The organism is Dyadobacter sp. HNCC25DJ187 (genome assembly GCF_056895255.1).
The window spans coordinates 2,190,275-2,305,617 of the sequence record NZ_JBXHAT010000001.1 but is presented as its reverse complement, the minus strand read 5'-3'; the positions used below and the strand labels follow the sequence as shown (position 1 = coordinate 2,305,617).

Sequence of the window (115,343 nt, the reverse complement as noted above, 5' to 3'; positions counted from 1 at the left end):
ACCCAATTATCTGTGGTTGCCGAGGCTTTGGGTATGGAAGTGTATTTCTATGATGGAATTGAAAAACTGTCTCTTGGAAATGCAAGAAAACTGAATACGCTGGAGGAGCTTCTGGCTATTTCAGATGTAATCAGTATGCATGTGGATGGCCGTAAAGAGAACAAAAACCTGATCGGGAAGCGGGAGTTTGATTTGATGAAGGACGGCGTTATCTTTATGAATCTGTCCCGCGGACATGTTGTAGATATAGCGGCATTAGCCGACGCAGTGAAAAGTGGAAAAGTGGCCGGTGCAAGTGTGGATGTGTTCCCTTACGAGCCCAAAACAAATGCTGAATCTTTCGAAAGCGAGCTTCGTGGGTTACCAAACGTAATTCTTACTCCGCACATTGGAGGAAGTACAGAAGAAGCGCAGGAAAATATTGGTCATTTTGTGCCTTCAAAGTTGTTGGAATTCATGAACAACGGTAGTTCATATGGAAGCGTTAACTTCCCGGAAGTACAACTACCTAAACTCAAAGATTCGCACCGCCTGCTCCATATTCACGCCAATGTACCGGGTGTACTGGCTAAGTTGAACCAGATCTTTGCGAAAAATAATATTAATATCACAGGCCAGTATCTGAAAACCAATGAACATATCGGTTATGTGATTGTAGATATTGCCAAAGGCTATAAAGAAGAATTTATCCAGGAAGTGAAAGAGGTTGAAGGTACGATCAGGTCCCGGATGTTGTATTGAGGAGTAGGTAAAGAAGTTAGGGGAAGTTAAGAAGTTAGAGGAGTTACTTCTTGAAAAGTCTGTTTTTTGATTTGATTATGATAGATTTGAAGTATCACTTCATCATAATCATGAAGAAATGGAAAAGAGTCGATCTTTTGAAAATCTGATTGTTTGGCAAAAGGCACATTCCTTTGGCCATATACAGAATGACTACTATTCCCTAAGTCCGAAATATTTAATCTTACTTCTCAATTCAGAAGAGCAGGAGTTTCAATTCCTGCCAATATTGCAGAAGGCTATAAAAGGTTGGGCCGTGCCGATAAGGCACGGTTCTATAATATAGCACAAGGAGCTCTTGAAGAGAGTCGTTATTATTTGCGTCTAAGCAAGGATCTGAATTATTTGTCAGACAATGATTACCAGGAAAATAAGTTATTGCTCGAAGAGGTCAGCCGATTACTTAATAGCTATGCAGCAAAAGTATCAGGTAACTGATTGGACCTGATTTTAATCGAAAGGCTAACTTCAATAACTACTTAACTACTATAACTTCTGTTTTAATGCTTACTTTTTTTACCCCCGGTCCAGCCCAGCTCTATCCCACTTTTGAAAAACATGTGCAGACATTCATTGCAAATCAGCTTGGCTCGATTTCGCACAGAAGTCAGCAGTACAGGGATTTGCATAAGTTCACTGTAGAGCAGGTAAGAACTTTGCTGAATGTACCTGATTCCCACGCCATCCTCTTTTTAGGCTCCGCTTCTGAAGCGTGGGAGCGTATTTTATTCAGTTGTGTGGAGTTGGAGAGCTTCCATTTGGTGAATGGTTCTTTCTCCAAAAAGTTTTATGATTACTCCAATGCATTGAACAAGTACGCCCACAAGCAGGAAAAGCCGATGGGAGAAGGATTCGTAGCATCGGAGGTAATTGTGCCTGAATATGCGGAATTGATTTGCACCACGCACAATGAAACCAGTTCTGGTGTGCAGATGGGTGTTAATGAAATACATAAATTAAAACAAAAGAATCCGGATAAGCTGATAGCCGTGGATATGGTGTCTTCTGCACCTTACCCGGATCTGGATTATTCATTGGTCGATACTGCATTCTTTTCTGTTCAGAAGGCGTTTGGCCTTCCGGCAGGGCTTGGTGTCTGGATTGTAAATGAAAAATGTCTGCATAAAGCAGAATCGATTCGCCAGCAGTATTCGATTGGAGCCCACAATGATCTGCCAACCTTGTGGAAAAACGCCCAAAACAATGAAACACCGGCAACGCCTAATGTAATGGGGATTTATCTGTTAGGGAAAATAGCGGAGGATCTTAACAAAATAGGTGTTGCCGCAATCAGAAAAGAAACAGAACAAAAAGCGGCTTTGCTTTACAAGTTTTTCGAAAAGCAGAGCGGATTTTCATTGTTTGTAAAAGAAAAGTCACAACGGTCACAAACTGTTATTGTCACAAATACCGAAGCTCCGTCTGCAGATATCATCAAGGCGGTGAAGGAAAAAGGATTGGTTATAGGAAGCGGTTACGGACAGTTTAAAGGATCGCAGTTACGTGTGGCCAATTTCCCGGCAACGAGTACTGCACAAATTGAAGAGCTGATCAGCGTTTTAAACACGCTGTAAAACATAACAGATACTTAAAGAATAAAGAAGCGTAGAATCTCCGGATTTTGCGCTTCTTTGTTTTGTGGATATTTCAAATGGCCCGATCACGTATGATTTCCGTATTGCTACGTAACCATTGTTCCTTCCCTTACCTTTTAAATTTTTTCTATGATGAACGATTCAACGAATCAGCATGATGGCCAGTCGCGCCGAAGTTTTATCAAGACATCTTCATTGGCAGCATCCACATTCTTTATTGTCCCACGACATGTACTGGGGAAAGGCTTTATCGCTCCGAGCGACAAACTGAATATTGCAGGCATTGGGGTGGGGGGTAAAGGTAAAAGTGACCTGGCTAGTTTCGCGAAAAGCCCGAATGTCAATATTGTGGCGTTGTGTGATGTGGACGATCGCCAGGCGGTTGCGTCCAAAGCGGCCTTTCCTAAAGCCAGCTATTACAAAGATTTCCGGGAAATGCTTGCCAAAGAAGACAAAAGCATTGATGCAGTTTCTATATCAACACCCGACAATACCCACGCGGTTGCTACACTGGCTGCTATGCAGCTTGGTAAACATGTGTATACACAGAAGCCACTTACACATGATATTTACGAAGCGCGTATTCTTGGTCAGGCTGCAAAGAAATATAAAGTTATCACGCAAATGGGAAACCAGGGTGGATCGGGCAATGGTGTACGACGGATGAAGGAAATATACGATTCCGGAGTCATTGGTGAAGTGCACAAAGTATTGTGCTGGACCAACCGACCTGTATGGCCACAGGCGGTTCCTACGGATAACGTCGATCCGATTCCGGCTGAATTGGATTTTGATTTATGGCTGGGCCCCGCTCCAAAAGTAGGTTACAATAAGGCATATCTCCCATGGAACTGGAGAGGCTGGTGGCCATATGGTACGGGCGCTTTGGGTGATATGGCTTGTCATATTATGGATCCTGTTTATCGTATTCTTCCCATTTTATACCCTGTTTCAGTAGAATGCAGCGTTGCCGGCACATGGACATTTACGTTGCGTGAAAAAGATCATAATCCTGACTGGACGCCGTTTTCTTCAACTATACATCTGGATTACCCCCGTAATGACGGCAAAGGCAATATCAAGGTAAGTTGGTATGATGGCGGCATTTTGCCAGAACGTCCTGAGGAACTGCTTCCTGGAGAAGCATTTGGAAATCCCGACGGCGGCGTGCTGTTTATCGGTGATAAAGGTAAGCTGATGGCCGATTGCTACGGTGCTAATCCACGTCTTTTACCATTAAAGAAAAACGAAACTTTAAATATTCCCGAGACAATCAAACGGGTTCCTAATGAAGACCATTATCTCAACTGGGTCGATGCCTGTATTGCCGGTTATGGAAAGGGGCAAACGAGCTCACCTTTTGAATACGCAGCACCTTTTACAGAAAGTATTTTGATTGGCAATCTTGCCCTGAGAAGCTGGATGTTAAGAGACAAGCCTGACGCCCAGAAAACTGCTGATAAATACAATGGTCGGAAGAAACTTTTATGGGATGCTCAAAATATGAAAGTAACCAATTATGATCTGGCTAACCAGTACGTAAAACGTGACTACCGGGATGGCTGGGAGTTGAAGTTATAAGTACTGACTATTTTTACATATTAAAACCTGTTTAAAACTCGGGTAAGCTTTAAACAGGTTTTTTAGTTATTATTAAATTTATTAAATAGCATTTAAAGAATATATTTTTAGCTTTATGCCCTGTTAGTTAAAAGCATTAGTTGGTGGCCACTTTTGAAACGTTGAGAAATTTCGGGACCGATCAGGAATTGTGGGCTGCAATACGCCGCAGTGACGAAGTAGCGTTTACAAGGATGTTTGATACCTATCACTCTACACTCTACAACTACGGCTTTAAGCTTTGCAGCAATTCTGCTATTGTGGAAGATGCTGTTCAGGATGTTTTCATCGATATCTGGCGACTCAGACAAAGTCTGGTAGAGAATATTTCTTCCATCAAATTTTATTTGTACAGAGCCCTACGTCGCAGGATTACCTTAGCATTAGGCAAATTCCCGCTTACAGAGGAAATCAGCGTATTGAATGAAAACAACGAGCCGTCTAGTTTTGCTACTATGGAAACAATACTGATTGCCACAGAATCTTCGGAAATACGTTCCCGTCAGATACAGGATTTACTTGCTGGTCTTCCCGATCGTCAGGTAGAAGCACTTACGCTGCGTTATTTTGATGATTTCAGTATTGATGAGATTTCCCAGATTATGGGAGTCAGTGAAAAATCTGTCCGCAACTTTATTTATAAGGCGCTCACTTCGATGCGGGAGCACCGCCAGAGTTTGTTGCTTTCTTCCTTGATTTTCTGCCTGTTATTTATTTTTTAGAATTTTATTTAAAAATAATTTCATTTTGGAGGGGTCATTTTGCAAAAGTGAGGCTCTTTCTATTTGAAAGCCTTAAAACCAGTTTATCACTCGCATGAAGTACGATCCATATTCGCTCACGGAATTAATTCGGAACGACGACTTTATTGCTTGGGTAAGACATCCTGATGAAGCGAGTGAAACAAGATGGCAGGAATTCTTAAAAAATAATCCTGAAAAGCGAAGTGTAGTAGAAGATGCCCGGGGATATGTAAATCTGGTTGCTGAAGATACCGGGAAGCATAAGCCCACTACGGAACAAAGCCGGAAAATGTGGAGTGTGGTAGAAAGTCGTATGGCTGAGGAATCTGCTGAAGAGATTGCTGTTTCTGGAGAGAAAATAATTAATTCATGGAGATGGGCACGAGTTGCCGCATCGGTAGTTTTGGTAGCGGGTTTCGGTGTAGCTGTATACTGGTATCAGCACAGGCCATCGAAAATGTTAGTTGCAGGCGAAAGTGCAAAGACCGAAACCGTGAGTGAAATAGTCGAGAAAGTGAATAATTCCGACAAACCTATGACGATACTGCTGGAAGATGGCAGTTCGGTTGTGCTGGAGCCAAAAGGGAGATTGACTTTTGCCAGCAAAAGCGACCCGCATAAACGTGAAGTAAGTTTGAGGGGAAGGGCATTTTTTGAAATCAGGAAAAATCCGAACCGTCCTTTTCTTGTATATACGGATGGACTTGCTACCAAAGTGCTTGGAACGAGCTTTCTGATTGATGCCCCTGATAATGGATCGGAAGTAAAAGTTGAAGTAAAAACCGGTAAGGTTTCCGTATTTCCTCTTCGTATGAATGCCAGCGACAAGGAGAGGGAAGAATTTACGAAGCCGGAATTAAAAGGATTGATTCTCATGCGCAACGAAAAGATAGCGTTTTCAAAGATAGATGGTAAAACAATTCGATTACAGGATGTTTTAGTCTCTGTACCCGCGGGCACTGACATTGCAAACCAAATTTTCATATTTGACGAAACACCGGCATCAGAAGTGTTTAAGGCATTGGAAAGTGCTTACAACATGAAGATCATTTATGACAAGTCACTAATGAGTGAGTGCCCTTTGAATGCAACACTCATAGGACAATCCTTCACAGAAAAGTTAGATGTGATTTGTGCTGCACTTGATGCCCGTTACGAGATCAGAGAAAATACAACCACGATATCCGGTAACGGATGTAACTGAATAAAACTATTCCTAACCTTTATTATTTAATACACTAAACCGTTTTAGCCTATGATTTAAATACATTACCCTACACTACAAAACAAAAAAGGATCAGCCATGTTGCAGCATGACTGATCCAAAGGTTTTCCCAAAGTAATTGATGTTACTGCTCATCCGCTTTTCAGTGGATGCAGGGAAAGATTTCGTTGAATAATCTCCTTAACCAACAAATCCATTCAAAAATATGAAAAAAGTTCGACGAATTGATGACTTACTCTTTACACTCATGCGTATAACAGTCATTCAATGCTTTTTGGCGTGCCTGTTTCTGGGCGTGTCGCTGGCACATGATGGGAGAGGTCAGTCCGCTCTTAGTCAGAAGGTGACGCTTAATGTCGAAAATCAGGACATTAAAAAAATTTTAAATCAACTTGAAAAGCAGACCAACATCAAGTTTGTCTACAGTTCCAAGCTGATTCAATCCGATCGCAAAGCAACAATTAAGATTCAGAATGGGTCGCTCTCCCGCGTTCTGGATGAGTTGTTGACACCTTTGCAGCTAAACTATAAAGCTTCAGACGACCTAATTGTGATTAAGCCGGAACGTGCGTCTGAAAAAGTTTCAGAGTCGGCCTCAGACCCAGGTAAAAAAAGTGAATCCGCATCGGCCGACCGGACTATCACAGGAACGGTAAAAGATGACGGCGGCAATGCTCTTGCAGGAGTTAGTATCGTTGTAAAAGGTACTCAAACGGGAACATCATCAGATGCAGATGGAAAATTTTCCCTTACATTACCTGAGGGAGATGCCATTCTGGTTTTTTCTTTCGTAGGATTTCTTTCAAATGAAATAACTGTTGTAGGTAGCCAAAGTGATGTGAATGTAACGCTGAAAGTGGATGATAAAGCACTTGAAGAGGTAGTAGTAGTGGGATATGGTACACAAAAGAAGGAATCGCTGACAGGTGCGATTGCTACCGTAACCAGCAAAGACCTGGAACGTGTCCATGGCGGATCGACGGTAAGTTCAGGACTGGCCGGAAAAATCCCGGGAGTAACTTTCCGTATGCCTGACGGCCGGCCTGGGGCAAGCGCTAACATCCAAATTCGGAATATGGGTAATCCGCTATATGTGATCGATGGTATTCAGCAGGATGCGGGGCAGTTTAATAATATCGCACCTAATGACATTGAAAGTATTACGGTACTGAAAGACGCCTCTGCTGCAATTTATGGGGTAAGGGCTGCGAATGGAGTTGTCGTAGTGACGACCAAACGAGGTAAAAACGGTACAAAAAATACGGTCAATCTGGATGCTTATACAGGTTGGCAAAACTGGTCTCGCTTCCCAAATGTTGTCAATGATTCATATCAGTGGATGGCAGGCAGAGCAGAAGCAGAAATGAACCAGTACGGCAGAACCAATATTACTCAGGCTGAACTAGAGAAATATAAACTTGGAACTGAGCCTGGCTATCAGAGTTTTAATTGGAAGGACTATATTGTGAAAGGTAATTCTCCGTTGTATTCGCTCAATCTGAATATGACGGGAGGTTCGGATAAAATCACCTACTACATTTCTGCAACCAAACTAAGTCAAAACTCAGTGCTTGGTCGTGAATTTACTTTCGAAAGAAGTAACATCCAAAGTAATGTAGATGCCAAGATTACAGATAATCTTAAGATAGGTGTGCAAATTAATGGCAGGATTGAAGTACGAGATAATCCGGGAATTCCTGGTGGTGATGATTATTGGCTTCCTCGTTTTGCTATCTTACGTAACCGACCTTTCGAAAGACCCTATGCGAATGACAATCCTAACTACCTGAACGACATCAAACATAACGAGACCAACTGGGCTTATAACAACAAAAAGCTGGGTGGTTATCAGACAGATATCTGGCGGGTGTTGCAAAGCAACATGAATGCAGAGTACAAAATTCCGGGTGTGAAAGGATTGGTCGCCAAGGGGATGTATTCGTACTATATCGCCGATCAGGTAATGAACGGCCACGAATATACCTACAAAGCTTATACCTATAATCCGCAGGATGATACCTACAATGTAACGGGGGGGAGTACCAACCCATGGAGAGAACGCAGGACGAGAAAGATCATCAGAAATGTGTATCAGGGCCAATTGAACTACAATAATACTTTTGGTAAAAATACATTCGGTGCCACTTTCGTCGCAGAGCGTCAGGAAGAGCGTGACCAGGAGCAATGGGTTCACTCAGTGCCTTCTACGAATGTATTGCCGCTTGTTTATTTTGCCAACATGGATACGTACGATGATAAAGATAATCAACTTGCACGTATAGGGTATATCGGTAGGGTAAATTATGACTATGCAGGCAAGTATTATGTGGAAGCATCTGCGAGACGCGACGCTTCATGGAAGTTTGCTCCGGACCGTCGTGTGGGATATTTCCCGTCTGCATCGGCCGGGTGGCGTGTGACAGAGGAGCAGTTTATTAAAAATATTATTGGTGAGCGAAGTCTGTTGGACGATCTTAAAATCCGGGCGTCTTATGGTGTTCTTGGTGATGACGACATCGGAATCGGACCTTATGACTATTTGCCGGGTTATAACTACAATCAGGGGAATGTCATTTTGAGTGGAAATGCGGTAGTAACATCGCGTGACAAAGGTCAGATTATTAACAACATCTCCTGGTTTAAAAGTAAAATTTTTGATGTAGGAGCTGACTTCTCGCTCTTAGGCACAAAACTCGTCGGTACAGTAGATTACTTTCACCGTTTGAGAACAGGACTTCGTGGTAGAAAGTACGATATTCTCGTTCCCAGTGAATTGGGATATAGTCTTCCTGATGAAAACGTAAACAGCGATTCACAACGAGGCTGGGAAGGGTCTTTAACTTACAATAGCAAGGCGGGAGATGTATCGTACTCTATTGGTGGAAACGTATCATTTGCCAGAAGTAAGTTTGAGCAATCGTACAAACCAATTTTTAACAATTCTCTTGATCAATTCCGCAATTCGTCCGAAGGCAGATATAACAATATCTTCTGGGGTTATGAAACAATAGGACAATTTCAATCACAGGAGCAGATTAATGAGTATGCTGTAAACATTGATGGTCAGGGAAACAGGACCTTATTGCCCGGTGATCTGATTTATAAGGATATAAACGGTGATGGTTTGATTGATGGCAGGGACGAAAGACCAATAGGTTATACAGAAAGTGGTCAGCCGAATGTCAATTTTGGATTGAACCTGGCGGTAAGCTGGAAAGGATTTTCATTCAATGCAGACTTTTCGGGCGGAGCCATGTATTCGTGGAATCAAAACTGGGAACAAAGATGGGCTTACCAGAACGACGGTGCTTTGAACAGTATCTTCCTGGACAGATGGCATCGCAAGGATCCGTTTGATCTGAACAGTGAATGGATTCCTGGTAAGTATCCTGCGTTGCGTTATAACGACGGAGGTCATAGCAATTACAACAAAAATTCTACTTTCTGGTTGCACAACGTGAAATATATCCGTGCAAGAACAATCGAGTTTGGCTATTCACTTCCCAAATCGGTATTAGAGAAAATTAAAATGCAGCGGGCCAGGGTTTATATCAATGGTTACAACCTGTTCTCCATTGACAATCTCAAGGAGTTTGGGGTAGATCCTGAAATTGCAGACGGAAACGGTCTTCAATACCCTCAGAATAAGTTTGTCAACGTTGGGATAAGTCTGTCAATCTAAAATATTTAAAGACGTCGAAATGAAAAAGATATTCTATATAATTACAACGATCATGCTCGCTCTGAGTACCGGGTGTAATGATGACGCTTTCCTGGACCGGCCGCCTACAAGTCTTCTTTCCGAGGAGCAGGTCTGGGGAGATGAAGGGCAGGTTTTATCCTTATTAGGCAACCTGTACAACCGGTATTACGATATTGCATCTGTAAAAAACTGGGAAAGTCTGGGTATGTACAATGAGGCATTCTTCTCGAACGCCGGCAGTTATGGGATGTTCCAGTCGAGCGGATGGGGATATGGAAACGACTTTACTTGGGATTATGGCTACATCCGGGAAATGAATTTGTTTATTCAGAAATGTACTGCAGCGGATAAATTGAGTGCAGAAATTAAAGATAGATTTCTCGCAGAGGCACGTTTCCTACGGGCATCCTATTACTTCGAAATGGTAAAGCGAGAAGGTGGTGTTCCTTTGATTCTTGAACCACTGACCTACGATTTTAGTGGAGATCCTTCTTACCTCAGATATCCACGGGCGAAAGAGTCAGAAGTTTATGATTTTGTAATTAGCGAAGCAGAAGCAATCAAATCGAAGGTGCCTGCAAACGTAAACGAAAAATCAAGAGTTACCAAGGGTGCTGTGTTAGCAATGGAGGCAAGGGCAGCTTTGTATGCCGCGTCAATAGCGAAGTACGGAGTAAATACACCCGCAGTTTCACTGCCGGGTGGAGAAGTGGGAATTCCTGCTAATCTGGCAACGAGCTACTATACAAAGGCTTTGGCTGCTGCGAAGGAAATTATAAGTGGAGGAGCCGGTGCTTACGCACTTTACACTAAAAAGCCGGATTTATCTGAGAACTTCTCCAGCATTTTTTACGATAAGGCCAATAACTCCGAGGTGATTTTTGTCGACGACTTTAAGCTGAAAAGTGGCAAAGTACATGGTTTTACAATAGCAAACCAACCTCGCTATGGTGCGGAAGAAGAGGAAGGGGGACGTCTTAACCCTTCATTGAATTTCGTAGAAGCATTTGAAAAACTGGACAATACATTTGCTCCTATACCTACTGTGACTGCAGCGGGTGCACCTATCTATTACACCAATCAGGTAGACATTTTCGCAAACAGAGATGCGCGTCTTGCCGGGACTGTGATGTTACCAGGTACCGCTTTTAAAGGGAGAAACGTAGATATATGGGCTGGATTTCAGCTGGCTAACGGAACAATAGTGAGTGGTGATGATCGTGGTGCACAAAAAACACTTCCCGGAAAAACAGTTCCGGAACAGGTGGTAGGTTTCGACGGTCCGATTGATGGCTTTGAGTTCACTGCACAAACTGGCTTTTATCTTAGGAAATACCTTGATCCGGTTGTGGGGTCCGGGCAGCGCGGGGTTCAGAGTGAAGTTTGGTTTGTTCGTTATCGATTCGCTGAAGTATTGCTGAACGCGGCAGAAGCTGCTTTTGAACTGGGACAGTCTGCCGAGGCAGCAGGTTATATGAATCAGGTTCGCGCGCGCGCCGGACTCACAATACCTTTGAAAGCTTCAGAAATTACCTTTGATCGTATCGTACATGAACGTCGTGTGGAGCTTGCTTTTGAAGGACACTACCTCTACGATATGAAAAGATGGAGAATAGCACATCAAATTATGGATGGTAATGCTATTACAGCTGCAAATCTCTCTGCAGATCTCGGAAAAGCAACGAAGAGGAACACGCAACCATGGGGATTGTGGTCGTATAAAGTATATGATCCGACATCTGCCAACAACGGAAAGTGGATTTACAAAGTCACAAAACTAAGTCGTGTGACTGGAGCAGGCAGGTTCCAGCTAGGAAATTACTACGCCTATATTGCAGACGAGGTGGTTAATAATAATCCAAAAATTGTCAGGAACCCGAATCATTAAACTGTCAAACTTCAGATATTATGAAGACGAAATCTCATTTTTTGATACTGATACTATCAGTGTTTATACTTTCCTGTGCCAAGGATAATTTCATTGAACCGAAGACTAATCTTACAGGACAGGTTTTGTACAAGGGTGAACCTATTGGTCTGGAAACGGGAATGGCTATGCAATTATGGCAGCCGGGCTTTGGAAAACTTGCAGCTATCAATGTGTTTGTAAATCCGGAAGGCGCGTACTCCGCTATTTTATACAATGGCAATTATAAAGTTGTTTTTCCAAAAGGAAGGGGGCCGTTCAAAACAATTGAAAAGGATGCAGTTTCCAAGGATACGCTGTATCTGAATCTCGGAGGAGATCAGAAGCTGGACGTGGAAGTAGTTCCCTACTATATGATTCGTAATCCGCAATTTAATGGCGCGGAAAACAGGATTTCTGTATCGCTGAAATTGGAGAAGATCATAACGGACTCGAATGCGAAGGACGTTGAAAGGGTTTCTCTGTTCATTGGTAAGACAAAACTTGTTTCCAGAGCAATTAATATTGCAGTTACAGATGTACCAGGCGCTGATGTGCAAGATTTCAATAATATCTCAATTAGTGCTATAGTGCCCACGCTTTTGCCCGCACAAAACTATGTTTTTGCGAGAGTAGGTGTTAAAATGAAGGATGTAGAAGATATGATTTTCTCACCGGTTCAACGTATTGATCTATAAATTACCGGAGGAATAATCAGAGGTATCATTGTCCTAAATCAGAAGTTATTGCTCTTGGCAACAAGTATCTTATTGGACAAAAGCTTCTTTTAAGATTGAGCATACAGCTATCGCCTCAAAAGGGTGATAGCTGACTCAAAACAGCTTAACAAGAATATCGAATTTTTTTAAAGCTATACAATTGATTTAAATGACAGTTTTAATGAGGAAGTACGCCACCGTATTGTTTTTAGGATTACTAGCATTAGGTTGTGCCCACAATCAGATGAGTAATTCGGGTGCCAAAACCGGAAATACCAAACAGGAAGGCCGTCGGGCTGAGGTCCTTTTCCTGGGGCACAACAGCAAACACCACGACTCCGGTAAGTACGCACCTTGGCTCGCTATAAAGCTTTTCAAGAGTGGTATCAACATGACTTATACCACGGATCTCAAGGATATCAATACCGAAAACCTGAACAAGTATGACGGGCTGATCATCTATGCAAATCATGATACGCTGGCCCCGGCTCAGGAGAGTGCTATGAAAGCATTCGTGGAAGGAGGAAAAGGACTGATACCGCTTCATTCTGCTTCAGGGTGCTTCAAAAATTCTGACTGGTATATCAAAACGATTGGCGGCCAGTTTGCCTCACATAAAGAGGATACTTTTGAAAATGTAATTCTGAAAGCTGATCATCCCGTGATGAAGGGCATTACAAATTTTAAAACCTGGGATGAAACCTATGTGCATAAAAATCTGAACCCGAATAAAATCGTATTGGGTGAGCGTGTGGAGGGCGATCACCACGAGCCCTATACCTGGGTAAGAAATCAGGGAAAAGGGCGCGTTTTCTATACAGCGTATGGTCATGAAGATAAAACCTGGACCAACAAAGGTTTTCTTGATCTGGTAAGAAATGGCGTACTATGGGCAATGGGTGATAAAGTTCAGGATCAGATCAAGGCTTTGAATCTGCCTGATGTAGACATTTATGACTCTGACACCATTTCTCAATATACCAAACGTCATGTTGTTCCGAAAATGCAGGAAGCATTAAGTCCGGCAGAATCCAACAAACTGACACAGGTTGCCAACGATTTTGACATTCAGCTGTTTGCAGCGGAACCGGATATTACCAACCCAATCGCCATGGCATGGGACGAAAAAGGTAGACTTTGGGTGGTTGAATCTGTGGATTATCCAAATACTTTCAAGGAAACGGATGGTGCTGCCAACGACAGAATCAAGATTTGTGAAGATACGGATGGTGATGGCAAAGCAGACAAGTTCACTGTGTTTGCCGATAAATTGAATATTCCTACCAGCATGGTGTTCTCGAATGGTGGAATTATCGTATCCATGGCTCCTGATTTCGTTTTCATGAAGGACACCAATGGTGATGATGTAGCTGACGTGCGTGAGGTGATCATGACGGGCTGGGGTAAAAATGATACGCATGCAGGGCCTTCCAATCTTCAGTATGGTTTTGATAATAAGATCTGGGGAGTGAATGGCTATTCTGGTTTCAAAGGATCTATAGAAGGTAAGCCATTCAATTTTGGTCAGGGTGTTTATCATTTTAAGCCTGATGGAAAAGAATTTGCTTACCTCGGAAGCAGTAGCAATAATACCTGGGGGTTAGGCGTGACAGAAGACAATAACGTATTCCTGTCAACAGCCAACAATACGCACAGCGCATATTATTCTATGCCTGCCAAATATCTGCAACGCTCTGTTGGTGATCCGGATCAGCCTTCTATCCAGGCGGTCCATAAAATTGATGGCCATTATGATGCGCACTCTATGACACCTAACCTGCGCCAGGTGGATGTGGTAGGTGGTTTTACATCGGCAGCAGGGCATCATTTCTACACAGCTCGTAACTATCCGAAAGAATACTGGAATAGAACTGCATTTGTAACAGAACCTACTATTCGTTTGATTCACAAAGCAATCATTGAACGGGATGGTGCAGGATTTAAGGAGAAAGATGGATGGAATTTTATGGCGAGCTCGGATGAGTGGTTTGGACCGGTACATGCCGAAGTAGGTCCTGATGGTGCCGTTTGGGTAGCGGATTGGTACAACTTCATCATTCAGCATAATGTATTCGTACCTGCTCAGTCTCCTTCTGAATTTATACTGCCATTCAAAGAGCAACCACACGGACCCGGTAATGCATTCAGCAGCCCTATGCGTGATTTGAACCACGGTCGTGTTTACAGAATCGTTTATAAAAACGCGAAGAAAGCTCCGGCTATGAAGCTGTCAAAAGATGATTTGCCCGGACTGATTACCGCTCTTCAAAACGATAACATGTTCTGGAGAATGACGGCACAGCGATTACTGGTTGAATCGAAGAAATTGTCTGTATTGCCTGAGTTGTATAAAATCATTGCTGATCAGAAAGTGGATGAAATCGGGCTGAATAGTCCGGCTGTACATGCTTTGTGGACTTTGCACGGACTGGGCGCACTGGATGGTTCTAATGCCGAAGCGTTGCAAGTTGTAGACAAAGCTTTGACTCATCCTGCAGCCGGAGTAAGAAAGGCAGCCGCTTCGGTATTGCCAAAAACAGAACAGAGTTTTGGAGGTATTCAGAAACTGATCAAAGATGCTGATCTGAATACGCGTCTGGCTGCTTTTGTGGCGCTTGTTGAGCTTCCTGCTTCTGAGAAAATCGGAGAGGTCATATATCAGTCATCGCTGGATGAACAGAATGCAAATGATGCCTGGCTTTCAAAAGCGCTGTTTGCCGCTGCCGTTACACATGAAAAAGGATTTTTAGCTGCTGCTGAAAAGCAGTCTATGAAGTCCAAATTCAGCGAGGAAATTGTGGCAGCACTGAATAAGGAAGTATATGCGCTGGGAAGGAGAAATACAATGCAGTTCCCTCCTGATGTTTCAGGAAAGGAAATTACGATAAAAGCCAGTGTGACCAAATCCCGCGATCGCGCTTTAAAAGGATTCATCGCCGGACAAGGTGGAAAAAATGGCGGTTATGGTTTGTTTATTCAGGACGGTAAACTGATTATGGCTGTGAAGCAACACGGTATGGTGAGTCAGGCGGCAACTTCAGCACCTCTTCCTGAAAAATTTGATGTCGTAGCTAATCTTGCCGGAGATGGAAAGATCACCATTTATATAGACGGCAAGCTGGCTGCGGAAGGAAAAGCGCATATGCTGTTTACAACACCTCTGTCCAACTCATTCAGAACGGGTGAAGATGTGGAAGGTGATGATAAGATTGGTACCTACGAAGGACGTTTCGGCTTTGAAGGAAACTTCCAGAAAGCATCTCTGGAACTAAGCCGTCCGAACAGTAAAGGTGCTTCAACAGCTGTTGCAAATGCCACTAAACCTGTAAGTTCATCGAACAGCAATGCGTTGGTGATTGATCTGCAGGTGGTGCCGGAATTATTGCAGTATGACAAAAAACTGATTCAGGTGAAAGCTGGCCAAAAGGTGATAATCAATCTTGAAAACCCAGATGGCATGCAGCACAATTTGTTGATTATCAAGCCAGGTTCATTGCAGAAGGTAGGTAAAGCAGCAGATGATATGCTGTCGGATCCAAAGGCAGCTGAAAAACAGTATGTGCCTAAAATTCCTGAAGTGCTGTTTTCGACTAAGCTTGTCAGTACAGGCGAAACAGCCACACTTGAAATCACGATTCCGTTGACACCAGGCGATTATCCGTTTGTATGTACTTTCCCCGGACATTGGCGTGGAATGAACGGAATACTCAGAGTGACAAAATAACATAGACTAAACCTAACCCTTAACGCCTTTAACTTCTTAACTACTTTAACTTCTATTTTAAATGATCAGATTGATTTTAAAAGCTTGTCTGTTTTTGACGCTGTTAGCGATTACTGCTGAAACCAGAGCGGACGGTCCGGGACAAAAGAAAGCGATACGGGTATTGCTCGTCGGAGGAGGTGAGTCTCACGATTTCGACAGATGGTATAAACAGGAGGATGTAGCAACATTACAGGAAGGCGGGTTTGCTACCGTTGAGTATACAAACGATCCTTCCACGATCCTGTCGCACTTGCCGAATATCGATGTATTGTATTTGGCCAATAATCAACCCATCAAAGATGAGGCTACGCGTAAGGCTATCTTCGCCTTTGCTGATGCAGGTAAAGGACTTATTTTAGCTCATCCTGCGCTTTGGTACAACTGGAAAGACTGGCCTGAATACAACCAGAAACTGGTGGGTGGCGGCTCAAAGGGACATAATAAATATGGTCCGTTTGATGTGACAGTAACCAACAAAAAGCATCCTGTTATGAAGGGTGTTCCGGCTACTTTCAATTTGAAAGACGAGTTGTATTATCTCAAAACGGATACATCAGGCTCTCCGGTTGAGGTATTGGCGACAGCAAAAGCAAAAGAATCAGGCGATGTATTCCCAAGTGTAATGATTGTGAAGTATCCCAAAGCACGTATCGTAGGTATTGCCTTAGGTCACGATGCTGAGTCGCATACAATCCAGCCCTATAAAACTATTTTAAGGAATGCCGTGAAGTGGGCTGCTGGGAAGTGATTGAAATTAGGAATTAAGAATTAAGAATTAATACAGGACCGAGCCATCATTACGGCTAAAATTCAAAATAGCCCTGAAAGGGCGTGATCTCTGAGCCATGGGTATCGCCCATGGAAAATGTTCGGGATTCGGAATTGATAAAAATATTATTATCCAATAAAAACAAAAAACATGAGTCAGAAGCAAATTACAGTCGTTATCGTAGGTATGGGTTTTGGAAAAGAATTCATCTCTATTTATCAAAGTCATCCGAATATCAAAGCTGTCGGTATCTGTACCCGTAGCAAACAAACCCGTGATGAGCTGACTGCGAAATTCAATCTGGACCCGAATCTGGTATTTGAGAATTTTGATGATGTTCCAAAAAGAGATGATGTGGATGCGATTCACATTGTAACGCCTGTTCCTCAACACGCTCAGATGACCCTGGCTTCGCTTAATGCCGGAAAGCATACAGCCTGTACCATTCCAATGGCCATGACCAAAGAGGATTGCATCGCCATTGTGGATGCAAAACGCAGAGCGAACAAAGTATATATGATGATGGAAACCGCACTATACACACGCGAGTTTTTGTATGGACTTGATCTGGCCAAGACCGGACAATTGGGTGATATTCAGTTTGTGCGTGGTTCTCACATTCAGGATATGAGCATGGACGGATGGGATGAGTACTGGAAAGGATATCCGCCGATGTTGAACGGAACCCACGCCATTTCTCCTCTTTTGAAAATTAACAACACAATTGCAGAAACCGTAGTTTGCCATGGTTCCGGACGTCTGTCTGAAGATCTGGCTAGCCGTTACGGCTCTCCTTTCGCAGTTGAAACCGCTACATTCACTCTGAAAGATTCAAATGTAGTAGCAGAAGCAACACGTTCTTTGTTTGATGTGGTACGTCAGTATCGTGAGAGTTATGATGTGTACGGGACAAAAATGTCGTTCGAATGGGAACAGCTTCAGGATGAAGATCACGTGATTTTTGATGGAGGTGAAAATGCAAAACGCATTTCTATTCCAGATACGGATGATTTGCTGATTGAACCGATCAAACATTTTACAAGAAGAGAAAAAATTGATGACCCGAATCACGTTTCCTTCCTTCAGGGAGCAGGGCATGGAGGTTCTCACCCACACCTTGTACAGGAGTTTGTCGCTGCTATTATAGAAGGAAGAGATTCTGCTGTGGATGCGGCTCTTGCCGCGAATTATACCTGCGCAGGTATCTGCGCGCACGAGTCGGCTATGAACGGCGGTATTCGTGTACAGATACCAAGCTTCGAAGCGTAATCTTATCTGTTAGTTATCAGCCTGAAAGGCTCATATATCTCTGCCACGGGCATTGCCCGTGGCAATATTCCGAATTTAAAAACATCAAAATGTTATTTGGAGCAAGCACATTCATTTGGGTATCCCCGTTTTCAAGTGCCAATGTCGATTTACTGACCAAGGTAAAAAACATGGGCTACGATATTATCGAAATAGCTGTTGAAGATACCAGCATTATCGACTGGAAACTGATTAAGGATATTGCCCGCGACCTCGACTTAAAAATTACAATAAGTGGCGCATTTGGTACAGAAAGAGATATTTCTAGTACGGAGCCAGCTTACAGGGAATTGGGTAAACAATACATTATTGACTGTATAAAAATTGCTCAGGATGTAGGCAGTCCTGTTTTTGGCGGACCGGTTTACTCGGCAGTAGGTAAAACACGTCTCGTTTCGGAAGAGCAGAAAAAACAGGAGAGAGAATGGTGTGTAAACACCTTGATAGAGATAGGGGAAATCGCTGCTGATCATGGCGTTGTAGTAGGTTTGGAGCCACTCAACCGGTTTGAAACGGATATGGTGAATACGGTTGATCAGGCACTTTCTATCGTACATGAAGTGGCAAGCCCGAACCTCAAAATTGTGCTGGATACCTTCCATTCCAATATTGAAGAAAAAGACATTCCTGCTTCGATACGTAAGATCGGGAAAGATTTGCTTTGCCACGTGCAGGGCAATGAAAGTGACCGTGGTACTCCGGGTACCGGGCATTTGGAATGGGAGGGAATCAGCGAAGCTTTGATGGAAATCGGCTACAAGGGAGCGGTGGTGATCGAAACATTTGGTCAGCCTTCTAAAGAACTCGCAAGAGCAGCGTGTATATGGCGGCCACTAGCTAATAGTGCCGACGAACTCGCAAGTGAAGGACTTGCTTTTTACAAGCAGGCTTTTGGACAATAGTAAATTCTGCTACAAAACTCAGGTAAAATGTTTTATCTGGTGAGCCGCATAGGGGCGAACCACAACCACACCATCTATGCGAATTCTAATCTTTTTGGTTTTATTCTTCGGGGTATACGACAGCATGGCGCAAATCCCCGTTGATACCAAAGGCTTTGACAAAAAGTCGGGTGTACAGGTTTCACAAAAAGGAAATGCACTGAATATTGAATGGCCTGCCGGAGACTCAGAAACCGGGAGAATCATATTGGATCTCCGTGAAGCAGAATCCCTGTTTCACGGACTACAGATCGGTACAGAAGGAAAATACAAAACCATTGCAGAGAAGCTGGATCCCGCTGTTATTCTGACAGTAGGTAAGCGCGATCTCGTATCTCAAAATGGATGGAATATCTTCTTTGATAAAACAGCCTATCAGAAATACACAAGTTATCCGGTGAAATTGGTGAAGTCTGGTGTAAAGGTGATCACATCAGGCGCTCAAACAGAAATTATAGTTTCAGGCGCTACGGCGGGGCCTTTTTCCGGAGCCTATCATGTCACGTTGTATAATGGAAGTCCGCTGATGAATGTAGCGGCAGTGATGAACACCAAAGTAGATTCACTGGCTGTTATTTATGATGCGGCAATGGTAGGAAAGGATGTACCGTGGAAGAAGATTTTCTGGTCGGATACTGAGAATTTTATCAGGAATACAAATGCTGTAAAAACGGATACCGTTGAAATGATGGCCGTAAAATACCGCACCATTATTGGTGAAGGGGCGGAGGGAAGTCTCGCCGTTTTTCCTGCTCCACATCAATATTTTTATCCATTGGATAATTGCTATAACCTCGAACATGTCTGGTATGGCGAAAACTACCGGACGCTGATTCCGGGATTTGGAATCGGTATCCGGCACGATCTGCTGGGTGACAGAAGATGGGTGCCCTGGTTCAATGCTCCTCCGGGCACACAGCAGCGCTACAACTTCTTTTGTCTGTTGAGCGGAGAAAAGGACGGCAAGGTATTGGAGAAAGTGAAAGCATTTACGCATAATGATACCTATGCGCCGTTGCCAGGTTATTACACGATGTCGAGTCATTTTCATCAGGAACATTCAGATGATGTTTTGACGAGAAAACCAATGCCGGAAATGCCTGGTTTCGTAAAAGCATTTCGTAATACTGGAGTCAACATTGTTCATCTCGGAGAGTTTCACGGGCCGGGTAGTCCACGCGGACCGGAAGCTAAAAGATGGCCTGAACTGAAAACTATGTTTAGTGAATGCGAGCGGCTATCGGGTGGGAATTTCCTTCTGCTGCCCGGTGAGGAACCCAATAATTTCTTCGGGGGACACTGGATGAATATTTTCCCTAAGCCGGTGTACTGGCTCATGTCCAGGGAGAAAGACCAACCGTTTGTAGAGAACCATCCGGAATATGGAAAACTATACCGGATCGGAAACAAGGAAGATATGCTCAAACTGCTTGAAATAGAAAAAGGACTTGCATGGACAGCACACGCACGTACGAAAGGTTCAACCGGATATCCTGACAAGTACAAAGAAGAAACATTTTACAAGTCGGACAGATTTTTAGGAGCGGCCTGGAAAGCAATGCCGGCAGATTTATCTCAACCCAAATTGGGCAAACGTGTACTTGATCTGATGGACGATATGGCCAATTGGGGACAGAAAAAGTACGTGATTGCTGAAGCAGATCTGTTCCGTATTGAGCCAAACTACGAGTTGTATGGTCACCTGAATGTTAACTATCTGCAGCTGGATGAGCTTCCACGTTTTGAGGATGGATGGCAGCCGGTTTTAGATGTGATGGAAAAAGGTAAATTCTTTGTCTCGACAGGAGAAGTGCTTTTGCCATCTTTCAAAGTAAATGGAGTAGGATCAGGGGAAACTACGAAAGTGGATAAGGCAGGGAATGTTACGATCCATCTGGATGCGAGCTGGACTTTTCCTTTAAATCGTGCAGAAATTATTTCGGGCGATGGAAATGAGGTTTTTCATGACGTAATCAACCTGAATGATACGCAGGCTTTCGGACAGAAGTCATTCAGTTTTACCAAAAGTATGAAGAACAGAAAATGGCTGAGACTGGAAGTTTGGGATGTGGCAGCGAATGGCGCCTTTACACAAATCGTTTGGCTCGAATAGCAATCTTTGGATAGAATTGAGACGGCTGTGTCTTATAGAGGAGAAATATCAGACTAACTATTTTAAACCTTAATCGATGAAATTATTAAAACTAACGATGGGCGCGTTGCTGATTGGGTTAACCTTTCAGAACTGTGCGAAAAAAGAAGAAAAGAAAGAAGAAGCTACCGCAAGCAGTCGTGAAATATGGACAAAGGAGCAGGCCAAAGAATGGTACGGCAAGCAGGGATGGCTTGTAGGTGCCGACTTCCTTCCAAGCACTGCTATCAATCAGCTTGAAATGTTTCAGGAAGCTTCTTTTGATACAGCAACAATTAACAGAGAGTTGGGTTGGGCAGCAGGCATCGGAATGAATACCATGCGTGTATATCTGCACGACTTGCTATACGAGCAGGATTCAGCTGGTTTCTTCAAAAGACTGGATGTATTTTTGGATATAGCCGATAAGCACAAAATCAAACCGATGCTGGTATTGTTCGATTCTTGCTGGGATCCATTCCCGAAACTGGGCAAACAGCGCGATCCGAAGCCAGGCGTTCACAATTCAGGCTGGGTGCAAAGCCCCGGTTTGGAAGCATTGAAAGACAGTGCGCAATATCCCCGTTTGGCAAGATATGTAAATGGTACCGTGGCCAAATTTGCTAACGATGACCGTGTGCTTGCGTGGGACATCTGGAATGAGCCGGATAATCCGAATACAAGCTCCTATGGTAAAGTAGAGCTTCCGAACAAGGTTGATTATGTGTTGCCATTGATGAAAGATGCGTTTGTATGGGCACGTGCCGCGAGTCCATCGCAGCCACTAACGGTAGGTGTCTGGGCTGGTGACTGGGCTACACCTCAGACTTTAAAACCTATAGAAACAGCAAGTATCGAGGAGTCTGACGTGGTAAGCTTCCATAATTATGACAAGCCGGAAGATTTCGAAAGACGTATCAAGCAATTGCAGCAATATGATCGTCCATTAATTTGTACCGAATACATGTCGCGTGGAAATGGAAGCTTTTTCGAAGGATTTTTACCCATTGCTAAAAAGTACAATGTGGGCGCAATCAACTGGGGACTGGTAGATGGTAAATCGCAGACAATATATCCTTGGGATAGCTGGAAGAAAACGTATACCAAGGAGCCTGATCTATGGTTCCATGATATCTTCCGCAAGGATGGTACCCCGTATCGTCAGGCAGAAGTTGATTTAATCAAAAGCCTGACTGCGGCGAAGTAAGGTCTTTTGCCACGGATGCACGAATGTTCACGAATATTAGTTAGTGAAAATCTGTGTATCCGTGGCTAATTTTTTATAATCCCTGCTGCGTCAGCAAAAGATCTTCAAGGGTCTCCCGGCGACGAACAAGACGGGCTTCGCCGTTGTCTACCAATACTTCCGCTGGCCGGATACGTGCGTTGTAATTCGAACTCATTGTAAAACCGTAGGCTCCTGCATTGAGAAATGCAAGTGTGTCCCCTTGCCGTACTTCCGGCAGGTTTCTGTCAGAGGCAAACGTATCTGTTTCACATATATAGCCAACCACGTTGTACGGTTTTTCCTCGCCAGTAGGATTGGATACGTTCAGAATGTGATGGTAGGAACCATACATCATTGGACGGATCAGATGATTCAATCCCGAATCAACATGTACGAAATTTCTTGCCGGATCTTCCTTTACTACGGTTGTCGTTACAAGTAAATACCCCGATTCGCTCACCAGAAATTTTCCCGGCTCAAACCACAGCTGTAACTCCCGGCCATATTCCGAACAGAACTTTTTGAAACGTTCTGAAATCTTATTTCCCAGTAATTCCATGTCTGTAACAGCGTCACCAGGCATGTAAGAAACCTTAAAGCCACCACCCAAGTCAACAATTTCGAGATCAGGGAAATGTTTCGCGGTTTCAAAAAGTATATCGGCTACTTTCAAAAATGGTTCAGCATCTTTAATATCAGAACCGGTATGCTGATGTAAACCGATGATTTTGATATCGTACTTTTTTACAATTTCAAGAATATCATCAAGAAGTAATACTGAAATTCCGAATTTGGAATCAGCATGAGCCGTCATGATCTTTTCATGGCCTCCGGCTGCAACGTTGGGTTTGATGCGTATGAGACAAGGTTTGGTGTTTCCAAATGTTTGTCCGAACCATTCCAATAAAGGCAAACTGTCGACATTGACAATTGCACCCGCTTCCACGGCTTCTTTTACTTCATGGAATGGAACGCCGCTTGGCGTAAATGTAATCTGGTTTGCTTCATATCCCGCCAGCTTTCCCATTTCAAACTCACCCGGCGAAACAACGTCCAGTTCAACGCCGATTTCCTTCATCAGACGAAGAACAGCCAGGTTTGTATTGGATTTACAGGCAAATTTAATCTTCATGTTCACCCCCGCAAACGCATGTTGTAACGCCTCTGTTTTCCGGCGAATGGTGGCACCATCATAAACATAAAGCGGACTGCCAAATTTTTCTGTTAGCTGAGTGGGGTCTATCCCCTGGATTGTATATTGATTTTGGTCAGAAAGTTGCATTGAAATAAAATGGGTATTGAATGAGAGAATTTGGGTCCGCTTTTAATAGTTAGATACAGTATTTATCAAGATAAACAGCCATTTCCTGTTGGATGCTTTTGGCCTCTTCTTCTGCTTTTTTAGCAAAATCAGTACCGCTTCCTGCATAAATGATGCTTCGTGATGCATTGATCAGCAAACCACAGCTGCTATTCATGCCGTATTTGGAAACTTCTTCCAGGTTTCCACCCTGCGCGCCAACACCTGGTACAAGTAAGAAATGATCGGGTACAATTGTTCTGATATGGGCAAGATCTTTTGCCTGAGTAGCACCGACTACATACATCATACGGTCCGCTCCGGCCCATTCCTGCGATTTTCTGAGTACATGCTCATACAAAGGTTTGCCGTCTGATTCAATCCTTTGGAAATCACTTCCACCCGAGTTGGACGTCAATGCAAGCAAAATGACCCATTTTTTTTCGAATTCGAGAAACGGTAAAACGGAATCGCTTCCCATATAAGGAGCAACCGTCACAGAATCAAAATTCAATCCTGACGATGACGGATCAAAAAAAGTTCTGGCGTATAATCCTGAGGTATTACCGATATCACCTCTTTTAGCATCAGCGATTGTAAAATGCGATTCAGGAATATACTCCATCGTTTTCTGAAGACTTTCCCAGCCTTTTCCACCCATGGCTTCGTAAAAAGCAATATTAGGCTTGTAAGAAACGCAGTAATCAGCCGTTGCATCAATAATCTGTTTATTGAATGCAAACACCGGATCCGGCTCGCTCATCAGATGTGAAGGAATTTTACGTATATCGGTGTCCAGACCAACACAGAGGTATGATTTCTTCGAGGAAATATGATCAAAAAGATTCTTATACGTCATGATTTTCGAAATGTTGCGCCGAAATTACAACCAATGACAATAGATTCATAAATTTGCAGACAGATATCAGTAATTAACATCATAACAATCAGCAATTCACAACACCTATGCAGATCAGAGAAACATCCATCAAGGGTTTAGTAGAATTAACACCACGCGTTTTCAGAGATGATCGTGGCTTTTTCTTTGAATCCTATAATGAGGGAGTATTCAGGGAGCTTGGCTTACCCACCAACTTCGTTCAGGATAATCAGTCATTCTCTGTAAAAGGGGTTGTACGCGGGCTGCATTTTCAAAATGCTCCGTTTGCACAAGGTAAATTGGTCAGGGTTATATCCGGCCGTGTATTGGATATTGCTGTGGATATCCGCCCAGAATCACCTACGTTCGGCAAGCACGAAGTGTTTGAATTGAGAAGTGATACCAACAATATGGCTTATATACCAGAAGGGTTTGCACATGGTTTTGTGGCGTTGGAAGATTCAGTATTCAGCTATAAGTGTACCAATGTATATAATAAAGAGTCTGAATCGGGACTACTTTGGAATGATCCTGAGTTGGGTATAGACTGGGGTGTATCGGATCCTATTGTTTCAGAAAAGGATATAATCCTGCCTACTTTAAAGGAGCTTTTCGGAGAGATCAAAAAATAGGAATTGCCACAATCAAATTTGATGATCGGGGAATTGGATAGTTACAGCTATTGAATTCCCCGTACTATTTTTCAAATAATTCTTCCAAAGCCTTCGATGCGACTTTCCTGGCTGAGTGAGGATTTTGTCCAGTGATAAGACGCTCGTCGAGTTCTATGAATTCCATAAAAGGAATCATGGATTTGGTATAATGAGCTCCGTTTTCTTTGAGTTTGTCTTCCAGAGAAAAAGGCACTTCACTTACAAATGCCTGTAGCGTTTCTTCCATGTTGGAATGACCCGTAAGGTACTTGTCGCTGATCAGTAATGATCCATCAGAAAGCTTGATATTTAGCAAACCGCATACACCGTGGCACACTGCGCTCACGATACCGTTGTTTTCATAAATGGTTCGGGTGAGTTTCTCTAATGCCGCATTGGAGGTCAGATCCCACATAGCTCCATGCCCCCCGGCATAATAGATGAGCCGGTAGTCTTCTGCATGCACCTGTTCGGGCGTAAGGGAGTGGGTGATCTTTTCCTGAAATTTCTTGTCGTTCCAATAGTGCTGATTCACTTCATCTTTCAGATCCAAACTACGCTCGTCAATTGGAATTTGTCCTCCCTGCGGGCTTACGATATCAATAATGATCCGACGTTTAATCATCACATCGTAAAAGTGTGTAAGCTCACTTAACCACAGTCCAGTTTTACCAGATTTAGTAGGATAGGTGTCATGGTTGGTACAAACGATGAGAACTTTCATGATTTTGTGCAGGATGATATGGCTGAAAGATACCATAAAATCAATGCAAATTCCAGTCGCGCGATAGTGAACTTATATCAAACCGATAGTAACTGATTTTTATAGGCGAAAGCAACAGCTGCAGCAGTGGTCTTAGTTCCGGTTTTTTCCAGAACTCTCAAGCGGTGCCCTTCCACCGTACGGACGCTGATAAATAGTTTTTCGCTAATCTCAGTAGTAGAAAGGCCATCACAAATGAGTTGCAGTACTTCTTTTTCTCTGGCAGATAAGGCTACATTGGAAGCATTCGGGAAGAACGGGTGTTTATTAGGCTGTCGGTTTATCATTTTCCGATGCATTGCTTTCGATACAAAATCATTATAGTAAAAGCCCTCATCAACAACGCGTCGTATTGCTTTTTCTACTTCATCAGGACTTGTATCTTTCAGCAGATAGCCCTGCACACCCTTTTCAAGCATGTGGATGACGAAACGGTCTTCATTGTACATCGAAACAACGATGATCTTTACCTCCGGAAAACGCTCAAAAGTAGCCTCTGTGGCCTGAATTCCATCCATTACCGGCATTTGTAAATCCATGAATACGATGTCCGGTGTGTTGATCGCCATTTTGTCCAGAAGCTCTTGTCCATTCGCTGCTTCAAGCATAAACTCGAAGTCAGGAATGCCACTGAGCATGGAAATAAATCCTTTCCGAAACAGCTCGTGGTCGTCGGCGATGGCTAATTTGAGCATGGTTATATAAATCAGATAATCACTTTTTCACGACGAAATGGATGTAATGGACCGGGTTTACTTTCCGGTACATCAGATATAATAGGAACCAGGGCTAATGCGCAGGAACCGCCGTTTCCGTTTTTACTATATTGTACTGTACCATTGACGATAGCAAGCCGGCTTTCGATGCCCAGAAGGCCCAGACCCGCAAGATGTCTATCTTTAACAGCCTCGGGATCAAACCCGATTCCATTATCTGTAACTCTCAGGCCTATAAATTTGCCATTCATTTCCAGACTTATATCAATGATAGAGCAATTGGCGTGTTTAATAGCATTATTGACCAACTCCTGCATAATACGATAAATGGTCAACTCTATCTTTTGTCCTTGTCTCGGAAGTTCCTCTGTTCCGGCGTTAAATGTGATAGCGAGTGTATTTCCTTCTTCCAGTTTATGAATAAACTCATCGATAGCTTCTGCCAGTCCAAACCTTTCTAATGTTGTCGGAACAAGATCACGTGTAATACGCCTTACGTGCAGAATTGTTTCCTCCACCAAAGATTGCGTTTTTTTCATAATCTGCTCGTCCTTTCCATTGTTTTCGCCAATCACCTTGCTAAGTTGATTTAAACTTAGTTTTGTCAGAGAAAGCATAGTGCCTATGTCGTCATGGAGATCCTGAGCAATTCTTCTACGTTCCGTCTCCTCTGAATTCAAGGCAGTATCAAGCAGCAGCCGACTGTAATTCTTCTCAATATCATTCAGTTTCTTTTCCTCAGAAAACCGACGCTTTTGATAATACAGGACGAAAGATATAACAAAGAAAGCCATCATCAACATGGCAAACGTTCCCACGAACAAGGTCCATATCATTTGTTCAGTTTCTTGCATAATAACGGGCTGAAAAGACTCCGATTCCTACAGTAAACAAAAGGATACTTACAATTTCAAAAATGTAAGGTATACGTTCCAGCAGCCCGAGATTCATCATTGAATTCCATTGGGTAGCATAGTGAAGTGCAGGAGCAATAAATACCATGCTTGAATAATATAATAATAACCCGGCGCAGACCCAAAAAAAGGGAAATGTCAGCAGATTAGGAATTTTTAATGATCTGATCAATTCATAAAAATACATCAGAACTATTAAAATCATCAATATAGATTCTGCGGTAGCTGAGTATTGAACGAGTCGATGAAGATGTAAATTACTCAGGTTCTCATTACATTGCCAGATATCCCAGAGTGTGAAAATACTGAAAATAACTGATAATGGTATCAGGCAACGACGTATAACTTCATGTTCAAATTTGAAGTAGAACATGCCGCTGAGTAAAGCATACCTGATCATCACTGATATATTAAATAGTACCAGGTTATTGGATCTTTCAGCCGCCAGGTGAAACATCGCTAAGTCAATAAGTAACTTGAAAATCAGGAAAAATAAAAGTAACCGGAAGGAAGGGTCAATATATGCCTTCCGGTAAATGATCATAGTCAGTGGCAGCAAGGTAACTACCACTGATATCCCGGCAAGTATATCGTAGTTGAAATAGTGAAGGTATTTTTCAATCATTTAGTTTGTTGGTTCCTTTATTTAGAAGACGAGCCAGGATTTGGTACCGTGTTAGGTATCTGTTGGAGGTGGTGGTGCACAGTTTTTAGGACAAAGCGGACCGTCACCCATAGCAGATCCGGAGCCGTCTTTAAGGCCGATTGGATGTTGGAGGTCGTTTCCGTACTGATCGACCGGAACAATGATCACTCTTGATGTTCTTTTCCCACTTCCCTCTCTACCAACCCTGACAGCACTTTCAGCATGGTCCTCATTTCGGCTACCGTAATAAACACGGAATCCTACGCATTCATCTTCAAATGTGCCAATAAGCTTTTTGAAGGTTTTTAAGCCGAAGAATTCAGCCTCTACATAATTATCTTTTCCTCCTCCTTCAATCTCAGTTCTGCGCCTCTGATGGGCATCTTTGATCTTTTTTGCATCTGCGGCAAGGAGAATTTCTCCTTCATCGCCTGTAAATACAACTTCCTTTCGAGTCATAAGCTTAAAGCAGATTAATTGTGAGGTAAAATATTTAACAACAGGATAAAATTAGATTGAAGATGTTTTAAAGCCAAGGAAATATATATAAACTGATTTAACGGTAAAGTAATTAAGTTTCTGATAATTAGATATTTATGTTTAATTTTTAGCTGTTTTTTGCTAATAATCATATGCTGATTTTTAATTACCTTCATGGAGTCGGCACATCTGAAGTGCCATAAAATCAGTCCGGGTTTGTATATTTCACCCTAACAATGACTTGGTCAGTTGGTTTTCGATGGTGTTTCTCTTTAAAACTTATCCTTTTTTGTAAATATGAAGCCGTCAATTTCTATTGAGTATTGCCCTAAGTGTAACTGGTTATTAAGGGCCGCTTGGATGGCTCAGGAGTTGTTATCTACTTTTAGCGACGACCTGCATAGCGTAAAGCTTATACCATCTGAGGTTGCCGGGCGGTATGTCATTTACCTGGATGATGCTCTGATCTGGGATCGGAAAAGAGAAGGCCATTTTCCTGAACCGAAGGAACTGAAACAGAAAGTCAGGGACATTATTGATCCTGAAAGAAGCCTGGGGCATAATGATAGGTGAGAGATTTGCTTTTATTGTAGACAAAATGGCATCCACCTAGGAAGTATACTGCCCATTTGACAGCAGAATTCGATTTTTGCTTAAAAACCATATTAATCAATCTTGTTAACTAAGGCGTTGACTCGCAGTTGTTTATTGTTGCTATGGGTCGCTTGCTATGGTAATAAATTTGGTGGTAATAAATCTATGGCACATTGTTTATCGTTATATAGGTTAAAATTGTTAACCTAAACATACGATGGTCATGGAAAGCAAACTAAAAATACCGCAGGAGATGTTGATGAACATAGATTTTATCAATACCGTAAACGGTGGAATGAGTGAGCCAGCCATTCAACTCGAAAGAGGATCGGATGGTTTTGAGGTTGTTGTCAAAATTCCTGGCATCGAAGTTGACGATCTGCAGCTTGAAGTCGTCAGAGGTAAAAAGAATTCAACCAGCCTGAAATTGTTTCATTTACTACCTATATTTTCACAAGATTCTCTTCCGGAAGAAGAGCAGTGGAGGACAGTTCGGTTCATTAATACATTTGTTATACCAGAAGGAGTGAGTGTCGAAAATATCTCAGCCAGATATGATGATAGTTACAGACATCTTGTACTCCACCTGCCTTATGGTGATGAGCAGGGGGATTATAGAAGAAAAGTAGAGATAGACCGGTGGTAAAAGCGGAAAATTGTGAGGCCTGCAACTGACAATTGCAGGTTTTTTGTGCCCATACATATCGTAATAAGCATTTTTGATAAAGGATATGCTATTTTTATTATAATAAATTACACCCTGCCAATAGTTTGTGTTAAAATATTGCAAAGCTTTAAAATTTGCTGAAAAATAGCTTTTTCAATTCGTAATTTAGTGGGGCAAAAGCAAGTTTACACCTCCCAGCTCAACGTTATATGAAAAAGTCGAACATCTTCGCATACATTGAACTTTCTAAGTTAGTAGAAGAATTAAAGCAGTCCGCTTCCTCAGAAAAACTAAAAGAAAAGCTCAAAGCGCAGTCTGCCTATTTCACCATCATTGAACCTCGTTATTTTTCCGATTCTCTTATGCCCGAATGGGAAGGAATACTCTCTTTTACAAAACAGAAGCAAGCAGGAGTTGATGAAGAAGGACATGTAGTTTCCAGTGCTACCCTAAATTCTATCGACAGCCTTTCTTTGAGGGACTGTCAAAATCTTGTGGATAAGCTCAATGTTCTGTTTGAAAAGTTGAAGAACGAATTTGAATAAAAACAAAAAAGACCTGCTTCACAGGAAACAGGTCTTTGACATAAATCAGTATCCATTAGTTTACCGTTCCTCCATTCCATACCTCTTTTCCTGGCTGTACAAAAGCAAGACTTCCGTCGCGGTCTTCGGCCATCAGGATCATACCGTGACTTTCCATGCCCATCATTTTGCGTGGCGCGAGGTTAGCAAGGTACAGTACTTTTTTGCCGATAATCTCTTCAGGCTTGAAGTGCTCGGAAATGCCACTCAGTACGATGCGTTGTTCGCTTCCGATGTCAACTTTTAGTTTTAACAATTTTTTGCTTTTTGGAACACTTTCTGCTTCTACGATTGTAGCTATACGAATATCCATTTTAGCGAAGTCATCATACTGGATTTCAGCCTTTACCGGCGCTACTACTTTACCTTCCAATTCATTGGCACGTTTTGCATCCAGTAGTTTCTGAACTTGCTTTTCAATAACATGATCTTCTATTTTTTCGAACAACAGTCCGGCTTCACTGATGGCTTGTCCTGCTTTCAATAAGTCGGCTTTGCCTGCATTTTCCCAGCTGTTATTTTCCAAACCCAGTTGCTTACGAATTTTCTCTGCAGTGAAAGGTATAATCGGTTCCGATACAATAGAAAGCGATCCGGAAATCTGAAGGGCAATATTCATGATCGTATTCACACGTGCAGGATCCGTTTTGATCACATGCCAGGGTTGTGTATCCGCCAGGTATTTGTTCCCGAGGCGTGCAAGATCCATGATCAGCGTTAGTGCTTCACGGAAACGATAGTTTTCAATAGCCTCACCGATTCGGTTTGGGAATGCAGCCAAATCTGCCAGCGTGGCCTGGTCTGTTTCTGTCAGTTCACCTTGTGCGGGTACTTTGCTTTCACAAAATTTTTGCGTCAGGACAATTGCGCGATTGATAAAGTTGCCATAAATGCCTACCAGTTCACTATTGTTACGGGTCTGGAAGTCTTTCCATGTAAACTCGCTATCCTTGGTTTCCGGTGCACTTGCGGTCAATACATAACGAAGCACATCCTGCTTGCCGGGAAGTTCTTCCAGGTATTCATGCAGCCACACCGCCCAGTTACGTGAGGTAGAAATCTTGTCGCCTTCCAGATTCATAAACTCATTAGCAGGGACATTGTCCGGCAATACCAGATTTCCTTCGGCAATAATGGTTGCTGGGAAAATAATACAGTGGAAAACAATATTGTCTTTTCCAATGAAATGAACCAGTTTGGTCTGGTCGCCAGCATCACTACTTTTCTCCCACCATTTTGTCCATCCTTCATCCGTTCCGTTCTTCTGGATCAGCCAGTCTTTCGTTGCAGATATATAACCGATAGGCGCTTCAAACCATACATACAATACCTTTCCTTCGGTTCCCGGCACAGGTACCGGAATCCCCCAATCAAGATCACGCGTCATCGCACGTGGCTTAAGTCCCTCTTTTAACCAAGACTGACACTGACCCAATACATTGGTTTTCCATTCGGGGTGGCTGTTTACGAAGTCTTCTACCTGCGGCTGTAGTTTGTCAAGTGGCAAGAACCAGTTTGTGGTGGGTTTCATGACTGGTTTGGAGCCAGAAAGCATCGAATGTGGTTCAATGAGTTCTGTTGGGCTCAGCGCCGATCCGCAACGCTCGCACTGATCGCCATATGCATTGGTATTCGCGCAGACGGGGCAGGTTCCTACGATGTAGCGGTCGGCCAGGAATTGCTGCGCCGTTTCATCATAATATTGCTCTGTAGTTTCTTCTATAAAAACACCCTTATCGTACAGATCTTTGAAAATTTCCTGAGAAGTTTCGTGGTGAATCTGCTTGCTGGTACGGGAATACACATCAAAGGATATACCCAGCTGCTTGAATGAATCATCAATCTGAGCGTAATATTTATCCACCACCTGCTGAGGCGTAAGTCCTTCTTTTTTTGCGCGTATGGTAATGGGTACACCATGCTCGTCGGTTCCACTGATGAACGCAACATCCTTTCCTTTGGAACGAAGATAGCGCACGTAAATATCAGCTGGTACATAACAACCTGCCAGGTGACCAATGTGGATCGGCCCATTGGCATAAATCAGCGCGGCGGTAACGGTATATCTTTTGGGATCTGTAATAGCCATTTAGTTTACTCTGTATTTAATAATGTAGCAAAGTTAGCAAAATCGTGATTAGAGATATGAAGAAGAGCTCTTCAACTTTATCAGTAACTGATAGAAGAACAGTAAGAAGTGCACCGGATCAAATGTGGAAGAATCAACATGATCGTTTAAGAGGAACAGTTTATTTTACTTAAAGTAAATTATGTTTGATATAATGTAAAATATAATTGACATTTATTAAAATAAAGTATACATTTGAGTCGTATCGAAAATCAAATTTTGTATTCATGAAAACGAAGTATCTATTGCCAGGTAGCTGGCGGCCCTATGGTATTGTGATTGCATTGGTGTCTATATTGCTCAGTATTTGTTGGTTGATTAGTGGTGAGGCCTTTCCATTTGCTCAGATTAATACTTACAGCTATTTTGATATTCCCAATTGGCTATTTGCTGATAATATATTTTCGACTGGTAAAGAGGGGACGGTTGTTTTAAATATTACTGATGAAATTTTAGGAATAGGGATTATCTGCGGCTTGTTTATAGCTGGCTTTTCAAAATTGAAAACTGAAGATGAACGGATTGCATTAATCAGACTTGAATCATTGCAGTGGGGTATTTATGTTAATTTCACTGTGATGGTATTATGTATAATTTTTGTTTATGATACTTGGTTTTTCGTCGTGATGATCTACAATATGTTTACCCCGCTTCTCATTTTCGTAGCCCGGTTTTATTGGTTGCTGTATGTAAGTCCGGCAATTGAAGCTAACAGGGAAAGGAGTTTGGTATGAAAAACAGGATAAGGATAGAGCGGGCCATATTGAATATCACACAGGCAGATCTGGCGGAGAGGCTGGCCGTTTCCAGGCAAACGATCAATGCGATAGAAGCGGGAAAATATTCTCCGACGCTGGCGTTGGGAATGAAAATAGCACGGGAATTCGGGAAGACGGTAGATGAGCTTTTTGAATTAGAAGAAGGTGATTGACGGATTCCAACCATACTGAATATTTCGGGTCTTTCTAGAGCATTTAACGCTGTAAATCTATGTTTAACAGAACACTATTCTCGATCATCTTTGTTCTTATTGTTTTACCTGCTTATGTTCAGCAAAACGATCGACCTTAAACAAGGAGTGTTGGTATCATTGCAGGATTGCAGCCACAGGGAAAGATGTTTGATACCGATAAATGGAAGAAAACCTCTGGATTTATCACCGGTGTCACCTTCTAATCCCGATCTTTATTTTGTCCGATCCGACTTTATGCCCGACATTTGAGGATTAATAGACTTTCATCCGCATGAAAATTTTGATTACCGGAGCTACCGGATTGGTGGGAAGTACAGTTGCTCGTGAGCTCATTGCCGGAAATAATGCCGTTTACGCGCTTGTGAGGGCTAATTCTGACAGAAGCCTGCTTGCAGATGTTGCTAGCAGCATACATTGGGTAGAAGGTGATATTCTTGATGTACCCTCTCTGGATCAGGCTTTGGCAGGAATTGACTATGTAATACATACTGCAGCGGTGGTATCCTTCGTCCCGCGCGACAGAAAGATGATGTACAAGGTCAATATGGAAGGGACTGCGAATGTTGTCAATGCCTGTTTGAAGCACGGTATACAAAAGCTTTGTCATGTAAGTAGTATTGCCGCTATTGGCAGACCGGATTCAAAAAAGATTATTCCGGGCCAGGAGCTGGTATTGGACGAAACGCAGCGATGGGAAGACTCACCTGAAAATTCGGAGTATGCCAAATCGAAGTACCTGGCTGAACTGGAAGTGTGGAGAGGTATTGCAGAAGGACTGAATGCGGTGATTGTCAATCCTACCATCATATTGGGTGAAGGCGACTGGGATAAGAGTAGCACACAGTTGTTCAGATATGTATTCAGAGAAAAACCATTTTATACCGAAGGAGTAGCCAACTGTGTGGATGTCCGGGATGTATCAGAGGTGATTGTAAGACTGCTGTTTTCAGATATTTCAGGAGAACGCTTTTTACTGAACGGAGCCAGTATTTCCTATAGGGATCTGTTCAATCTGATGGCGGATGCGATGAAGAAAAAGCGTCCTTCCTTCCGTGTCGGTCCGGGGCTTGCCGGAGTAATCTGGCGTATAGAAGCCGTACGTACAGCACTTCTGGGGACCAAACCACTGATCACCAAGGAAACAGCACAGTCGGCCGCGCGGCGAATTCTTTATAACAACGAAAAGATAAGGAATGCTTTAGGATTTGGCTTTCAACCTATAGAGAAAACGGTGGCCAGAGTAAGCGAAAGTTTACTTAACAAGATTTGATAAGCAAGGAATTATTTTTAACTTTCTTTCATTATCAATGACAGTCCTTTGTTCGAAGCCTATGACGAAAGATCATATTTCAGAATGAAATTTTACATAGCTGATAAGCAGGCGACTGCATGGTGTTGGTTCAAATAATACCGACCTCTAACTTAATTGTTCGTGTGATGGAGAAAAATTTCGGGGAAAGAAAAGACTACATGAAAGAAACCCTGCTAAGGTTTGAAAGAATGATTAAAAACGATGAGCCTACTTTTTTTGATCTGGAAACATACGAAAAGATAACGGCTCACTATATTGAAAAAGGGGATTGGGAAAAAGCATACCAGGCATGTGAAAGAGGACTGACAGATTTTCCATATTCCCTCGATTTACTTCTAAATAAGGTACAGTCACATGCTAACAGAGGGGAGCATGATCTGGCCATTGAAGTACTTGAACGCGCTTCACTTTTTCATCCGGGAGATATTGAAATCAGCTATATGCAGGTTGGTATTTTTAATATGATGGGCGAATTCGAGGAGGCAATCGGAGTATTGGAAGGATTGATGAACCGGGTAGAAGATAAAGATGAGATTTATTTTCAGATCGGACAAACTTATCAGAACTGGGGCAAATATGACGAAGCTATTCGGAATTATAAACTTTCGCTTCGCCGCAATCTTAACAATGAAAGTGCCCTATATGAGCTGGCCCACTGTCTTGATCTGGTAGGACAATTGGAAAGTCATCTCGACTATTACAACGAGCTTGTAGACAGGGATCCATTTTCGCATCATGCATGGTACAACTTGGGAATAGCATTCAGTAAGCTGGAGCGTCATGAGGATGCAGTACGTGCGTATGAGTATGCCACTTTAGTAAATGATGATTTTGCCTCTGCATTTTTCCACCTGGGAAATGCATACATGAATCTTGAAAAATACGAAGATGCAAAAGGTCAGTATTTACGCGCAATAGAGCTGGAAGGTGAACAGCCGGAAACCTGCTGTTGCCTGGCTACCTGTTATGAAAGACTTGAAGAGTTTGAAACTGCTATAAAGTATTACAGAATAACGGTAAAGCTGGATAGCCAGTGGGATGACGGATGGTTTGGTCTGGGAATCTGCTTTAACGAACTGGGTCGTTGGTACGAAGCAGCCGGTTTTCTTAGAAAAGCCATTCAGATTACCGAATTAAACCCTGACTATTGGCTTGCTCTGGCCGAAACAGAATTTCGCATCGGTAACATTGTATCAGCCTTTGAAGCGTTTGAGAAGTCAGCTGAAATAGAACCTGCGAACCCTGATATATGGCTGAAATGGTCGCATGTTCTGTTCGATCAGGGTAATTATGCAAGAGCTTGTGATCTGCTAACAGCCGCCATTGAAGAAATGCCGGAAGAGGCGGATTTATATTACCGTATGGCAGTTTATCAGATTCATTCTGGTGATTATCGTGAGGCACTTATCAATATGGAAGTAGCACTTACGCTGGATTATGACGCGCATGTACAATTATTCGACTTCTTCCCGGATCTTGAAAAACAAAAGGCGCTGTTCAAAATCATAGAACAGTACAGAGAGAAATAAAAAAGAGGTTTGGATCAAATATGGATGGAACGCTACATTTCGAAAGAAGGTGTAGCGTTTTTTTAATTTAGCACCTTCAGCAACTGTTCAGTTTCAATATCATTTGCACAGCGGAAATGTCCTTCCGGGCAACGCTTGTGTCCATGAAGTCCGCACGGCCTACACGTCAGTTTTTCTATGACTTCTACAACATGTGAATTGTCTGACAAAGGGCCGTAGCCAAATCCGGGAATCGTAGAGCAATAAACAGCTGTAACGGGTGCATTCACAGCTGAGCAGATATGCATGGGCGCGGAGTCGTTAACGAAATTCATCACAGCGCCTGTCATCAAAGCAGCAGATTGAAGAAAGGAAAGTTTTCCGATCAGATTTTCAATACGTTCAGGATTTGCGACCTTATCTATGATCTCCTTGGCGAGATAAGCATCGGATGGTCCGCCGATCAGATAGATCTGAAACGAAAGATCTAGTTTGTTGATCAGTGAAACCCAGCCATCCACTATATATTGCTTGGTGTACCAGACAGAGGCAGGCGCGATGCATACATATGGCTTTTTCTCAAACTGACCGATGTATGTAAAATCCTGAGTGGCAGGATATAGACGCGGCTTACCGGCAATATCTGTTTTTACTTCGGTTTTAATCAATTCATGATTACGCTGCACTTCATGTACACCTTCGCTGATATTGTGCGGAACCTTATTTGTGAAAAGAAATGAGAGTGGATTTTTATCAAATCCCGTAGTAATACCCGCTTTGGAAAAACCTGTAAGGAAACCCGTTGAGCCAAAACGCTGAATATTAATAACCCAATCGTAACGAACAGATTGTATTTGTTTCAGGATATTCCAAAGACTTTTATACTTACCTTCTTTTTTCTTCCATATCAATACCTCATTCAGAAATGGATGGTTGTCAAACAATCCTTCATTTCCTTTTCGAACCAATATATCAATCCTTGCTTCCGGAAACTGCTGATGGAGATTCTCGAGCAGCGCAGTTGCCAGTATTACGTCGCCTATAAAGGCTGTCTGAATAACAAGAATTTTATTTAAAGCCATTTTCATTCAATTCAGGAAGAACAACGCCATGCCCAATCTTTACCTGGCTACTGTAGTCAGCAATTCGGTAATCTGTGAGGTGTTTCAGGCAAAAGTCCGTAATTTTGTGGACACTGCCGAAAATTATTGGCGCCTATTTTGTGTTAATCAGGAATGAAGAGAAATAATATTCGTAAACGTGAAAACCCAAAAGTTACCTCACTAACGCTTACCGAAGAATATCAGTTACATACGCTTTCCAACGGAATTCGTATTGCCCATAAACAGGTTCCCTATACTGCCATAGCGCACTGCGGAATTATGCTCGATATTGGTAGCCGGGATGAACAGCCGCTTCAACAAGGACTGGCTCACTTTTGGGAGCATATGGCTTTTAAGGGGACTGAAAAAAGAAGTTCTTTTCATATCATTAACCGTCTTGAAAATGTAGGCGGTGAGCTGAACGCTTATACTACCAAAGAAAAAATTTGCTTTCATGCCTCTGTCCTGGACGATCATTTCGATAAAGCACTGGAGCTGTTGGCAGATATTACCTTCCATTCCGTATTTCCTGATAAACAGATTGAAAGGGAAAAAAATGTAATTCTGGAAGAAATGTCCATGTATGTGGATTCACCTGAAGATGCGATTCAGGATGATTTTGACCAACTCGTATTTGCAGACCATGCACTGGGAAGTAATATACTCGGTACGACCGAAACGGTGAATTCGTTTGACCGCGAACATTTACACCGCTTTATTAATGATAATATAGACACCGAACGAATTGTTGTTTCGTCGGTGAGCAAACTCCCGTTCGCAAAAGTCATCAGAATAGCTGAGAAATATCTCGGCGCGATTCCTGCAAAAACAACAAGCAGACAGCGGGTTGCACCCGGCGTATATACACCCATTATTCAGCAAAAAGAACGTTCGATCTCTCAGGCACAGTGTGCTATGGGACAGCCTGCCTATGCACTGCCTGACGACCGCAGATTGCCATTTTTTATGCTGATGAATTTGCTGGGAGGACCGGGAATGAATTCAAGGTTCAACTTGTCATTACGCGAGAAAAATGGGTATGTATATTCGATAGAAGGAAATTATACGCCCTATCTTGATACAGGCTTTATGGGTATCTTCTTCGGGACTGAGCCGCGCCAGCTCACAAAAAGTATAGCGCTGATCAATAAGGAACTTAAAAAGGTGAGAGAAGTACCTTTGACCACTTTGCAACTGCATCAGACCAAAGTACAACTCATGGGCCAATTGGCGATGTCGGAAGAAAGCAATATGAGTTTTATGCTGATGATGGCTAAAAGTCTGCTGGATACGGGTAAGGTAGATTCCCTTCCTGAAATATTTACAGAAATTCAGGCCATTACATCGGCTCAGCTACAAGATATAGCACAGGAAATGTTTAATCCTGAGAATTTTAGCTATCTCACTTTTCTGCCTGAATAAAAGAAATTTTTAAACAAATTATAGCCGGTTAGTTAATCCTGACCGGTTTTTTTGTGCATTCACGATAATTTTGATAGCCCTTATAGCGTCAGCGAAAGTAATGTATAGTGTTCACAGTAAGATTACGAGTAAAATGAAATCAGTTACCAGCATTTTCGCCTGCCTGATCATCAGTATTTCTGCAATACTTCCGGGCAAGGCTTCTGCCCAGCAAAATGCCAATCCATATATCCCCACCGTTCAGCCTGACAGGATTATTCTAAATGTAACAGTGGATCCATCGACTTCTATGGCTGTGAACTGGCGGACAGCATCCGATGTATCTGAAAGTTTTGCAGAAATTGCCATTGCCAGTGCTGATCCCCGTTTTACCGATAAAGTAAAGCGGTTAAAAGCAAAATCAGAGTTGCTCAAATGGGAGGACACAACTCCTGCCTACTATCATTCTTTGGTATTTGAAGGTCTCACTCCCGGTACTAAATACGCATACCGGGTAGGGCAGGGGGATCATTGGAGCGAATGGATTCATTTCAATACAGCGGGAAAAACGGGGGATAAGTTCTCATTTATATATTACGGGGATGTTCAGACCAACATCAGATCATTATGGTCGCGGGTGGCGCGTGACGCGTATGCAAAGGCTCCCGAATCCGTACTGATGATGTATGCCGGTGACCTGATCAATAAGGCTAACCGGGATGTAGAGTGGGGCGATTGGTTTGAGGCAGGAAGCTTTATTCACAGCATGATTCCTGGTTTTCCTACACCTGGTAACCACGATCACTACGATGGACCGGATGGGAAGAACGTAACTTCAGTGTTCTGGCGACCGCAGTTTACGCTGCCTGAAAACGGTCCTGCAGGACTGGAAGAAACCTGCTACTATTCAGATATACAGGGTATGCGTTTCATATCTCTTAATTCTGATCAGGCGGAAGAATCGGATGAATACCTGGAAAAGCAGCGTGTATGGATGGAAAAGGTATTACGTAATAATCCTAACAAATGGACCTGTGTAACTTTCCATCATCCGATTTACTCACCGAAATCGACACGGGATAATAAGCGGATGCGAGAGACTTTTAAGCCTTTGTTTGATAAGTATAAGGTAGATATTGTTTTGCAGGGGCACGATCATACGTATGCGAGAGGTATGGCAAAAATCCCAATGCAGGAAAAGGGAGCAGTTTCGGGAACGATGTACGTAGTATCTGTAAGCGGTCCGAAAATGACAGGTTCTAATGTGGAAAAAGCGGGCTGGATGGATCGTTCCGCTTTGTACACACAGCTTTACCATGTTATCACGGTAGATAAGGACGTGCTGGATTTTAAAGCGTATACTGCTACCGGAGAATTGTATGATTCCTTCGAACTGGTAAAACAAAAAGGTAAAATCAATAAAGTGATTGACAAAACACCTCGCAACCTTCCTGAATATCGCTAAACAATTGTATCAATGATGATCAGTAAATACGGATGGTTGCTCGTGCTCGGATGGCTTGCCGCCGCATGTGGAGTCACCCCAAAGCAGAAAAGTGAAAAGTTTCCGGAGGAATTGGTCAGTTTTAAACCTCATAACGGCAATCCGGTTTTTGAAGGTTCGAAAGATTCTGCGTTTTGGGATGAAAAAACAAGGGAAAGAGGTTTTATCCTGAAGGAAGATAGTACCTATTATCTCTGGTATACCGGTTATAAGAGACAAACAGGTAAACAAATCAAGTACCTCGGACTTGCCACTTCACCGGATGGTTTCAACTGGACACGCCATCCATCTAATCCGATCCATCGCGGGTTGTGGGTGGAAGATGTATTTGTGTTAAAAGAAGACAGTACCTATTACATGTTCGCTGAAAGCAGAGGCGATTCTGCCCATTTGCTTACATCGAAAGATAAGATCAACTGGCTGGATCAGGGTGCCTTGGATATCAGGAGAAAGAACGGTGACGCCATTGAAGCAGGACCTTACGGTACACCTGCAGTTTGGAAAGAGAATGGGACATGGTATCTGTTTTATGAAAGAAATGATGCGGCGGTATGGCTGGCTACTTCAAAAGATCTGAAAGTGTGGACAAATATTCAGGATGAACCAGTATTGAGTTGTGGTACTGAATCGTACGACGCATTTGCAGTAGCAATGAATCAGATCATTAAATACAAGGGCTTATATTACGCCTACTACCATGCGTCAGCTTTCAAAGACTGGCGGGAATGGTCGACGAACATAGCCGTTTCCAGCGATCTGATTCATTGGGAAAAGTATAGCAACAATCCGATTTTGGGTGATAATACATCCAGTGGAATTGTGGTACCTGATGGTGAGAAATTCCGACTTTACACCATGCACCCTGAGGTGCGGGTATATTTGCCAGGGAAATAATTGTAAATCCGGTTTTTGGAAAAGACAATTGGAATTCTGGTAACTTCTAAAAATGCCGTTAGCTACGAGTATTGCGTACCTACGGCACTTTCTAATAATGTGGTTTTGATTTTCTTTACCGATATTTCATCCCTTTGGGATTGTCAGATATCAACCCCCGTTTACTATAATGGATATTTGTCTTGGTTCATTAAGCTTGTTTCAATTATTCTCAGCCCGGTAATAGAGCGTAGAGCTATTTTCAACACGCAACACTTTCGCCGCCGCTTCATTGATATCTGCAATCGTTAGATTTCGGATAATCTCTGCATCGTCGTTGGCCCAGTCAGGATTGCCTGCATTAGCCGCGAAGGCCAGGTTCATGGCGCGGTTGAGCAATTCTACTTCCGAGAAAGCAAGTGTGGCTTCTGTCTGGTTTTTAATTTTAGCTAATTCATCCTCTGTAGTGCCGTTTTTAGCCAGTTCGAGAATTAGTTCTGTAACAGCAGCATCAGCCTCTTCCAAGGTAACACCAGGGTTCAGATTTCCTTTAATCAGCAATAATCCGGGATCCAAAGAGGAAGTTACACTTGCGCTGATACTATTGAAGATGGGTCTTTCCTTCAGCAGGGAGTGATATAAACGGGACGATTTCCCACGCCCCAAAATATCGCTGACCAGATCGGTAGCATAAAAACCGTCCTCATAACGCCCGGGAGTATGAAATACCTTGATCAGAGAGTTTAGAGGAACAGCAGCAGATGTTTCCATAAATCTGGCCTCCGTTTGCACAGGCTCTTTGGGTAGATTTCTGACATACGGTTCTCCGGCAGGAATTTCTGCGAACCATTTTTCAGCCAGTTCTTTCACCTGTTCAAATTTTACTGCACCTGCTACCACCATTACAGCGTTGTTGGGTCTGTAAAACTTGAAAAAGAAGTTCTGTACATCCTCCATCGTTGCCCGTTCAATATGTTCTATATCCTTGCCGATGGTCGCCCAGCGATAAGGATGCGCTTTATAGGTGAGGGGCCTAAGTTTGAGCCACATGTCGCCATAAGGTTGATTCAGATATCTTTGCTTGAATTCCTCAATCACTACTTTACGCTGCACTTCGAGCACGTTCGGATCGAAAGAAAGGCTCATCATCCGGTCAGATTCCAGCCAAAAAGCAGTTTCTACATTGTCAGCAGGCAGCGTAATATAGTAATTGGTAATGTCGGGAGAAGTGAATGCGTTGTTTTCTCCACCTACGTTTTGTACCGGAATGTCATAGCTGGGAATGTTTTTGGAACCACCAAACATCAGGTGTTCGAACAAGTGGGCAAACCCTGTACGTTCTTCATCTTCGTCACGCGAGCCCACATTGTAGAGTATATTGACTGCGGCCATAGGCGTTGAAAAATCTTCATGAACGAAAACTTTAAGACCGTTATCCAATGTGAACTGTTCGTAGCGAATCATAGAAACTTGACTGAAAATTATTGTGAAAACCAAAGCATAAAAATATACGGATGGATAGAAACCACGTTGTATATTTTGGGGTTATAAACAAAGCTACTGACCTGGTGGGAATCCACCAAACCAATTCGTCAATATACTAAAAGCCATGAAATTTACTTTGCGCGTACTGAATATAGTTTTTGTCTTATTCTGCTTTCCATTTTTCTCTCAGGCTCAGCTTCTCAACGATCCCACTGCGATCAAAACGGTTCAAAAAACTTTGGATAATATCTATAATTATGAGTTCGATGAGGCGGACCATATGATTGCTGCCATTGAAAAGAAATACCCCAATCATCCCATCAATCACATTCTCGATTCTTTTGTGCTCTATTGGAAGTATTTACCGATTAAGGACAACCCGGCAAAGTCAAAGGAGTACATTCAAAAGTTGAATCTTGCTCTGATTGCTACGGAGAAAAAGTTTGGCAAAGACACCAAAGATCCGGAAGGTATGTTTTATGTAATGGTGGCCAGGGGATATATGGCTATGATGTACAACTACCGTGGAGAAATGCTCAATGCCGCCGGTGAAGGGAAGAAAGCTTATAATGCTTTTGTAGATGGTATGAAGTTGATGGATAAGAATCCTGAATTTTATTTTACATCGGGTATGTACAATTACTATGTAGAGGTATACCCGGAAGTACATCCCATGGTGAAACCTTTGCTGATGTTCTTTAAGAACGGAGATAAAGCTTTGGGATTAAAACAGGTGGATATTGCTACGCGTTCAGGTGTGATCACACGCGCTGAATCTTGTTTTTACCTGGCACATTTATATGTGAAATATGAGATGAAGCCTGAAAGGGCAGTGCCTTATCTAAATAAACTTACGGATTGGTATCCGAAGAATCCGTTGTTTATCATGAAAAATGCCGAGGCATTGTTGTTAGCAGGGGACTATACCGATGCGGCAAAGCAAATTACTGCATTACGAAGGTACAATACCGGTTTTTACCCAATTGCACAGCACACTTTTCAGGGGATTAACTACGAAAAGCATGTGAAAAACGATGCCTCGGCCCAGAAAGAATATCTGGCTGCTTTGAGAATACCGCATGATGACCAGTATACCAAAGAATACCACGCCATAGCTTATGCCGGTCTGGCAAGAATAGCCGGCAGGGCAGGAAACAAAGCCAAGGCTAAGGAGTACTATAAAAAGTGTCTGGAAAAAGCGGAGTACAGGTCTGTAATGAAGGAAGCAAAGGCTTTTAAATAACTGCTAGAACCTATAACTATCACCAATACAAATCGGAAGGGTTATAGTTCAGCACTTTTTGATGGGTATTAATTAACTCCCAAATCCAGAAAATAATTAATTTCTAAAAACTGTTCAACAACTAATTTTTCATTCTTTTTAGGCTTTACCTCTTTTAAAACACCACCAACCTTAATTCTTTTTTCGGGTAGTGTTTCTGAACCTTTGGTGTGTGCAATCAGTATCTTTTCAGAAGTTTGCTCATCTTTGATTTCATAAACACTGTACATGTCGCTGATTGGAATCGGCACAAAGGCTTTCCCAACCGGAACCAATATCATTCCGGAAAAATAATTTTTGGATTCTTTCAGCTCAGGAATACCCGTAATCACCAGATTTGAAGATTGTATCCCTCTCCCATTTACCTCAGCTGGTGACATCTCGGTAGCAATGTATTTCTGGTAGGCAGCTTTCAAATTTGAATCCAACCTAGACATAACTTGTTCTTTCGACGATGTATCCAACTGCGACAAAGACAACTCCAGGAAAAGGATCATCTTTTGCTTTTCATTAAATAAACCACTCACTTTTCCCAATTCAGCTTGTGATATCGTCCCGTCTTCTGCCTGCGTAAAAATGTTATAAAAACGACCTCCGTTGTCTAACGATATAAGTGCTTCGTCGACAGATTGGTATGGATGAATTTGTTTCATGGAATGGGTGTATTGGGCTTTTTTAGTTGTTATCAATTCGGGAACAAACTCTTATCAAGTCCAGGAATGATCCTCAGCGCATTTTTGTAGTAAAGTTTTTTCAATACTTCGTCGGATAGGCCCAGGCCATACATACGCCAGAATGCGTGGTACTTTTTATGGTATGGAAAATATTCATCTTCTGTTTCTAATACCCGAAAATAGGTGGCGTATTCGGCTGGAACCCAGCTATCTTTTCCGAACAAAACGCGATCCTGATATTTGTCAAAAAACTTTTTGGCTGTTCTTGGCTGGCGTCCCAGTTCCGCAATCACTGCACCGATTTCTACATACATATTTGGAAACACCTGCATCAGACTGTCCAACTTTTTCAGATTATTGGGATACCAGCCCATATGTGCGTTAATGAACGTCGTTTTAGGGTTATTTCTGAAAATGTGATGCTGTTCGGCAATGAGGGAATCGAAAGGTACCGGATCATTTATTCCTCGGCGGCGGCCCGGGTGTGTTTTCAGTTCCAGCCAGCGTTCATTGTAGCGGTCCATCGGATCCCAAAAAGATGGTACATCCGCAGTGTGAATGATGACCGGAATACCTAGTTCTCCGCATTTTTGCCATACAGGCTGTAGTCTCGGATCACTTACAGGTACACGATTTCCTTTGTCGTCCTTGATACCCGCAAAACCCAGGCTTTTGTATATTTTCAATCCTTTAGCTCCTGATTTCACATCTTCTTCGAGTTGCTTCACTGCACGCGCTGACCAGTCTTTTTCTCCGAAGCCTTTAAACTGGAGATTGGTGAAAATAGCAATTCGTTTAGGTTCATTTTTAGCAACATTTTCGAGAGAACCTTTCAACGTTGCAGTTCCTTCTGCCCATTCCTGAGTCCACCCACGTCCGCTCAGGTTCACCATTATTCCCATATTCAGACTGTCCATCTGAGCTACCAACGCTTTCAGATCCTGAGTCGGCATCTGGTATTGGTGATTGTGCACATCAATGAATGGAAATTTGGCACGTTTCAGCGGATGCTCTTCCACTTTCAGTGTTGAGATAGGATCGTACTCTTCGAAGCCAAGCGGCTGCGTGATGTTAGAATCCTGGGCAAATACCGGGCTGCCGATGCAAAGGCCAAGTGCAATAAGTTTTAAGAGTTTCATAGTCAAGGTATAAGGAGAGAATAAAGCCAGCGAGTTAAAATCTCTATTGAGCTATTTCAAAAGGAAGTGATTTCTTGTTGTAGATAAGTGCAACGCAATGTGCCGCTATTCCTTCTTCCCTTCCTACAAATCCCAGGTGCTCGGAAGTAGTGGCTTTGATGGAGATCGCTTCCTCATCAATTTTCATCACCTGAGCCAGACAGGTTTTCATTTCCGGAATATGCGGATTCAACTTAGGATTCTGAAGTACAATCGTTACATCCAGATTGCCGATTTCATAATCCTTCTCACGAATCATTTCCAATACCCTTTTGAGCAGTAATTTACTGTCGACACCTTTCCATTGCGGATCCTTATCGGAGAAATGATAGCCAATGTTGCGCATATTAGCTGCGCCGAGTAAGGCATCACAGATGACATGGCAAACCACATCAGCATCTGAATGCCCTTTTGCGCCATGTGTATGTAAAATCAAAATACCGCCAAGCCAGAATGGCCGTCCTGCTTCAAGTTGATGTACGTCGTAACCTTGTCCGATTCGAAAGGGGAACATAATTGTCTTAGTTATTTAAAGCTTAACCGCAATTTGGCGATTGTAAGCGGGAATGACAAGTACTGATTTTTGCATGTATTTAATTTATTTTTCAAAATACTTACATTGGTCTACGAATTTATCGTAGATTTACGAAAAGTTCGTAGATATGGAAAAGCTAACACAGCAGGAAGAGGATGCCATGCAGGCAGTATGGCAAATAGGAGAGGGTAATGTAAAGTCATTTATGGCTGCACTTGATGAACCCTGGCCGCCTTATACCACGCTTGCGTCGACAATTAAAAATCTGGAAAAGAAGGGCTACTTGCAAAGCAGACTGATCGGTAACGCCTATCTGTATTCGCCAGCGATTACCGAAGAAGCTTATAAACAAAAGTTTATGGGAAATGTGGTGAAGGATTATTTTGAAAATTCTTACAAAGAAATGGTGAACTTTTTTGTGCAGAAAAACAAGATATCGGCGGATGAACTGAAAGAGATTATAGGGTTAATTGAGGGGAAAAAGTAAAGAGATTTAAAACGAGATAGCTATGTCGCCTTACATCGAATATGTTTTAAAACTTTCCATCGGAATGATGGTCATCAGCATTTTCTATCATTTTGTTTTAAGAAAATACACGTTCTTCAATTGGAACAGGTGGTATTTACTGGGCTATTCATTGCTGACATTTTTTATCCCGTTTATCAATATTGATCCAGCGTTAAAGCAGGTGGAGATTTCTGATTATAAGGTAGTTAAAGTTATTCCGGTTGTTGAGGATTTTACAGTATCGCAGGTACATTTAGAACCTGTACCGATTGAGGAAATTCCGGTAAATAGTTCGGATGTGATAACTGCTATTTTGCTGGTGGGCGGTTTGATTATGTTTGTGAGAGTTAGTCTTGCTTTGTTTTCCTATTACAAGCTCAGGAGTAAGGCGCTATTAATTTCGGACGGGGAAGTGAAAGTATTTCAGGTTGAAAAGAATATTACACCGTTCTCGTTTGGTAACTCTATTTTTCTTAACCGAAACCTGCATGACGACAGCGATCTCAAAGAAATTATGCTTCATGAAATTGTTCATGTAAAACAAAAGCACACCGTTGATATCATCTGGTCGGAGGTACTTTGTATTCTGAACTGGTACAATCCGTTTGCCTGGATGCTCCGCTCTGCCATTCGCCAGAATCTTGAGTATATAGCCGACCGTGCCGTTTTGGAAAATGGCGTTGACATAAAGTCCTATCAATATCTGCTTTTAAAAGTTGTGGGCGTGCCAGAATTTCGAATAGCCAATCAATTTAATTTTTCATCCCTTAAACAGCGTATCATTATGATGAACAAGATGAAAACAGCGAGAATACAATTGGTCAGGTTTCTGTTTGTATTGCCTTTACTATGTGTGCTACTGGTTGCCTTCAGGAGCGATTTGAAGCATCCGTTTGTCCAACAGAAAGACACGATTTATATAGCCGGATTGCTCATTGATGCAGAAACCGGAAGCCGTGTGGCTAACATGCCGTTGCAACTGGGCATAAGCGGTGAAACAACATCCGTAAGAAAGACGATTCGTACAGATGGCGATGGCTATTATTATTATGAGCTTAACACAAGTAAGCTACAGGATTCAGTTGTGTTCTTCGGCATTTCGGGACAGGGGCAGTATGAGCGGTTTGAACTGGGGTCATCGCTGAAAAAGGAAGTTCCTGATGATGGAGATTTTATGGTTTCCTTTCTGGCGAAGGATGACGAAATAGGGAACAAGGTGTTTAAGAGGCATACGATTTTTCCCTATTTCGTACCAAAGAAGAGCTACTTTAACCAGAGTATTACAGCAGATATAAAAAGTGACCTCAAGGGTTATCTCACCAATCAGGAACTGAATTTTAAGGAAGAATATAATCTTAAAGCAGCATTTGCAGAGGCATTTCCGGAGCCGAAAGATGTAATAACAAAATTCAGAAATGCATACTTTGACCAATTCAGCCGGTTAATAGGTTATGACCATATAGTACAGTTTTATCTCGACGGAAAAGAAACTGACTACACAGAAATCAATAAAGTCTTCAGGTACAGACAGTTACCAATTGTATTTAATGAAAATCGCAATGCAAGTACTTTTGAAACAACACAAGGACCAAGGATGTATTACCACACGTATGAACTAAGTAAACCAAAGCCTCCCCGAGATCTTGTGATAAATAATTTTGAGATGCTCGATGCCGGGAAATTTGATGTATCAAGCTTGGATAACCAGCCTTATTTCTTAAATGGTTTCCGTTCTGAGGCTGGTTTAATATCCCGGTCTGTCTCCTCCAAAGAAGAGATCAAGCATGTGGTACTTTTAAAGGGGGATTTGGCGAAATATTATGATAATAGGTTAGATAATATTCTATGGATAGAAACTATGGAAGCTGAAAAAATTCGAATAAGGCCCGATTTCGGAGAACAATAAGAGGGATATCCAAAGTTTAGCCGCAAGTTCCCGGCGATGCATGAATAGAAGTCCGACTTTTATCAGTTATTTTTACCGGCCTTTCAGGAGGCCGGTATTTTTTATTATTACCGGTTTTATACGCATCCGACAGGCTTTAATAATCCATGCGCAACAAACTAAAATCCAGAATTAAAAAAATAATGCTGATTATTCTCTCAGTCCTCACACTGTGTGCTATAGCCGTTTTTGCTTTTCTGCAACTTGAATCTTTCGGTAAAAATCCGGAAGGTGCCAGACTGGAAAGAATTAAAAAGTCGCCAAACTATAAAGACGGTAGTTTCGTCAATCTTGTCGATACGCCTGTAAGTGCACCAAATTCTAATATGTTTAAACTGGCGTTACAGTTTCTTTTTAAAGATAAGGAAGATACAGACCCGGCTTTTCCGGTTCCCTCCATAAAAAGAAATTTGAAGCTTAAGCCATCCGAGAAACCAACGCTGACTTACTTTGGGCACTCTGGATATATGTTACAAATTGATAATAAAAATATACTGATGGATCCCGTACTGAGTGAAAGAACTTCACCGGTGCAATGGGCGGGAACCAAAAGCTACCCGGGTACTAATGTGTATCAGGTACAAGATCTTCCTGAAATTCATTATGTTTTTCTTTCCCACGATCATTATGATCATATGGATTATGAAACTGTGAAGCAATTTGCAGGTAAACCCACACGATTTGTGGTGCCACTGGGGGGGGGGGCACATCTGGAGCACTGGGGTATCAATCCTTCTCAGATTACAGAACTCGATTGGTGGGAGAAAACAAGTGCGGTGCCGGGAGCAGAAGTGACTGCTACCCCAGCCAGGCATTTTTCAGGACGTAGTTTGGCGAGAGGCAAATCTTTATGGGCTTCGTACGTATTTGAAACACCCAATTACAAAATATTCCTAGGAGGAGATTCCGGTTATGAGAGTCATTTCAAAAAAATAGGTGAGCAATTCGGTCCGTTCGATCTGGCAATTCTGGAGTGTGGACAATACAATGAAATGTGGCCTTACATTCACATGATGCCGGAAGAAACAGCTCAGGCTGGTGTGGATTTAGGAGCGAAAATCGTTTGGCCGGTTCACTGGGGAAGATTTACGCTTGGCTTACATGCATGGAATGAATCTCCGCAAAGAATTGCGAAAAAGGCAAAAGAAATCGGACTCAGACTTACCACACCGATGATCGGCGAGCAAATTATACTCGATACTGCTTATCCTGACAAAAACTGGTGGGATGAAACAAAGAGGTGATAAAAAAAGCCTGTTGAGAAAATCCTCAACAGGCTTTTTTTATCTGGTGGTTTCTATTCCGGGTGTACTCAGCTTCTGAATTTCCCGTTCCTGACTTACTGACTTAAAGTAGAAATATACTGCAGCAATCAGGAATATTTTCGATAAGATAAAGACAGCGATAAACGCAGGTCGCCACCATTTATGCACTTTGATGTGCGTGTCGTTAACCTCTATTTCGAGATACTCATCTTTCTTTTGTTTTTGTTCTGAAGACTTATTTTCATACACGTGCTTTTTCTTCTGGATATCACGTCTGCTTGTACGTAATTGTACAATCTCACGCACTTCCGGTGGCGGGGGCACAGACCCCTGGTTGAAGAAAGACATGATGTCTGATTCAAGCTCCAATGTATAATCTGTCAAATCCTGATCCGTAAGAACTCTCTCCAGAACATACTCCTTTTCCCTGTCTGTAGTAAGACCCAGAACATATGATTCCAGCATTCCGCTTTCTATAAAATCCTTAGTTTCCAAGTGCGTTGATGTTAAGAGTTACGGTAAGATTTAAAAAAATCATGAAATGCTTTCAGCACTTCCGATTTTGAAATAAACAGCTTTTGTGCCACTTCATCAGGCGTAAATCCCTGTCTGAATGCAAGATCAAAAATGCGCTGAGGGGATTTGTCATTGTCTTCCGCAGGCAGTGTTGCAGAATTGTTATCTAATTCCATCAACCTCTTTTTCATATCAACTGCCTTGGATCTTGCCAGTTTTATAACGCACGCGGCGAAAGAAAACGGATAACTATTACAAGCTTGTAATTGGGGAGAAGCAAAAACACTCACCAATATTTCCTGAGCCAGATGCTGCTGCGGTATAATCTGGAGAATAATGCCATAAGCCATAGCGCTGTATCTGTCGTAAATCTCCAGTGAGGTCAATGGCTTACTGGTAGCAACCGGGTGTGCGGTGGGCCCGTTGTTTGTTCGTTCTAGTTCATTCATATAGTCAGCAGAGTAATGACTGATATTGTGTTAGGGTAATGTATAGTCAATAATAAAATTTGTTGTACAACTATTTGTATCAGTCAAAATATTTAACGGAAACTTTGTTGAAGTTTATTCGATACTAATTAGCTAAAATAGGAATTATTTCTTTAATCCTACCATTTCATTTAAGAGTTCTGAAAAGATGTACCCGGTTTTTCGATTACGTCCAACGTTCATTTGTTAACTTTACAGTATGAATAATGATATAGCAGTGATTTTCGACATGGATGGTGTAATCTGTCACACCAACCCTTACCATTCGATGGCCTTCCGTCAATTTTTTTCAGCAAGAAATTTGTCGCCTACTGATGAAGAGTTTGCTCAGCATATGTATGGTAAAAGTAATAGCTACATTATGAGTCACTTTCTGGACAGAGTTATTGAAGGGGATGAATTATTAAAGCTTGAAGATGAAAAGGAGAGTCTGTTCAGGGAAATATATGAACCTTATATTGAGCCGATATTGGGTATTGTTCATTTTATGACAGACCTTGAACAGCATGGCGTAAAATTAGGTGTCGCAACTTCTGCTCCACGTGCAAATCTGGATTTAATTCTGAGTAAAGTACCTGTTCGTGAGAAACTTGGGTCGATACTGGCCAGCGAAAATGTGAAAAAGCACAAACCAGATCCGGAAGTATATTTGACTTCTGCTGCCAATCTTGGTGTCAAACCAGAACAATGTGTGGTTTTTGAAGACTCATTTTCTGGCGTTACTGCAGGACTAAACGCCGGTATGAGGGTAGTAGGGGTGCTGAGTTCGCATACCAAGGAAGAATTGCCTCCATGTCATTTGTATATAGAGAATTATCTAGAACTTACTTATGAAAAAATAAAAAGCCTGTTCTGAAATACACAATCTGGTAAAGGGGCTACATCAATGATGGCCCCTTTACTTTTACATCGAACGCACCAGTAAGCACTCTTTCATTACGCTTCACCTGTAAAAAAATCCGGTAGCGGCCTTCTTTCGGGAAGGAGTAGGGAAAAGATATTCTGCTACCGTGGTCCATACCCACCATACCACTTTCGTTCGGTTCATACATGCCCATTTCTGTCATCAGATATTCCTCTCTTTCAAGGACTGACATGGCTTTGAGTTTCGCCAGATAGCTATCAACACTATCTTTAAATATTACAGATGCGGGTCTTTTGATCAGTTTAGTTGTGTCAGCTAATCGGTTTTTAAAAATCTGCTCTGCAGCCATGGGGAATGAACCCGAAGGATGCAAATGAACATATACAGACCCATCGCTCCGCATCACAACGGCATGGCCCATCATGCCCAGGTAGGGTTCGGGAAGACAAGGACTATTATCCGGATTGAAAATTTCAAAGTTGAGCTGATACGCCTTGCCGGCTTCCAATGCCTGATCGGGCTTACCTTCCCAAATGGCATAAGACCCATCCTGAAAGACGGTTTTGGTTCCTGGTTTACCACAAATTACGACATCGGCATCCATGGCTACATTTCCGGGTGCGTTAATCGGATCTGTGATGATATAGGTGTCTTCTGAAAACTTTGGAATTTCCGGTATCTTTTTTGTGTGATCCGCGATGATAATCGTATCCGTTATGGTTTCTGAGAATCCAGAGTACCGGACAATATCAGCATATACAACATATTTACCACCTGGTAAATCGGGTAGTATGGTTTGGAAAGTGGTGCTGTCTTGCCGCTCAGGATGGACGTGGGCAAAAGCATCTAAACCAGGAATACGTATCAGAAATGCATGCATCAGTTTGCCGTGGTCAGGAATCAGTGTGCTCAGCATATTACCTCTGTTTTGAGATTGCCAGTCGGCTGTATCAATAGCTACTCTGAATGTCCGTTCATCGCCCTGAACCAATACCGACGCACTACCTTTAATGGGTTGATAAAGATGCTTTTTGTATTGAGCTGCCCACGCGTTCCACCAGCTACTTCCGCCGTAGAGAATCAATGCGCACACCACACTGGCAATGCCCATGTTGATGTATTTTTTTCGTCTTTTAGCTTGACTCAATGTTTCGCCTTTAGGTAAAAGTCCGTCGCTGACACTGGCGCCAATGGTTGTGATCATCAGTGTAAATAATATAATTCCCAATACACTCAGCATCATTCCCAGTCCTTCCGGCATTTCACGTTGGGCAGTGGAGATGGCCATAACGGGAACAATGAGTTCACCTTTACCCTGGTCACCGTCAACAAGAATCTGAGCGCTGGATGAACCAGATTCCATCAGCCATATATCACCTTCAAACTGGCTGGTTTGTTTTGATATCAGCTTATCCGGAGATGGCGCACCTTTGTCACCAGACCGGAAATAGATAGGCCGTGCTTCGACAGAGGTGACATCTCCGTTTTCTATAAATACCGATACGCGGGCTGTTCCCGGAATGACATCAGGTGGTTGTATACTCACCAGAATTTTGTAGGGACCGGCCTGTCCTTGCATCTGTACACCAGTACTGCCAATATGCGCGCCAGCAAGGTGGCTTATTGTTAATAGGAAAAGAAGGTTGAGAAGCTTTTTCATCTTTGAATTTTGTTCATCCAGTTACCCCAGGCCAAACCGATGCGAGTAGAAATGATACTGGCAATAACCGCTATACCAAGTCCCTGTAATAGCTCCGAATTGCTTTCAAGCATCCAGGGAGCAAATTTATATCGGAATTCAAAGTCAGGGTTGCTACCGAAATACCAGGAGTCTGAGCCGAAGAACCAGTTGCGCGCATACGGAGATTCCATCAGGAAGCCACCAACAAACCATTGTACAATAAAGAAAACAGCTATGAATGTGATGCCCAGTATCAACGAAAGAACCCAGTTGTTCAGGTGACTGAGTTTTGCTCTCAAAAGATCCAGAATGACAGCCGGAACAATGAGGAGTAGCGGAAACTGAAAGGCCTGATAATGATCAATATGGTTTAGTACAGGACCCAATTTCGGTTCTGCGGGAAATAAAGGAATAATCCAAAGGGTTCCTAACATCATCATCGAGTACACTGCGTTGACTGCCGTGATGGTCCATTGATGGCGAACTGCCCTGCCTGTCGCAAAAAGCAAAAGTGGAAAAGCGCATGCGGCATAGATGTAATAGCTGGAGCGATGAGATTCCATTCTCCCGAGCTCTTCAGACAATAGCGTGAACCATATCGTTAGCAAAAAGCCAGCAGACAGGGCAAATAGTATGAATAGTTTATTTTCAGTTTGCTTGCCATTTGCAAGACTCACGGCTGTTTTAGTTTGGTTGCTTATCGCTATCACACTAATCATCGCCCCGAATTGAATACCGATCATACCCAATAGTAGTACGGTGTGTGGAGGAGAAAGTATGGTTACATCCAGTCCGTACGTATTGTGCCACCAGTCGTCGAAGGGAGCGGAGGTGAGCATTGCGATAGCGCCCCAAACACAAAACAAAGCACCAAGAGAACTGTAAAAGAATCCCCATATTTTTACACTGCCAGCTTTTTCGTCATGGGAACCCCAAAAGGTTTTTCGCAAGATCTCATAACCTGAAAATAACCCGGCTACTACAGCTCCCAGATAAATAATCAGGTGAGGCGGAGAAAGTAGCCCGTCGCGTCCAATTGAAATGTGCCAGCATATATCCCAGATCAAACCGGTGATGACGCAGAAGGATGAGAAAACAGTGGCGAGAATATAAACGGGAATTTTAAATCCCTTATGCTGAGATGCTTTCGGTGTAGTTTCCGAAGAAGCGATGGTAGTTTCCATGAAAGTATTGAAAGGGTCAGGACGAAAGCACGTTCAGCTTATCATACAATTCAAAAATACAATAGCTCTAAGTAAATAGCCATCTTTCCAATGAGATATCGCTTGATAAACACCTGCTTTCGCAAAATGATCCTGAATTTAGAAAGGACGCATGGCCTTTACAAATCTTCCCTTAAAGTAATTCGAAAAAAGATTGTCTTCGCGTACACCTTTTGAAGTTGAGGCATGGATAAACATAATTTCCTCATGATTTCGAACATCCGTTACAATGCCCGCATGCGATACATATCCTTCCTTGCCGGCTTCCGGTACGAAGAAAACCCAGTCGCCTGGTTTGAGTTCAGTAATGCCGGCTACCTCCGATCCGAACTCTGACTGTTGCCAGGAAATGCGGGGTACTTTCACACCAATTTCTGAATAAACAGAGCAGATCAGCCCTGAGCAATCGATGCCATTTTTATCATTTCCTCCCGAACGATATGGTGTTCCCCAGTAGGTTCTGGCCACTTCAACTACTTTTGGAATTTCCGTATTGTAAGAACCTGACGGGCGTGTATAAGCAGGTTTGGCTGCCGGACGTGTAGTTCTCGTTGTAGCTGCAGGTTTTCTTGCAGGTGCCCTACTAGCTGTATTTCGGGAATTATTCCGTGACGAATAGCTCCCTGACCGAGCTGCAGATGCGTTGGAAGGACTTTTCCTGAGTGTGTCGCAGGAAGTTAAAATGAGCGTGAATGAGAGTAATATGGAAAGGTAAAATGTAAGGTGCTTGGTCATGCGCAAGAGTTTTGCCGGCAAAGTTTTCTTTTACAAATAACGTTACTTCTTCCAAAAATTGTAAAAATGAAAAGCTAAAAGATATAATACAATGATATGCAGCCTCTCATACCCGGAAAAATCAGGATAAATATTATGTCTCTGTATGGTTTGTAAGTAATTTTGGTGTTGGACTGTAAATCAACGGTTCATTACTTCAACATAAGTGCCGATTCTGAATGAAAATTATTTGTGTAGGGCGTAATTACGCCGATCATATTGCAGAGCTGAACAACGAACGTCCTGATGCGCCGGTTATATTTTTAAAGCCTGAGACAGCACAGGTCCGACTGGGAGAGCCTTTTTTTTATCCTGATTTCTCAAAAGATGTTCACCATGAAGTTGAGCTGGTTGTAAAGATCAATAAAGTTGGTAAAAATATCGAAGAGCGCTTTGCGCATAAGTACTATGATGAAATCGGTATTGGTATTGATTTTACAGCCCGGGACGTACAGTCGGAATTAAAAAGTAAAGGTCTTCCCTGGGAATTGGCAAAGGCATTTAACGGATCTGCTCCTGTATCTGATTTTGTCCCTGTTTCAGATTTTGAAGATATACAGAACCTGAATTTCAGTTTGGATGTAAACGACGAAACGCGTCAGAATGGCAATTCTTCGATGATGCTTTACAGGATCAACTACCTGATATCGTTTGTTTCAAAATATTTTATGCTGAAAAAAGGTGACCTGATTTTTACCGGAACGCCCAAAGGAGTTTCGTCGGTGCAGATTGGCGATAAACTTACTGCGTCCATTGAAGGAAAGAAGATGCTGGAGTTGTTCGTTAGATAATTGAAATCTAAAGTTTGCACTCATCATCCATACACTTCTTTACATGTTAAAAAAAATGTCAGCACTGTTTCGATACGCTTTTATCTGTTTCGGTATCGCCAGTCTTATTGCTCCATCGTTCGCTCAAAAGGAGTCTTATCCCAAAGGATATTATCAGTTTCCTATCACACCCGGTTCGCCCAATACGCTCGCCGGAGGTTTAGGAGATTTACGTACTAATCATTTTCACGCCGGGCTCGATATCCGTACGCAGCAGAGAGAAGGACTTCCGGTTCATGCCGCAGCACAGGGATATGTATATAAGGTAGCCGTTCAGCGAAGTGGTTATGGAAACGTAATTTTTTTACGTCATCCTAATGGTCAAACCACGGTATACGGCCATTTGCTGAAGTTTAGCACCAAACTGGCCGATTGGGTTCGCGCTGAACAATATAAAAAGCAGAGTTTTGAAATAGATTTATTTCCCGAGCCTAATCAGTTTTCTTTCCAAAAGGGAGAGATAATTGCTTTATCAGGCAATACGGGTGGATCGGCAGGACCGCACCTTCATTTTGAAATCCGCGATTCAAAGGACAATTATTTAAATCCGCTGTATTTTGGTTTTAAAGAAATAAAGGATGTAACACCACCAAAGTTTGTAAATCTGGCAATAAGGCCTCTGGATATCAACGGCAGAGTCAATGGCCAGTTTGACAGAAGGGTATATACTCCGGTAAAGCAAAAGGATGGTTCATACCGCTTGGCATATCCGGTTACTGCTACGGGTATTATAGGCATTGACCTTGTCGCGCATGACCAGATGACCGGTACCGGTTTCCGGTATGGTTTGCAGTGTGTAGAGATCAGAATGGATGATCAGGAAGTGTTTTCTTATAATATGGAGATATTTCCGAATGCCTCAACCCGAGATTATAACAATCTGATCGACTACGAAACAGAACAGGAAACAGGTCAGCGTTATCTGAGATGTTATGTTCCGGATGGAAATACCTTTAACCTGTATAAAACAGATTTGTTAAAAGGAAAATTAAATATTACTGATACGCTGGCTCATGAAGTTAAAATCCGCATCTCCGACTCTTATGAAAACTTTTCGGAATTAGTTTTTACGATTAAAGGTGAAGGGAATAAAGAATTGCCTGTGTTTGAAACGGAGGTAAATCCTGAGTGGATACAGACCGAAATACAGGAAAATACACTGATGGTCAAAGCCAAAAATTACCGTAGTAGTTTACCACTGGCTACTTTTTACGCAGAGGGTAAAGAAATAAAAAAAGAGCCAGATTTTTATGATAAGGAGTCCGCTGTATTTTTAACAGATCTACGTGCCTATATGCCTGATTCGGTCAGGATAGGAAACGCAATAGCAAGAACCTATCTGTACACCAAAGTATTTCCCGGGGTTTCGTATCTTTATACAGGTAAAGACTGGACTGTAGAATTTCAGCCGACCAGCCTTTTTGATACATTATATGTGACAGCCCAGCGGAACATGAATTACCTGACGCTCAATACCAGAGGAACGGCGCTCAGAGATTTCGTATCTGTTTCTTTTGTTCCGGACAAACTTCCTGAAAATAAGGATAGGGCGAAAGTGTATCGTTATCTCGACGGTGATTACCGGTTTGTTGGTGGTGAATGGGATGGCGATCAGATTCGTTTTCAAACCAAGGAACTGGGTACTTTTGTGATCCGAACAGATACTATTCCACCGGGGATAAAATTGCTGGAACAAAGTAAAACCAGGATACGCGGATATATCTGGGATTCTTTCTCAGGAATTGCGCATTACCGGGCTAAAGTGGGAGACGAGTGGATATTGCTCAATTTCGACAGCAAAAAGGGGTATATATGGTCAGAAAAACTGGATAACAGTTTACCATTTGAAGGTGAACTAACCCTTGAAGTTACTGACGGCGCAGGAAATAGTACTATCTTGCAAACCGAACTTAAAGAGCCGGCTGCCAAACCGGTGAAACGAAAAAAGTAAACGTATGACACTTCGGGTAGGGGATGCGGCACCTGAGTTCGCAGCAAAAGATCAAAACGGAGGAGAAATAAAGCTTTCAGACTTTACGGGTAAAAAAGTGATATTATATTTTTATCCCAAAGACAACACACCGGGCTGTACGGCACAGGCGTGTAATCTGAGAGATAACTACGAGGTACTGCTTCATAAAGGTTACATTGTACTGGGAGTAAGTGTAGACGATGAAAAGTCGCATCAGAAATTTATCAAAAAATTTGACCTCCCTTTCCCGTTACTGGCTGATACTGATCACGCGATAGTTGAATCGTACGGCGTTTGGGTGGAGAAAAGTATGTATGGTCGCACGTTTATGGGGGTAGCACGAACTACTTTCGTCATTAATGAAACCGGTGTGATAGAGGAAATTATCGGGAAAGTGGATACCAAAAACCACACTGATCAAATTCTTGGTAAAACTGAATAATTAATAGTCATACTCTAAGCTTGATTAATACCAAATTTACAATCTCTAAAAAGGATCCAATCCGTAAGAAAAACAATAGAAATGGAAATTGAACAATTAGAAAAAGTAGCATCCCAGGTTCGCAGGGATATTGTCCGCATGGTTCATGGCTGTCAGTCAGGCCACCCTGGAGGATCTTTGGGCTGTACCGAGATTCTTGTGGCTTTGTATTTTGAGCAAATGAAGCTTAAGTTGGAAAACGACAAACCTGTTTTCGACATGAATGGCGAAGGAGAAGATTTGTTCTTCTTATCTAACGGGCACATTTCTCCGGTTTGGTATAGTGTGCTGGCACACAGAGGATATTTCGAAAAATCGGAGCTTGCTACTTTCAGAAAGCTTGATTCGCGTTTGCAAGGTCACCCTACTACACATGAGCATCTTGAAGGTATTCGTATTGCTTCAGGATCACTTGGACAGGGTATGTCAGCTGCAATAGGATCAGCACTTGCCAAAAAACTGAATAAAGACGATCGTTCAGTATTTGTATTGATGGGTGATGGAGAGCAGCAGGAAGGACAGGTATGGGAAGCAGCAACATTTGCGCCGCACCACCAGGTAGATAACCTGATTGCTATCATTGACCTCAACGGACAGCAAATTGATGGTCCTACAGTGAAAGTGATGAATAACCTCGACCTTGGTAAAAAGTACGAAGCGTTTGGATGGGAAGTGATTTCTATTGAAGAAGGCAACGACATGACTGCTGTGGTAAAAGGTCTTTACGAAGCAAAAAGCAGACTTGGACACGGAAGACCAATTATGATTCTTTTGCATACAGGAATGGGCTTTGGTGTGGACTATATGATGGGCACGCACAAATGGCATGGAACTGCTCCTAATGATGATCAACTTGCTGTAGCGCTGGCACAGTTGGAAGAAACTTTGGGAGATTATTAAAAAAGACATCCTTTTTGGTTAACCGATCTAGATATTAATTCATAATGAAAAAATACACTTTCACTGAAAAGAAAGACACCCGTTCCGGATTTGGAGCTGGTATGCATGTTCTCGGACAGCAAAACCCTAATGTAGTAGCACTTTGTGCGGACCTTGTTGGTTCTTTGAAACTAGAGCCTTTCATCAAGGAAAATCCAGATAGATTTGTACAATGCGGTATTTCAGAAGCCAATATGATTGGTGTTTCTGCTGGATTGACAATTGGTGGTAAAATTCCTTTTGCTACTACTTTTGCCAACTTTGCAACGGGTCGTGTATATGATCAGATCCGTCAGAGCGTAGCTTACTCCAATAAAAACGTAAAGATTTGTGCTTCTCACGCAGGTCTTACTTTGGGAGAAGATGGTGCTACACACCAGATCCTTGAAGATTTAGGAATGATGAAAATGCTTCCTGGTATGACTGTCATCAACCCATGTGACTACAACCAGACAAAAGCAGCTACCATTGCAATTGCTGACTACGAAGGTCCTGTTTACCTGCGTTTCGGTCGTCCTGTGATTCCTGTGTTTACAGATGCTGACCAGAAGTTCGAGATCGGTAAAGCATGGATGGTAAACGAAGGAACTGATGTGAGTATCTTCGCTACAGGCCACATGGTATGGGAAGCAATTCAGGCTGGTGAACTTCTTGAAGCAGAAGGCATCAATGCTGAAATTATCAATATCCACACCATCAAGCCGCTGGATGAGGAAGCAATCCTTAAATCTGTTGAGAAAACAGGTTGTGCAGTGACTGCTGAAGAGCATAACCGTCTGGGCGGGTTGGGCGACAGCGTTGCACAGGTTTTGATTAAAAACAAACTGGTTCCACAGGAATATGTAGCTGTTGATGACAGCTTCGGAGAAAGCGGTACTCCTGCTCAGTTGATGGAAAAATATGGTCTGACTGCGAAAGATATCGTTGCAGCAGCAAAGCGTGCGATAAGCCGTAAATAATTATAGAACAGCAATTGCCTGAAGTAATTGCTGATAATTTCAGAGTCTTGCAGGAAGCAATCAACTTTTGCTTTTTGCAAGACTCTGTTATATTTGTCCCTGTTAGTAAAACAACGTATTATTGAAGTATCCGGAAATGGGAAAGCGTTTAGGATTGAAATAATGTCTACTTTTCTAACCTGCAATCAACAGACAGGTTTATTTATTATAAATGTCCGACGAAGAATTATTAGCTCTTTTTCAAAACCCTGAAACGCGCCGAAATGCTTTCAATCAGATGGTACGTAAGTACCAGCAGAAGGTATATTGGCTGGTGCGTAAAATGGTGGTGGATCATGATGATGCGAATGACATCACGCAGGATGTGTTTATCAAAGCATGGACGGCACTTGAGAATTTCAGGGGAGATGCCAAGCTGTACACCTGGCTCTACCGGATTGCCAGTAATGAGGCGATTAACTTTCTCAATAAAAAACGGAAACGATTTTTCATTCCTATACATGATGTTGAGAATGAATTGAATGAAAAACTGGAGGCAGATCCCGAATTAAGCGGAGATGCCATACAGCTGAAATTACAGAAAGCTTTGTTGAAACTGCCTGAAAAACAGCGACTCGTATTCAATTTAAAATATTACGAAGATTTGCCCTACGAAGAAATTTCAGAGATTACAGGTACTTCTGTAGGTGCGCTTAAAGCATCCTATCACTGGGCAACAAAAAAAATTGAAGATTTTTTAAATGGTACCGATTAAACCATTGTCGCGATAATAAGTCAAACAAACTGTTAATAAAGAAATTTAAAAAGTCATGGACAACAAACGCATACGGTTGGATGATCTGAAAAAGGAAACGCCTTTCTCAGTGCCGGATGGTTATTTTGATGAGTTGCCTCAGATTATACAATCAAGGATCACCTCCGAGCCATTACGAAAGCCGTTGGTAGGCTGGTCATGGCAACGTTCAGTCGCTTTGGTTTCAGCCATGTCTCTTGTTTTTCTATTGGTGTGGGTGACAGTACCTGAGAGACAAGGAGCGCTGGGGCAGGCACCATTGGCTGATATTAGCGAAGCTTCTATCATCAGTTATCTGGAAGAAGAGGATATCAGTTACTACGATTTAAGTGAGCATAAGGTAGTGCAGCATGCATTTGATAATGATACTACCATTTTGCATTATCTGGATGGTATGGATAGCGAATTTATCCGTCAGCAAATTATCGAATCTTCAGTCGGTGAAACAATTTGACCCTAACAGTGAAAAAAATATGAAATCAAGAATATTGAAGCAATTCAGATACGGAATACTACCTGTCATTTTACTTATTCTATCTCTGTCTACTGCCTCGGCTCAGCGTCGCTCTGAGGAAGAAATGAAAAAAATTCAGGACGCAAAGGTAGCCATCATAACCAATAGACTGAATCTCACATCAGACCAGTCTGCCGGATTCTGGCCTATATATAATGAGTACAGTCAGAAACGCCGTGAAATTCATCGTTCTCAAAGAAGGATTATCAATGAAAAGAAAGCGGAAGGTAAGGCTGACGAACAGGTTCTCAACAATCTGAAAGAAGTTCAGGAACTAAAACAAAAGGAGCTCGATTTGGAGAAGGAATATCAGAACCGTTTCTTAAAAGTGATTACAGCAAGCCAGGTCATTGAGCTGTACAAAGCAGAAAAGACATTTAACGATATGTTGCTTCAAAGACTGAAGCAATAGAATATTTAACCAGCCATATCGACTTATTACCCTTGATCTGATCCCGCATTTGAAATTTCATTTCTATGCGGGATTTTTTATGCAAAACAGGCCAGGGTTATCGTTCCCGGCCTGTTTTAGTTGAACTTTTATCTCAATGACCACCAACGGCGGCGACACCTTTGATTCCTTTTGTCTCTACTGTGATATTGCGTTGAGGAGCTCTGTGCTCTTTGAAATCCTGAATGATTTCCAGTACATCGTAATCAATATGAATAGATTTGCTCCCGTCGATAATAACGGTAGAGTTATCGGGTAGATGATCCAGTGTCAGCCCGATGCTTCCTTTATTGAGGAAAGTTACCTCTTCCGAAAGTTGCAGCGTAATCACCTCGCCATTTTGATGCTCTTCTTTCTTATAATGGTAGGAATGCTTATAATTTTTTCTCAATATAAAATAAATAGCTACTACCATCCCAATTGCGATACCCTTCAAAAGATCTGTACTTAAAATGGCAACCACTGTTACAAAAAATGGTATAAACTGATCTTTACCCAGCTTGTACATACCCAGGTACAGAGATAATTTCGACAGTTTGTAACCTACCATCAACAGTACTGCTGCCAGACATGACAGAGGGATATAATTAAGATATTTGGGTATAAAAATGGCTGAGAGCAATAGGATAGAACCATGTATGACAGATGCCATTTTTGATCTTGCTCCGGACTCAATGTTGGCCGAACTACGCACAATCACCTGTGTAACGGGCAATCCTCCCAGTAATCCGGATGTCATATTTCCAATTCCCTGAGCAATAAGTTCTCGGTTGGTTGGCGTATCCCTTTTGTAAGGATCCAGCTTGTCGGTGGCTTCAACAGAAAGCAAAGATTCCAGACTTGCCACAATAGCAATGGTGACGGCTATGGTGTAAACATCTACACGCTGAAATGCTGAAAAGTCTGGTGATTTAAAAAAGCTGAAAAACTCACCGGCATTGGTGGCAACCGGAAGCTGTACCAAATGTTCACCTGTAAGCACCCACTCTGGCGCAATTGTACTAAAAAGCAGATTCAACATTGTTCCGATGATTACTACAAATAAGGCACCCGGAAGAAATTTGAAAAGCTGAATTTTCTTCATAAAAGGTTTATCGAAGAGAATCAGCAGTCCTAATGATACCCCAGAGATAATAATTGCACCCACGCTGCAATACTGAATCATATTGAACAATTCCGAGAAAGTATTTTGGCCATCACTTTGTATAAAAGCTTCATCGCCCATAAAATCGGCGTCATACCCGAATGCGTGAGGAATCTCTTTCAGAACAAGTGTGATACCAATCGCAGCCAGCATTCCTTTGATGACCGCAGAAGGAAAATAATAGCCAATAATTCCTGCTTTAAGTAAACCTGCCACGATCTGAAGTGCGCCGGCAATTACCACGGCAAGAAGGAATGCTTCAAAACTTCCCAGCGTATCCAGTGCATTGAGTACAATCACCACTAATCCGGCAGCAGGTCCTGAAACGCCCAGAGCCGAACCACTTGCAAAACCTACAACTATTCCTCCTACAATTCCTGCGATAATGCCGGAAAAGAGCAGATCAGATCTCCCTGTTGAAGCAAGCGCTACACCCAGGCATAGTGGAAGTGCCACCAGATATACTACCAGACCTGAGGGAAAGTCGTATTTGAGATTTGCAAACAAATTATTCTTACTAGCTGACATTGTGTCGATATGATAAATGAAACGATATGAGGACAGGAGTGTTCAAATTGGCTATTGTAAGCTATATTCAACATCGAATTTGTAAACGGATTTAACCTTGCTGATGTCGCCTATTGATATATCCAAGTCTTTGAGAAGACCCGTATGAACATCATAAACCAGACCATGTACGAGTAGCTCCTGGCCATTTGCCCAGGCGTTTTGAACGATGGATGTTTTGGTAAGATTAAGAACTTGTTCACGTACATTCAGTTCTACAAGCCTGTTGAATCTTTCGTGATCGTTATCGATTGCATCCAATTCTTTCTCATGCAGCCGGTATACATCTTTGATATTGCGAAGCCAGTTGTCAATCAGGCCTACCTGCTTCGTTCCCATAGCCGCCTTGACTCCGCCGCATCCGTAGTGTCCTACAACCATCACATGCTTTACGCCTAGTACGTTGATGGAATAGTCGAGTACGCTCAGCATGCTCATATCGGTATGAACTACCATGTTGGCTATATTACGGGTTACGAAAATATCTCCTGATGCTGTACCGGTTACTTCATTTGCAGGTACACGGCTGTCGGAACAGCCTATCCAAAGAAATTCAGGACTTTGTCCCTGTGCAAGTGTTTCAAAGAATTCAGGATCATTGTTGTTTCTGTCCAGAACCCAGTTTATGTTATTATCGAATAGCTTTTTATATGACCTGATCATTGTAAGTATAGATTATTATTTGAAATAGAATAAATAATATCAGATATATGCAAGTTCTGAAAAGTTCATATCTAAGCGGAAATGAACCATGAGAAGCATGTATCTGGAAATTCTAAATATGGGGAATGAAATCAGGCCTGTTCGGGAGGCGGAGAAAAGAGATTTTTAAAAATCTCATTCTCGAATTGTACGGAGTAGGAAAACACAGTTTTTAATGTTACTGTGCTGGAAGTATAAGTAAAAGCTAGTGAATTATGTATAAGCTGTTGGTCATCAACACCTTTCTCAACCTCACTCTTTTCACTTTCGCAATTTTCAGTTTTGCATATGGAAGAAACCTTATTTTTAGCCAACAGAAAACTCGCCACATCTGCTGACTTGCAGAAGAAAAAGACGGTGAGCAATATGAGGCAAAGGCTTTTCAAAGTATTAATCAGGTTGATCAATTATATACAAAGGTAAAAACGTTTCGGTTATTCTAATGTTATATTAATAATTATTAAAATGAGATAAGAATTTATATAGCGGCAACGATATCGGTTTTTTACAACTCTTTGGGCACAAAAAAAGGGAATGTAAATTACATCCCCTTCTGATTATCTAAGATCTTATTACGGTCTCCAACCTTTTTCATGGTTTTCGAGCCAGCGTCCAACGACGAAAGCTGATCCAAGCAAGACAATGTAAAAAGCGATCATGACGATTGTCATTCCTGTCGAACTCATAGAACTATCGGTTTTCTTCAAAAAATATGATAAGCAAAAATAGGAAAAAAATCCAAGACTGGAAGGCTGGGACGAAATTTATAGCACTCCTTTTGTTGATGGCATAAAATCAAGTGCCTTCAGATCTCTGCGCACAGCCATTTTGATGGCTTTGGCAAATCCCTTGAATATTGATTCTATTTTGTGATGTTCATTTTGTCCTTCTGATTTAATATTCAGATTACATAATGAGGTATCTGAAAATGATTTAAAGAAATGATAGAACATTTCAGTTGGCATTTCTCCAATTTTCTCACGTTTAAAGTCCGCATCCCAAACCAGCCACGGTCTTCCTGAAAAGTCAATTGCGACTTGTGCCAAGGCTTCGTCCATCGGAAGCAAGAAGCCATATCTACTGATTCCGCGTTTATCTCCCAGTGCCTGGCGATATGCGTCACCCAGCGCCAGTGCAGTGTCTTCAATGGTGTGGTGCTCGTCAATATGAAGGTCCCCATCAACATGAATAGTCAAATCTGCCCCTGAATGGCGAGCCAGCTGATCCAGCATATGATCGTAGAAACCCAAGCCGGTATGAATATCAGAACGTCCGCTTCCATCCAGATTCAGCTCAATTTTAATCTTCGTTTCCTTTGTATTGCGTTCTACAAAAGCAGTTCGTGAAGGTAATTTCAAATGTTCGTAAATGGCATCCCAATCTGTTGAGACAAATGTGATGACACTATTCATTTCAGGTGTTACGCCGTCCGAAGGGATGGCCTCTGCTATTAAAATGGCTTTTGCTCCGAGATTAACGGCTAGTTGTACATCTGTCAGTCTATCGCCAATTACGTAGCTGTTGGCCAGATCGTATTCTTCCGAAAAGTAAGAACCCAGCATTCCGATGCCTGGTTTTCTGGTAGGGAGATTCTCTTCCGGAAAACTTTTATCTATATGTGTATGGGCAAAATGAATATTTTCACCGGCAAGAGTCTGTACCATTTTATTCTGTGCAGGCCAAAATGTATGTTCAGGAAACGAATCTGTTCCCAAACCATCCTGATTAGTCACCATAGCAAACTCAAAATCGGTTTCTTCTGCGATACGGCGCAGGTTGGAAATCGCCTTAGGCAGGAATTCAAGTTTTTCCAGAGAATCTACCTGGAAATCGATAGGAGGTTCGACGATAATGGTGCCGTCACGGTCAATAAATAGTACTTTTTTCATTGAATAAGATGGAATTTGAAACTCAGGCAGGTAGTTAAACTACAATTTGTCGCAAAGTTCGCAAACTATCTGAAATTGGGAAATCAAACGGAAACTAAATCACGTTAGGTGTTCAGGTAATAAAAAGGTTTTAAAGTTGTTGTAACTTTACAGACGAATTGTTTTAAACAAAAAATAGGATGTTTACAGGAATTGTCGAATCACTTGCCGAAGTGATTGGGATAGAAGCAGAAGGCACCAATAAAACTTTTACTTTGCAGTCCGAAATAGCGAGAGAGTTTAAGGTAGATCAGAGCGTAAGTCATAATGGCGTATGTCTCACAGTAACAGAGGTGAATGAGGATGTATATAAGGTAACTGCTATCGAAGAGACATTGATCAAAACCAATCTTGGAGAGCTGAAGCAGGGTGCAAAGGTTAATCTGGAAAGATGTATGCCTGCAAACGGACGCTTTGACGGACATATTGTTCAGGGACATGTAGACCAAACTGCGATTTGTATCAGGAAAGAGGAACGCGACGGAAGCTGGCTGTTCGATTTTAAATATGATTCTTCCATTGGTAATATAACTGTAGAAAAAGGATCAATATGTATAAATGGGGTGAGTCTTACTGTATTTAACTCAGAGAAGGACACATTCCGGGTGGCAATTATTCCTTATACGTATATACACACAAATTTCCATGATCTGGTGGAAGGTAGTACAATCAATCTGGAATTTGATATTCTGGGTAAGTATATCAAGCGTATAATGGCAGGCTATCAGTAACAGAGTGTTGGCATACTTAAAATTTACTTCTATTTTTAAGCCAGTTTATTAAAATATTGTCTTACCCACTTACATGGCAAAAATTAGTACGCAATCGCGAAGTGATCTTCTTATTCACATCGGAATAGTCATTTCGCTTATTCTTGTGTTTTTTCTGGGCTTTTTCTTTGTCTATCTGCCATTCACGACCAACCATGGTGAATCAATAACTGTCCCGGATCTCAAAAAGAAGAGTGTAGAAGGGCTGGAAGAATTTCTGGAATCCCGTGATCTTCGTTACGAGGTAAGTGACTGCACATTTGTGGCTAATGTTGCCCCGCTTACTATCCTCGCTCAGTATCCTTTACCGGGAGAAAAAGTGAAAGAAGGAAGGAAAATTTATATTACCGTTGTTTCCCGGACAGCTCCGCTTATCAAAATGCCTAAGCTGACAGATATGACGCACCGGAGTGCTCAGCAGTTGCTTAAGAGCGCAGGCCTGGAAGAAGGTAATATCTCCTATGTACCAGATATGGCTCAAAATGCAGTTCTACGTCAGATGTATAATGGACGTGTTATTGAACCGGGGCAGCCGATTGCCAAAGGATCCAGAATTGACCTTGAACTTGGTGAGGGACTTGGAACTGCTCAGTTTGAAGCCCCGTCAGTATTAAATATGCCATTGGATGAAGCAAAAATTGTTATCATCGGAGCAGGTCTTAAAATAGGGCAGTTGATGGAATTGCCGGCAGAAGAAGGTCAGGCGCCAGGGACAGTTGTACGACAAAATCCGGATGGAGGCAGCAATGTCAGAATTGGTGATATCATTGATTTGTGGGTAACCCCGCAGTCAGCAGAACCTATTGAGAATGACAACACACAACAGGAATAATTTGAATAAAAACTTAACGCAAAGATGGTATTGTTCACTCTTGCTGATTTTCAGTATAGTTACGGCAGGCTACGGTCAGTTAAGATTAGTACCACACACATCTCAGACAAAAGTCGATCATAGCAGGAGTCAGCATCATACGAGAATTACTGCAGCAGGCGTACTACCGTTTTTTGACGATTTTTCAACGTCAAAAGGGGGAGTGCCTGATACCAGTTTGTGGATGAATGGTAGTGGTGTATTCATTAATAATACGCTGACAAGAAATCATCCTTCCATCAATGTGGCTACGTTTGATGGGCTCAATTCAGCAGGTAGGCCCTACAATTTTTTAAATCCACTGGCTCAGGATTTTACCGATACACTCACTTCACGGGTGATAGATCTATCCGGAAGAGCGGTTAGAGATTCTGTTTACATCAGTTTTTTTTGGTTGGGTAAAGGGTTGGGAGAAATGCCGGATTCAACTGATTTTCTTCGTTTAGAATTCTTGAACAGATCCGGAGAATGGGTCAGTACCTGGCAACAGCAAGGATACGAACTGGACACTGTTTTTACGCATACTTTTGTCAAAATCTCTGATGCGTCTTTCTTTCATTCCGGATTTCAGTTCCGTTTCCGCTCTTATGGACGAACCTCCGGGTCGTATGACATGTGGCATCTGGACTATGTCTATTTAAATGCAGGCCGAACGTTACGTGACCGGTTTACACCGGATTTGGCTGTTCGTAATCCTCTCACGAGCCTGTTAAATGGATTTATGGCCATGCCTCTAAGCCATTACCGGAAAGCGGCAGGTACTTATAAATCAGCGTCCGTTACGACAGATGTAGTTAACCGAAATAATAACTTTAACATCTATACATATACTTTTGGTGTCCGGGATGACTCTACCGGGGCAGTGTATTATCAGGCACCTGCATCGGGTTCAATCAATATAGGTGCTAATCAGGAACAACGCTTTTCAATCCCCGTAGGTAATCTGGCGATTCCTGCTTCAGCCAAAAAGGCGAATCTCAGGTATAAATTTGCGATGTTGACCACGGATGATCAGAATCCAATCGGAGATTTGAGAAGGAATGATACGATATCTGCTGTGACTCATCTGGATGATTTTTATGCTTTTGATGATGGAAGTGCGGAGTATGGTATACAAATTACACAAAGGAGAGGAAGAGCTGCGGTACGATACACGATGGTAAATGCAGATACGCTCGGTGGTATCTACCTTTCCCTTTTGCCTTTTGATACAGACGTTTCAGGACAGAGTTTTTTGATCCAGATTTATAATGATAAAGACGGATTGCCTGATCAGCTTTTAACGCAACAGGCTGTTGCCGTTAGGTATACAGATCAGCGTAATGGCTTTATAACATGTAAGTTTGTAAATCCGGTTGCAGTTCCTGCTACCTTCTATGTAGGATGGCTGCAGGTAGGAGAGCTGCCGGTAACTTTCGGTTTTGATAGAAACTCCTTTGCTACGGAACGTATTTATTCCAATACCGGGACCTCTTGGGCTGTTGAAAATAATCTGAAAGGGAATATTATGATACGTCCATTTTTGGGTTCGCAGGGAATAGGGGTGCCTGTTGGGATGGAAACGATAGCAGATAAAGCTGCTCAATTTTTTCCTAATCCCGGGTCGGGATCTATCCATTGGAAAGATAATAGCCTGAAGAGGCTCGACGTTTATACCGTCGAAGGACGTTTGATAAAGACTATTTTGCCATCCTCAGGACAACTCTCCGCAGATCTGGCGGTAGCGGATGGAATGTATGTTTTGAAAGCGTTTGATGGTAAGCGAACCTTTACTCAAAAGATAATAGTTGTTAAGTGACAAGTTTTAAATAAAATAAAAGCTATGGATATTACAGTTGAAGAGTTAAAAGAACGTTTGGAAAAAGGTGAAAAGCTTCATTTCTATGATGTACGTGAAGAACATGAGTTCGAAGAGGATAATCTGGGAGCTACCCTGATTCCACTTGCAGAACTGCCTGATCATCTGGAAGAACTTGAAAGCCTGAAAGACGAGGAGATCATTATTCATTGCCGTTCGGGTGCGAGAAGCGGAAAAGCAGCTGCGTTCCTTGAGTCACGTGGCTTTACGAATACGAGAAATGTAATTGGTGGTATCCTGGCCTACCGTGAACTGGAAGAGCAGGAATAAGGTCAGAAGATAAAAAAGGCGGAGTCGAAGCTCCGCCTTTTCATTTATCCCTGCATTGTAATGACAGATCTTGCGCAAACACCACCTACCGGTGGATTGAATTTGGATACCTTCACTGTCACGCTTGCTATATTCGGGTAATGTTCACGTGTATTAGCAATTACCTTGAACGCGATATGTTCCAGCAGCTTTGCCGGTTCTTTCATTACTTTGGCTGCGATCTGATACAAAGTGGCATAGTTGACAGTTTCACTTAATTTGTCGTGTACTGCTGCCTCCTGAAAATCAGTTTGAACAATGATATCAAGTGAATATTTATTACCAATGAGTTGCTCTTCCGGATAGTAACCATGGTAAGCAAAAAACTCAAGCCCTTCAAGCGCAATAGTTCCCAATGTCATTATATTTGGTCAAAGAATGAACCTCCACCACCTTTTGATGATGAGCTGCTTTCGTGAACCCTTGGCCTGTTAAGAGGAACTTCTTCACGATTTTTCTCTGTTGTTTTTTGTAACTCAGCAAGTGCTGCATTGGCCTCTTCGGCTGCGCTTTTTACTGGTTCTTGTGCCTCCTCAACTATTATCTCTTCCTGAGCAACGGTTACAGGTTCCGGTGTTTTTTCCTGTTCCGCAACTTGTTCTTCTACCTCCTCCTGTTCTACCGGAATTTCAAAGAATACCTCAGGTTTCTCATCATCAAAAACTACATTGACATCTTCTTCTTTGTGCTCAGCTAACTCTTCCGGTTGTAAAACAGGCTTATTTGGAATTTCAATAGACGAAATATGCTGTTTGATTTCGTCCATTTTGTTCAAAACGGATTCTTTATCATATTTCTGCTCAAACCGTTCTACTGTCTCAATGGTACTATTGGCGAGAGAGGCAAGTTGAACGATCAGATTATCTCTGAAATTTTCAATTGCTCGGAAATCTCTTTCCTGAAGTTTCACTTCGGATGCAAAATCTTTCCTGAATTGCTCCAGTTTATATTCCGTTTCTCTGATGACCTGAGATGTGCGATTTTCCGCTTCAGCTACCAGTTGATTTGCCGTTTCCTCTGCTTCACGTATTCTGGTTTCCGCATTTTCATGCGCTTCTTTCTCTATTTGCTTACTCGCATCTTCGGCCGTTTTCAAGGTGCGAAACAGTGTAGACTCAATATCTTTAAGCTTACTTAACTCCTTTTCAGCATATTCCAGTTGCATTTTAAGAAGGCTGTTTTCGCTACTGAAACGCTCCCATTCCTGTGAAAGAGAATTAAGGAAAGCATCTACCTCGTCAGGGTCGTAACCTCTGAAAATCTTTTCAAACGTATGTTTACGTATGTCTATAGCTGAAATTTTCATGATTCGATATATGCTTTTTAATTTGTTAAATAACGGCTGCGTAAGTTAAAGATATATGAATCATATATCAAAGTATTTACCAATTTTACCATTTTAAAAGTATTCTAATCCTGTATTTCCCAAACTGATATTGTGCGGTCATCACTGCATGATATCAACTGATGCTGATAGGTACTCCATAGCAGTTTATTGACAGAGGTACCATGACCTGCATGCCGGGAACGATCTATTACTTTTTGAAGCTTAAATGTTTCGCTATCCCAGACTTTAATGGATTTGTCCATGCTGCATGTGGCAAAAAAACGACCATCCGGACTGTAATCCATATGATTGACAGCATACATATGAGCTGCTATTTGATGAAAGGGCTTATATCCGCTCTCAACATCCCAGATCTTTACGTGCGCGTCGCGCCCCATGCTGAGAAGATAACGGAGATCAGGAGAATATCGTACAGAAAAAACAGAATTGGTGTGAGATTGAATTGTATGTTTCAGATTGAAATCATTGAGGTCTAAAATATGAATGTTATGGCTGCTATCTCCAACTGCCAATTCATTGGTTACAGGATTGATGGAGAGCGTACGAATACTTTTTTCTGAAACCTTGATATGTTTTTGTACTGACAGTGATGCTATATCCATGATAACCACAACTCCGTCGCCTAAAGCGATAATTGCTTTTCCTTGCCATATTTTTATGTCAAAAATGGCAGCAGTGGTTATTTTTATACTTTTTAAAATCTGGCCGCTGGTTAGGTCAAGAAGCTGAATACCTTCATAATTCTGGCCAATCCATAGCTGTTTATTATCGCCATCGAAACCTAGTGCGTAAACCGATGAACCAGCTCTGGCAACAAGTTTGCCCATGTCAGGCTTCTGTAAATCCCAATGAATTACGTATCCATCGGCACCAGCCGAGTAGAATCCACTGGCTGTGCCATCAGAAATAATTGTGTAAACACTGTCCTTGTGACCGGAAAAAGTATCAATTTTGCGAACATTCATGGTGAGTAACTGATTTAGCAATGCTTTAAATTATTAGCTGGCATTGCCAACAGCTAAAGTGCATCCTTGCGAAAATTTTAAACAGAATAATTATGCCCCTCGTTCATTCTGGAAAGATTGATGGGAATACCACACTGCTTTTGTGGAATTTAACAGAAGATGAATCGGCGCTTAGGGATATGCTGGGCCCGATAAATAACCTGAGTGAGCTAGCTTCCATTACTCACCCGCAAAAGATCAGAGAGTGGCTGGCCAGCAGATTATTAATCAGGAAGTTGGTTGAAGAGTTTGGTATCGTATACGAAGGACTCCATAAAGACGAGCATGGTAAAGCATTCCTTATAAACAATGGATCTCACATCTCTCTGACCCACACAAATGACTATGTCGCCGCAGTACTAAATCTTGACTCCTCTGTAGGCATTGATATGGAGCGGAAAAGTGAAAAACTGATCCGAACCGCCAGAAAATTCCTGTCGGACGCTGAATTTGAACATGCGGATCATGACATTACAAAATTGTGTATATACTGGTGCGCCAAAGAAGCACTATACAAATTGTATGGCAAGAAGAAAATAAGTTTCAGAGAAGATATACGGATAGACCTTTTTGAAAACCATGAACTTCTGATAAAAGGGACGCTTAAAGATCATGATAAAGTGATCCGCTGCGTAATACAATTGCTCTGGATAGGCGATCATTGCCTTGCCATCGCATTGTAGGATTTCTTAGTCCTCATTATAGTCGTCGAGGGTTGCCTTCAGAATTTTTTCAACTTCTTTGCTCTTTTCCTGATCACTCGTTTTTTCATACGAAAGGATCAGGTTACGAAGAACCCTCTGGATAATTTCCAGATTTGTACAAGGTTGATAGAAAATATCTTTGGACTTGATATTCAATTGCGCTATATAATGATCGATATCTGTCTTTGAAAAGATAATCCCCCGGTTGAATACATTGATATAGAACTGAGTCGCTTCACTTTTATAAGTGAGCACGAAAAGATTAGGCAGATTTACACCGTATACGGGCATACCCAATTTACGTGCAATCAGCAGGTAAATAACACATAATGTGATAGGATTCCCTCTTTTACTTTCCAATACCACATTGATCATCGAATTTGATGGTGAATGAAAGTTTTTGGTATTGGCAGCAAAATTCATAGCGCCGAAGAAAATGCTGTTGATACGCTTGATCTGATCTACAGGGTTCATCTCTTCCTGAAACTGAATCCATATATCATAATAGAGTTGTTCAACGGAAGCTTTAAGTTTATCAAGAGACAAGTCAGGATACAGGTATGTCGCCAGTATCCACATTCCCTCCATTAAATCCAGCCCGCCACCATTTTTCCAGATTAGAAGTCTGTCGATCATGATACTGAGCTGTAGCTCATGAATCAGCTCTTCAATCTTTCTCTGTATAATCGGATCGAAACTTTCCTCCCATTCAGTTTCGAGGAAGGGAATTACATTTCCTCCCAAAGACAATATTTTATCTTCAACATGTTGACTTACTTCATGATCTTCGTCATCAAGCAGGGATATCAGCGCTTTTATTTCTCTCTGGTTCATTTTCCTCAGTTCAGCTTTATTCTATCAACGGTTAAATAAAAACATTTTTTTTTTATGGACGTCAAATTTTCTACTTTTGCCCGCAAAAAAAATGGCTTTTTTACCGTTTATTGTTGATCGGATTAACATGGAAACTGCTTCTGTTGTTTAAAGAAAACTTACTCGGCTAAAAATCACGTTCCACAAAATCTGAAAACAACAACACATTACTATGAAAATTCTTGTTACTGGAGGTGTGGGCTTTATAGGTTCCCACACAGTGGTAGAACTGGATAGAGCGGGTTACCAACCGGTTATTATTGACAATCTCTACAATTCCAACCTGGATGTATTGAGAGGGGTTAAAGAGATTACCGGGAAGGATTTCCCATTTTACAATATTGATTGTAATGATGTTCAAAAAGTAAGAGAGCTGTTTGAAAAGGAGAAGTTCGATGGAGTAATTCATTTTGCTGCTTACAAAGCGGTAGGAGAGTCGGTGGATAAACCTTTGAATTACTATGAGAATAACCTTATTTCTCTGCTGGTACTTCTTCGGATCATGAAGGAATTTGATGTCCGGAACTTTGTATTTTCTTCCTCTTGTACCGTTTACGGCCAGCCTGAACAACTGCCCGTTACAGAACTTACACCTCGTCAGCCCGCTACTTCTCCTTATGGTAACACGAAGGCAATAGCTGAAGACATTATCAGAGATCACGTCTATTCCCGTCCCGGTATTAAGGCTATCAGTTTAAGGTACTTCAATCCGATTGGCGCACATGAATCTTCATTAATAGGTGAGCTTCCGAATGGAGTTCCAAGTAATCTTGTCCCCTTTATTACACAGACAGCTGCCGGGCTACGCCCATCTCTTACTGTCTTCGGTAGCGATTACGATACGAAAGATGGGACTTGTATTCGAGACTTTATTCATGTAGTGGATCTGGCGAAAGCGCATGTGAAAGCGCTGGAACGCCTGAGAGAAGAAGAAGAAGAAAACTATTATGATGTTTTTAATGTCGGAACTGGTGAAGGGTACACGGTTCTTGAATTGATCAATACTTTTGAAGAGGTAAATGGCGTTAAGCTTAACTATACGGTTGGGCCAAGAAGAGAAGGTGATGTTGAAAAGATATACGCCCAGTCAGATAAGGTCAATAATATAATGAAGTGGAAAGCTGAAAAAACAATAGCTGAGGCATTGAGAGATGCATGGAACTGGCAACTAAAAATCACACCAAAAAAATGAAGAAAATTTTAATTACAGGAGGAGCAGGCTTTATAGGATCTCACGTTGTGAGACGTTTCGTAACCAATCATCCTGAATACCATATATATAATCTTGATGCATTGACGTACGCCGGAAATCTTGAAAACCTGCGTGACATCGAAAATGCATCTAACTACACTTTTGTAAAAGGAGATATCGTTGATGCTGCTTTTATAGATAAACTGATCAGTGAAGAGGATTTTCATGGTATTGTTCACCTTGCCGCAGAAAGTCATGTCGACAGATCAATCTCAGATCCGATGTCGTTTGTAATGACAAATGTGGTAGGCACGGTTAATTTGTTGAATGCAGCAAAAAAAGCGTGGAAAGATGACTTTACAGGTCGTCGTTTCTATCATGTGTCTACAGATGAAGTGTATGGAGAACTTCATGATCCTGGTACTTTCTTTACCGAAGATACCAAGTATGATCCGCGCTCACCGTATTCTGCTTCGAAGGCTTCTTCGGATCACTTTGTTCGCGCTTATCAGAATACCTATAACCTTCCGGTTGTCATTTCCAATTGCTCTAATAACTACGGCCCCAATCACTTTCCCGAAAAGCTGATTCCGTTGATGATCAATAACATTCTTGCCGGGAAGCCACTTCCTGTATATGGAAAAGGGGAAAATGTAAGAGACTGGTTATTTGTAGAAGACCACGCAATTGCTATTGATGTAATCTTCCATGATGGAAAAAATGGAGAAACCTACAATATCGGTGGTCATAATGAGTGGAAAAACCTGGATCTGGTACTTTTGCTGTGCAGAACAATGGACAAGAAACTGGGTCGTGAAGAAGGTGAAACTGAAAAACTGATTACTTATGTAACAGACAGAGCAGGACATGATCTTCGCTACGCCATTGACGCAACCAAGTTATCAGAAGAATTAGGTTGGAAGCCATCTTTACAATTTGAAGAAGGACTGGATCGCACAGTGGACTGGTACCTGAATAATAAGGAATGGTTAGAAAATGTTACATCAGGTAATTACCAGAAGTACTATACTGACATGTACGCAGCCAGATAACCATTGGCTGATTGTATAAACTTTTAAATACTGCTGAATGCTCAAAAGCTATTCAGCAGTATTCATTTTCCCTAATTTAATATTTACAAAGCTGAAAGCCGATGGCCAACAGCTGAAAGCTATACATATGAAAGGAATTATTCTTGCCGGCGGTTCTGGCACGCGTTTACACCCACTTACTTTGGCAGTTAGCAAGCAACTCATGCCTGTGTATGACAAGCCAATGATTTATTACCCTTTATCCATATTAATGCTTGCCGGCATTAAAGAAATTCTTATCATTTCTACACCTCACGATCTTCCTCACTTCGAAAAGCTACTGGGCGATGGAAGCAGATTAGGATGCTCATTCAGTTATGCAGTGCAGCCAAGTCCGGATGGGCTGGCGCAGGCTTTCATTATCGGTGAGGAATTTATCGGAGACGATAAGGTAGCTCTGATTCTGGGTGATAATATTTTCTACGGCTCGGGTCTGTCACAGCTCTTGCAGTCTAATAGTAATCCTGACGGCGGAGTTATTTTTGCTTATCAGGTACAGGATCCAGAACGCTATGGAGTGGTTGAGTTTGACGAAAATAATGTTGCGATTTCAATCGAGGAGAAGCCGGACAAGCCAAAATCGAACTATGCAGTTCCCGGCCTGTATTTCTATGACAACGATGTGGTAGAAATCGCCAAGACCATTCCTCCGTCACCTCGTGGAGAACTGGAAATTACCGATGTGAACAGAATTTACCTGGAACGCGGAAAACTGAAAGTGGGTGTTTTGAACAGAGGAACAGCATGGCTGGATACAGGAACGATTCAGTCACTGATGCAGGCAGGCCAGTATGTGCAGGTGATTGAAGAGCGCCAGGGATTAAAAATTGGTTGTATAGAGGAAATCGCATACCGAATGGGCTTTATTGGAGTAGAAAAACTCCGTGAGATCGCCAAACCGTTAGTGAAAAGTGGCTACGGTACTTATCTCGAACAGTTGGTTGCGCATCTTTAATAAGTGAAGTGATTGGTAAAATAATCTGTTACAACACATTATTTATATTGAATGAAGTTTCTGGCAGACGAAATTGAGGAGTATTCCGCACAGCATACGGAAATGGAAAGTGATCTGCTTAAAAAGCTGAACCGGGAAACTCACGCAAAGGTGCTTAATCCGCGAATGCTTTCAGGTCATGTACAGGGTAGGTTTTTGTCAATGATTTCAAGAATGATACGTCCCGACCATATCCTTGAAGTCGGGACGTACACAGGTTATTCAGCACTCTGCCTTTGTGAAGGTCTCAAAGATCAGGGTACATTGGTTACTATTGATATCAATGAAGAGCTGGAAACCATGACCCGCACTTTCTTTGATAACTCTCCTTTCTCTCAGAACATTGATTATCGCATTGGTAATGCAGTCGATATCATTCCTACTTTACCCGGGATCTTTGATATAGCCTTTATAGATGCTGACAAAAAGAATTACCTTGCATATTTCCATCTCTGTCTTGAAAAAGTGAGAAAAGGGGGATTCATTATCGCTGATAATGTATTATGGAGTGGCAAAGTAACTCATTCACAGCTTAAAAAATCGGACAAGGATACTCAACTATTAATAGAATTTAACCGGATGGTACAGGAGGACGAGAGAGTCTCAAACCTCTTGCTGCCGATTCGGGATGGATTAATGATTCTTCAAAAATTGTAATCGCCAACTTAGTAGTATCAGCAAAAACGGATATGACCAAAATTCTCATCGCAAAATATAAAATAGTGTTTTCCTTATGGGCAATTGTAATGGCTCTGACTTGCAATGTTGCAAAATCTCAAACGCCGGAAATCCCAACCAGTGTATCATTTGGAGGCATTACTGTAAAATTTGACAGGGCAGCTCAAAACCTGATCCAGGAGGATATCAAGAATTTGATGTCGAACAGGAAATTCTGGGAGGAAAAACTGGAGCGTGCTATTCTGCATTTTCCTATTGTTGAGAGTATTCTCATGGATGAAGAAGTGCCAATTGATTTTAAATACCTGGCAGTGCAGGAAAGTTCTTTCAGACCTGACGTAGTTTCCAGTTCTAATGCTGTGGGTTATTGGCAATTTAAGCCGGAGACTGCGGTCGAACTCAATCTCAGAGTGGATAAAGAGATTGATGAGAGAAAAAATATCAGTTCATCTACTCATGCTGCAGCATGGTACCTTAAGAAAAATAATCAGCAGTTTAATAACTGGGTATCCTCTCTTTATTCCTATTACCTGGGAGCCGGAGGAGTTAAAAAAGTAGTTCCTGCCAACTGGGCTTACGGCAGAGAAGTAACGTTAGATGGGAAAACAGATCGCTACATGTTGCGGTTTTTTGCGCATAAGATTGCACTGGAAGCTGGAATTGAGAGACACAGAAGTACTAATAAAATAGTGTTGCTGGAATCTGAATATGGTAAAGGTCAGTCTTTCGATGAAATTGGAAAATCCCTGGGCATTGCTGCGAAAGAATTAGAATTTTACAATAAGTGGGTCACCTCCGGACGTATCCCAACTGATCGTCAATATCTGATAGCTGTTCCCGTTCCATTGGATCAGGTAGCTTCTGTCCGTGAAAAACTGTCACTACCTGTTCAGGCTATAGCTTCATCATCTAATTACGATGAAACTGGATTCCCGATTCTTAGAAAATCCGATAAGCAATCTAGCAAAAGCGGACACACTTTTTATGAAATTAATGGCCTTCCCGGTATAGAAGCGCTGCCGGGGGATAAACCGAAAACGATCGCAAAAGCGGGAAATCTGAGAATGACCAGGTTTATGCGTAACAACGATATGGTAAAGGATATGCCTCTCATTCCGGGAAATGTTTATTATTTATCAAAGAAAAATAAGAAGGCAGCTACACCTTTTCATACAGCACGCCCCGGAGATACCTGGCATAGTGTTTCTCAACAATATGGTATAAGACTTGTCAGTTTGCTGAACTACAACAGAACCATTAGCAGAAATTATCCTGTACAGACGGGACAAGTTTTGTGGTTGACCAAAAAGCGTCCTAAAAAACAACCTATAGAAATCATTAAACCTGAGACGCCTACATCGAAAGATGTGGTGGTTCCCGTTATTGCGGAGAATACAAATGCTGCCGGAAAGACGAATACACCTGTTAATCAGGATATTCCTGTCAATGCAGCCGGAAGAAAGAAATATACACCGGTATTGGTAGAAAAAAGCGAGAGTAGTATCGCGAAGGAGCAGCAACAATTTGAGCCCGCAGTTACACCAACTGTAACCGTTCCCGTTGTTAAGCCTGCTGTAACAGCTGCAGATCCTAATGATAGGGTAGTTATCATTACACAGGACGAAGATGGCAGTACCTTTAAATCGGGTAATGGAAATTCAGAAAACGGGAAAAAAACAGAACGTGTAGTGAGTACTGATGTCAATTCAGAAACTGCTGCGAACAGTGCTTCTAATTCGGTTTATGCAAGAAAACAAAGGGAAATAGCTGAGAGAAATGCAGCTGAAAAAGCAGCAGCGGAAAAGATTGCGAAATCGGCACCCATAACTCCGGTTTCTTCTGAAGGCAGGGAAGGTATACATATAGTAAAATCCGGTGAAACCTATTTCAGTATTGCAAGGAAGTATGGAATGAACGTTTCAGAGTTAAGCGATATGAATAATGCAGGTGGCAGGAAGGGGCTGATGGTAGGACAAAGACTTCGTATCAAGGACGCATCTGGCGCCGTGGTTGAAACTGAAAGACCAGCTACCATCATAACAACGCCAACCGGGCCAACCAAAACCGAGCGGGAGGCTGAAAGAATCATTGCTGAGAAAACAGATGTTGGAGCTAAGTATCATACAGTTCAATCGGGTGAAACTTATTACAGCATTTCCAGAACCTACGGCATTAGTTTGAATGAGTTGATGGCACTTAACAATATGACATCGCCAAATAGATTGATTTCAGGTCAGCAATTAAAAGTAGGCACTGGTGCCAGGCGCAACGCAGTTCAAAGTAATTCACCACAGGGTTTTAGAACGCATACGGTTTCAAGTGGTGAAACGCTATTTCGTATTTCGGTAAATTATGGTGTTGATATTGATGAGATTAAGAAATTGAACAATATATCAGGAAATAATGTTTCCGTAGGTCAGAAGCTAAAAATTCCACAAAAATAGAAGTCTAAGAATAATGATACTCATCGATAATACCTGCATCAGTGACGATATAGAAGACCAGTTGTTCGTCTGTAATCTGGACAAGTGTAAGGGCGCATGCTGTGTCGAGGGTGATTCCGGTGCACCTCTTGAAGCGGATGAACTCGCTATTATGGATGAGATTTATCCGATCGTAGCTCCATATCTTACGGAAGCAGGGAAGGCAGTTATTGCAAAAGAAGGAACTTACACCACCGATTTCGAAGGCGACTACGTGACTCCTGTAATAGATAATCGTGAGTGTGTTTACGCAGTTTATAACGAAAAGGGTATGCTGAAGTGTGCTATTGAAGATGCATATAACGATGGGAAAATAAATTTCAAAAAACCTATTTCATGTCATTTATACCCCATCAGGATTACCAAATATGATCAATACCATGCGCTGAATTATGACAGGTGGGATATTTGCAGTCCGGCATGCGATTTTGGTAAAGAACTTGGAGTTCCTGTGTATAAGTTTCTTAAGGAACCTTTGATCAGAGCTTATGGTCCTGGCTGGTATACGCAATTAGAAGATGAAATTGATGAGCGAAAAGAAGCAAGACGTGAAGAAAAAAAGTAAGAATGAAGACTTTTTTCAAAACGTTTACGACGTAGTAAGGTTAATACCAAAGGGGCGAGCGACCTCCTATGGAGCTATTGCAGCATACCTGGGAAACAAACGTGGTGCAAGAATTGTAGGGTGGGCTATGGGAAGCAGCTACACGATGGAAGATGTACCCGCTCACAGGGTAGTAAATAAAGACGGTGTACTTACAGCAAAGCTGCTTTTTGAAACACCCGATACGATGCAGCAGCGCCTGGAAAAAGAGGGGGTAGAGGTGAAGAACGATCAGATACAGAATTGGGTTAAATACTTCTGGGATCCGGAAAAAGAACTCACCTGATAATTAAATAGGGGTTCGGATTGTACAATCCGAACCCCTATTTAATTATTGAAGAATAAAGACACGGGCCTGATTTGTTTCTAACTGTACTTCTTTCGTAAGCTTGTGATCCTTATAAACAAGCTCAAACTGATACGTACCATCAGCCATGTCGCTGAAATCAAAAGTACGGCGGTACTGGCTTTCCTTCTTGCCATAGAGTTCGTTATAGTGCGTGCGGCCCAGCTGGTCCTTTAAAATAATCCTCAGGTAAGAATCCTCTTTCTTGTCTACCGAAAGTTTTACTTTATGCGTGTTGTTAATCTGGAAGATTGAAGCGCCGAATCCGACAAGTTTTGCGGCTTCTACCTTGGCCATTGCATCCGCTTTTTTATCTTTAGTAAATGAAGATAATGAGCAAATCAGAGTGGCTACTAAGATGATTTTTGAAATGATAATTTTCATGGCTATTTGTTTTTTCTAGTTAAGACCATATGTCCGGTCGATAGCTATTTAAAAAAGGATATGCCAGAAAATATCGGATGAATGTTTGTTTAGTAAATTGTCTTTTAAGGTGTTGATTGATAGTTTATTGTAATATTTTTATGTGCTCTTTGCAAATTTTACGGTCAATAAAAATCTGTTCGTATCCGAACAAAACTGTCTAATTTTGAACATCTCATAATAGCTTTTTCAACCTATCATAAAATCCAGTGTTCTGAAACGTGAACGTCTTATGTAATGTGTAGTTGCTTATAAAGCTTACGCCCATACAGATGATCTGGCTGAAAAGCTGGTTGATATTGACGGTTTTTACCGAATAGGGAATGGTATGTGTATACACGCCAAAGGCCATTTCAGATACGCTGAATAGAAAATCAGAACCATACACAGTTATTCCAAATGACAGAAAAGTAACTAAGGTGAATTTGATCATCTCTCTTCTACTCTTCTCTGCGCTTCTGTTGCTGAAGGCAAACATTTTAGTAAGTATAAAACCTACTATTGAAGCCAGGACGTATCCCAGGATCAATGACTCTCTGAATGACAGATTAAACCATTCCTGTGAAAGCGAACCGACCAATAGTTGAACGATTACTCCTGCAGAAGCAACAAGAAAATAGGCGAGAACATCCCGAATATTGATCAGGTCATTTTTCACAAATTCTGATATGATGATGAGATCGTGTTTGATCTTTTGCCTTTAAGCAGATACAAACCTATAAAAGTGATCAAGCCATTAATAATTAGGCGTTCGAATCCGAACTGATAGCCATTAAACCATTCCACAGAGTTCATATTGATGATATAAGTGGCTATTGGAGCTACAATGCAAACAAATGGAACAAACCGATCGTTTACGCTTCGCTTCGTAAATGCCCCGAAAGAGAACAGGCCAAGTAGCGGACCATAAGTATATCCGGCAAGGTCGAATACTGCGGTAATAACTTCTTTGCTATTTAATCTGTTGAAAATGAGTATTACTACATAAAATACAACCGAAAAGCCAACATGTACCCAGAATTTGATAGATGACCGTTGTTCTTCCGGCCGCTTTTCAATGTTCATGAAATCAATGCAAAAGGCTGTGGTTAGAGCCGTCAGTGCTGAATCAGAGCTGGCGTAAGTGGCGGCTGTTATTCCCAGAAGGAAAGTAATTCCTACTACTACACCAAGATGATTTAATGCAAGCATAGGATAAAAGTCGTCAGTCTTTGCTGTTACCGGAATGCCCTGCGCCTCTGCATATACGTAGAGCAACGCGCCTAATGAAAGGAAAAGGAAGTTTACTATCACAAGTACGATTGTAAACCAAAACATGTTCTTTTGAGCTTCACCAATATTCTTACATGTAAGGTTTTTTTGCATCAGGTCTTGGTCAAGGCCTGTCATTACGATCGCAATAAACGCACCTGCAAAAAATTGCTTGAAGAAATTTTTAGGATCATTGGTATCCCAATAGAAAATCTGTGAATACTTGCTTTCTTTAACTGTTTTCCAGATAGCCGAAGCGTCGCTAAGATTAAGTTCTTTGGAAACAAGAATGATTGTAAGGATGACAGCTGTAATCAAAAAGAAAGTTTGTAAGGTATCTGTAATGATAATCGTCTTTACTCCACCTTTAAATGTATAGATCCATATCAGGAATATAGTAATAGCAACAGCTACTTCGAATGGAACTCCAAGTGGCTTAAAAAGTGCCAGTTGCAGCACCTGCGCGGCGACATAAAGGCGTACAGCTGAACCTATGGTTCGGGAAAGCAGGAAAAAGCCGGAGCCGGTTTTATAAGACCAGAAGCCGAACCTTTGTTCAAGGTAAGAGTAGATGGAGATAAGATTAAGCCTGTAGTATAGTGGCATTAAAACGGTACCGATGACCAGATAACCTAAAATATAGCCTATAACAACCTGAAAGTAAGAAAACTGTATATTTGCTACAGCGCCGGGAACTGAAATAAACGTTACCCCCGACAGTGATGTCCCGATCATTCCGAATGCTACCAAATACCACGGAGATTGACGGTTTGCGGTAAAAAAAGTATTGGTGTCGGCCCCACGTGAAGTATAAATGGATACGGTGATCAGCATCCCGAAATAGAAAATAAGGATAATAAGGGAAATGTACGGATTCATGGTAAAGTTTGCCGGCGCTAAAGGTTTGCTGTAGAAACGTTAGAGGATCTAAAAAGAATGCAGGGAATCAAAAGAAGTTAAATGTCTTCTGTTAGTGTCCCTTTTTAATTAGATTTGCTAATCAAACAGAAATTTGGTTGTTATGCAAGCGCTTACGGATACCGAGGTTGAAATTCTGGAAAAAACGATTGAAACCGATATAAAAAGATTGGTCATCTTTAATGATGACGTAAATACTTTTGACTGGGTAATTGACACCCTGATGGAAGTATGTAGCCACACCAGCGAACAGGCTGAACAATGTACTTTGATCATCCACTACAAAGGTAAGTGTTCTGTGAAGGAGGGAGAATTTGATGAGTTGCTGGGCATGCGTACGGAGATTTGTCGTCGTGGTATTTCCGCCGAAATCTATTGATTTTTTCTCCCGGACGGTAAGTTGCTGCTCTACTACAGTACTCAACGGAATTTCGCCTTATTTTTACACGTCCCCATGAATTATCCCTCACGCCTTATTGAGGAAGCAGTTGGAGAAATTTCACGCTTACCAGGTATAGGAAAAAAAACAGCACTCAGGCTGGCATTACATTTGCTGAAAAGAGAGGAACAACAAGCACGTTCACTCGCTGAAGCAATCGTGAATATGCGAACAAAAACCACCTATTGTTCCCGTTGTCATAATATTGCTGATCACGAGTTATGCGCTATGTGTAGTAATCCAGGCAGAGATGCTTCTATTATATGTGTTGTTGTCGACACAAGAGACGTGCTTGCTATTGAAGCAACTAGTCAGTATAAGGGACTGTATCATGTATTGGGTGGTATCATTTCACCCCTGGAAGGTATCGGGCCATCTGATCTAAACATTGATTCATTGCTTCGTCGTGTCGAGGAAAAAGATGGTCTCAGTGATGTAAAGGAAATTATACTGGCTCTCAGCCCAACCATGGAAGGAGATACAACTGCATTTTATTTGCAGAAAAAATTAAAATCTACCGGAGTAAAAGTGAGCACTATCGCAAGAGGTGTGCCTATTGGTGGCGATCTGGAATATGCAGATGAAATTACGCTGGGCAGAAGTATCGTTAGCCGAGTGGCTTACGATTGATGAATAAATTAAAAAATGCTGGAACAATGAACAGAACTGATTTTTTGCGCACACTGGCAGGAGGCACTCTTGCAGTAGGAGCGTTGGGCTCACAAACATTTGCTTCTGAATCAGAGCATATCTTGCTGGAAACAGCGCCATTCAAACAAGCCCCTTTACCATACGATTTCGGTGCGTTGGAGCCTAACATCGATAAATTGACGATGGAAATTCATTACGGCAAGCATCATGCTGCGTATGTGAAAAATCTCAATGATGCTGTGAAAGGCACTGCATTTGAAAAAAAATCACTCGAAGAAATTTTAAAAACAATCAGCAAAGCTCCTGTAGCTATACGTAATAACGGTGGGGGGCACTGGAATCACAGTTTTTTCTGGGAAATCATGGCGCCTGGAAAAGGCGGGGAGCCGAAGGGGGCACTGGGAGATGCTGTCAAAGCACAATTTGGTTCATTTGAAAAATTCAAAGAAGATTTTGGAAAGGCTGCAACAACACGTTTTGGTTCTGGCTGGGCATGGCTGGTAGCTAAAGGTGGCAAGCTTTCGATAGGATCAACTCCAAATCAGGATAATCCTTTGATGGATGTATCGGATATCAAAGGAACTCCACTATTAGGGTTGGATGTATGGGAGCATGCTTATTACCTGCACTATCAGAATAAGCGCCCTGATTATATCAAAGCATTCTGGCAGGTTGTAAACTGGGATAAAGTGGCTGAAAACTTCAAAAAGGCCTGAAGAACTTTTTAGGCTTGACCTACATAAAATTAATATACCGGATCCGGGAGAAGTTTTCTTCCGGATCCGGTTGTTTTATTCCTTTGTAACAGGTGTGTTACAATAATTTCCGATGGCTTTGTATGCTTGCTGATAGCCTAACTCTCCCGCCTTACTCATATCGAGGCAACCTTCATTTACTGCTCCAAGGCTGTTTTTAAGAATTCCTCTCAGATAATAAGCCTCTGCATAATCAGAACGAAGTTTTATTGAACTATTAAAATCAAGTACAGCCCCCATCTGATCACCGGTTGAAGAACGCGTCATGGCTCTTGCGAAATAGGCATTGGAATAGGTAGGATTCAGTTCAATGGCCATAGTAAAGTCAGTAATAGCAGATTTTTTATCTCCAATAGCAGATTTGTTGATACCTCTGATATAATATGCTTCAGCACGTTCGCTGGTAAGTAGTTCTATTTTGACACGTTCTTTTACCTCATCTCTTAAACCGTCAAGAATTTCTCTCGTGATTTTTCCTGAGTATACGATCTTTTTCGGATCGCCTACATACAGGTTTTTTAATTCTATTGACTTTGTAAGGTCCATAATTGCACCGCGCTGGTCATTCAGTTTGCCCTTAGAAAATCCTCTGCCGTAATAGGCTTCATAACTATCAGCATTCAATTCGATGGTTTTGTCGAAATCAATGATAGCCCCTTTGAAATCTTCTACCTTATTTTTCGCGAACCCGCGTTTGTTATATAAGCTGGCATCTTCAGGACTGAGCTCAATAGCCTTTGTAAGATCAGCTATCGAACCTTGGTAATCGCCAAGTTCCAGTTTGGCAAGGCCCCGACCTACATAAGCACCCGTTCTTTTGGGACTTAATTCGATCACTCTGGTGAAGTCAGCCAGGCTTCCTGCGTATTCATGTAAATCCTGTTTGCAGCTCCCTCTGGCATATAACGTAGGCAGATCGTCGGGCTGAAGTGCTAATGCATGATCAAGATCACTCAGTGCATTACGATGATTGAGTATTTTGGCATAGCTTACCCCACGATTATAATAGGATTTTGAATCCTCAGGATCAAGTTCTATACCTTTGGAATAGTCCATAATGGCTGCCCTGTGATCTTCCAATATACTTTTACTTACTCCGCGACTTTGATAATAAAGACCAACTTTAGGGTCGAAGTCTATGGCATTATTGTAATCAGCAATAGCTCCCCGATGATCTTTAAGATTTGCTTTTGCTAACCCGCGATTAAAAAAACTGGGAGCATGTTGCGGACTCATATTGATTACTGTAGTGTAGGACTGGACCGCCCCGGGAAAATCTCCTTTGCCAGCTTTTGTATTGCCATCATCAAAAAATTCTGCAGCGGAACGTTGGGCTAGTGTGTGGTGTGACAGACCGGCGGATGCCAGTAAGAGGGTAAATAGAAGTAAAGGTTTCATGAAGGTAAACGTTTCCTTGAATATGGGTTGTGTGAATTTGAATAGTAAAAGTATCTAAAAATATCCTTCGTATTTAAAACAAATGAGGATTGTTGGCAGGTTTAGAGAAACTGTTATTATTTTATCAATACTTTTGGAGTAGAAGTAAAATTATTATAGAATAAATACGATGACAGCAGTGGGAAAAAGAGTTATAATACCAGTTTTAGCAGTGGTAGCTGCGTTGGCAATATATTTTGTCTTCGTTCGTCAAGAAAACGTGACGGAAGAAGGGGCAATTTCAACAGAAGCTAATGGTGTTTATTTGTCTGGTCTGGTTGATGCCGGAGGGCAGCAGTCAGCAATGCCGGAAGATAAGCTTGTTTTTCTAAACATTTGGGCTACATGGTGCGGACCTTGTAATATGGAAATGCCTGGTATACAGAAATTATACGATAAGTATAAAGACAATGAAAAAGTGGCATTTTATATTATTTCTGATGAGGACTTTTCTATCGTGAGCCCTTTCATAGAACGAAAGGGATATAACCTGCCATTCTATCAGTTTGCCGGATCTTATCCGGCATTGCTCGATGGCAATGCAATTCCGCGTACCTACATCATACATAAAGGAAAAGTGCTGGCGCAGGAGGTAGGTGCCTCACAATGGGATCGTCCTGAAATTATTGAGCTTATTGACAAGCATATCGCTGAAATTTAAACAACCGGTTTGCCACTAAATGAAGAATGCCACAACAAATGTCGTGGCATTCTTCATTTATAATCTTACGGAGATTATTCTACGATGAATGTACCCTTCATCAAAGCATAGTGTCCCGGAAAGCTACAGATGTACGTATATGTTCCTTTTTTAGGAGCCGTGAATGTAATTGTATCACTTTCCCCACCACCTACAAGCTTCGTGTGAGCGATAATGCTTGCTGCTTCTGATTTAGGAATATATTCTGTTTCGCGGGCAGCAGCAGCTTTCGACCCGAAGGCAGCTACGTCAGTACCTGTTTTTAGCAACACAAAATTGTGACCCATTGCAGCTTTAGCAAGCTTACCTGAGTGAGTCAGAGTAAGTTTTACTTTCTGGCCAGCTTTCACTTTAATTTCTTTAAGATCAAACTGCATGGCATCGCTACCTTTTATAACTATGGCTTTTTCTTGTTTTGCATCACTAACTTCAACCTTAGAAGCTGCATTTACAGTAGTTGCAGATGCACCAAAAGCGATTACAGAAGCAAGAAACAATACGCTAAAACTGATCCTTTTCATATTTGAATAATAGTAAACTTGTTAATTTGAATTACTGCGTGCAATTTAATAGATGATAAAGTAAAAAAATAGTACATTAACAATTGTTTGAAAAAAACAAATGATTAGAAAAGCACTTTGAATTCATCCCTTAATGCTCTTCCTGAACACAGGACGGCGAGTGTCATCATATAACGGTTTATATCCAGCGGACTCATGGGTATTGGAATTTCTCTGGATTTGGTAGCCAGGGCCACAAACATCATTGAAAAAATGATCCATAAAGCACTGGTTTGTTTTCCTGCAAGCCCGAGGCAGCATATCAATAAGGTAATAATAAGGCAGAGGGGCTGAATAATCAATCCCATAAATTCTACATGATACCACACGATGCAGTAGAAGAGCAAAAGTCCGATCAAAACTGTAGAGTAGAAAAGGAACACGCCGGATTTGTAACGCATGATAAGGCACCATGTGGCCGAAACTACTGAGATAGAGCCAAGCGTCCGCTCAAGCGATAACGCTATAACAGGAAAATTATCGGGTAACCGGAGCCCCGTTAGCACGATTAATTCGGTGAAAGCAGTAAGTGAAATGCTAAGTAGGAAGATGCCCCAGAGCAGTCGGTTGAAATAAGATTGACGGTTGAGGTACCTGTAAAAAACGAATATACCTGTCAGGCAGAGTGTCAGGTTTGAAAATAGGTTAGGATTAATGGGCATATCTCAGAAAGGCGGAATAATCTCAAAAAAGCAATTTACAAATTATGACTACATTTTGCTACTTCGTGCTTTTCGTCCTACTTTTACCAAAAAAACAGATTTACCAACATGAGCGTTTTAGTTAATAAAAATTCTAAGATTATAGTTCAGGGATTTACGGGTTCTGAGGGCTCTTTTCATGCCCAGCAAATGATTGAGTACGGTACGAACGTGGTAGGTGGTGTTACACCTGGCAAAGGAGGACTTTCTCATCTTGAGAGGCCTGTCTTCAATACCGTTGATCTGGCAGTACGTGCAACCGGAGCAGATGTATCTATCATATTTGTGCCGCCGGCATTTGCTGCAGATGCTATTATGGAAGCCGCTGATGCTGGTATTGGTGTCATAGTTTGTATCACAGAAGGAATTCCTACAAAAGATATGATGCAGGCAAAGGAATACATCAAAGGCAAAAACTGCCGTTTGATTGGTCCTAACTGTCCTGGTGTTATCACAGCCGATGAATGTAAAGTAGGCATCATGCCTGGTTTTATTTTCAAAAAGGGAACAATTGGTATTGTTTCCAAATCAGGAACACTTACGTACGAAGCAGTTGATCAGCTAACACGTGCAGGCCTTGGACAGACAACTGCCATTGGTATTGGTGGAGATCCGATCATCGGAACAACAACCAAAGAAGCAGTGGAGCTTTTAATGAATGATCCTGAAACGGAAGCGATTGTTATGATTGGGGAAATTGGCGGAAGCATGGAGGCGGATGCAGCTCATTATATCAAATCTACAGGAAATAAGAAACCAGTTGTAGGTTTTATCGCGGGTCAGACAGCCCCAAAAGGACGTCGTATGGGTCATGCGGGTGCGATCATCGGTGGTGCTGACGATACTGCAGAAGCAAAAATCCGTATCATGAAAGAATCTGGTATATTCGTAGCAGAGTCACCTGCACTGATCGGAGAAACAATGCTTCTTGCTTTGGGCAGAAAATAACAGACCATTTATCTTACTAATACTTCAAGGAGGGCTGGGGAAACCCCGCCCTTTTTAATATACGATGAAGTCCATACTATCATTCCTCTTTTGGGCTTTTACCATCCTGTTCTTTACCGGGAGCAATTCCTTTGCTGGTCCGGGAGCTACTCCTCCCGATCAATTCTTTCCTATATATAATTACCAGAATGACTGGCTGGTCTATAATAGTCAGTATAAAAACTATGTACCTTTTTCCCAGGAAATCAATGACGATTCCAGGTATGTAAGTACTTACATAGACCTTCTTAAAAACAGGAATTACTTTTTATTGCTCAAAACGGAAAGCAAAAGTTATCTTTTTCTGGATGGTGCACTTCAAAAAGAAGTCCCGCAACAAAAATGGCTTGTCGTGAGTATTGATAGTCTTTACAAAATTTACAAAAGGGATGAGTTGCTTCTTACGGTATATGGGAGTGCAGGAATAGGAGATAAAAACCTTTTGTTGTGTAACCAAAGGCAGACCAATGATCCTGTCGGTTTACAGGGAGGGGCATCGCGCTTTATCAATATCAAGCCTATTAACTTTTCTCCGTTTGGTAGTTTTGCAGTAATGGCCATGCTGGTTGTACTTGTGCTGAGTGCATGGTTGCACAATACGAACCCTTCGGCTTTCGCCAGGCTTATCAATCCGATTGATTTTCTAAGAAATGATCCGAGAGATCCACTTACCAAATTTTACAAACCTTACAGTAATAGCATCCTGTTATTTGTACTCGTAGTGGCCATGTTGAGCAGTTTTGTGGTCATATTCCTCGCGGTGAACAGAGTAAATATATTTTCGGTCAGTACAATTCTGTCAGAAAAGGGGAATGCCTTTCAGCTTATCGGAGATTTTTTCCTAATCTCAGGAATATTTTTTTTGTTGTACTATGGTAAGTACATTCTTATGTTAATGATAGGGAATATGCTCAACCTGGATAAGCTCGTAGATATCGTATTTATTAAAATAGTACAATCATCCTACCTGTTTTATGTAGCTGTTTTTCTTCTTGTTTTTATGCTAACGTTCAACGGGCCCTTGTGGCTGGATTCCGTACGACCATTTATTTTAATTCCATTCCTGATTTTCTACATCATCCGTTTCGTTGCCTTGTATATCGTCAGCACTCCACCTGGTACCTTTATAAATCTGTATTTATTTTCGTACCTTTGCGTCATTGAAATTATCCCGCTGATCGTTGGTATAAAGTTTGCATTGTAGATATTCCGAACCAGCGGGAACAAACTAATTGAGGCTTATACATGAATGAGACTATCAAATTTGATCAGGATCGGTTAACAAAAGTTACCAGTCTATTGGTTAGCCAGTCCAGACCAGCAGACGAAAATTCACCTTATTTTGAATTAGAACGTAAGTACAATGTTAAGGTCGATTTTCGTCCCTTCATCCAGATTGACGGGGTTTCTTACAAAGAGTTCCGTAAACAAAAAGTGAATATCCTGGATCATACTGCGGTTATTTTTACAAGCCGAAATGCGATCGATCATTTTTTCAGAATTTGCAACGAAGGCAGGATTGAAGTGCCGGCTACGATGAAGTATTTTTGTATTTCGGAACAGACAGCCAATTATCTCCAGAAATACATTGTGATCCGGAAACGCAAAATTTTCGCGGGTACCAAAACAGCTGCGGAATTGATTGAACTGATGCGTAAGCACAAAAAAGAAAAGTTCCTGTATCCTTGTTCCGATGTAAGAAGAAACGATATACCGGAGTTTGCAGACACGGAAGAATTTCACTTCACAGAAGCAACCATGTATCAGACTGTATCATCTGATCTATCGGATTTGACTGAAGTATTCTATGACATTATAGCATTCTTCAGTCCGTCAGGTATCAAATCATTATTTGACAACTTTCCGGATTTTAAACAGAATGCTACCCGCATTGCTGCATTTGGTCCTACTACGGCGAAAGCGGTTGAAAATGCTGGTTTAATACTTGATATTCAGGCTCCATTGCCTAATGCTCCATCGATGACAGGAGCTCTTGAACTTTACATTAAAGAAGCCAACAATAAATAGGAATTGTATTTCAGTAAAAAGGCCGGGAAATTTTCCCGGCCTTTTTACTGAAATTATCAATTTTTTTAAGCAATATGCGTTATTGATTCATAAATTACTACGAGCGAATCTTTTTAACCTAACCTATTGGTATGGCATTGACGTCTATCTCACAACGTATTAAATGTACCCGGCTATTTGCTTTTTTAGTATTTGTTTCGTCAGGTGCTATGGCTCAAAAAGATGCGCAATTCAGTTTGTTCTCCTTGAATCAGCTTTATTTTAATCCTGCAGCAGCAGGTGCGGGAGGAGTAACCCGTTTTCAACTCACACATCGTACTCAGTATGCCGGCTATCAGGCTACTAATCCTAGTGACGAAGGTGGTGCGCTTTCCACACAGCTGTTTTCATTTAGCATGCCTATTAAAAATTTTGGGATAGGCTTCTATGCGTTAAATGACCGTACAGGTCCTCTTTCTCATCAGGATTTCAAAGTTTCTGCAGCCTACAAGATTCCACTTTTGGGAGGTGATTTACAATTGGGTGCTAGTGCCGGAATTTTCAGACAGGCAATGGATTTTAATAAACTCAGGCCGTTAGATGCTGATGATCCCCTACTACAAACGGGTGTAGTCAGTGAAATGAATCCGGATGTTACCTTAGGTGCGAGGTATGAAAATGAAACCTTTTACGTTGGCCTTTCTATGAACCATCTTTTACAGCCCAAATATAGCTTTGGTTCCGATCTTGCCACTAACCCGTTGGCAAGAACCGTGTATCTGAATGCCGGATTAAATCTGGAAGTAGGGTATTTGGTAGATGTGCAGCCTATCGTTCTTGTTAAATCTGATTTTGCTGTTTATTCTGCTGAAGGTGGAGCTACTGTTACCTTTAATAAGAGATTCTGGGTAGGAGGGACTTACCGTCATCAGGATGCGTACATTATTGCTATGGGTGGATTGTATCTTCTTGAAGATCAGTCATTAAGATTATCGGGAGCTTATGATTTCGTGATAGGTGGAAACAGAGCCAAATCAGCATCTTCTTTTGAAGTTTTGTTATCCTATGATCTGCCTTCTCCTAAGTTCGGGAAAAAGACAATTATCCGTACACCGAGGTTTAGATTCTGATAGCAGTATAGTTATATCTTAAATGTAAAAAATGTTATTTGGTATGGTTGCGGAGTGGAAACTGACTTTTTTTGTTTTCCACTTCGGGATATGTAAAGTTCAGTTTGTGAAACTTTAATTTATATTTGTAAAATTTTCCAGGGGTATATCATAACGATTATTCTGATCGTTATGACGAATATCCGTATAATTGAAATGGCAAAAGTGCTGGGAATGAAACTTAAGCCAGTGTCATGTCAATTGTTACTTTTGTTTTTGTTTAAAGTATACTATATAATTACCGCCGACGTTTTTAGGCTATCATTTATTACTCAAATTTTATAAAACCACTATGAATGTGAAAGTGTTCTATCGGGATGGAGTCAAAAGCCTGCTTTTGGTAGCCGCTCTTATGCTCATGCAGAGTTGCGGATTTATCAAAAGTAAGTTTGGAAAGGGAGGGAAGGAAGAAAGCGGAATTTCAAATGGGGAGATTACGGCTACTGCCCGCAAAGGATATAAGCAAACTACACCAGCTGGTATGGTAGTGATTCCTTCAGGATCATTTATCATGGGGCAGGCTGACGAAGATATAGCTGCATCCATGAACAATATGAATCGTCGGGTGACGATCAGTTCATTCTATATGGATGATACAGAAATTACCAATCATGAATACCGTCAATTTGTAGATGCCCTTTTGGTTGACTCAGTATCGGTACTTGGTGAAGAGGAGATCATGAGTAAATATTATCCGGATACCACTTCCTGGAAAAAAGACTTCGCATATTCTAATGGTGACCCTTTTGTTGAATATTATTACCAGCATCCAGGTTTTGATACTTATCCGGTAGTAGGTGTCAGCTGGCAAGGTGCTCAGTATTTCTCAAAGTGGAGAACGAATCTTCTTCACGATTTCCAGAATCAGGAAAACCAGTTCCACTCTACAGGTTTCCGTTTGCCAACTGAAGCAGAATGGGAATGGGCTGCAAGAGGTGGACGTGCTGTAGCTAAGTATCCATGGGGAAATCCATATACAATGAATGCAAAAGGATGTTTCCTGGCGAATTTCAAGCCACAGCGTGGAAATTACGATGCAGATGGATATCCTTACACCGCACCTGCAAATGCTTACAATCCTAACGACTTCGGCCTATACAACATGGCTGGTAACGTGGCGGAATGGACATCAGATGCTTATACTGATAATGCAACTGCCATTGTTTGGGATATGAATCCAAGATATGATAATCCTGATGAGCCTCGCAAAGTAATCAAAGGAGGATCATGGAAAGATATTGCCTATTATCTTCAGACAGGTACTCGTAGTTTTGAGTATGAAACAGAACGTCGTGCTTTCATTGGTTTCCGTTGCGTAATGGATAATGTCAATGACCGTGGTGGAGCACGTTCACGCCGTCGCTAAAAATTTTAATATAGAAAAAGAAGCAGCGTAAATCACTCTGCTTCTTTTTTACGGCCTTCTCCTATCGCACAAATTTTTATTACAATAACTAAATTTTTCACTGTAACCGATTTTCATTCGTATGGCTAAGAATAGCGGACCTAGTTTTGTTTGGGATAAACTGGTACCAACGATTTACAGCGCCGGTGCTGCTGTCGTTATTTTAGGAGCTTTATTTAAAATTCAACATTGGGATGGAGGTAGCGAAATGCTTACCATCGGTTTGGGGACAGAGGTACTTATATTTTTACTTTACGCACTACAAACATTGACCCAATCATCAGATCGTGAGCCGGACTGGACACGTGTTTATCCTGAGCTTGCTGATGATTATTCAGGACCAGCTATCAATCGTGCTTCTTCAGGACCGTCAAGTGGTGTTACTGCTAAGCTTGATAACATGTTGGATAATGCCAAAATTTCTCCTGATGTGTTTGATAGTCTTGGAAAAAACTTTCGTGCACTTTCCGACACTGTAGGTAAAATCACAGATTTGACTGATGCAACAGTAGCTACCAACGATTATGCAAGAAATGTAAAATCAGCTTCGGCAGCTATCGGGGATATGAACAAGTCTTACGGAGTGGCTATCAATGCGATGACTTCAATGGCAGATGCAACCAAGGATGCTCAGTCTTATCGTGAACAATTTCAGCAGATCACAAAAAACATGGGTGCTCTGAATGCAGTTTATGAACTTGAATTGCAGGATACAACCAAGCACCTGAAGGCAATGAACGCATTCTATGGTAATCTTACAACTGCTATGGAAAATATGGCGGATGCTACCAAAGAGTCTCAAGTATTTAAAAGTGAGATGAATAAGTTGACAACCAACATTTCTTCTCTGAATGGTATTTATGGTAATATGCTGACCGCCATGCGTGGTAATGCGTAAAACCTACAATTACAGTACAGGCAGATTAGGAATGATACATTGTTTGTGCTTTTAAATTATTCAATCACTGATAACTGACTACTGAACAATATGGCAGGTGGAAAAGAAACACCCCGTCAAAAGATGATTGGAATGATGTATCTGGTACTTACAGCAATGCTCGCATTGCAGGTAAGTTCAGCGATCATAGAGAAATTCATCCTCCTGAATAATTCTCTGGAACTATCTTCCGGAGCAGCCAATAAGATTAACCAGGAAACGGTACTTAAAATTAAAGCAGCTGTTGAAAAGTCGGGTAACCGTGCCGCCGATGTTGCGGTAATGAAACAAGCTGATGATGTAAGAAAATATTCTACTGATATCATTAATGAACTGAATGGACTTAAGCAGCAGATTATCGCTGAAGCCGGAGGTGGACGTAATGAAGAGGGGGGAATTAAAAATCCTCAGGAAGAAGGTAAAGTGGCAGAGCTCATGGTTGGAGGGCAAAAGAATGGTAAAGCTTACAAACTGAAAGAAAGTTTGAATGGCTATACAACTCAGCTTAACAACATAGCGCAGAATAAGTTTATGCCTCTTGCAATGGATGGTAAAGACGATCCTGTTGCAAAAGATAACAGGGATCAGAAAAATAAAGATTTCGCAGAACTGAATTTTGCTCAGACTCCAGTTGCCGCTGCACTTGCTGTTTTAAGTCAGAAACAAACGGATATCCGTAGAATGGAAGGCGAAGTGTTGAACTACCTTGCAAGTAAAGTAGGTGCTGCGGATGTGAAGTTCGACCGGATTCTGGCCATGATTAGTGCTGATGCTAAAACTGTAGTAGCAGGTACCAAATTCAAAGGACAAATGTTTATAGCTGCTTCTGCTTCAGGTTTAACTCCACGTATGAGTTTGAATGGAGCAGCAGTTAAAGTTGAGAATGGTGTAGGTCTTGTCGAGTTCACTGCTCAGGGTGGTGGATATAACGCTGATGGTATAGCAAAACGCGAATTATCTGGTAAAATCACTATCCCGACACCTTCAGGACGTGATACGACCTACAACATGACTCAGGAATATTTTGTAGTAAAGCCTTCGTATCAGATCGAAACAGGAACGTTACCTCCACTTTATTTTGGCTGTGCGAACAAATTAAGTATACAAAGTCCGTCGCTTGGAGCATTATGGGCACCTTCCTTTTCAACAGATGGTGGTGAAATTATTCCAAGTGGTGAAAAAGGTAAATTTACGATCGTACCTAATAAAGCTTCTCTGAACATTACAGTAAGTAATGGTGGAAACGTTTTAGGTTCGGATCCTTTCAGAGTAAACCGCGTTCCAAAACCTTCTCTGGAGGTTAGAGTAAACGGAGCAGCATTTGATGAAAGAAGAGGTATTGCGGCATCTGCTGCCAGAAGTATTCAGGTCGTTGCAGTGCCAGACGAGAGTTTCAAAAATTTCTCACCTCAGGATGCACGTTTCCGGGTATCTTCAATTGAAGTTTCATTGGCGAGAGGTACGAGAAGAATTAATGGTGTGACATTGAATGGTGGTGGAGGATCTATTTCCAGCCTTGCACAACAAGCACAACCTGGTGATCGTTATGTAATCACTGTCAATAAGGTTGAACGTCAAAACTTTAAAGGAGCCATAAGTGAAGTGGAAATGGGAAATCAATTCCGTACAGTACCTTTGAACTAAGATCTGAAAGTATCGCGTTAGGCATATAAGAACACTAGAGTTATGATAAGAATGAACAGAAAAACAATTGCGTGGTCTTTGCTTGCTTTCTCCGTAAGCTCTGCTGCTGTTCACGCGCAGGAAAAAGTGGATTCAGTGGAGAATCGCTTTTCGTCCCGTCCAATCAGTGACGGTGACCTTATGATGAAACGAACGTTGTGGAGAAGGGTTGATCTGAAGGAGAAGCAGAATATCTCTATGTTTTCCAAAAACAACGAGATCACGCGTTATCTTCTTGAAGCTGCCAAGGCTGGTCTGATAGATGCTTATACAAATGATTCATGTACTGTGAAGGTCACTTCCGGTGATATTCATACAAGGCTGTTAATACCAAATCAGGTAGCAGGACTTTCTGCTGATGAAATTGCAGCTGGTTTTGGAACGCCTGCAGCTGCTAATGATGGTGGATGGGATGCGAAACCAAAAGCGGATGCTACTAAGCAGGCCAACGCTACTGACGACGGTTGGGGAGAGCCAGTTAAGAAGGAAGCTGAAGTAGTAGATGACGGTTGGGGACCTCCAAAGAAAAAATCTACTAAGAAAGGCGCCAAAACCGAAGTAGCTAAGAAGGAAGAACCAGTAGCAGAACCGGTTGTAGATACTTTCCAGCAGCAGCAAGTTGCAGCTGCTACGGAAGAAGAGTACTTCCCTGAGCAACTTTCTATTCTTGAAATTAAGGAAGATTGGGCATTTGATAAAAAACGTTCACGTCTGTACACCGATATTCAGACTCTAACGATTGTTCTTCCTTCTGATCAGACAGCAAGTGGTTTGGAACTTCCGGTTGCTTCTTTCAGATACAAAGATGTTGAACGTTTGTTCCGCAGTGATCCTAAGAAGTATATCTGGTATAACACGGAGAATACGGCTCAGAACAAAAACCTTGCAGATGCTTTTGATCTGCGGTTATTCTGGGGAAGAATTACAAAGTTCTCTAATGCTAACGACAGGGCATTTTTGGATATCTACGGAGGAGAAAAAGAAGCTTTGATTAAATCCCTTAACTACGAGCAAGAGCTTATGGAGCTGGAGCACGGACTTTGGGAATACTAAGATGATCTATATATGATATGAGAATGGCCGCTTAAATTAGCGGCCATTTTTGTTATAAGCAAATCTGTGATGTATTCGACTGTTATAAGATCTTCAAGAATAGTTGCGAACAACTATATAATTTGGATTATGGAATATAAATCTTAAGCACATGTGCTACTTGATTTTATTTACTAATCAATAAAGCCTTTCTGACTGTAATTGTATAAATACAAAAAAGGCAGCCTGCGATTTGATTCGTTACAGACTACCTTTTATAAATGGTTATTGGCTGAGTGTGTTACTTCCTGATCGCGCCAGTTTTTACATCTTTTTCTGTCAGTCCTAGTATAGACATTGCTTCTTCATACGTCTTACTTTTTAATTCTCCATTCACTCTGCCGAGAAGCTCCGCCGGAACCACAATTATTTTAATGTCCTGTGCTATGCGGGTAGGGGCAGCGTTCTGTTCCTCAGACCAGGAAGTCATTATAATATCTATGAAAAAATTGTTGTCTTCTATATAATGAACAAATGTAAAATTGGAAAATTTATTGTCTTGAGCATTTTGTCCAAAGTTTACAATTCCGGGTACCGGCCAGAAAACGCCTTGTGACTTAATGTACACGAGAACTGCAGAGTTTTCAAATAAGGCTGCATCAGAAGCACTAGGAAACGTAAGTCCTGAATAAAAGTTACCATTCACGTCTGTTGTATCAGCACCACTTGTAAAAACAAAAGATCCGCCACCACTGCCTTCACCATCCTGTCCCGCGGGACCTTGTGGGCCGGTTGCCCCGGTAGTTCCTTGTTCACCCTGAGGGCCTACATCACCCTGAGGTCCTTTGCAACTAACCGTAACACCAATAAGGCCAACCCAGGCAATCATTAATAGTTTTTTGAACATAATAGCTAAATGTTTAGTGATTTAAAAATATAGTTTTTGATCTATACGCAAAGGATAATGGAAGTGACGAATTGAGCCGTCCAAAGTATCACAAAGTACATAAAATATTTTTCAATCCCGCTTCGTGTCCAAAGAATCAATTCCGGCATCTGTAGGACGGTAGGTGATGTATTCCGCCAGATTCTTTTTGTTCGCTTCCGGAAGTTGTAAATCTATTTTCCAGTTCATGGAAGCGGCCAGCTGAAACATCATAAGCTGGACCTGGTTGGTAGCGATACGTGGCAAATCACTTTGAAGTGCTTTTTCATTCATGGTCTGCTTGGCTTCATTCAGAATTGCAGTATAGTCATCGTTCTGAAAACGATTAAGCCAACCCTGTTCTATATCGTAAAACTTATAGTCGGTATCCATGGACAAGACTTCTGGCTCAGGAAAATGGTCGATCACAATACGACGGTCATTTCCGGATATATGGAAGCGCATTTTGCTGAAGTCATAACCCACCAATACTTTCGCCTTCGCAATGATAAGTGCTTTCTTTTTATCATTGATCAGATTCCATATGCTTTTGTTGTGTTGGTAATTGTATATTTCAGTAAAGTAACCCTCTGCCATCACCACCTTAAATACCTTCTCAATTCTCTCTACCAGTACAGTGGCCTCCGTTTGCGTATTGGCAGAAGAATGGTTCCGTTTAGAAAGTAGATAGTAAATTGCTGCACCCGAACACGCCCCGAAGAAAATTGATAAAATTAAAAAAAGTAGTGTGTTGCTATCCATGATCTCTATTTTTGCAATGTGAAGTCGACTATAACAGTAGTTATCTATACTTCTTGCGAATCATATAGTAACATACTATTGGGGACAGGGCCTAAATAAAATTCAGATAAAAAGAGGAGAATGCCAAATCACATACAGAAATACCTGATAGTACTTGCCGGCCCGACAGCCGTAGGTAAAACGGAGCTTTCAGTAAGGCTTGCCAATCGGCTGAAAACGGTAATAATCTCAGCCGATTCACGTCAGTTTTTCAAAGAGCTTAATATAGGAACGGCAAAGCCAAATGAAGAGGAATTGGCAGCTGTAAAGCATTATTTTATTAATTCTCATTCTATAACAGAAGTCTATAGTGCAGGAGATTTTGAGCGGGATGTGCTTCAACTCTTAGAAGCTCTTTTTGAACAATGTGATTGCGTGATTATGACGGGCGGTTCAGGTTTCTACATTAAAGCGGTAACTAAGGGATTGGATGCTTTACCGCAACCGTTGCCCGGATTACGCGAGAAACTTACGCAAAAACTTACGGAACAGGGACTGGAAATGCTCCAAAAAGAGGTAGCGGTCATTGACCCCATTTTTGCAGCTTCCAGTGAGTTTTTAAATCCTCAGAGGGTTGTGAGAGCACTGGAGGTATTTGAGACTACAGGCAAGCCAATTTCAGAATATCAGCAAAAAACAAAGAATGATCGCCCATTTAGTCAGATTCTCATCGCACTGGATCGTGACAGAGCAGAGTTATATGATCGAATTGATCTCCGGATGGACCTGATGTTGCAGCAAGGTTTAGTAGAAGAAGCCACGCAGTTGGAATTGTTCAGGCATCATCATGCCTTACAGACGGTTGGTTATAAAGAGGTATATGGCTTTCTGGACGGAGCATACAGTGAAAAGGAAATGGTCAGGTTGCTGAAACAGAATTCGAGACGATATGCCAAGCGCCAACTTACCTGGTTCCGGCATCAGGGAGATTTTCGCTGGTTTCATCCTGATACATTCGAAGAAATCCTCTCTTACATTCAAAGCAGTATGAAAAAGTAAAAGCCTGCCAATAATGTGTTGACAGGCCTTTATAATAATATATTGTCGGTAATTATGCCGGATACTCGTGAGGTAGCTCAATATTGATTTTCTCGTTCCAAGGCAAACCGTGCTGATTCAGCAAGTCCATGAATGGATCAGGATTCATTTCTTCCACATTGTATACACCGGGCTTCAGCCACTCCTCGTTGGTAAGCATCAGCATGGCACCGATCATTGCCGGTACACCCGTTGTATAGCTGACAGCCTGTGCTTTCACTTCACGGTAGCATTCAGCGTGATCACAGTTGTTCCAAACGTAGTAAGTTCTGTCTTCCCCTTCCTTTACTCCTTTGATCTGGCAACCTATTGAAGTCTGGCCTGAATAGTTTTCACCCAAAGAATCCGGTGCAGGTAATACTGCTTTCAGGAATTCAAGAGGAACGATATCCATGCCTTGGAATTTGATAGGAGCGATGCTTGTCATTCCCACGTTTTCAAGCACATTAAGGTGTGTGATATAGGCCTGCCCGAAGGTCATCCAGAACCTTGCGCGTTTCAGCGTAGGGAAGTTTTTTACCAAAGATTCAAGCTCTTCGTGGTAGAGTACATAACTTTCCTTAGGCCCGATTCCCGGGTAGTCGATCGATTTGTGGATGGACATGGCTGGAATTTCAATCCATTCACCATTTTCCCAGTAACGTCCTGGCTGAGTGATTTCTCTGATATTGATCTCAGGATTGAAGTTGGTAGCAAATGCTTTACCATGATCTCCTGCGTTGCAATCGATAATATCCAGATAGTGCATTTCATCGAAATGATGCTTGTTAGCATAAGCAGTGTACGCCTGCGTTACACCCGGATCAAATCCGCAACCCAGCAATGCCATCAGACCTGCTTCTTTAAAACGCTCCTGATATGCCCACTGCCAGCTATATTCAAATTTAGCGACGTCTTTTGGTTCGTAATTAGCCGTATCCAGGTAGTGCACTCCTGTTTCCAGACAAGCTTCCATCAACGTCAGATCCTGATAAGGCAGAGCTACGTTGATCAGCAATTTAGGTTGAAATCTTTTGATCAGAAGAACCGTTTCTGCAACGATATCAGCATCCACCTGAGCAGTTTCAATACTAACACCGTGCATTTCCTTGATCTCAGCAGCTATTTTATCACACTTGGCCTTTGTGCGGCTGGCAAGCATAATTTCGGTAAATACCTGGCTGTTCAGTGCGCACTTATGTGCAACTACACTTCCAACACCACCGGCACCAATAATAAGAACTTTAGACATTTTGTGAATTTAATGATTGACTGACAGAACCTTAACCTGTAAACTGTTTTTCACTTTGATATTTTTGGCAAAGATAGGAGGACTATATCTTTTTTTGTTAATTCAGAAGTAATTTAACACAACCACAATGGACATTTTATTACTGATTTCAGGTATTGCCTGTCTGATTGTAGGGCTGGCAGGAGCTGTACTTCCACTTCCCGGACCACCATTGAGTTATGGCGGACTTATTTTGCTTCACGTAAGCAAATACGCCGAATTTAGCAATACGGTACTGATTAGCCTGGGCTTTGTAACATTTGTTATTGCTGTGCTGGATTATTACATACCAATATGGGGCACCAAAAAATTCGGTGGTACGAAGTATGGTGCCATAGGTGCTACGGTTGGACTAATTGTTGGCTTTCTGTTTATTCCGGCAATTGGTATTTTTATCGGAACGTTTCTTGGAGCATTAATCGGTGAGTTGATCGGAGGAGCAGTTCCTCAAAGCGCATTACGGTCCGCATTTGGCTCTTTTATTGGATTCATAACCGGCATCGCTATTAAAGTTGTGCTTTGTCTGGTGATGATCGGATTCGCGGTCTATGAAGTGTGGGATAAATTCTGATACCGGTTAATGACATTACCAGTAGTAACGTCATTAACCAGTTTTTATTTATATCAGGTGATTCCAGATCACATCGTAAACGTCCGTAGCAGGTATCTCTTGAGCAGACAAAGGGTCGTTTGTAATGCAGACAGGATAGTATTCCTTCGCAGCACTTATTCCTCCGTGTGAGCCTTTTACCAATGAAGCATCCAGTGGAATTACATCCATCAGATAGCGGAAGCCCATCAGTTTTCTTGCTAGTTTATAGCCTGCTCTCAGTTTGATGAGCGGATTGGCCGGATCCATAAACATTTCAACAGGATCATATCCCGGTTTACGGTGAATGTCAACCAAATGTGCATAATCCGGGGCTTTAGCGTCGTCATTCCAATAGTAGTAGGTGAACCAGCTATCAGGTTTGGCAACGGCAACCAGATCTCCCGCACGTTCGTGTTCGATATGGTAGGCTTTTTGCTCTTCTCTATCCAGCACCAGTTCGATTCCCGGTGTCTTCAATAAGACTTCTTTTACTCTTTCTTTTACTGAAGGATCGTTCAAATATACATGGGCAATCTGGTGATCGGAGGAAGCAAACGCTTTGGAAGCTCCTGCATCCAGTAATTCATACCAGCGTTCCGTACGTACTGAAATAAGTCCTTCCTTTCTCAGAATACGATTGATATGTATCGGATTAGAAACCGGATTGATACCATATTCAGAGAGCAGGATAATTTTACTGTTTTTAGCTTCGTAGAATGTTACCAGCTCTTCTACCAGCGTATCGATTTCTCCCAGCTCGGTAGCAATTTTGCTGAAATCAGGTCCGAACTTTTGCAGGCAGTAATCCAGATGAGGCAGATAGATCAGCGTGAGTGTAGGATCATGTTTATCATCCACCCACATGGATGCATCAGCGATCCATTTCGAAGATTTGATATTGGCATTCGGTCCCCAGAAACTGAAAAGGGGAAACTGCCCCAAATCTTTCTGTAACTCGTCTCTTAACTCAGGAGGATAGGCGTAACAATCCGGTGCTTTTACACCATCCGCATGGTATTGTGGGCGTGGGGTAACAGAGAAGTCTGCAGTTGAATACATATTATACCACCAAAACATCTTCGAACAGGTAAAATCAGGATTCAGCTTTTTTGCATTATCCCATATTTTATCGCCCTTCACCAGTTTGTTAGATTGCTTCCAGAATTTTATTTCGGAGTCGTCTCTGTCATACCAGCCATTACCAACAATTCCATGGTCTGAAGGCCATTTTCCGGTTACATAGGTACTTTGTGCAGTAGTGGTAACGGCAGGTAATACCGGCTTGATATAAGTCAGCTTTCGTTTTTCAATATATGACTTCAAAAACGGAGTATGCTCTCCGATCAGGTTAGCGCTTAACCCGACAATATTTATGACTACTGTTTTATTCATAACGAAAGATTTTGATCGTCCGAATTCAGGACAGATCGGACAATGTTTTCTTTACCCATTCCATTTCCCTTACAATCGATTCACCAATAGGTTTCTGAATATCTTCCGGCAAAACTCCCCAAGTATAGGTTTCTACTTCAAGAAAAGCAGAGAATGGCTGCTGCTTGTGAATAGCAAGTGTTTTAATGATTTCATTCTGTGTTGAATCCAGAACTCCATAAGAAGAAATAAACAACGGGACGTGAAAATGAACACGCCATTCTTCCTGGTTTTCGTTCCAGTTTTCCAATGCTTCGGTCAGGTCAGGATAGTGACTGCGTGTATGGTCCGCATTTCTGGTAACCACCTGATGCAGATAAACAGGCTCGTTGAAGCTTTCTATTGCTTTCAGTTTGACTTCTTTGTTCTCAGCGAAATCAATTTTTATTGCAGAACTGATCTGAATCCGTCCTATACGAATACCAACCTTATCCAGAGATTGCAGAATAGCTACAGGCTCTTCATAAGCTACGGCAGCATGACAGATGTCGTAGCAAAGTTGAATATGTTTTAGTATCACTTCTCTGGCTACATCAGGATCGAGTTCATGTTTTTCCTGAAGTCTGGCAATTCCTGTTGGCAGTAATATATCACGGTACCAGTTTACAAAGTCATCAACATTATCAAGAATTCCATCCGGTTCAGGTTCGATATCCAGATGAAGCGTCGCGCCGGTTTCTTTTTGAATACGGATCAATTCGTCGAGTACATCAAGAACATGTTCCGTAGCAGCAGCTGCGGCCTTTTCCTTTTCAGCATCATCTTTCCACCACAACCGATAGGAAAGGGGAGGTGTAGAAACGCCGCCATCCATGCCATCGGGTAAGAGTTGCTGCAGAATATTAAAAAGTCTGATTGTGTAATTTAATCTGTCCTTCGTAGTCCAGTCGGGTGTATGTACATCTCCTTTCACAACCGTATTATGGAATCCGCCATAAGGAAAACCATTGATTACGAACACATAAATGTCCTGCTCGTCAAGCCACGTCTTGAACTCAGCCAGTTTTTCCGGCTTACTTAGTTCGAGAGAAGCTTCGTTAGCCACGCGCAGACCTAATCCGAATGGCTGGTCGGCAGAAAGCTGACTTTTGATATAAGGCAGATTATCTCTCAGTGCCTGGAAATGATCATCCCATTTCTCTCCGGGATGTATATTACTGCAATAGGTAAGGTGTCCGTAAGGGGTTAGCATGGTTCAAAGGGCATAGGGGTTTGGGCAAAGGGCTATGGGCTATGGGCTACGATGAAATTTTTTCAGACGTAGCGGTTTCGAGGTAATCTACCGATTTCGCAATAATATCAGCGTCGAGCTCGTGTACTTCCACCCCTTTACCAATTTTTTCAAGAAGCATAATTGTTAATCTGCCTCCCAAATGTTCCCGGAATTCCTGTAATCCGTTTCTTAAATTAATTTTGTCGTTTTCCGCCAACTTAGGATGGTATAGTTCAAAACCTAATTTGGTCAGAAGATCAAGAATACGGTAAAGATCACTTTTGGCTAACATACCAATCTGAACAGCGTAAACGCAATCCAACGCAATCCCAATCGCAACTGCTTCTCCATGGCGTACTTCAAAATTGGTCAGGTATTCCAGTTTGTGAGCTGCCCAGTGACCAAAGTCAAGCGGACGGGAAGAACCAAATTCGAACGGATCTCCACCCGCAATATGATCAGTATGCATTTCAGCACAGCGGTGAATCAGATAGGCCATGGCATTCTGGTCACGGTTCACAAGCTTGGAAGCATTTTCTTCCATCCAGCTGAAAAAACCCGCATCTTTAATCAGGGCGACTTTAATAGCTTCGGATATCCCACCGCGCCAATCACGGTCTTCCAGGCTACGTAAAAAGGTAAGGTCATTAAATACAGCTACAGCCGGAGCGAAAGTGCCCAGGAAATTTTTCTTTCCGTGGAAGTTGATTCCGTTTTTTACACCTACTCCCGAATCGTTCTGAGAAAGAACAGTGGTTGGTATTCTGATGAGCTTGATTCCTCTGTGTGACACAGCGGCTGCATACCCAACCAAGTCCAGTACAGCGCCTCCACCTATGCCGACAACAAAAGAATGACGGTCAATACTGTATATATCTACGGCTCGGCATAGCTTTTCAAAAAGTGCCGGATCATTTTTAGAAGCTTCACCACCAGGTACAAAAATAACGTCTTTCGCTAGTGTTATATCCTGAACCTGATGCTCAAAATAAGATTTAATATCTTGTTCCAGGGTTGGTTGGTGTGCAGCAAAACCTTCATCTACAATGAATAAGGCTTTACGTTGAAATCCCTCTTCTTTATAATTGCTGAAAAAGTCTTTCAGTAAAGGGTTGTTCTGGTGGAATAAATTTTCAGTAAAAAATACCGAATACTGGTATTCAATCTGAAAACGTTGATGTATCGTTTGCATTGAAAAAGGCCTAAGAAATTGGTACTAATAGATAAACGCTAAAAAGAGATTTTTTTACCATGTCAGCGTTGAAATATCTTTATTCTAATATGATTTTAATTGTAAAAAGCACTCGAAGCAGTGATCCGGGAGCCATTAGGTAACAGCGAAAATCTTCGCAAGAAACATAGATAAGGGTAGCAACAGTAAAACCGCAATAGCAACCGGCCATAGTCCGAATGCCATACACCAGGAAGCATTCATCACAATAAGCGATATAACACCGGCCTTCACAGCTTTTCCTATTAATGGCCCTACCGGATTCTGAATTGCATTCCAGAGCGGACGTCCTATGAGCCAGGTGTGGAGCAAGACAAACGGTATTGTATACAGGACATTTCCTTGTTTTTGAGCGATCAAAATTTGAGCCGCCAGCACAACTGCGTACAGAAATGCTGCGATATAAAGTGTTCTTCGTTTTCCACCATGTACTTCATCCTGGCTGATCAGCGTAATAGCTCCAATGTAGGCGATAGGGAGCAGAGCAATCAGTCCCCATTTGTTTATCGCGTCAGGTATAACGCTCATCCCAAGAATGAGATTTCCTCCCCTACACATGCCCATGGTTACAGGTCCCAGCACTGTATGATGTTTGGCAAATCTGTTATATATCACGGTAAGCATGGCAATGGCAATAGCAATGAGCCCGCTTAGTGAGCTGTAAATGGTAGCAGAAAGAATACCAATAAATAAAAGGGTGATGCCCAGCGTCATGGCCGACTGCAAAGGTACTCTACCACTGGGTATGGGTCTTTCCGGTCTTTCTATGCTGTCGAGGCGTGCATCAAATACATCGTTCATCACCACACCTCCTCCGTACAGACCTAAGGTGGAAATAATAAGAGGCAGCGGAGAAAAGTCCGAGAATGTGAACTGGGCAATAGCCATCCCGGCCAGTATATCCGCTACTGCTGTAACAAGATTCGCCGGCCGGGTAAGCTGAAAATAGGATTTTAAATTACTCACGTTATTGGATCAGTAAAGAATTCTTATTGGCAACAGGCTGTTGTCCTCCACGCAGAATAGAATTGCCATGGAATTTGGCAGACAGGTCATTGTTACCTAGCTGGTCAAAATCATTGACATCAATCTGGCCACTTTTACCAAATGCGTCAATCGCATTTTGATAAGTCACTTTTACAATGGTTTCTGTTGAAATACCTCTCATTTTCATGAGCGCGGCGGTTTTAGGAATGGCAAGCGGATCAGATATTCCCCAGTCAGCAGCTGAATTCACCATAATTCGCTCAGGACCGTATTGTTCGACTACTTTTACCATACGCTCGTTACCCATTTTCGTGAAAGGATATATAGTAAAAGCGGCCCAGAAACCCTGATCAAGAACGCTTTTAACCGTTTCTTCATTGTTGTGATCTACAATCACCCAGGAAGGGTCAATTCCGTGTTCCAGTGCAATGGCCATGCTGCGTTCTGTTCCTTTCTTTTTGTCACGGTGTGGTGTATGGATTTGTACAGGTAGCTTTGCCTCTTTTGCCAGTTCCAGTTGCAGACGGAAATATTTTTCTTCTGCCGGAGTCTGGTCATCAAAACCGATTTCGCCAATTCCGACTACACCTTCTTTGTATACATACAAGGGCAAAATTTCCATTACCTGCTCTGCAAGGGGCTCATTATTGGCTTCCCGCGAGTTAAGGCCCATGGTGCAATAATGCTTAATACCGAACTGCGAAGAACGGAATCTTTCCCAGCCAACCAGACTGCTATAATAATCTTTAAAACTGGAAAGGCCTGTACGTGGTTGTCCTACCCAGAAGGCAGGCTCGATCAATGCTACAATACCGGCTTGATACATGGCCTGGTAATCATCTGTGGTACGTGAAACCATGTGGATATGCGGATCAAAAAAGCGCATTCCGCTGATCAGCTCTTTATAGTCGTCCCAGGCGATATCGCGGTGAGCAGGAGCATTGGCAGCATCACTGTCTTCAAAATGGGATGGGTTTGGAATTTGGTTATGGTTGAGGCACATCAGGAGTTCAGGTCTTTGGGTTCAAAATCGGTCCAGGCTATCTGTCCTGAACTTACTTGGTTTTTTAATTCTGGGTACTGCGCTATGAGTAGCAGTGCAGGCTCATAGCCGGATGCTATACAGACAAGCGCAGCAGCATGCCGATTTTCAACGATACCAGATTCGAGCAGTTGGCGCATGTCATCGACAAGCGTCTCATTCAGGAACGGACTGATAAGTCGCCAAACCTGAGCAGGTACCGATCTGCCGGCTGCCCACCGTTCATGTGCAAAGTCGGAAAGTATGAAAGTCAAAGCTTGATTTCGGCGATTATCGATCCCTTCCAGCAGGTGTATTGGTTTGTCGTTGAAGATTGTTTTCATTACCAGCTGATTCCACGCCGCTTCAGAAAAATACATTTCAGGATAAGGATTACGCAATGCAATGGCGTCAAATACGAAACCCATATTAGAGCGGACTGCATCTGTAGCTCTGAACAGCCATTGCTCCGGATAAGACAATAATGGCAGCGCTGAGTAAAGAGATACCAGTTCGTTCAGCTCAGCAGTATCAAACAAGGTATTGATCTGGTTCACATATGCATCTTTATCGGAAGAATCGAGCTGTGTAAGCAACCATACCCTGGCAAGCCTCACCAATGACCAGTCTTTAACCGAAAAGCCGGGCAATTCAATTTGCAAACTAGCTGCGGCTTCTGTCGATGGTTGAATAATAATTTTAGAAAGGAATCTCGGGCAGGCCACAAAAGCGGTCATGACTTCCATAGACTCCGCCCGGCTCTTTTGTTCGAGCCAATTGAGCTCAGCTTCAGTAGTATGCTGGCTGAGAATTTCGAAAAGTGTTCTTGTTATGAAATCTGACATAATTTAAAGTTCATTCTGGTTACAAAGGTGAGTTGTCCCTTGCTGATTTAAAATGACCTGCATCAATCTTTAAAAGCCTCATTGAAACAATAAAGTTTCCCTGATGCAGTAGTTACCAATAGAATGCGTGTGTTAATAACTGTGTGAGCAATTTTTATGTAAGAGAGCCGTCTTTCTGTTCAAGAGATATATTCCTGTGTAAATAAACCAGGATATTTCATATCACTTTTGCCACGGATGCACAAATTTTCACAAATATTTCATTCAAGCGAAGGGTAAAGTAGTGTTCATCTGAGCTTCATTGCCAATTTGATATGCAGGTCAACTGGTAATTTTTTTCGCCACTAATGCCCAGTTTTCAGTTTAAAGAGAGACAATTCGCGTTCATCTGTGTATCCGTGGCAAATCAATTTAGTTATTTTAATGGTTGCCAGGGTATGCATTAAAAGCTAAATTCAAGAATGTCTTGATTATTGAGCAGGTATTCTGTCAATTTTTCGTGCGCTTCCTCAGCTCCCTGCAAGCTCCAGCTGCCGGTGATATGGGTGCCGGATCTGTTCTGTTCACCACGTAATATTCTCAGATCGTGCTGATCAAACAATTCTTCATAGTTTTTGAGCGTCTTTTGCTGATATACGCACATCACCTGATAATTGCGGATCTGACTTTTCTTCCTGATCAGTTTTTGTACTGGCGTGAGTATCACAAGTGAAAGTCCTGCTATCAGAAAGCTCACAATAGAAAGAGAGTAAAGTCCTGCGCCTATTCCCATTCCTAATGCAGCAGTGACCCAAACTATAGCGGCAGTAGTAAGACCTACTACACGGTTATCTGCTCTGAAAATAATTCCTGCTCCAAGGAAACCTATTCCGGTAACAATGTTAGCAGCAATTCTTCCTGCATCAGGACCTGTTTTTGTTGAAATGATGGTGAAAAGGGTAGAGCCTACCGAAATTAAGATAAGCGTTCTTAACCCGGCAGATTTACTTCTGTATTCACGTTCGGTTCCAATAATGGCGCCCAATACAAATGACAGTATCAATTTCACAAAGTCTTCAGCTACAAATTCCATGTCTTGCTATTGTATACCTGATATTAGCTGTTCATTAATTCTTCAATTTCTTCTGGCTCAATTGGAATATTTGCCATCAGATCCGTATTCCCATTCCCGGTAATAAGGATATTATTTTCCAGGCGAATACCCAGTCCTTCTTCTCTGATATAAATACCAGGCTCGCATGTGAAAACCATTCCGGCTTCAAAACGCTGGTATTTATTACCCACATCATGTACATCCAAACCTAAAAAATGCGATGTGCCATGTGGAAAATATTTTTTGTAAGCCGGGGAGTCGGGATCCTGCCTTGCTATATCATCCTTTGTAATTAATCCGAGTCCGATCAGCTCACTTTCCATGATTTTACCTACCTCAATATGATATTCATCCCAGATATTACCTACAACCAACATACTTTTCGCAGCTTTAAAAACACGTAGAACTGCATCATATACTTCACGTTGACGTTTCGTAAATCGGCCGTTTACAGGAATGCTTCTTGTAAGGTCAGATGCATAGTTGGCATACTCTGCTGCCACATCCAGTAACAGCACATCTCCATCCTTACAAGCTTTATTGTTCTCAATGTAATGGAGCACACAAGCATTTTTTCCCGAAGCAACAATCGGCTGATAGGCGAAACCTTTCGATCGGTTACGGACAAACTCATGGATCAGTTCGGCTTCAATTTCATATTCAGAAACACCTGGTTTTACAAATTTTAATAACCTGTTGAAACCTGAAGCTGTGATATTACAAGCTTGCTGCATCAGTTCAATTTCCAAAGGATGCTTGATGGCTCGCAACTGGTGCATCAATGGCGCCAAACGGGACAATTGATGTAAAGGATAACTCTCACGAAAATCCTTTACGTATCTGGTTTCCCGCGTTTGTACAAGCGAACTGTTGCGTGTATGCTCATTCGTATTCAAATAAACATTTTCGGCTACAAAAATAATGTCACTGAATATTCTGTCAAACTGATGTGTCCAATACACCGACTTGATTCCTGAAACATTGACGGCCTGTTCTTTGGTTAGTTTTTCTCCTTCCCAGACGGCAATCATTTCATTGGTTTCCCTTACGAAAAGTACTTCACGGTATTTTTCATCAGGATGGTCGGGAAAAATAAGCAGAATGGTTTCTTCCTGATCTACTCCCGACAAATAGAACAGATCGCTGTTTTGTTTGAAACCCATCGTGCCATCTGCGTTGGTTGGCATGAAATCATTGGCGTGAAGTATTGCCAGGGATTTTGGTTTCAATAAATGGGCAAGCCGTTTCCGGTTTTCGATAAATAAGGCGTTGTTGATCGGGTAATAGCGCATCTGCGGTAAAATTTTGTACCTGGTAATTTATTACGTAAAATTACGTTTATCTTGTTTATTAATTTAGCATGACGCCAAATCTGTCCTTTTAATAAGGAACGTGAAGAGGGTTGATGCCGGAAATTAATACCAGGAATTCCTAACTAATAATCTTTTCATGAAAAAAGTATTTCTACTGGCACTTCTTTTTGCGCCCTTATTTTTATCTGCCAGTCCTAAATACTGGATTTATCTTAAATCCAAAGACCTCAGTGTTGCCCCGGCTATTTCACAACTTACTTTTGAAAACAGACAGAAACTAGGGCTGCCATTATCCGATGAGCTTGATATTCCGGTAAATTCAGCATTTGAGACTATTCTGAAAAACAATTCAATTCAAATAGTTAACCGTTCAAAATGGCTTAATGCAGTATCAGCGGTGATGACCAGTGAGCAAGCTAATCGCGTTCGCTCCCTGGATTTTGTGCAGGATGTGGTGCTTATAGATCCGGGTTTTTATATTGCCAGACAATCTCCTGTAGAAAAAGCACAAATGGCTCCTGTCATGTCACAGGTGCAGGCAAATGCATTTTTGAAAGAAGGACTTTCTGCCAGTAATGTGACGATTGGTGTCATTGATGCCGGTTTCTATGGTGCCGATTCATCTACATCATTAACACATATTTTCTCTAACAAACGCATTTTGGCTATTCGTGACTATGTGAAGCCAGGTCGTGCCGGAAATCTTCTTTTCAGTACTGCTGAATCTTTTTCTGATATGCATGGTACTGAAGTAATGGCTGCGATAAGTGGTCTGGATCATCAGGATGAAATACAATATGGAATGGCTACCAATGCGAAATTCTATCTCGCCCGTACCGACTATTCCCTTCGCGAATACCGTGGCGAGGAAGACAATTGGATTGCCGCTATGGAGTGGATGGATAGCCTGGGCGTAAGACTGATTAATACTTCGCTGGGTTACGCAAAAGGATTCTCGGATCCAAAAGAAAATTATACACCCTCTCAAATGGATGGTAAAACCAGTGCGATCACACGTGCGGCCCAGATTGCATCTGATCAAAAGGGCATCATGATCATTGTATCAGCAGGGAATGAAGGTGATGATAAGGGATGGGGAATTGTTTCGGCTCCGGCAGATGCCAGGGGAGTTTTATCAATAGGTGCTACCAATGCCAAGCTCTGGAATCGTATTGGCTACAGCAGTATCGGCCCGGAGTTTCTCTCTTATGTGAAGCCGAACGTTTCCTGCTTTTCGTTGTATGGTACATCTTTGTCTGCGCCGGTGATTACAGGTTTTGCAGCTTGCCTTCTGCAGGCAAATCCGAAATTGTCCAATAAAGAGCTGATAGATGTAATCGAGAAATCTGCACACCTGTATCCTTATGGTAATAATTTTGTGGGTTATGGCGTACCACTGGCTTCTCGTGCCCTGGCTTTGCTGAAAGCTCCCTACTTACCGGACAATTCAAAAAAGGTAATTGCTAAGGGAAAAACCTGTGAGGTAGAAGTAAACAGCACAGATTCTCTGGTTGCTGTATACAGAAAGAAAAATGAAAAAGATGTGTTATCTCAACAGGTAGCGAAGGTACAGCACGGGAAAATATCACTCAAGCGTCAGAACGGGGAACAATTCACCACCATCGATCTGAAAAATTCAGTAGTTGAGGTGGAATGGAATTGAACTGTTTTGGATGTACTAAAAAACCGGAGCTGTATTAGAGATACTGTTCCGGTTTTTTACGTTACAAATGCTGCAGTTAGCTATGGATTGTATACTTTGGTGAAATATGCTTTTTTACTGTCTATTGATGTGTTATCGAGCACACTGCCGAATTTTTAAGATTATTTTTTATAATTCACGATAGATTTATTTATCTTTATTGCGTTGAAGATAGCCTTTGCGAGAGTCAAATGGCGGTCTGTTATTAGCGAAATTCCTTAATCTAATCACCAAATTCTTACTATAATGAATACTTCTCGCAGGGATGTCTTAAAAATGGCCGGGGTTGCACTGGCTGGTACTGCTCTTCCTACTATTGCTATATTGAATCCGAACCGTGCATTTGCAGGAGTGAATAACGAAACTTTGAAAGTAGGGTTAATCGGATGCGGAGGCCGTGGATCCGGTGCTGCCAATCAGGCGCTGAAGGCAGACTCTAACGTGGTACTTCATGCAATGGGAGATATCTTCAAAGATAAACTGGATGCATCACTTGCCAACCTGACGAAGGTTCATGGAAATAAAGTGAAGGTGGATGAAGGACATCGGTTTATAGGATTTGATGCATT

109 protein-coding genes (2 of these 109 running past the window's edge) are annotated in these 115,343 nt (G+C 41.9%); 67 read left to right on the top strand and 42 right to left on the bottom strand.

All coding sequences use genetic code 11. The features are described 5' to 3' along the window. The 15 genes from serA to AC1XUE_RS09520 form a co-directional block, all read left to right on the top strand. Positions 1-741, top strand: the final stretch of a protein-coding gene (gene serA, locus AC1XUE_RS09590; protein ID WP_483355711.1) for a phosphoglycerate dehydrogenase. Its footprint begins 1,164 nt before the window's first position; only the last 741 of its 1,905 coding nucleotides appear in the window; the start codon falls outside the window, past its left edge; its stop codon occupies positions 739-741. A 213-nt stretch (positions 742-954) separates the two neighbouring features. Beyond that, a complete protein-coding gene (locus AC1XUE_RS09585) occupies positions 955-1,218 on the top strand; it encodes a four helix bundle protein (protein ID WP_483356019.1) in 264 nt (87 codons plus the stop codon). A gap of 65 nt (positions 1,219-1,283) precedes the next feature. Further along, positions 1,284-2,354: an aminotransferase class V-fold PLP-dependent enzyme gene (locus tag AC1XUE_RS09580; RefSeq protein WP_483355710.1), complete on the top strand. Its 1,071-nt coding sequence runs from the start codon at positions 1,284-1,286 to the stop codon at positions 2,352-2,354. 153 nt (positions 2,355-2,507) lie between these two features. Further along, positions 2,508-3,956 (top strand): Gfo/Idh/MocA family protein, encoded by a 1,449-nt coding sequence (locus AC1XUE_RS09575; protein ID WP_483356018.1) that lies wholly within the window; start codon positions 2,508-2,510, stop codon positions 3,954-3,956. A 143-nt stretch (positions 3,957-4,099) separates the two neighbouring features. After that, positions 4,100-4,717 carry an RNA polymerase sigma factor gene (locus AC1XUE_RS09570; protein ID WP_483355709.1) on the top strand — a complete coding sequence of 206 codons (618 nt, stop codon included), beginning with the start codon at positions 4,100-4,102 and terminating at the stop codon, positions 4,715-4,717. A 94-nt stretch (positions 4,718-4,811) separates the two neighbouring features. Beyond that, complete coding sequence (locus AC1XUE_RS09565) at positions 4,812-5,942, top strand: FecR family protein (protein WP_483355708.1); 1,131 nt, start codon at positions 4,812-4,814, stop codon at positions 5,940-5,942. A 226-nt stretch (positions 5,943-6,168) separates the two neighbouring features. Further along, a complete protein-coding gene (locus AC1XUE_RS09560; protein WP_483355707.1) occupies positions 6,169-9,645 on the top strand; it encodes a TonB-dependent receptor in 3,477 nt (1,158 codons plus the stop codon). A gap of 19 nt (positions 9,646-9,664) precedes the next feature. After that, positions 9,665-11,554: a RagB/SusD family nutrient uptake outer membrane protein gene (locus AC1XUE_RS09555; protein ID WP_483355706.1), complete on the top strand. Its 1,890-nt coding sequence runs from the start codon at positions 9,665-9,667 to the stop codon at positions 11,552-11,554. Positions 11,555-11,574: 20 nt separating this feature from the next. Continuing rightward, positions 11,575-12,270, top strand: a complete 696-nt coding sequence (locus tag AC1XUE_RS09550; RefSeq protein ID WP_483355705.1) for a DUF3823 domain-containing protein — start codon at positions 11,575-11,577, stop codon at positions 12,268-12,270. A 202-nt stretch (positions 12,271-12,472) separates the two neighbouring features. Further along, entirely contained in the window at positions 12,473-16,015 is a 3,543-nt protein-coding gene (locus AC1XUE_RS09545) for a PVC-type heme-binding CxxCH protein (protein ID WP_483355704.1), read from the top strand. A gap of 61 nt (positions 16,016-16,076) precedes the next feature. Next, the gene (locus AC1XUE_RS09540; protein ID WP_483355703.1) at positions 16,077-16,805 is read left to right on the top strand and encodes a ThuA domain-containing protein; all 729 of its coding nucleotides are present in this window, start codon (positions 16,077-16,079) and stop codon (positions 16,803-16,805) included. Between the two features lie 171 nt (positions 16,806-16,976). Beyond that, positions 16,977-18,095, top strand: coding sequence for a Gfo/Idh/MocA family protein (locus AC1XUE_RS09535; protein WP_483355702.1), 1,119 nt, complete (start codon positions 16,977-16,979; stop codon positions 18,093-18,095). An 89-nt stretch (positions 18,096-18,184) separates the two neighbouring features. Further along, the gene (locus AC1XUE_RS09530; RefSeq protein ID WP_483355701.1) at positions 18,185-19,036 is read left to right on the top strand and encodes a sugar phosphate isomerase/epimerase family protein; all 852 of its coding nucleotides are present in this window, start codon (positions 18,185-18,187) and stop codon (positions 19,034-19,036) included. Between the two features lie 76 nt (positions 19,037-19,112). Next, on the top strand, positions 19,113-21,188 hold the full coding sequence (locus tag AC1XUE_RS09525) for a CehA/McbA family metallohydrolase domain-containing protein (protein ID WP_483355700.1): 2,076 nt from the start codon (positions 19,113-19,115) through the stop codon (positions 21,186-21,188). A gap of 76 nt (positions 21,189-21,264) precedes the next feature. Next, positions 21,265-22,413 (top strand): cellulase family glycosylhydrolase, encoded by a 1,149-nt coding sequence (locus AC1XUE_RS09520; RefSeq protein ID WP_483355699.1) that lies wholly within the window; start codon positions 21,265-21,267, stop codon positions 22,411-22,413. A gap of 73 nt (positions 22,414-22,486) precedes the next feature. Here the strand turns inward: AC1XUE_RS09520 and lysA are convergent, their stop codons facing one another. Together lysA and pyrF are read right to left on the bottom strand one after the other, a co-directional pair. Next, entirely contained in the window at positions 22,487-23,716 is a 1,230-nt protein-coding gene (lysA, locus tag AC1XUE_RS09515; RefSeq protein ID WP_483355698.1) for a diaminopimelate decarboxylase, read from the bottom strand. A 49-nt stretch (positions 23,717-23,765) separates the two neighbouring features. Then, a complete protein-coding gene (gene pyrF / locus AC1XUE_RS09510; protein WP_483355697.1) occupies positions 23,766-24,593 on the bottom strand; it encodes an orotidine-5'-phosphate decarboxylase in 828 nt (275 codons plus the stop codon). Positions 24,594-24,700: 107 nt separating this feature from the next. On the opposite strand from pyrF, the gene rfbC reads away from it, so the two are divergent. Continuing rightward, positions 24,701-25,246, top strand: a complete 546-nt coding sequence (rfbC, locus tag AC1XUE_RS09505; protein WP_483355696.1) for a dTDP-4-dehydrorhamnose 3,5-epimerase — start codon at positions 24,701-24,703, stop codon at positions 25,244-25,246. Positions 25,247-25,310: 64 nt separating this feature from the next. Here rfbC and AC1XUE_RS09500 read toward each other — a convergent pair whose 3' ends face one another. From AC1XUE_RS09500 to AC1XUE_RS09480, 5 genes are all read right to left on the bottom strand, one after another. Continuing rightward, positions 25,311-25,991: a type 1 glutamine amidotransferase domain-containing protein gene (locus tag AC1XUE_RS09500; RefSeq protein ID WP_483355695.1), complete on the bottom strand. Its 681-nt coding sequence runs from the start codon at positions 25,989-25,991 to the stop codon at positions 25,311-25,313. A gap of 77 nt (positions 25,992-26,068) precedes the next feature. Beyond that, complete coding sequence (locus AC1XUE_RS09495; RefSeq protein ID WP_483356017.1) at positions 26,069-26,731, bottom strand: response regulator transcription factor; 663 nt, start codon at positions 26,729-26,731, stop codon at positions 26,069-26,071. Positions 26,732-26,736: 5 nt separating this feature from the next. Continuing rightward, a complete protein-coding gene (locus tag AC1XUE_RS09490) occupies positions 26,737-27,600 on the bottom strand; it encodes a sensor histidine kinase (protein ID WP_483355694.1) in 864 nt (287 codons plus the stop codon). Then, a complete protein-coding gene (locus tag AC1XUE_RS09485; protein WP_483355693.1) occupies positions 27,587-28,285 on the bottom strand; it encodes a hypothetical protein in 699 nt (232 codons plus the stop codon). Before AC1XUE_RS09485 ends, AC1XUE_RS09490 begins: the two co-directional genes overlap by 14 nt. A gap of 51 nt (positions 28,286-28,336) precedes the next feature. Further along, positions 28,337-28,765 (bottom strand): hypothetical protein, encoded by a 429-nt coding sequence (locus tag AC1XUE_RS09480; RefSeq protein ID WP_483355692.1) that lies wholly within the window; start codon positions 28,763-28,765, stop codon positions 28,337-28,339. A 318-nt stretch (positions 28,766-29,083) separates the two neighbouring features. Here AC1XUE_RS09480 and AC1XUE_RS09475 point away from each other — a divergent pair, with 318 nt between their 5' ends. The 3 genes from AC1XUE_RS09475 to AC1XUE_RS09465 all read left to right on the top strand — a co-directional run bounded on the left by AC1XUE_RS09475 (position 29,084) and on the right by AC1XUE_RS09465 (position 30,592). Then, positions 29,084-29,359 (top strand): Rdx family protein, encoded by a 276-nt coding sequence (locus tag AC1XUE_RS09475; protein WP_483355691.1) that lies wholly within the window; start codon positions 29,084-29,086, stop codon positions 29,357-29,359. Positions 29,360-29,603: 244 nt separating this feature from the next. Then, positions 29,604-30,026: an Hsp20/alpha crystallin family protein gene (locus AC1XUE_RS09470; RefSeq protein WP_483355690.1), complete on the top strand. Its 423-nt coding sequence runs from the start codon at positions 29,604-29,606 to the stop codon at positions 30,024-30,026. A gap of 230 nt (positions 30,027-30,256) precedes the next feature. Continuing rightward, complete coding sequence (locus AC1XUE_RS09465; protein WP_483355689.1) at positions 30,257-30,592, top strand: hypothetical protein; 336 nt, start codon at positions 30,257-30,259, stop codon at positions 30,590-30,592. A gap of 55 nt (positions 30,593-30,647) precedes the next feature. Here AC1XUE_RS09465 and metG read toward each other — a convergent pair whose 3' ends face one another. Beyond that, entirely contained in the window at positions 30,648-32,720 is a 2,073-nt protein-coding gene (gene metG / locus AC1XUE_RS09460; protein ID WP_483355688.1) for a methionine--tRNA ligase, read from the bottom strand. Positions 32,721-32,986: 266 nt separating this feature from the next. Here metG and AC1XUE_RS09455 point away from each other — a divergent pair, with 266 nt between their 5' ends. The 4 genes from AC1XUE_RS09455 to AC1XUE_RS09440 all read left to right on the top strand — a co-directional run bounded on the left by AC1XUE_RS09455 (position 32,987) and on the right by AC1XUE_RS09440 (position 36,573). Beyond that, positions 32,987-33,493, top strand: coding sequence for a hypothetical protein (locus tag AC1XUE_RS09455; protein ID WP_483355687.1), 507 nt, complete (start codon positions 32,987-32,989; stop codon positions 33,491-33,493). After that, positions 33,490-33,690: a helix-turn-helix transcriptional regulator gene (locus tag AC1XUE_RS09450; protein ID WP_483355686.1), complete on the top strand. Its 201-nt coding sequence runs from the start codon at positions 33,490-33,492 to the stop codon at positions 33,688-33,690. The genes AC1XUE_RS09455 and AC1XUE_RS09450 overlap by 4 nt, the downstream gene beginning before the upstream one ends. Positions 33,691-34,003: 313 nt before the next feature. After that, the gene (locus tag AC1XUE_RS09445; RefSeq protein WP_483355685.1) at positions 34,004-35,002 is read left to right on the top strand and encodes an NAD-dependent epimerase/dehydratase family protein; all 999 of its coding nucleotides are present in this window, start codon (positions 34,004-34,006) and stop codon (positions 35,000-35,002) included. A 164-nt stretch (positions 35,003-35,166) separates the two neighbouring features. Then, positions 35,167-36,573: a tetratricopeptide repeat protein gene (locus AC1XUE_RS09440; protein ID WP_483355684.1), complete on the top strand. Its 1,407-nt coding sequence runs from the start codon at positions 35,167-35,169 to the stop codon at positions 36,571-36,573. A 62-nt stretch (positions 36,574-36,635) separates the two neighbouring features. On the opposite strand, the gene AC1XUE_RS09435 is transcribed toward AC1XUE_RS09440, so the two are convergent. Beyond that, a complete protein-coding gene (locus AC1XUE_RS09435) occupies positions 36,636-37,634 on the bottom strand; it encodes a glycosyltransferase family 9 protein (protein WP_483355683.1) in 999 nt (332 codons plus the stop codon). Positions 37,635-37,787: 153 nt separating this feature from the next. Between AC1XUE_RS09435 and AC1XUE_RS09430 the strand changes: the two genes are divergently transcribed. The 3 genes from AC1XUE_RS09430 (at position 37,788) to AC1XUE_RS09420 (ending at position 41,454) form a co-directional block, all read left to right on the top strand. Beyond that, a complete protein-coding gene (locus AC1XUE_RS09430; protein WP_483355682.1) occupies positions 37,788-39,077 on the top strand; it encodes a M16 family metallopeptidase in 1,290 nt (429 codons plus the stop codon). A 133-nt stretch (positions 39,078-39,210) separates the two neighbouring features. Next, positions 39,211-40,521, top strand: a complete 1,311-nt coding sequence (locus AC1XUE_RS09425; protein WP_483355681.1) for a purple acid phosphatase family protein — start codon at positions 39,211-39,213, stop codon at positions 40,519-40,521. A gap of 12 nt (positions 40,522-40,533) precedes the next feature. Beyond that, positions 40,534-41,454: a glycoside hydrolase family protein gene (locus AC1XUE_RS09420; RefSeq protein ID WP_483355680.1), complete on the top strand. Its 921-nt coding sequence runs from the start codon at positions 40,534-40,536 to the stop codon at positions 41,452-41,454. 201 nt (positions 41,455-41,655) lie between these two features. Here AC1XUE_RS09420 and AC1XUE_RS09415 read toward each other — a convergent pair whose 3' ends face one another. Then, entirely contained in the window at positions 41,656-42,897 is a 1,242-nt protein-coding gene (locus AC1XUE_RS09415; protein ID WP_483355679.1) for a M16 family metallopeptidase, read from the bottom strand. Positions 42,898-43,042: 145 nt separating this feature from the next. On the opposite strand from AC1XUE_RS09415, the gene AC1XUE_RS09410 reads away from it, so the two are divergent. After that, positions 43,043-44,161 (top strand): ABC transporter substrate-binding protein, encoded by a 1,119-nt coding sequence (locus tag AC1XUE_RS09410; RefSeq protein WP_483355678.1) that lies wholly within the window; start codon positions 43,043-43,045, stop codon positions 44,159-44,161. Positions 44,162-44,229: 68 nt separating this feature from the next. Here the strand turns inward: AC1XUE_RS09410 and AC1XUE_RS09405 are convergent, their stop codons facing one another. The 3 genes from AC1XUE_RS09405 to ispF are packed head-to-tail and all read right to left on the bottom strand — an operon-like array spanning position 44,230 to position 46,566. After that, positions 44,230-44,853: a hypothetical protein gene (locus AC1XUE_RS09405; RefSeq protein WP_483355677.1), complete on the bottom strand. Its 624-nt coding sequence runs from the start codon at positions 44,851-44,853 to the stop codon at positions 44,230-44,232. Between the two features lie 32 nt (positions 44,854-44,885). Continuing rightward, entirely contained in the window at positions 44,886-46,013 is a 1,128-nt protein-coding gene (locus AC1XUE_RS09400) for an amidohydrolase family protein (protein ID WP_483355676.1), read from the bottom strand. Positions 46,014-46,056: 43 nt separating this feature from the next. Beyond that, positions 46,057-46,566: a 2-C-methyl-D-erythritol 2,4-cyclodiphosphate synthase gene (gene ispF, locus AC1XUE_RS09395; RefSeq protein WP_483355675.1), complete on the bottom strand. Its 510-nt coding sequence runs from the start codon at positions 46,564-46,566 to the stop codon at positions 46,057-46,059. Positions 46,567-46,714: 148 nt separating this feature from the next. Here ispF and AC1XUE_RS09390 point away from each other — a divergent pair, with 148 nt between their 5' ends. The 3 genes from AC1XUE_RS09390 to AC1XUE_RS09380 all read left to right on the top strand — a co-directional run bounded on the left by AC1XUE_RS09390 (position 46,715) and on the right by AC1XUE_RS09380 (position 50,284). Further along, the gene (locus tag AC1XUE_RS09390) at positions 46,715-47,074 is read left to right on the top strand and encodes a BlaI/MecI/CopY family transcriptional regulator (RefSeq protein ID WP_483355674.1); all 360 of its coding nucleotides are present in this window, start codon (positions 46,715-46,717) and stop codon (positions 47,072-47,074) included. Between the two features lie 22 nt (positions 47,075-47,096). Then, positions 47,097-49,001 carry a M56 family metallopeptidase gene (locus tag AC1XUE_RS09385; RefSeq protein ID WP_483355673.1) on the top strand — a complete coding sequence of 635 codons (1,905 nt, stop codon included), beginning with the start codon at positions 47,097-47,099 and terminating at the stop codon, positions 48,999-49,001. Positions 49,002-49,147: 146 nt separating this feature from the next. Continuing rightward, positions 49,148-50,284 (top strand): MBL fold metallo-hydrolase, encoded by a 1,137-nt coding sequence (locus tag AC1XUE_RS09380; protein WP_483355672.1) that lies wholly within the window; start codon positions 49,148-49,150, stop codon positions 50,282-50,284. Positions 50,285-50,323: 39 nt separating this feature from the next. On the opposite strand, the gene AC1XUE_RS09375 is transcribed toward AC1XUE_RS09380, so the two are convergent. After that, a complete protein-coding gene (locus AC1XUE_RS09375) occupies positions 50,324-50,800 on the bottom strand; it encodes a hypothetical protein (protein ID WP_483355671.1) in 477 nt (158 codons plus the stop codon). An 11-nt stretch (positions 50,801-50,811) separates the two neighbouring features. Then, a complete protein-coding gene (locus AC1XUE_RS09370; protein ID WP_483355670.1) occupies positions 50,812-51,270 on the bottom strand; it encodes a hypothetical protein in 459 nt (152 codons plus the stop codon). A 238-nt stretch (positions 51,271-51,508) separates the two neighbouring features. On the opposite strand from AC1XUE_RS09370, the gene AC1XUE_RS09365 reads away from it, so the two are divergent. Then, entirely contained in the window at positions 51,509-52,165 is a 657-nt protein-coding gene (locus tag AC1XUE_RS09365) for an HAD family hydrolase (RefSeq protein WP_483355669.1), read from the top strand. Positions 52,166-52,187: 22 nt separating this feature from the next. Here the strand turns inward: AC1XUE_RS09365 and AC1XUE_RS09360 are convergent, their stop codons facing one another. The 3 genes from AC1XUE_RS09360 to AC1XUE_RS09350 all read right to left on the bottom strand — a co-directional run bounded on the left by AC1XUE_RS09360 (position 52,188) and on the right by AC1XUE_RS09350 (position 55,813). Then, positions 52,188-53,834 (bottom strand): hypothetical protein, encoded by a 1,647-nt coding sequence (locus tag AC1XUE_RS09360; protein ID WP_483355668.1) that lies wholly within the window; start codon positions 53,832-53,834, stop codon positions 52,188-52,190. Continuing rightward, positions 53,831-55,039: a hypothetical protein gene (locus AC1XUE_RS09355; RefSeq protein WP_483355667.1), complete on the bottom strand. Its 1,209-nt coding sequence runs from the start codon at positions 55,037-55,039 to the stop codon at positions 53,831-53,833. The genes AC1XUE_RS09360 and AC1XUE_RS09355 overlap by 4 nt, the downstream gene beginning before the upstream one ends. Positions 55,040-55,177: 138 nt before the next feature. Further along, positions 55,178-55,813 carry a C40 family peptidase gene (locus tag AC1XUE_RS09350; RefSeq protein WP_483355666.1) on the bottom strand — a complete coding sequence of 212 codons (636 nt, stop codon included), beginning with the start codon at positions 55,811-55,813 and terminating at the stop codon, positions 55,178-55,180. Positions 55,814-56,031: 218 nt separating this feature from the next. On the opposite strand from AC1XUE_RS09350, the gene AC1XUE_RS09345 reads away from it, so the two are divergent. From AC1XUE_RS09345 to AC1XUE_RS09310, 8 genes are all read left to right on the top strand, one after another. Continuing rightward, positions 56,032-56,643 (top strand): fumarylacetoacetate hydrolase family protein, encoded by a 612-nt coding sequence (locus AC1XUE_RS09345; RefSeq protein WP_483355665.1) that lies wholly within the window; start codon positions 56,032-56,034, stop codon positions 56,641-56,643. 55 nt (positions 56,644-56,698) lie between these two features. After that, positions 56,699-58,633, top strand: coding sequence for a M23 family metallopeptidase (locus tag AC1XUE_RS09340; protein WP_483355664.1), 1,935 nt, complete (start codon positions 56,699-56,701; stop codon positions 58,631-58,633). 4 nt (positions 58,634-58,637) lie between these two features. After that, positions 58,638-59,096, top strand: coding sequence for a thioredoxin-dependent thiol peroxidase (bcp, locus tag AC1XUE_RS09335; RefSeq protein ID WP_483355663.1), 459 nt, complete (start codon positions 58,638-58,640; stop codon positions 59,094-59,096). A gap of 54 nt (positions 59,097-59,150) precedes the next feature. Beyond that, on the top strand, positions 59,151-60,035 hold the full coding sequence (locus tag AC1XUE_RS09330; protein ID WP_483356016.1) for a transketolase: 885 nt from the start codon (positions 59,151-59,153) through the stop codon (positions 60,033-60,035). A gap of 44 nt (positions 60,036-60,079) precedes the next feature. Beyond that, positions 60,080-61,033: a transketolase family protein gene (locus tag AC1XUE_RS09325; RefSeq protein WP_115831240.1), complete on the top strand. Its 954-nt coding sequence runs from the start codon at positions 60,080-60,082 to the stop codon at positions 61,031-61,033. A 211-nt stretch (positions 61,034-61,244) separates the two neighbouring features. Then, positions 61,245-61,787, top strand: a complete 543-nt coding sequence (locus AC1XUE_RS09320; RefSeq protein ID WP_483355662.1) for an RNA polymerase sigma factor — start codon at positions 61,245-61,247, stop codon at positions 61,785-61,787. Positions 61,788-61,842: 55 nt separating this feature from the next. Further along, a complete protein-coding gene (locus tag AC1XUE_RS09315) occupies positions 61,843-62,280 on the top strand; it encodes a hypothetical protein (RefSeq protein ID WP_483355661.1) in 438 nt (145 codons plus the stop codon). A gap of 19 nt (positions 62,281-62,299) precedes the next feature. Continuing rightward, positions 62,300-62,752, top strand: a complete 453-nt coding sequence (locus tag AC1XUE_RS09310) for a hypothetical protein (protein WP_483355660.1) — start codon at positions 62,300-62,302, stop codon at positions 62,750-62,752. Positions 62,753-62,885: 133 nt separating this feature from the next. On the opposite strand, the gene AC1XUE_RS09305 is transcribed toward AC1XUE_RS09310, so the two are convergent. The 3 genes from AC1XUE_RS09305 to hisB all read right to left on the bottom strand — a co-directional run bounded on the left by AC1XUE_RS09305 (position 62,886) and on the right by hisB (position 67,093). Next, the gene (locus AC1XUE_RS09305; protein WP_483355659.1) at positions 62,886-64,463 is read right to left on the bottom strand and encodes a SulP family inorganic anion transporter; all 1,578 of its coding nucleotides are present in this window, start codon (positions 64,461-64,463) and stop codon (positions 62,886-62,888) included. A 51-nt stretch (positions 64,464-64,514) separates the two neighbouring features. Further along, entirely contained in the window at positions 64,515-65,165 is a 651-nt protein-coding gene (locus AC1XUE_RS09300) for a carbonic anhydrase (protein WP_483355658.1), read from the bottom strand. An 803-nt stretch (positions 65,166-65,968) separates the two neighbouring features. Continuing rightward, the gene (gene hisB / locus AC1XUE_RS09295; protein ID WP_483355657.1) at positions 65,969-67,093 is read right to left on the bottom strand and encodes a bifunctional histidinol-phosphatase/imidazoleglycerol-phosphate dehydratase HisB; all 1,125 of its coding nucleotides are present in this window, start codon (positions 67,091-67,093) and stop codon (positions 65,969-65,971) included. 179 nt (positions 67,094-67,272) lie between these two features. Here hisB and AC1XUE_RS09290 point away from each other — a divergent pair, with 179 nt between their 5' ends. From AC1XUE_RS09290 to AC1XUE_RS09275, 4 genes are all read left to right on the top strand, one after another. Beyond that, positions 67,273-67,863, top strand: a complete 591-nt coding sequence (locus tag AC1XUE_RS09290; protein ID WP_483355656.1) for a riboflavin synthase — start codon at positions 67,273-67,275, stop codon at positions 67,861-67,863. Positions 67,864-67,936: 73 nt separating this feature from the next. Further along, the gene (locus AC1XUE_RS09285; protein ID WP_483355655.1) at positions 67,937-68,734 is read left to right on the top strand and encodes a PASTA domain-containing protein; all 798 of its coding nucleotides are present in this window, start codon (positions 67,937-67,939) and stop codon (positions 68,732-68,734) included. 1 nt (position 68,735) lies between these two features. After that, a complete protein-coding gene (locus AC1XUE_RS09280; protein ID WP_483355654.1) occupies positions 68,736-70,571 on the top strand; it encodes a T9SS type A sorting domain-containing protein in 1,836 nt (611 codons plus the stop codon). 24 nt (positions 70,572-70,595) lie between these two features. After that, positions 70,596-70,901, top strand: a complete 306-nt coding sequence (locus AC1XUE_RS09275) for a rhodanese-like domain-containing protein (protein ID WP_483355653.1) — start codon at positions 70,596-70,598, stop codon at positions 70,899-70,901. A gap of 44 nt (positions 70,902-70,945) precedes the next feature. Here the strand turns inward: AC1XUE_RS09275 and folB are convergent, their stop codons facing one another. The 3 genes from folB to AC1XUE_RS09260 all read right to left on the bottom strand — a co-directional run bounded on the left by folB (position 70,946) and on the right by AC1XUE_RS09260 (position 73,253). Next, positions 70,946-71,296 (bottom strand): dihydroneopterin aldolase, encoded by a 351-nt coding sequence (folB, locus tag AC1XUE_RS09270; RefSeq protein WP_483356015.1) that lies wholly within the window; start codon positions 71,294-71,296, stop codon positions 70,946-70,948. 5 nt (positions 71,297-71,301) lie between these two features. Beyond that, positions 71,302-72,246: a DivIVA domain-containing protein gene (locus tag AC1XUE_RS09265; protein ID WP_483355652.1), complete on the bottom strand. Its 945-nt coding sequence runs from the start codon at positions 72,244-72,246 to the stop codon at positions 71,302-71,304. 104 nt (positions 72,247-72,350) lie between these two features. Then, entirely contained in the window at positions 72,351-73,253 is a 903-nt protein-coding gene (locus AC1XUE_RS09260) for a WD40 repeat domain-containing protein (RefSeq protein WP_483355651.1), read from the bottom strand. Positions 73,254-73,345: 92 nt separating this feature from the next. Between AC1XUE_RS09260 and AC1XUE_RS09255 the strand changes: the two genes are divergently transcribed. Further along, positions 73,346-73,975, top strand: coding sequence for a 4'-phosphopantetheinyl transferase family protein (locus AC1XUE_RS09255; protein WP_483355650.1), 630 nt, complete (start codon positions 73,346-73,348; stop codon positions 73,973-73,975). Between the two features lie 6 nt (positions 73,976-73,981). Here AC1XUE_RS09255 and AC1XUE_RS09250 read toward each other — a convergent pair whose 3' ends face one another. Then, positions 73,982-74,830: a transglutaminase-like domain-containing protein gene (locus AC1XUE_RS09250; protein WP_483355649.1), complete on the bottom strand. Its 849-nt coding sequence runs from the start codon at positions 74,828-74,830 to the stop codon at positions 73,982-73,984. A gap of 211 nt (positions 74,831-75,041) precedes the next feature. Here AC1XUE_RS09250 and galE point away from each other — a divergent pair, with 211 nt between their 5' ends. From galE to AC1XUE_RS09215, 7 genes are all read left to right on the top strand, one after another. Beyond that, positions 75,042-76,061: a UDP-glucose 4-epimerase GalE gene (gene galE / locus AC1XUE_RS09245; protein ID WP_483355648.1), complete on the top strand. Its 1,020-nt coding sequence runs from the start codon at positions 75,042-75,044 to the stop codon at positions 76,059-76,061. Then, positions 76,058-77,113, top strand: a complete 1,056-nt coding sequence (gene rfbB / locus AC1XUE_RS09240; RefSeq protein ID WP_483355647.1) for a dTDP-glucose 4,6-dehydratase — start codon at positions 76,058-76,060, stop codon at positions 77,111-77,113. Before galE ends, rfbB begins: the two co-directional genes overlap by 4 nt. Before the next feature lie 127 nt (positions 77,114-77,240). Further along, a complete protein-coding gene (gene rfbA / locus AC1XUE_RS09235) occupies positions 77,241-78,107 on the top strand; it encodes a glucose-1-phosphate thymidylyltransferase RfbA (RefSeq protein ID WP_483356014.1) in 867 nt (288 codons plus the stop codon). Between the two features lie 51 nt (positions 78,108-78,158). After that, on the top strand, positions 78,159-78,803 hold the full coding sequence (locus AC1XUE_RS09230; protein ID WP_483355646.1) for an O-methyltransferase: 645 nt from the start codon (positions 78,159-78,161) through the stop codon (positions 78,801-78,803). 32 nt (positions 78,804-78,835) lie between these two features. Next, complete coding sequence (locus AC1XUE_RS09225) at positions 78,836-81,268, top strand: LysM peptidoglycan-binding domain-containing protein (protein ID WP_483355645.1); 2,433 nt, start codon at positions 78,836-78,838, stop codon at positions 81,266-81,268. Between the two features lie 13 nt (positions 81,269-81,281). Next, positions 81,282-81,872, top strand: coding sequence for a DUF3109 family protein (locus AC1XUE_RS09220; protein ID WP_483355644.1), 591 nt, complete (start codon positions 81,282-81,284; stop codon positions 81,870-81,872). Continuing rightward, complete coding sequence (locus AC1XUE_RS09215) at positions 81,856-82,197, top strand: MGMT family protein (RefSeq protein WP_483355643.1); 342 nt, start codon at positions 81,856-81,858, stop codon at positions 82,195-82,197. Before AC1XUE_RS09220 ends, AC1XUE_RS09215 begins: the two co-directional genes overlap by 17 nt. A gap of 45 nt (positions 82,198-82,242) precedes the next feature. On the opposite strand, the gene AC1XUE_RS09210 is transcribed toward AC1XUE_RS09215, so the two are convergent. From AC1XUE_RS09210 to AC1XUE_RS09200, 3 genes are all read right to left on the bottom strand, one after another. Then, a complete protein-coding gene (locus AC1XUE_RS09210; protein WP_483355642.1) occupies positions 82,243-82,641 on the bottom strand; it encodes a hypothetical protein in 399 nt (132 codons plus the stop codon). A 214-nt stretch (positions 82,642-82,855) separates the two neighbouring features. Further along, positions 82,856-83,338, bottom strand: a complete 483-nt coding sequence (locus AC1XUE_RS09205) for a GtrA family protein (protein ID WP_483355641.1) — start codon at positions 83,336-83,338, stop codon at positions 82,856-82,858. Continuing rightward, complete coding sequence (locus AC1XUE_RS09200) at positions 83,335-84,810, bottom strand: sodium:solute symporter (RefSeq protein WP_483355640.1); 1,476 nt, start codon at positions 84,808-84,810, stop codon at positions 83,335-83,337. Before AC1XUE_RS09200 ends, AC1XUE_RS09205 begins: the two co-directional genes overlap by 4 nt. A 142-nt stretch (positions 84,811-84,952) precedes the next feature. On the opposite strand from AC1XUE_RS09200, the gene AC1XUE_RS09195 reads away from it, so the two are divergent. The 3 genes from AC1XUE_RS09195 (at position 84,953) to AC1XUE_RS09185 (ending at position 86,655) form a co-directional block, all read left to right on the top strand. Further along, positions 84,953-85,228, top strand: coding sequence for an ATP-dependent Clp protease adaptor ClpS (locus AC1XUE_RS09195; RefSeq protein ID WP_483355639.1), 276 nt, complete (start codon positions 84,953-84,955; stop codon positions 85,226-85,228). A 75-nt stretch (positions 85,229-85,303) separates the two neighbouring features. Next, positions 85,304-85,918: a recombination mediator RecR gene (recR, locus tag AC1XUE_RS09190; protein WP_483355638.1), complete on the top strand. Its 615-nt coding sequence runs from the start codon at positions 85,304-85,306 to the stop codon at positions 85,916-85,918. 26 nt (positions 85,919-85,944) lie between these two features. Continuing rightward, the gene (locus tag AC1XUE_RS09185; protein ID WP_483355637.1) at positions 85,945-86,655 is read left to right on the top strand and encodes a superoxide dismutase; all 711 of its coding nucleotides are present in this window, start codon (positions 85,945-85,947) and stop codon (positions 86,653-86,655) included. 75 nt (positions 86,656-86,730) lie between these two features. Here AC1XUE_RS09185 and AC1XUE_RS09180 read toward each other — a convergent pair whose 3' ends face one another. Further along, positions 86,731-88,092, bottom strand: coding sequence for a tetratricopeptide repeat protein (locus AC1XUE_RS09180; RefSeq protein ID WP_483355636.1), 1,362 nt, complete (start codon positions 88,090-88,092; stop codon positions 86,731-86,733). Positions 88,093-88,261: 169 nt separating this feature from the next. Between AC1XUE_RS09180 and AC1XUE_RS09175 the strand changes: the two genes are divergently transcribed. Further along, a complete protein-coding gene (locus AC1XUE_RS09175; RefSeq protein WP_483355635.1) occupies positions 88,262-88,792 on the top strand; it encodes a TlpA family protein disulfide reductase in 531 nt (176 codons plus the stop codon). A gap of 74 nt (positions 88,793-88,866) precedes the next feature. Here the strand turns inward: AC1XUE_RS09175 and azu are convergent, their stop codons facing one another. Both azu and AC1XUE_RS09165 read right to left on the bottom strand, forming a co-directional pair. Next, positions 88,867-89,352, bottom strand: coding sequence for an azurin (gene azu / locus AC1XUE_RS09170; protein WP_483355634.1), 486 nt, complete (start codon positions 89,350-89,352; stop codon positions 88,867-88,869). Positions 89,353-89,456: 104 nt separating this feature from the next. Further along, positions 89,457-90,053, bottom strand: a complete 597-nt coding sequence (locus AC1XUE_RS09165) for a hypothetical protein (protein WP_483355633.1) — start codon at positions 90,051-90,053, stop codon at positions 89,457-89,459. A gap of 108 nt (positions 90,054-90,161) precedes the next feature. On the opposite strand from AC1XUE_RS09165, the gene sucD reads away from it, so the two are divergent. The 8 genes from sucD (at position 90,162) to porN (ending at position 99,333) form a co-directional block, all read left to right on the top strand. Further along, positions 90,162-91,040, top strand: a complete 879-nt coding sequence (sucD, locus tag AC1XUE_RS09160) for a succinate--CoA ligase subunit alpha (RefSeq protein ID WP_483355632.1) — start codon at positions 90,162-90,164, stop codon at positions 91,038-91,040. Positions 91,041-91,104: 64 nt separating this feature from the next. Then, positions 91,105-92,283 carry a DUF4271 domain-containing protein gene (locus AC1XUE_RS09155; RefSeq protein ID WP_483355631.1) on the top strand — a complete coding sequence of 393 codons (1,179 nt, stop codon included), beginning with the start codon at positions 91,105-91,107 and terminating at the stop codon, positions 92,281-92,283. Between the two features lie 41 nt (positions 92,284-92,324). Continuing rightward, complete coding sequence (locus tag AC1XUE_RS09150) at positions 92,325-93,107, top strand: uroporphyrinogen-III synthase (RefSeq protein WP_483355630.1); 783 nt, start codon at positions 92,325-92,327, stop codon at positions 93,105-93,107. A gap of 131 nt (positions 93,108-93,238) precedes the next feature. Further along, positions 93,239-94,216 carry a PorP/SprF family type IX secretion system membrane protein gene (locus AC1XUE_RS09145; protein ID WP_483355629.1) on the top strand — a complete coding sequence of 326 codons (978 nt, stop codon included), beginning with the start codon at positions 93,239-93,241 and terminating at the stop codon, positions 94,214-94,216. A gap of 331 nt (positions 94,217-94,547) precedes the next feature. Then, a complete protein-coding gene (porK, locus tag AC1XUE_RS09140) occupies positions 94,548-95,621 on the top strand; it encodes a T9SS ring complex lipoprotein PorK/GldK (protein ID WP_483355628.1) in 1,074 nt (357 codons plus the stop codon). A 121-nt stretch (positions 95,622-95,742) separates the two neighbouring features. Continuing rightward, positions 95,743-96,558: a type IX secretion system motor protein PorL/GldL gene (gene porL, locus AC1XUE_RS09135; protein WP_483355627.1), complete on the top strand. Its 816-nt coding sequence runs from the start codon at positions 95,743-95,745 to the stop codon at positions 96,556-96,558. Positions 96,559-96,648: 90 nt separating this feature from the next. Further along, a complete protein-coding gene (porM, locus tag AC1XUE_RS09130; protein WP_483355626.1) occupies positions 96,649-98,241 on the top strand; it encodes a type IX secretion system motor protein PorM/GldM in 1,593 nt (530 codons plus the stop codon). Between the two features lie 51 nt (positions 98,242-98,292). After that, a complete protein-coding gene (porN, locus tag AC1XUE_RS09125) occupies positions 98,293-99,333 on the top strand; it encodes a type IX secretion system ring subunit PorN/GldN (RefSeq protein ID WP_483355625.1) in 1,041 nt (346 codons plus the stop codon). A 280-nt stretch (positions 99,334-99,613) separates the two neighbouring features. Here porN and AC1XUE_RS09120 read toward each other — a convergent pair whose 3' ends face one another. Next, on the bottom strand, positions 99,614-100,219 hold the full coding sequence (locus AC1XUE_RS09120; protein ID WP_483355624.1) for a hypothetical protein: 606 nt from the start codon (positions 100,217-100,219) through the stop codon (positions 99,614-99,616). Between the two features lie 111 nt (positions 100,220-100,330). Continuing rightward, on the bottom strand, positions 100,331-100,999 hold the full coding sequence (locus AC1XUE_RS09115) for a DUF4230 domain-containing protein (RefSeq protein ID WP_483355623.1): 669 nt from the start codon (positions 100,997-100,999) through the stop codon (positions 100,331-100,333). Positions 101,000-101,119: 120 nt separating this feature from the next. Here AC1XUE_RS09115 and miaA point away from each other — a divergent pair, with 120 nt between their 5' ends. Further along, on the top strand, positions 101,120-102,037 hold the full coding sequence (gene miaA, locus AC1XUE_RS09110; RefSeq protein WP_483355622.1) for a tRNA (adenosine(37)-N6)-dimethylallyltransferase MiaA: 918 nt from the start codon (positions 101,120-101,122) through the stop codon (positions 102,035-102,037). 52 nt (positions 102,038-102,089) lie between these two features. On the opposite strand, the gene AC1XUE_RS09105 is transcribed toward miaA, so the two are convergent. Beyond that, on the bottom strand, positions 102,090-103,307 hold the full coding sequence (locus tag AC1XUE_RS09105; protein WP_483355621.1) for a saccharopine dehydrogenase family protein: 1,218 nt from the start codon (positions 103,305-103,307) through the stop codon (positions 102,090-102,092). 127 nt (positions 103,308-103,434) lie between these two features. Between AC1XUE_RS09105 and AC1XUE_RS09100 the strand changes: the two genes are divergently transcribed. After that, positions 103,435-103,917, top strand: a complete 483-nt coding sequence (locus AC1XUE_RS09100) for a DUF456 domain-containing protein (RefSeq protein ID WP_483355620.1) — start codon at positions 103,435-103,437, stop codon at positions 103,915-103,917. Positions 103,918-103,965: 48 nt separating this feature from the next. Here AC1XUE_RS09100 and AC1XUE_RS09095 read toward each other — a convergent pair whose 3' ends face one another. The 8 genes from AC1XUE_RS09095 to AC1XUE_RS09060 all read right to left on the bottom strand — a co-directional run bounded on the left by AC1XUE_RS09095 (position 103,966) and on the right by AC1XUE_RS09060 (position 113,051). Beyond that, positions 103,966-105,330, bottom strand: a complete 1,365-nt coding sequence (locus AC1XUE_RS09095) for an alkaline phosphatase family protein (protein WP_483355619.1) — start codon at positions 105,328-105,330, stop codon at positions 103,966-103,968. 25 nt (positions 105,331-105,355) lie between these two features. Beyond that, the gene (gene eboE / locus AC1XUE_RS09090) at positions 105,356-106,561 is read right to left on the bottom strand and encodes a metabolite traffic protein EboE (RefSeq protein ID WP_483355618.1); all 1,206 of its coding nucleotides are present in this window, start codon (positions 106,559-106,561) and stop codon (positions 105,356-105,358) included. A gap of 46 nt (positions 106,562-106,607) precedes the next feature. Further along, complete coding sequence (locus AC1XUE_RS09085) at positions 106,608-107,774, bottom strand: 3-dehydroquinate synthase (RefSeq protein ID WP_483355617.1); 1,167 nt, start codon at positions 107,772-107,774, stop codon at positions 106,608-106,610. 135 nt (positions 107,775-107,909) lie between these two features. Then, a complete protein-coding gene (eboC, locus tag AC1XUE_RS09080) occupies positions 107,910-108,779 on the bottom strand; it encodes a UbiA-like protein EboC (protein WP_483355616.1) in 870 nt (289 codons plus the stop codon). A 1-nt stretch (position 108,780) separates the two neighbouring features. Continuing rightward, positions 108,781-109,803 carry a TatD family hydrolase gene (locus AC1XUE_RS09075; protein ID WP_483355615.1) on the bottom strand — a complete coding sequence of 341 codons (1,023 nt, stop codon included), beginning with the start codon at positions 109,801-109,803 and terminating at the stop codon, positions 108,781-108,783. Continuing rightward, on the bottom strand, positions 109,803-110,666 hold the full coding sequence (locus tag AC1XUE_RS09070; RefSeq protein ID WP_483355614.1) for an EboA domain-containing protein: 864 nt from the start codon (positions 110,664-110,666) through the stop codon (positions 109,803-109,805). Before AC1XUE_RS09070 ends, AC1XUE_RS09075 begins: the two co-directional genes overlap by 1 nt. A gap of 442 nt (positions 110,667-111,108) precedes the next feature. Beyond that, positions 111,109-111,738: an MgtC/SapB family protein gene (locus AC1XUE_RS09065; protein ID WP_483355613.1), complete on the bottom strand. Its 630-nt coding sequence runs from the start codon at positions 111,736-111,738 to the stop codon at positions 111,109-111,111. A gap of 23 nt (positions 111,739-111,761) precedes the next feature. Beyond that, the gene (locus AC1XUE_RS09060) at positions 111,762-113,051 is read right to left on the bottom strand and encodes an aminopeptidase P family protein (RefSeq protein ID WP_483355612.1); all 1,290 of its coding nucleotides are present in this window, start codon (positions 113,049-113,051) and stop codon (positions 111,762-111,764) included. 157 nt (positions 113,052-113,208) lie between these two features. Between AC1XUE_RS09060 and AC1XUE_RS09055 the strand changes: the two genes are divergently transcribed. Further along, positions 113,209-114,735 carry a S8 family serine peptidase gene (locus AC1XUE_RS09055; RefSeq protein ID WP_483355611.1) on the top strand — a complete coding sequence of 509 codons (1,527 nt, stop codon included), beginning with the start codon at positions 113,209-113,211 and terminating at the stop codon, positions 114,733-114,735. A gap of 315 nt (positions 114,736-115,050) precedes the next feature. Continuing rightward, positions 115,051-115,343, top strand: partial view of a Gfo/Idh/MocA family protein gene (locus AC1XUE_RS09050; RefSeq protein WP_483356013.1) — the 5' portion only. The gene runs 967 nt beyond the window's last position; the window shows 293 of its 1,260 coding nt (coding positions 1-293); its start codon is at positions 115,051-115,053; its stop codon lies off the right edge, out of view.

Excerpts from the sequence above, each read along its gene's own strand:
- AC1XUE_RS09230 (WP_483355646.1), top strand. The coding sequence starts at position 78,159 with ATGAAGTTTCTGGCAGACGAAATTGAGGAGTATTCCGCACAGCATACG.
- AC1XUE_RS09565 (WP_483355708.1), top strand. The coding sequence starts at position 4,812 with ATGAAGTACGATCCATATTCGCTCACGGAATTAATTCGGAACGACGAC.
- AC1XUE_RS09550 (WP_483355705.1), top strand. The coding sequence starts at position 11,575 with ATGAAGACGAAATCTCATTTTTTGATACTGATACTATCAGTGTTTATA.
- AC1XUE_RS09425 (WP_483355681.1), top strand. The coding sequence starts at position 39,211 with ATGAAATCAGTTACCAGCATTTTCGCCTGCCTGATCATCAGTATTTCT.
- hisB (WP_483355657.1), bottom strand. The coding sequence starts at position 67,093 with ATGAAAAAAGTACTATTTATTGACCGTGACGGCACCATTATCGTCGAA.
- AC1XUE_RS09285 (WP_483355655.1), top strand. The coding sequence starts at position 67,937 with ATGGCAAAAATTAGTACGCAATCGCGAAGTGATCTTCTTATTCACATC.
- AC1XUE_RS09345 (WP_483355665.1), top strand. The coding sequence starts at position 56,032 with ATGAAAATTATTTGTGTAGGGCGTAATTACGCCGATCATATTGCAGAG.
- AC1XUE_RS09060 (WP_483355612.1), bottom strand. The coding sequence starts at position 113,051 with ATGCGCTATTACCCGATCAACAACGCCTTATTTATCGAAAACCGGAAA.
- AC1XUE_RS09175 (WP_483355635.1), top strand. The coding sequence starts at position 88,262 with ATGACAGCAGTGGGAAAAAGAGTTATAATACCAGTTTTAGCAGTGGTA.
- AC1XUE_RS09420 (WP_483355680.1), top strand. The coding sequence starts at position 40,534 with ATGATGATCAGTAAATACGGATGGTTGCTCGTGCTCGGATGGCTTGCC.
- rfbA (WP_483356014.1), top strand. The coding sequence starts at position 77,241 with ATGAAAGGAATTATTCTTGCCGGCGGTTCTGGCACGCGTTTACACCCA.
- AC1XUE_RS09300 (WP_483355658.1), bottom strand. The coding sequence starts at position 65,165 with ATGATCAGGTCATATAAAAAGCTATTCGATAATAACATAAACTGGGTT.
- AC1XUE_RS09210 (WP_483355642.1), bottom strand. The coding sequence starts at position 82,641 with ATGAAAATTATCATTTCAAAAATCATCTTAGTAGCCACTCTGATTTGC.
- AC1XUE_RS09120 (WP_483355624.1), bottom strand. The coding sequence starts at position 100,219 with ATGTTCAAAAAACTATTAATGATTGCCTGGGTTGGCCTTATTGGTGTT.
- AC1XUE_RS09065 (WP_483355613.1), bottom strand. The coding sequence starts at position 111,738 with ATGGAATTTGTAGCTGAAGACTTTGTGAAATTGATACTGTCATTTGTA.
- rfbB (WP_483355647.1), top strand. The coding sequence starts at position 76,058 with ATGAAGAAAATTTTAATTACAGGAGGAGCAGGCTTTATAGGATCTCAC.
- AC1XUE_RS09320 (WP_483355662.1), top strand. The coding sequence starts at position 61,245 with ATGTCCGACGAAGAATTATTAGCTCTTTTTCAAAACCCTGAAACGCGC.
- recR (WP_483355638.1), top strand. The coding sequence starts at position 85,304 with ATGAATTATCCCTCACGCCTTATTGAGGAAGCAGTTGGAGAAATTTCA.
- AC1XUE_RS09575 (WP_483356018.1), top strand. The coding sequence starts at position 2,508 with ATGAACGATTCAACGAATCAGCATGATGGCCAGTCGCGCCGAAGTTTT.
- AC1XUE_RS09115 (WP_483355623.1), bottom strand. The coding sequence starts at position 100,999 with ATGGATAGCAACACACTACTTTTTTTAATTTTATCAATTTTCTTCGGG.
- AC1XUE_RS09310 (WP_483355660.1), top strand. The coding sequence starts at position 62,300 with ATGAAATCAAGAATATTGAAGCAATTCAGATACGGAATACTACCTGTC.
- AC1XUE_RS09340 (WP_483355664.1), top strand. The coding sequence starts at position 56,699 with ATGTCAGCACTGTTTCGATACGCTTTTATCTGTTTCGGTATCGCCAGT.
- AC1XUE_RS09150 (WP_483355630.1), top strand. The coding sequence starts at position 92,325 with ATGAATGAGACTATCAAATTTGATCAGGATCGGTTAACAAAAGTTACC.
- porM (WP_483355626.1), top strand. The coding sequence starts at position 96,649 with ATGGCAGGTGGAAAAGAAACACCCCGTCAAAAGATGATTGGAATGATG.
- galE (WP_483355648.1), top strand. The coding sequence starts at position 75,042 with ATGAAAATTCTTGTTACTGGAGGTGTGGGCTTTATAGGTTCCCACACA.
- AC1XUE_RS09325 (WP_115831240.1), top strand. The coding sequence starts at position 60,080 with ATGAAAAAATACACTTTCACTGAAAAGAAAGACACCCGTTCCGGATTT.
- bcp (WP_483355663.1), top strand. The coding sequence starts at position 58,638 with ATGACACTTCGGGTAGGGGATGCGGCACCTGAGTTCGCAGCAAAAGAT.
- AC1XUE_RS09185 (WP_483355637.1), top strand. The coding sequence starts at position 85,945 with ATGAACAGAACTGATTTTTTGCGCACACTGGCAGGAGGCACTCTTGCA.
- AC1XUE_RS09580 (WP_483355710.1), top strand. The coding sequence starts at position 1,284 with ATGCTTACTTTTTTTACCCCCGGTCCAGCCCAGCTCTATCCCACTTTT.
- AC1XUE_RS09480 (WP_483355692.1), bottom strand. The coding sequence starts at position 28,765 with ATGACTCGAAAGGAAGTTGTATTTACAGGCGATGAAGGAGAAATTCTC.
- AC1XUE_RS09200 (WP_483355640.1), bottom strand. The coding sequence starts at position 84,810 with ATGAATCCGTACATTTCCCTTATTATCCTTATTTTCTATTTCGGGATG.
- azu (WP_483355634.1), bottom strand. The coding sequence starts at position 89,352 with ATGAAAAGGATCAGTTTTAGCGTATTGTTTCTTGCTTCTGTAATCGCT.
- AC1XUE_RS09545 (WP_483355704.1), top strand. The coding sequence starts at position 12,473 with ATGAGGAAGTACGCCACCGTATTGTTTTTAGGATTACTAGCATTAGGT.
- AC1XUE_RS09105 (WP_483355621.1), bottom strand. The coding sequence starts at position 103,307 with ATGTCTAAAGTTCTTATTATTGGTGCCGGTGGTGTTGGAAGTGTAGTT.
- AC1XUE_RS09540 (WP_483355703.1), top strand. The coding sequence starts at position 16,077 with ATGATCAGATTGATTTTAAAAGCTTGTCTGTTTTTGACGCTGTTAGCG.
- AC1XUE_RS09555 (WP_483355706.1), top strand. The coding sequence starts at position 9,665 with ATGAAAAAGATATTCTATATAATTACAACGATCATGCTCGCTCTGAGT.
- porL (WP_483355627.1), top strand. The coding sequence starts at position 95,743 with ATGGCTAAGAATAGCGGACCTAGTTTTGTTTGGGATAAACTGGTACCA.
- AC1XUE_RS09250 (WP_483355649.1), bottom strand. The coding sequence starts at position 74,830 with ATGAACCAGAGAGAAATAAAAGCGCTGATATCCCTGCTTGATGACGAA.
- metG (WP_483355688.1), bottom strand. The coding sequence starts at position 32,720 with ATGGCTATTACAGATCCCAAAAGATATACCGTTACCGCCGCGCTGATT.
- AC1XUE_RS09485 (WP_483355693.1), bottom strand. The coding sequence starts at position 28,285 with ATGATTGAAAAATACCTTCACTATTTCAACTACGATATACTTGCCGGG.
- ispF (WP_483355675.1), bottom strand. The coding sequence starts at position 46,566 with ATGTTCCCCTTTCGAATCGGACAAGGTTACGACGTACATCAACTTGAA.
- sucD (WP_483355632.1), top strand. The coding sequence starts at position 90,162 with ATGAGCGTTTTAGTTAATAAAAATTCTAAGATTATAGTTCAGGGATTT.
- AC1XUE_RS09560 (WP_483355707.1), top strand. The coding sequence starts at position 6,169 with ATGAAAAAAGTTCGACGAATTGATGACTTACTCTTTACACTCATGCGT.
- AC1XUE_RS09260 (WP_483355651.1), bottom strand. The coding sequence starts at position 73,253 with ATGAATGTTCGCAAAATTGATACTTTTTCCGGTCACAAGGACAGTGTT.
- AC1XUE_RS09220 (WP_483355644.1), top strand. The coding sequence starts at position 81,282 with ATGATACTCATCGATAATACCTGCATCAGTGACGATATAGAAGACCAG.
- AC1XUE_RS09530 (WP_483355701.1), top strand. The coding sequence starts at position 18,185 with ATGTTATTTGGAGCAAGCACATTCATTTGGGTATCCCCGTTTTCAAGT.
- AC1XUE_RS09535 (WP_483355702.1), top strand. The coding sequence starts at position 16,977 with ATGAGTCAGAAGCAAATTACAGTCGTTATCGTAGGTATGGGTTTTGGA.
- AC1XUE_RS09075 (WP_483355615.1), bottom strand. The coding sequence starts at position 109,803 with ATGTGCCTCAACCATAACCAAATTCCAAACCCATCCCATTTTGAAGAC.
- AC1XUE_RS09465 (WP_483355689.1), top strand. The coding sequence starts at position 30,257 with ATGAAAAAGTCGAACATCTTCGCATACATTGAACTTTCTAAGTTAGTA.
- lysA (WP_483355698.1), bottom strand. The coding sequence starts at position 23,716 with ATGCAACTTTCTGACCAAAATCAATATACAATCCAGGGGATAGACCCC.
- AC1XUE_RS09155 (WP_483355631.1), top strand. The coding sequence starts at position 91,105 with ATGAAGTCCATACTATCATTCCTCTTTTGGGCTTTTACCATCCTGTTC.
- AC1XUE_RS09070 (WP_483355614.1), bottom strand. The coding sequence starts at position 110,666 with ATGTCAGATTTCATAACAAGAACACTTTTCGAAATTCTCAGCCAGCAT.
- AC1XUE_RS09085 (WP_483355617.1), bottom strand. The coding sequence starts at position 107,774 with ATGCAAACGATACATCAACGTTTTCAGATTGAATACCAGTATTCGGTA.
- AC1XUE_RS09265 (WP_483355652.1), bottom strand. The coding sequence starts at position 72,246 with ATGAAAATTTCAGCTATAGACATACGTAAACATACGTTTGAAAAGATT.
- porN (WP_483355625.1), top strand. The coding sequence starts at position 98,293 with ATGAACAGAAAAACAATTGCGTGGTCTTTGCTTGCTTTCTCCGTAAGC.
- pyrF (WP_483355697.1), bottom strand. The coding sequence starts at position 24,593 with ATGACGTATAAGAATCTTTTTGATCATATTTCCTCGAAGAAATCATAC.
- AC1XUE_RS09520 (WP_483355699.1), top strand. The coding sequence starts at position 21,265 with ATGAAATTATTAAAACTAACGATGGGCGCGTTGCTGATTGGGTTAACC.
- AC1XUE_RS09450 (WP_483355686.1), top strand. The coding sequence starts at position 33,490 with ATGAAAAACAGGATAAGGATAGAGCGGGCCATATTGAATATCACACAG.
- AC1XUE_RS09180 (WP_483355636.1), bottom strand. The coding sequence starts at position 88,092 with ATGAAACCTTTACTTCTATTTACCCTCTTACTGGCATCCGCCGGTCTG.
- AC1XUE_RS09475 (WP_483355691.1), top strand. The coding sequence starts at position 29,084 with ATGAAGCCGTCAATTTCTATTGAGTATTGCCCTAAGTGTAACTGGTTA.
- AC1XUE_RS09400 (WP_483355676.1), bottom strand. The coding sequence starts at position 46,013 with ATGAAACTCTTAAAACTTATTGCACTTGGCCTTTGCATCGGCAGCCCG.
- AC1XUE_RS09370 (WP_483355670.1), bottom strand. The coding sequence starts at position 51,270 with ATGAATGAACTAGAACGAACAAACAACGGGCCCACCGCACACCCGGTT.
- AC1XUE_RS09275 (WP_483355653.1), top strand. The coding sequence starts at position 70,596 with ATGGATATTACAGTTGAAGAGTTAAAAGAACGTTTGGAAAAAGGTGAA.
- AC1XUE_RS09095 (WP_483355619.1), bottom strand. The coding sequence starts at position 105,330 with ATGAATAAAACAGTAGTCATAAATATTGTCGGGTTAAGCGCTAACCTG.
- eboE (WP_483355618.1), bottom strand. The coding sequence starts at position 106,561 with ATGCTAACCCCTTACGGACACCTTACCTATTGCAGTAATATACATCCC.
- AC1XUE_RS09525 (WP_483355700.1), top strand. The coding sequence starts at position 19,113 with ATGCGAATTCTAATCTTTTTGGTTTTATTCTTCGGGGTATACGACAGC.
- AC1XUE_RS09225 (WP_483355645.1), top strand. The coding sequence starts at position 78,836 with ATGACCAAAATTCTCATCGCAAAATATAAAATAGTGTTTTCCTTATGG.
- AC1XUE_RS09390 (WP_483355674.1), top strand. The coding sequence starts at position 46,715 with ATGGAAAAGCTAACACAGCAGGAAGAGGATGCCATGCAGGCAGTATGG.
- AC1XUE_RS09360 (WP_483355668.1), bottom strand. The coding sequence starts at position 53,834 with ATGAAAAAGCTTCTCAACCTTCTTTTCCTATTAACAATAAGCCACCTT.
- AC1XUE_RS09445 (WP_483355685.1), top strand. The coding sequence starts at position 34,004 with ATGAAAATTTTGATTACCGGAGCTACCGGATTGGTGGGAAGTACAGTT.
- AC1XUE_RS09195 (WP_483355639.1), top strand. The coding sequence starts at position 84,953 with ATGCAAGCGCTTACGGATACCGAGGTTGAAATTCTGGAAAAAACGATT.
- AC1XUE_RS09055 (WP_483355611.1), top strand. The coding sequence starts at position 113,209 with ATGAAAAAAGTATTTCTACTGGCACTTCTTTTTGCGCCCTTATTTTTA.
- AC1XUE_RS09455 (WP_483355687.1), top strand. The coding sequence starts at position 32,987 with ATGAAAACGAAGTATCTATTGCCAGGTAGCTGGCGGCCCTATGGTATT.
- AC1XUE_RS09255 (WP_483355650.1), top strand. The coding sequence starts at position 73,346 with ATGCCCCTCGTTCATTCTGGAAAGATTGATGGGAATACCACACTGCTT.
- AC1XUE_RS09350 (WP_483355666.1), bottom strand. The coding sequence starts at position 55,813 with ATGACCAAGCACCTTACATTTTACCTTTCCATATTACTCTCATTCACG.
- AC1XUE_RS09470 (WP_483355690.1), top strand. The coding sequence starts at position 29,604 with ATGGAAAGCAAACTAAAAATACCGCAGGAGATGTTGATGAACATAGAT.
- AC1XUE_RS09430 (WP_483355682.1), top strand. The coding sequence starts at position 37,788 with ATGAAGAGAAATAATATTCGTAAACGTGAAAACCCAAAAGTTACCTCA.
- AC1XUE_RS09435 (WP_483355683.1), bottom strand. The coding sequence starts at position 37,634 with ATGGCTTTAAATAAAATTCTTGTTATTCAGACAGCCTTTATAGGCGAC.
- AC1XUE_RS09365 (WP_483355669.1), top strand. The coding sequence starts at position 51,509 with ATGAATAATGATATAGCAGTGATTTTCGACATGGATGGTGTAATCTGT.
- AC1XUE_RS09100 (WP_483355620.1), top strand. The coding sequence starts at position 103,435 with ATGGACATTTTATTACTGATTTCAGGTATTGCCTGTCTGATTGTAGGG.
- AC1XUE_RS09490 (WP_483355694.1), bottom strand. The coding sequence starts at position 27,600 with ATGCAAGAAACTGAACAAATGATATGGACCTTGTTCGTGGGAACGTTT.
- miaA (WP_483355622.1), top strand. The coding sequence starts at position 101,120 with ATGCCAAATCACATACAGAAATACCTGATAGTACTTGCCGGCCCGACA.
- AC1XUE_RS09415 (WP_483355679.1), bottom strand. The coding sequence starts at position 42,897 with ATGATTCGCTACGAACAGTTCACATTGGATAACGGTCTTAAAGTTTTC.
- AC1XUE_RS09315 (WP_483355661.1), top strand. The coding sequence starts at position 61,843 with ATGGACAACAAACGCATACGGTTGGATGATCTGAAAAAGGAAACGCCT.
- AC1XUE_RS09410 (WP_483355678.1), top strand. The coding sequence starts at position 43,043 with ATGAAATTTACTTTGCGCGTACTGAATATAGTTTTTGTCTTATTCTGC.
- AC1XUE_RS09385 (WP_483355673.1), top strand. The coding sequence starts at position 47,097 with ATGTCGCCTTACATCGAATATGTTTTAAAACTTTCCATCGGAATGATG.
- AC1XUE_RS09290 (WP_483355656.1), top strand. The coding sequence starts at position 67,273 with ATGTTTACAGGAATTGTCGAATCACTTGCCGAAGTGATTGGGATAGAA.
- porK (WP_483355628.1), top strand. The coding sequence starts at position 94,548 with ATGAATGTGAAAGTGTTCTATCGGGATGGAGTCAAAAGCCTGCTTTTG.
- AC1XUE_RS09380 (WP_483355672.1), top strand. The coding sequence starts at position 49,148 with ATGCGCAACAAACTAAAATCCAGAATTAAAAAAATAATGCTGATTATT.
- AC1XUE_RS09405 (WP_483355677.1), bottom strand. The coding sequence starts at position 44,853 with ATGAAACAAATTCATCCATACCAATCTGTCGACGAAGCACTTATATCG.
- AC1XUE_RS09305 (WP_483355659.1), bottom strand. The coding sequence starts at position 64,463 with ATGTCAGCTAGTAAGAATAATTTGTTTGCAAATCTCAAATACGACTTT.
- AC1XUE_RS09165 (WP_483355633.1), bottom strand. The coding sequence starts at position 90,053 with ATGCCCATTAATCCTAACCTATTTTCAAACCTGACACTCTGCCTGACA.
- rfbC (WP_483355696.1), top strand. The coding sequence starts at position 24,701 with ATGCAGATCAGAGAAACATCCATCAAGGGTTTAGTAGAATTAACACCA.
- AC1XUE_RS09500 (WP_483355695.1), bottom strand. The coding sequence starts at position 25,991 with ATGAAAGTTCTCATCGTTTGTACCAACCATGACACCTATCCTACTAAA.
- AC1XUE_RS09145 (WP_483355629.1), top strand. The coding sequence starts at position 93,239 with ATGGCATTGACGTCTATCTCACAACGTATTAAATGTACCCGGCTATTT.
- AC1XUE_RS09355 (WP_483355667.1), bottom strand. The coding sequence starts at position 55,039 with ATGGAAACTACCATCGCTTCTTCGGAAACTACACCGAAAGCATCTCAG.